The sequence below is a fragment of the Bradyrhizobium sp. BTAi1 genome (assembly GCF_000015165.1).
GTDB classification, from domain to species: Bacteria; Pseudomonadota; Alphaproteobacteria; order Rhizobiales; family Xanthobacteraceae; genus Bradyrhizobium; species Bradyrhizobium denitrificans.
In genome coordinates this window covers 6,664,413-6,778,501 of sequence record NC_009485.1, presented here as the reverse complement: position 1 = coordinate 6,778,501, position 114,089 = coordinate 6,664,413, and the positions used below count along the sequence as shown (strand labels likewise).

General features: G+C 66.5%; 102 protein-coding genes (1 of these 102 only partly in view). 64 read left to right on the top strand and 38 right to left on the bottom strand.

All coding sequences use genetic code 11. The features are described 5' to 3' along the window. Positions 1-63: 63 nt before the first annotated feature. From BBTA_RS30475 to BBTA_RS30445, 7 genes are read left to right on the top strand one after another with little or no spacing between them, the layout of a single operon-like run. Complete coding sequence (locus BBTA_RS30475; protein WP_012046352.1) at positions 64-1,119, top strand: ABC transporter ATP-binding protein; 1,056 nt, start codon at positions 64-66, stop codon at positions 1,117-1,119. Then, complete coding sequence (locus BBTA_RS30470; RefSeq protein ID WP_012046351.1) at positions 1,116-1,973, top strand: ABC transporter permease; 858 nt, start codon at positions 1,116-1,118, stop codon at positions 1,971-1,973. The genes BBTA_RS30475 and BBTA_RS30470 overlap by 4 nt, the downstream gene beginning before the upstream one ends. Before the next feature lie 5 nt (positions 1,974-1,978). Further along, positions 1,979-2,773, top strand: a complete 795-nt coding sequence (locus BBTA_RS30465; RefSeq protein WP_012046350.1) for an ABC transporter permease — start codon at positions 1,979-1,981, stop codon at positions 2,771-2,773. Between the two features lie 9 nt (positions 2,774-2,782). Continuing rightward, positions 2,783-3,076, top strand: a complete 294-nt coding sequence (locus BBTA_RS30460) for a (2Fe-2S)-binding protein (RefSeq protein WP_012046349.1) — start codon at positions 2,783-2,785, stop codon at positions 3,074-3,076. Continuing rightward, positions 3,069-4,463: an NAD(P)/FAD-dependent oxidoreductase gene (locus BBTA_RS30455; RefSeq protein ID WP_012046348.1), complete on the top strand. Its 1,395-nt coding sequence runs from the start codon at positions 3,069-3,071 to the stop codon at positions 4,461-4,463. The genes BBTA_RS30460 and BBTA_RS30455 overlap by 8 nt, the downstream gene beginning before the upstream one ends. Continuing rightward, entirely contained in the window at positions 4,447-5,589 is a 1,143-nt protein-coding gene (locus BBTA_RS30450) for an FAD-binding oxidoreductase (RefSeq protein WP_012046347.1), read from the top strand. The genes BBTA_RS30455 and BBTA_RS30450 overlap by 17 nt, the downstream gene beginning before the upstream one ends. Before the next feature lie 25 nt (positions 5,590-5,614). Beyond that, positions 5,615-6,661 (top strand): ABC transporter substrate-binding protein, encoded by a 1,047-nt coding sequence (locus BBTA_RS30445; protein WP_012046346.1) that lies wholly within the window; start codon positions 5,615-5,617, stop codon positions 6,659-6,661. 222 nt (positions 6,662-6,883) lie between these two features. On the opposite strand, the gene BBTA_RS30440 is transcribed toward BBTA_RS30445, so the two are convergent. Continuing rightward, the gene (locus tag BBTA_RS30440) at positions 6,884-7,606 is read right to left on the bottom strand and encodes a pyridoxamine 5'-phosphate oxidase family protein (RefSeq protein ID WP_012046345.1); all 723 of its coding nucleotides are present in this window, start codon (positions 7,604-7,606) and stop codon (positions 6,884-6,886) included. 64 nt (positions 7,607-7,670) lie between these two features. Between BBTA_RS30440 and BBTA_RS30435 the strand changes: the two genes are divergently transcribed. Continuing rightward, positions 7,671-9,119, top strand: coding sequence for a PLP-dependent aminotransferase family protein (locus BBTA_RS30435; RefSeq protein WP_012046344.1), 1,449 nt, complete (start codon positions 7,671-7,673; stop codon positions 9,117-9,119). Positions 9,120-9,135: 16 nt separating this feature from the next. On the opposite strand, the gene BBTA_RS30430 is transcribed toward BBTA_RS30435, so the two are convergent. After that, on the bottom strand, positions 9,136-9,714 hold the full coding sequence (locus BBTA_RS30430; protein ID WP_012046343.1) for a hypothetical protein: 579 nt from the start codon (positions 9,712-9,714) through the stop codon (positions 9,136-9,138). A 229-nt stretch (positions 9,715-9,943) separates the two neighbouring features. On the opposite strand from BBTA_RS30430, the gene BBTA_RS30425 reads away from it, so the two are divergent. Further along, positions 9,944-11,032, top strand: coding sequence for an SMP-30/gluconolactonase/LRE family protein (locus tag BBTA_RS30425; RefSeq protein WP_012046342.1), 1,089 nt, complete (start codon positions 9,944-9,946; stop codon positions 11,030-11,032). A 79-nt stretch (positions 11,033-11,111) separates the two neighbouring features. On the opposite strand, the gene BBTA_RS30420 is transcribed toward BBTA_RS30425, so the two are convergent. The 7 genes from BBTA_RS30420 to BBTA_RS30390 form a co-directional block, all read right to left on the bottom strand. Continuing rightward, positions 11,112-11,906: a class II aldolase/adducin family protein gene (locus BBTA_RS30420; protein WP_012046341.1), complete on the bottom strand. Its 795-nt coding sequence runs from the start codon at positions 11,904-11,906 to the stop codon at positions 11,112-11,114. A gap of 180 nt (positions 11,907-12,086) precedes the next feature. Next, positions 12,087-13,628: a galactarate dehydratase gene (gene garD / locus BBTA_RS30415; RefSeq protein WP_012046340.1), complete on the bottom strand. Its 1,542-nt coding sequence runs from the start codon at positions 13,626-13,628 to the stop codon at positions 12,087-12,089. 238 nt (positions 13,629-13,866) lie between these two features. Continuing rightward, positions 13,867-15,315 (bottom strand): aldehyde dehydrogenase family protein, encoded by a 1,449-nt coding sequence (locus BBTA_RS30410; RefSeq protein WP_012046339.1) that lies wholly within the window; start codon positions 15,313-15,315, stop codon positions 13,867-13,869. Between the two features lie 53 nt (positions 15,316-15,368). Next, the gene (gene gudD / locus BBTA_RS30405) at positions 15,369-16,724 is read right to left on the bottom strand and encodes a glucarate dehydratase (RefSeq protein ID WP_012046338.1); all 1,356 of its coding nucleotides are present in this window, start codon (positions 16,722-16,724) and stop codon (positions 15,369-15,371) included. Positions 16,725-16,902: 178 nt separating this feature from the next. Next, positions 16,903-17,844 carry a 5-dehydro-4-deoxyglucarate dehydratase gene (kdgD, locus tag BBTA_RS30400; RefSeq protein ID WP_012046337.1) on the bottom strand — a complete coding sequence of 314 codons (942 nt, stop codon included), beginning with the start codon at positions 17,842-17,844 and terminating at the stop codon, positions 16,903-16,905. Positions 17,845-17,980: 136 nt separating this feature from the next. Continuing rightward, the gene (locus BBTA_RS30395) at positions 17,981-18,886 is read right to left on the bottom strand and encodes a LysR substrate-binding domain-containing protein (protein ID WP_012046336.1); all 906 of its coding nucleotides are present in this window, start codon (positions 18,884-18,886) and stop codon (positions 17,981-17,983) included. Between the two features lie 210 nt (positions 18,887-19,096). After that, the gene (locus BBTA_RS30390) at positions 19,097-20,434 is read right to left on the bottom strand and encodes an MFS transporter (protein ID WP_012046335.1); all 1,338 of its coding nucleotides are present in this window, start codon (positions 20,432-20,434) and stop codon (positions 19,097-19,099) included. Positions 20,435-20,755: 321 nt separating this feature from the next. Between BBTA_RS30390 and BBTA_RS30385 the strand changes: the two genes are divergently transcribed. From BBTA_RS30385 to BBTA_RS30375, 3 genes are all read left to right on the top strand, one after another. Next, positions 20,756-21,781: a histone deacetylase family protein gene (locus BBTA_RS30385; protein ID WP_012046334.1), complete on the top strand. Its 1,026-nt coding sequence runs from the start codon at positions 20,756-20,758 to the stop codon at positions 21,779-21,781. Positions 21,782-21,944: 163 nt separating this feature from the next. Continuing rightward, positions 21,945-23,642 carry a methyl-accepting chemotaxis protein gene (locus BBTA_RS30380; protein WP_012046333.1) on the top strand — a complete coding sequence of 566 codons (1,698 nt, stop codon included), beginning with the start codon at positions 21,945-21,947 and terminating at the stop codon, positions 23,640-23,642. A 65-nt stretch (positions 23,643-23,707) separates the two neighbouring features. Then, a complete protein-coding gene (locus BBTA_RS30375) occupies positions 23,708-23,995 on the top strand; it encodes a hypothetical protein (RefSeq protein ID WP_012046332.1) in 288 nt (95 codons plus the stop codon). Here BBTA_RS30375 and ppsA read toward each other — a convergent pair. After that, the gene (gene ppsA, locus BBTA_RS30370; protein ID WP_012046331.1) at positions 23,992-26,427 is read right to left on the bottom strand and encodes a phosphoenolpyruvate synthase; all 2,436 of its coding nucleotides are present in this window, start codon (positions 26,425-26,427) and stop codon (positions 23,992-23,994) included. The two genes, BBTA_RS30375 and ppsA, sit on opposite strands and share 4 nt — an antisense overlap. A gap of 153 nt (positions 26,428-26,580) precedes the next feature. Between ppsA and BBTA_RS30365 the strand changes: the two genes are divergently transcribed. Continuing rightward, the gene (locus BBTA_RS30365; RefSeq protein WP_012046330.1) at positions 26,581-27,705 is read left to right on the top strand and encodes an SbmA/BacA-like family transporter; all 1,125 of its coding nucleotides are present in this window, start codon (positions 26,581-26,583) and stop codon (positions 27,703-27,705) included. On the opposite strand, the gene BBTA_RS30360 is transcribed toward BBTA_RS30365, so the two are convergent. Genes BBTA_RS30360 through BBTA_RS30350 form a run of 3 tightly spaced genes read right to left on the bottom strand, consistent with a single transcriptional unit; the run spans position 27,665 to position 30,946 of the window. Beyond that, on the bottom strand, positions 27,665-28,603 hold the full coding sequence (locus tag BBTA_RS30360) for a 1-phosphofructokinase family hexose kinase (protein WP_012046329.1): 939 nt from the start codon (positions 28,601-28,603) through the stop codon (positions 27,665-27,667). The two genes, BBTA_RS30365 and BBTA_RS30360, sit on opposite strands and share 41 nt — an antisense overlap. Positions 28,604-28,609: 6 nt before the next feature. After that, the gene (gene glk / locus BBTA_RS30355) at positions 28,610-29,590 is read right to left on the bottom strand and encodes a glucokinase (RefSeq protein WP_012046328.1); all 981 of its coding nucleotides are present in this window, start codon (positions 29,588-29,590) and stop codon (positions 28,610-28,612) included. 3 nt (positions 29,591-29,593) lie between these two features. Continuing rightward, positions 29,594-30,946 carry a GH1 family beta-glucosidase gene (locus tag BBTA_RS30350; RefSeq protein ID WP_012046327.1) on the bottom strand — a complete coding sequence of 451 codons (1,353 nt, stop codon included), beginning with the start codon at positions 30,944-30,946 and terminating at the stop codon, positions 29,594-29,596. 207 nt (positions 30,947-31,153) lie between these two features. Between BBTA_RS30350 and BBTA_RS30345 the strand changes: the two genes are divergently transcribed. From BBTA_RS30345 to BBTA_RS30325, 5 genes are all read left to right on the top strand, one after another. Further along, positions 31,154-32,104, top strand: coding sequence for an ABC transporter permease (locus BBTA_RS30345; protein ID WP_012046326.1), 951 nt, complete (start codon positions 31,154-31,156; stop codon positions 32,102-32,104). An 86-nt stretch (positions 32,105-32,190) separates the two neighbouring features. Further along, a complete protein-coding gene (locus BBTA_RS30340; RefSeq protein ID WP_371260216.1) occupies positions 32,191-32,985 on the top strand; it encodes an ABC transporter permease in 795 nt (264 codons plus the stop codon). Then, complete coding sequence (locus tag BBTA_RS30335) at positions 32,982-33,992, top strand: ABC transporter ATP-binding protein (RefSeq protein WP_012046324.1); 1,011 nt, start codon at positions 32,982-32,984, stop codon at positions 33,990-33,992. Before BBTA_RS30340 ends, BBTA_RS30335 begins: the two co-directional genes overlap by 4 nt. After that, positions 33,989-35,041 (top strand): ABC transporter ATP-binding protein, encoded by a 1,053-nt coding sequence (locus BBTA_RS30330; protein ID WP_012046323.1) that lies wholly within the window; start codon positions 33,989-33,991, stop codon positions 35,039-35,041. Before BBTA_RS30335 ends, BBTA_RS30330 begins: the two co-directional genes overlap by 4 nt. Before the next feature lie 34 nt (positions 35,042-35,075). Continuing rightward, on the top strand, positions 35,076-36,563 hold the full coding sequence (locus tag BBTA_RS30325) for an ABC transporter substrate-binding protein (RefSeq protein WP_012046322.1): 1,488 nt from the start codon (positions 35,076-35,078) through the stop codon (positions 36,561-36,563). 363 nt (positions 36,564-36,926) lie between these two features. On the opposite strand, the gene BBTA_RS30320 is transcribed toward BBTA_RS30325, so the two are convergent. The 7 genes from BBTA_RS30320 to BBTA_RS30285 form a co-directional block, all read right to left on the bottom strand. After that, positions 36,927-37,121 (bottom strand): hypothetical protein, encoded by a 195-nt coding sequence (locus BBTA_RS30320; protein WP_041750979.1) that lies wholly within the window; start codon positions 37,119-37,121, stop codon positions 36,927-36,929. A 612-nt stretch (positions 37,122-37,733) separates the two neighbouring features. Further along, on the bottom strand, positions 37,734-38,576 hold the full coding sequence (locus tag BBTA_RS30310) for an ABC transporter permease (RefSeq protein ID WP_371260215.1): 843 nt from the start codon (positions 38,574-38,576) through the stop codon (positions 37,734-37,736). An 11-nt stretch (positions 38,577-38,587) separates the two neighbouring features. Continuing rightward, positions 38,588-39,517, bottom strand: a complete 930-nt coding sequence (locus BBTA_RS30305) for an ABC transporter permease (protein WP_012046318.1) — start codon at positions 39,515-39,517, stop codon at positions 38,588-38,590. Continuing rightward, complete coding sequence (locus BBTA_RS30300; RefSeq protein ID WP_012046317.1) at positions 39,517-40,509, bottom strand: ABC transporter ATP-binding protein; 993 nt, start codon at positions 40,507-40,509, stop codon at positions 39,517-39,519. The genes BBTA_RS30305 and BBTA_RS30300 overlap by 1 nt, the downstream gene beginning before the upstream one ends. Beyond that, positions 40,506-41,480 carry an ABC transporter ATP-binding protein gene (locus BBTA_RS30295; RefSeq protein ID WP_012046316.1) on the bottom strand — a complete coding sequence of 325 codons (975 nt, stop codon included), beginning with the start codon at positions 41,478-41,480 and terminating at the stop codon, positions 40,506-40,508. The genes BBTA_RS30300 and BBTA_RS30295 overlap by 4 nt, the downstream gene beginning before the upstream one ends. Before the next feature lie 4 nt (positions 41,481-41,484). Then, positions 41,485-43,122 carry an ABC transporter substrate-binding protein gene (locus tag BBTA_RS30290; protein WP_012046315.1) on the bottom strand — a complete coding sequence of 546 codons (1,638 nt, stop codon included), beginning with the start codon at positions 43,120-43,122 and terminating at the stop codon, positions 41,485-41,487. Positions 43,123-43,165: 43 nt separating this feature from the next. Next, positions 43,166-43,987 carry a sugar phosphate isomerase/epimerase gene (locus tag BBTA_RS30285; protein ID WP_012046314.1) on the bottom strand — a complete coding sequence of 274 codons (822 nt, stop codon included), beginning with the start codon at positions 43,985-43,987 and terminating at the stop codon, positions 43,166-43,168. Between the two features lie 301 nt (positions 43,988-44,288). Between BBTA_RS30285 and BBTA_RS30280 the strand changes: the two genes are divergently transcribed. Beyond that, positions 44,289-45,434 carry a hypothetical protein gene (locus BBTA_RS30280; protein WP_012046313.1) on the top strand — a complete coding sequence of 382 codons (1,146 nt, stop codon included), beginning with the start codon at positions 44,289-44,291 and terminating at the stop codon, positions 45,432-45,434. A gap of 51 nt (positions 45,435-45,485) precedes the next feature. Here BBTA_RS30280 and BBTA_RS30275 read toward each other — a convergent pair whose 3' ends face one another. Next, complete coding sequence (locus BBTA_RS30275; RefSeq protein ID WP_012046312.1) at positions 45,486-46,127, bottom strand: PQQ-binding-like beta-propeller repeat protein; 642 nt, start codon at positions 46,125-46,127, stop codon at positions 45,486-45,488. A gap of 35 nt (positions 46,128-46,162) precedes the next feature. Further along, positions 46,163-47,383: a hypothetical protein gene (locus tag BBTA_RS30270; protein WP_012046311.1), complete on the bottom strand. Its 1,221-nt coding sequence runs from the start codon at positions 47,381-47,383 to the stop codon at positions 46,163-46,165. An 85-nt stretch (positions 47,384-47,468) separates the two neighbouring features. On the opposite strand from BBTA_RS30270, the gene BBTA_RS30265 reads away from it, so the two are divergent. Then, positions 47,469-48,230: a DUF899 domain-containing protein gene (locus tag BBTA_RS30265; RefSeq protein ID WP_012046310.1), complete on the top strand. Its 762-nt coding sequence runs from the start codon at positions 47,469-47,471 to the stop codon at positions 48,228-48,230. A gap of 17 nt (positions 48,231-48,247) precedes the next feature. Then, complete coding sequence (locus BBTA_RS30260; RefSeq protein ID WP_012046309.1) at positions 48,248-48,496, top strand: hypothetical protein; 249 nt, start codon at positions 48,248-48,250, stop codon at positions 48,494-48,496. Between the two features lie 204 nt (positions 48,497-48,700). On the opposite strand, the gene BBTA_RS30255 is transcribed toward BBTA_RS30260, so the two are convergent. From BBTA_RS30255 to BBTA_RS30235, 5 genes are all read right to left on the bottom strand, one after another. Next, the gene (locus tag BBTA_RS30255; protein WP_012046308.1) at positions 48,701-49,486 is read right to left on the bottom strand and encodes an ABC transporter ATP-binding protein; all 786 of its coding nucleotides are present in this window, start codon (positions 49,484-49,486) and stop codon (positions 48,701-48,703) included. Then, entirely contained in the window at positions 49,483-50,256 is a 774-nt protein-coding gene (locus BBTA_RS30250) for an ABC transporter permease (protein ID WP_085972734.1), read from the bottom strand. The genes BBTA_RS30255 and BBTA_RS30250 overlap by 4 nt, the downstream gene beginning before the upstream one ends. A 200-nt stretch (positions 50,257-50,456) precedes the next feature. Then, positions 50,457-51,401: an ABC transporter substrate-binding protein gene (locus tag BBTA_RS30245; protein WP_012046306.1), complete on the bottom strand. Its 945-nt coding sequence runs from the start codon at positions 51,399-51,401 to the stop codon at positions 50,457-50,459. A 129-nt stretch (positions 51,402-51,530) separates the two neighbouring features. Continuing rightward, on the bottom strand, positions 51,531-52,268 hold the full coding sequence (hutC, locus tag BBTA_RS30240; RefSeq protein ID WP_012046305.1) for a histidine utilization repressor: 738 nt from the start codon (positions 52,266-52,268) through the stop codon (positions 51,531-51,533). Then, positions 52,265-53,623: a formimidoylglutamate deiminase gene (locus BBTA_RS30235; RefSeq protein WP_012046304.1), complete on the bottom strand. Its 1,359-nt coding sequence runs from the start codon at positions 53,621-53,623 to the stop codon at positions 52,265-52,267. Before BBTA_RS30235 ends, hutC begins: the two co-directional genes overlap by 4 nt. A gap of 89 nt (positions 53,624-53,712) precedes the next feature. Between BBTA_RS30235 and hutI the strand changes: the two genes are divergently transcribed. The 10 genes from hutI (at position 53,713) to BBTA_RS40960 (ending at position 65,995) form a co-directional block, all read left to right on the top strand. Then, the gene (hutI, locus tag BBTA_RS30230; protein ID WP_012046303.1) at positions 53,713-54,927 is read left to right on the top strand and encodes an imidazolonepropionase; all 1,215 of its coding nucleotides are present in this window, start codon (positions 53,713-53,715) and stop codon (positions 54,925-54,927) included. After that, entirely contained in the window at positions 54,924-56,471 is a 1,548-nt protein-coding gene (gene hutH / locus BBTA_RS30225) for a histidine ammonia-lyase (protein ID WP_012046302.1), read from the top strand. The genes hutI and hutH overlap by 4 nt, the downstream gene beginning before the upstream one ends. Positions 56,472-56,480: 9 nt before the next feature. Next, positions 56,481-58,151 carry a urocanate hydratase gene (gene hutU, locus BBTA_RS30220; protein WP_012046301.1) on the top strand — a complete coding sequence of 557 codons (1,671 nt, stop codon included), beginning with the start codon at positions 56,481-56,483 and terminating at the stop codon, positions 58,149-58,151. A gap of 92 nt (positions 58,152-58,243) precedes the next feature. Further along, positions 58,244-59,290 (top strand): magnesium chelatase ATPase subunit I, encoded by a 1,047-nt coding sequence (bchI, locus tag BBTA_RS30215; RefSeq protein WP_012046300.1) that lies wholly within the window; start codon positions 58,244-58,246, stop codon positions 59,288-59,290. Then, positions 59,287-61,029, top strand: a complete 1,743-nt coding sequence (locus tag BBTA_RS30210) for a magnesium chelatase subunit D (protein ID WP_012046299.1) — start codon at positions 59,287-59,289, stop codon at positions 61,027-61,029. The genes bchI and BBTA_RS30210 overlap by 4 nt, the downstream gene beginning before the upstream one ends. A gap of 135 nt (positions 61,030-61,164) precedes the next feature. Next, a complete protein-coding gene (locus BBTA_RS30205) occupies positions 61,165-62,133 on the top strand; it encodes an alpha/beta fold hydrolase (protein WP_012046298.1) in 969 nt (322 codons plus the stop codon). Positions 62,134-62,166: 33 nt separating this feature from the next. After that, on the top strand, positions 62,167-63,072 hold the full coding sequence (gene bchO, locus BBTA_RS30200; RefSeq protein WP_012046297.1) for an alpha/beta fold hydrolase BchO: 906 nt from the start codon (positions 62,167-62,169) through the stop codon (positions 63,070-63,072). A gap of 51 nt (positions 63,073-63,123) precedes the next feature. Then, positions 63,124-64,662 carry a phytoene desaturase gene (locus tag BBTA_RS30195; RefSeq protein ID WP_012046296.1) on the top strand — a complete coding sequence of 513 codons (1,539 nt, stop codon included), beginning with the start codon at positions 63,124-63,126 and terminating at the stop codon, positions 64,660-64,662. After that, positions 64,659-65,699, top strand: a complete 1,041-nt coding sequence (locus tag BBTA_RS30190; protein ID WP_012046295.1) for a phytoene/squalene synthase family protein — start codon at positions 64,659-64,661, stop codon at positions 65,697-65,699. The genes BBTA_RS30195 and BBTA_RS30190 overlap by 4 nt, the downstream gene beginning before the upstream one ends. Positions 65,700-65,833: 134 nt before the next feature. Next, the gene (locus tag BBTA_RS40960) at positions 65,834-65,995 is read left to right on the top strand and encodes a hypothetical protein (RefSeq protein WP_012046294.1); all 162 of its coding nucleotides are present in this window, start codon (positions 65,834-65,836) and stop codon (positions 65,993-65,995) included. 43 nt (positions 65,996-66,038) lie between these two features. On the opposite strand, the gene BBTA_RS30185 is transcribed toward BBTA_RS40960, so the two are convergent. Both BBTA_RS30185 and crtD read right to left on the bottom strand, forming a co-directional pair. Further along, a complete protein-coding gene (locus BBTA_RS30185) occupies positions 66,039-66,749 on the bottom strand; it encodes a hydratase (RefSeq protein ID WP_041751676.1) in 711 nt (236 codons plus the stop codon). A 155-nt stretch (positions 66,750-66,904) separates the two neighbouring features. After that, entirely contained in the window at positions 66,905-68,443 is a 1,539-nt protein-coding gene (gene crtD, locus BBTA_RS30180) for a 1-hydroxycarotenoid 3,4-desaturase CrtD (RefSeq protein ID WP_371260167.1), read from the bottom strand. Positions 68,444-68,555: 112 nt separating this feature from the next. Between crtD and BBTA_RS30175 the strand changes: the two genes are divergently transcribed. The 12 genes from BBTA_RS30175 to BBTA_RS30120 all read left to right on the top strand — a co-directional run bounded on the left by BBTA_RS30175 (position 68,556) and on the right by BBTA_RS30120 (position 79,434). After that, entirely contained in the window at positions 68,556-69,425 is an 870-nt protein-coding gene (locus tag BBTA_RS30175; RefSeq protein WP_012046291.1) for a polyprenyl synthetase family protein, read from the top strand. Positions 69,426-69,748: 323 nt separating this feature from the next. Continuing rightward, complete coding sequence (locus BBTA_RS30170; protein ID WP_012046290.1) at positions 69,749-70,894, top strand: methyltransferase; 1,146 nt, start codon at positions 69,749-69,751, stop codon at positions 70,892-70,894. 89 nt (positions 70,895-70,983) lie between these two features. Continuing rightward, a complete protein-coding gene (bchC, locus tag BBTA_RS30165; protein WP_012046289.1) occupies positions 70,984-71,925 on the top strand; it encodes a chlorophyll synthesis pathway protein BchC in 942 nt (313 codons plus the stop codon). Next, entirely contained in the window at positions 71,922-72,920 is a 999-nt protein-coding gene (locus BBTA_RS30160) for a chlorophyllide a reductase iron protein subunit X (RefSeq protein ID WP_012046288.1), read from the top strand. Before bchC ends, BBTA_RS30160 begins: the two co-directional genes overlap by 4 nt. A gap of 33 nt (positions 72,921-72,953) precedes the next feature. Beyond that, a complete protein-coding gene (gene bchY / locus BBTA_RS30155; RefSeq protein ID WP_012046287.1) occupies positions 72,954-74,492 on the top strand; it encodes a chlorophyllide a reductase subunit Y in 1,539 nt (512 codons plus the stop codon). Further along, on the top strand, positions 74,492-75,943 hold the full coding sequence (bchZ, locus tag BBTA_RS30150) for a chlorophyllide a reductase subunit Z (RefSeq protein WP_012046286.1): 1,452 nt from the start codon (positions 74,492-74,494) through the stop codon (positions 75,941-75,943). Before bchY ends, bchZ begins: the two co-directional genes overlap by 1 nt. 32 nt (positions 75,944-75,975) lie before the next feature. After that, positions 75,976-76,203, top strand: coding sequence for a hypothetical protein (locus tag BBTA_RS30145; protein WP_012046285.1), 228 nt, complete (start codon positions 75,976-75,978; stop codon positions 76,201-76,203). A 153-nt stretch (positions 76,204-76,356) separates the two neighbouring features. Further along, entirely contained in the window at positions 76,357-76,590 is a 234-nt protein-coding gene (gene pufB, locus BBTA_RS30140; protein ID WP_012046284.1) for a light-harvesting antenna LH1, beta subunit, read from the top strand. A gap of 16 nt (positions 76,591-76,606) precedes the next feature. Further along, positions 76,607-76,795, top strand: a complete 189-nt coding sequence (pufA, locus tag BBTA_RS30135) for a light-harvesting antenna LH1, alpha subunit (RefSeq protein WP_012046283.1) — start codon at positions 76,607-76,609, stop codon at positions 76,793-76,795. Between the two features lie 151 nt (positions 76,796-76,946). Continuing rightward, positions 76,947-77,792: a photosynthetic reaction center subunit L gene (pufL, locus tag BBTA_RS30130; protein WP_012046282.1), complete on the top strand. Its 846-nt coding sequence runs from the start codon at positions 76,947-76,949 to the stop codon at positions 77,790-77,792. Between the two features lie 18 nt (positions 77,793-77,810). Continuing rightward, complete coding sequence (gene pufM, locus BBTA_RS30125; RefSeq protein WP_012046281.1) at positions 77,811-78,737, top strand: photosynthetic reaction center subunit M; 927 nt, start codon at positions 77,811-77,813, stop codon at positions 78,735-78,737. Positions 78,738-78,756: 19 nt separating this feature from the next. Next, complete coding sequence (locus tag BBTA_RS30120) at positions 78,757-79,434, top strand: biliverdin-producing heme oxygenase (RefSeq protein ID WP_083780718.1); 678 nt, start codon at positions 78,757-78,759, stop codon at positions 79,432-79,434. Positions 79,435-79,465: 31 nt separating this feature from the next. On the opposite strand, the gene BBTA_RS30115 is transcribed toward BBTA_RS30120, so the two are convergent. Together BBTA_RS30115 and ppsR (BBTA_RS30110) are read right to left on the bottom strand one after the other, a co-directional pair. Further along, the gene (locus BBTA_RS30115; RefSeq protein ID WP_012046279.1) at positions 79,466-81,637 is read right to left on the bottom strand and encodes a GAF domain-containing protein; all 2,172 of its coding nucleotides are present in this window, start codon (positions 81,635-81,637) and stop codon (positions 79,466-79,468) included. Continuing rightward, the gene (gene ppsR / locus BBTA_RS30110) at positions 81,638-83,008 is read right to left on the bottom strand and encodes a transcriptional regulator PpsR (RefSeq protein WP_012046278.1); all 1,371 of its coding nucleotides are present in this window, start codon (positions 83,006-83,008) and stop codon (positions 81,638-81,640) included. Positions 83,009-83,322: 314 nt separating this feature from the next. Here ppsR (BBTA_RS30110) and BBTA_RS30105 point away from each other — a divergent pair, with 314 nt between their 5' ends. Beyond that, entirely contained in the window at positions 83,323-83,757 is a 435-nt protein-coding gene (locus tag BBTA_RS30105) for a cytochrome c family protein (RefSeq protein ID WP_012046277.1), read from the top strand. Positions 83,758-84,030: 273 nt separating this feature from the next. On the opposite strand, the gene BBTA_RS30100 is transcribed toward BBTA_RS30105, so the two are convergent. The 6 genes from BBTA_RS30100 to BBTA_RS30075 form a co-directional block, all read right to left on the bottom strand. Continuing rightward, positions 84,031-84,294, bottom strand: coding sequence for a hypothetical protein (locus BBTA_RS30100; RefSeq protein WP_012046276.1), 264 nt, complete (start codon positions 84,292-84,294; stop codon positions 84,031-84,033). Between the two features lie 11 nt (positions 84,295-84,305). Further along, positions 84,306-85,517 (bottom strand): geranylgeranyl diphosphate reductase, encoded by a 1,212-nt coding sequence (locus BBTA_RS30095; RefSeq protein WP_012046275.1) that lies wholly within the window; start codon positions 85,515-85,517, stop codon positions 84,306-84,308. A gap of 2 nt (positions 85,518-85,519) precedes the next feature. After that, positions 85,520-86,854: a BCD family MFS transporter gene (locus BBTA_RS30090; protein ID WP_012046274.1), complete on the bottom strand. Its 1,335-nt coding sequence runs from the start codon at positions 86,852-86,854 to the stop codon at positions 85,520-85,522. Further along, positions 86,851-87,753: a chlorophyll synthase ChlG gene (gene chlG, locus BBTA_RS30085; RefSeq protein WP_012046273.1), complete on the bottom strand. Its 903-nt coding sequence runs from the start codon at positions 87,751-87,753 to the stop codon at positions 86,851-86,853. Before chlG ends, BBTA_RS30090 begins: the two co-directional genes overlap by 4 nt. 13 nt (positions 87,754-87,766) lie before the next feature. Next, positions 87,767-89,134, bottom strand: a complete 1,368-nt coding sequence (ppsR, locus tag BBTA_RS30080; protein ID WP_210263960.1) for a transcriptional regulator PpsR — start codon at positions 89,132-89,134, stop codon at positions 87,767-87,769. Between the two features lie 138 nt (positions 89,135-89,272). Next, a complete protein-coding gene (locus BBTA_RS30075) occupies positions 89,273-90,169 on the bottom strand; it encodes a B12-binding domain-containing protein (RefSeq protein WP_012046271.1) in 897 nt (298 codons plus the stop codon). 229 nt (positions 90,170-90,398) lie between these two features. Between BBTA_RS30075 and bchF the strand changes: the two genes are divergently transcribed. The 16 genes from bchF (at position 90,399) to bchJ (ending at position 108,581) form a co-directional block, all read left to right on the top strand. Then, positions 90,399-90,989: a 2-vinyl bacteriochlorophyllide hydratase gene (gene bchF, locus BBTA_RS30070; protein ID WP_041751675.1), complete on the top strand. Its 591-nt coding sequence runs from the start codon at positions 90,399-90,401 to the stop codon at positions 90,987-90,989. Continuing rightward, on the top strand, positions 90,986-92,272 hold the full coding sequence (locus BBTA_RS30065; protein ID WP_012046268.1) for a ferredoxin:protochlorophyllide reductase (ATP-dependent) subunit N: 1,287 nt from the start codon (positions 90,986-90,988) through the stop codon (positions 92,270-92,272). The genes bchF and BBTA_RS30065 overlap by 4 nt, the downstream gene beginning before the upstream one ends. 1 nt (position 92,273) lies before the next feature. Further along, positions 92,274-93,827 carry a ferredoxin:protochlorophyllide reductase (ATP-dependent) subunit B gene (gene bchB / locus BBTA_RS30060; RefSeq protein WP_012046267.1) on the top strand — a complete coding sequence of 518 codons (1,554 nt, stop codon included), beginning with the start codon at positions 92,274-92,276 and terminating at the stop codon, positions 93,825-93,827. Beyond that, entirely contained in the window at positions 93,802-97,395 is a 3,594-nt protein-coding gene (locus tag BBTA_RS30055) for a magnesium chelatase subunit H (RefSeq protein ID WP_012046266.1), read from the top strand. The genes bchB and BBTA_RS30055 overlap by 26 nt, the downstream gene beginning before the upstream one ends. Beyond that, positions 97,392-98,297 carry a ferredoxin:protochlorophyllide reductase (ATP-dependent) iron-sulfur ATP-binding protein gene (gene bchL, locus BBTA_RS30050; RefSeq protein ID WP_012046265.1) on the top strand — a complete coding sequence of 302 codons (906 nt, stop codon included), beginning with the start codon at positions 97,392-97,394 and terminating at the stop codon, positions 98,295-98,297. Before BBTA_RS30055 ends, bchL begins: the two co-directional genes overlap by 4 nt. Before the next feature lie 13 nt (positions 98,298-98,310). Further along, complete coding sequence (gene bchM / locus BBTA_RS30045) at positions 98,311-99,012, top strand: magnesium protoporphyrin IX methyltransferase (protein WP_012046264.1); 702 nt, start codon at positions 98,311-98,313, stop codon at positions 99,010-99,012. After that, positions 99,009-100,442, top strand: coding sequence for a BCD family MFS transporter (locus tag BBTA_RS30040; RefSeq protein ID WP_012046263.1), 1,434 nt, complete (start codon positions 99,009-99,011; stop codon positions 100,440-100,442). The genes bchM and BBTA_RS30040 overlap by 4 nt, the downstream gene beginning before the upstream one ends. Before the next feature lie 19 nt (positions 100,443-100,461). After that, on the top strand, positions 100,462-101,244 hold the full coding sequence (puhA, locus tag BBTA_RS30035) for a photosynthetic reaction center subunit H (RefSeq protein ID WP_012046262.1): 783 nt from the start codon (positions 100,462-100,464) through the stop codon (positions 101,242-101,244). Continuing rightward, positions 101,241-101,891 (top strand): photosynthetic complex putative assembly protein PuhB, encoded by a 651-nt coding sequence (gene puhB, locus BBTA_RS30030; protein WP_012046261.1) that lies wholly within the window; start codon positions 101,241-101,243, stop codon positions 101,889-101,891. The genes puhA and puhB overlap by 4 nt, the downstream gene beginning before the upstream one ends. Before the next feature lie 16 nt (positions 101,892-101,907). Beyond that, the gene (gene puhC, locus BBTA_RS30025; RefSeq protein WP_012046260.1) at positions 101,908-102,387 is read left to right on the top strand and encodes a photosynthetic complex assembly protein PuhC; all 480 of its coding nucleotides are present in this window, start codon (positions 101,908-101,910) and stop codon (positions 102,385-102,387) included. Next, positions 102,384-102,689: a hypothetical protein gene (locus tag BBTA_RS30020; RefSeq protein WP_012046259.1), complete on the top strand. Its 306-nt coding sequence runs from the start codon at positions 102,384-102,386 to the stop codon at positions 102,687-102,689. The genes puhC and BBTA_RS30020 overlap by 4 nt, the downstream gene beginning before the upstream one ends. Beyond that, entirely contained in the window at positions 102,686-103,747 is a 1,062-nt protein-coding gene (gene acsF, locus BBTA_RS30015; RefSeq protein WP_012046258.1) for a magnesium-protoporphyrin IX monomethyl ester (oxidative) cyclase, read from the top strand. Before BBTA_RS30020 ends, acsF begins: the two co-directional genes overlap by 4 nt. Positions 103,748-103,760: 13 nt before the next feature. Continuing rightward, positions 103,761-104,798 carry a putative photosynthetic complex assembly protein PuhE gene (gene puhE, locus BBTA_RS30010; protein ID WP_012046257.1) on the top strand — a complete coding sequence of 346 codons (1,038 nt, stop codon included), beginning with the start codon at positions 103,761-103,763 and terminating at the stop codon, positions 104,796-104,798. Then, on the top strand, positions 104,795-106,006 hold the full coding sequence (gene hemA, locus BBTA_RS30005; protein WP_012046256.1) for a 5-aminolevulinate synthase: 1,212 nt from the start codon (positions 104,795-104,797) through the stop codon (positions 106,004-106,006). The genes puhE and hemA overlap by 4 nt, the downstream gene beginning before the upstream one ends. A 94-nt stretch (positions 106,007-106,100) precedes the next feature. Beyond that, a complete protein-coding gene (gene bchE / locus BBTA_RS30000) occupies positions 106,101-107,705 on the top strand; it encodes a magnesium-protoporphyrin IX monomethyl ester anaerobic oxidative cyclase (protein ID WP_012046255.1) in 1,605 nt (534 codons plus the stop codon). A gap of 171 nt (positions 107,706-107,876) precedes the next feature. Then, positions 107,877-108,581: a bacteriochlorophyll 4-vinyl reductase gene (bchJ, locus tag BBTA_RS29995; RefSeq protein ID WP_012046254.1), complete on the top strand. Its 705-nt coding sequence runs from the start codon at positions 107,877-107,879 to the stop codon at positions 108,579-108,581. Between the two features lie 48 nt (positions 108,582-108,629). On the opposite strand, the gene BBTA_RS29990 is transcribed toward bchJ, so the two are convergent. Beyond that, on the bottom strand, positions 108,630-109,550 hold the full coding sequence (locus BBTA_RS29990; RefSeq protein ID WP_012046253.1) for a LysR family transcriptional regulator: 921 nt from the start codon (positions 109,548-109,550) through the stop codon (positions 108,630-108,632). Positions 109,551-109,686: 136 nt separating this feature from the next. Between BBTA_RS29990 and BBTA_RS29985 the strand changes: the two genes are divergently transcribed. The 4 genes in view from BBTA_RS29985 to fba are tightly spaced (at most 54 nt apart) and all read left to right on the top strand, a layout consistent with a single transcriptional unit that may run on beyond the window. After that, positions 109,687-110,730, top strand: a complete 1,044-nt coding sequence (locus BBTA_RS29985; protein WP_012046252.1) for a class 1 fructose-bisphosphatase — start codon at positions 109,687-109,689, stop codon at positions 110,728-110,730. A 33-nt stretch (positions 110,731-110,763) separates the two neighbouring features. Next, positions 110,764-111,639 carry a phosphoribulokinase gene (locus tag BBTA_RS29980; protein WP_012046251.1) on the top strand — a complete coding sequence of 292 codons (876 nt, stop codon included), beginning with the start codon at positions 110,764-110,766 and terminating at the stop codon, positions 111,637-111,639. Then, positions 111,636-113,663, top strand: coding sequence for a transketolase (gene tkt, locus BBTA_RS29975; protein WP_041750977.1), 2,028 nt, complete (start codon positions 111,636-111,638; stop codon positions 113,661-113,663). Before BBTA_RS29980 ends, tkt begins: the two co-directional genes overlap by 4 nt. Positions 113,664-113,717: 54 nt before the next feature. Beyond that, on the top strand, positions 113,718-114,089 hold the 5' portion of the coding sequence (fba, locus tag BBTA_RS29970) for a class II fructose-bisphosphate aldolase (protein WP_012046249.1). The gene runs 711 nt beyond the window's last position; the window shows 372 of its 1,083 coding nt (coding positions 1-372); its start codon is at positions 113,718-113,720; its stop codon lies off the right edge, out of view.

Below are 114,089 nucleotides of genomic sequence, written 5' to 3'. Positions count from 1 at the left end.
ATGAAAGAGCCCCAGGGTGGCAATCCCTGGTGATGGCCCAGGGCGCCTCCCGCGCGAGGACGCATGGGTTTCCTGACGCTGGAAGGTCTGACCAGGCTCTATGGTGATGTCGCTGCGGTCAGCGACGTCAGCCTCAGCGTCGCCAAGGGCGAGTTCGTCTCGCTGCTCGGCCCGTCCGGCTGCGGCAAGACCACGACGCTTCAGATGATCGCCGGCCTGGTCGAGCCGACATCGGGGCGCATCACGCTCGACGGGCGTGACATCACCCATGAGAAGCCGGATCGCCGCGGCCTCGGCATTGTGTTCCAGAGCTATGCGCTGTTTCCGCACATGACGGTGGCGCAGAACGTCTCGTTCGGGCTGGAGATGCGCCGGGTGGCCAGGGCCGAGCGCGAGGCGCGCGTCAGACAGGCGCTGGCGCTGGTGCAGCTCGCCGCGCTCGCCGACCGCTATCCGCGCCAGTTGTCCGGCGGCCAGCGTCAGCGCGTCGCGGTGGCGCGTGCGCTGGTCATCGATCCGCCGGTGCTGCTGCTCGACGAGCCGCTGTCCAATCTCGATGCCAAGCTGCGCGAGGAGATGCAGTTCGAGCTACGCGGTATCCAGCAGCGCGTCGGCACCACCACGATCATGGTGACGCACGACCAGGGCGAGGCGCTGTCGATGAGCGACCGCGTGGTCGTGATGGAGCAGGGCCACATCGTGCAGGTCGATGCGCCTTATCGGCTCTATGAGAGCCCGGCCACGTCCTTTATCTCCGCCTTCGTCGGCAAGATGAACCGGCTATCCGGCGTCTGGCGTCCGGGCGGGGTTGAGATCGGCGGCCGCCTGCTGCCCTGCAACGGCGCTGGTCTGAGCGAGGGCGCCGCTGCCGTGCTGGCCATCCGGCCGGAGAAGATCGGCTTGAAGGCGCCGGGCGCAGGCGTGCTCGACGGCCGCGTCAAAGGCCGCTTTTTTCTCGGCAGTGCCTGGTTCTTCACCGTGGAGACGCCGGCCGGCCTGATCGGCGTGTCCCTGCCCAATGCCGGCGAGGAGCCGGCGCGCGAGGGCGATGCCGTCGGACTCGACTGGAGCAGCACCAGCGCCAAGGCCGCGAAGCCGGAGGGAGCGCAGGGGGCATGAGCGGCGCGCGCGTCAGCACGACACCCTGGCTGTTGGCCGCGCCTGGTGCGTTACTGTTCGCGGCGCTCGTGCTCGTGCCGCTCGCGCTCACAGTCGTACTCTCGTTCCATGCCTATGACGTCGCGCGTGGTGTGCAGGACGAGTTCACGCTGGCGCACTATGCCGCGATCCTCTCCGACAGCTATTTTCTGAATATCTTCTGGCGCACGCTGCGGCTCGCCGCGCTCACGACCTTGATCTGCGCCGTCATCGGCGCGCCTGAGGCCTACGTCCTGTCGCGGATGCGCGAGCCCTGGCGCTCGATCTTCCTGCTCGCGATCATCGGCCCGTTGCTGGTCTCGGTGGTGGTACGCACGTTCGGCTGGAGCATGCTGCTCGGCCCGACGGGACTCGTGAACGATACATTCCGCGGGCTCGGCATCGGCACCGTGAAGATCCTCTACACCGAGACCGCGATCGTGATCGCGCTGGTGCATGTGATGCTCCCGTTCATGGTCATCCCGGTCTGGACCTCGTTGCAGAAGTTGGATCCGATGGTCGAGGCCGCGGCCTGGACGCTCGGCGCCTCGCGCTTCACGGCGCTGCGCCGCGTTGTGCTGCCGCAGGTGACGATGGGCCTGTTGTCAGGCAGCCTCGTTGTCTTCGGCCTATCGGCCTCGGCCTTCGCGATCCCCGCGCTGCTCGGCGGCCGCCGGCTGAAGATGGCGGCCACGCTGGTCTATGACGAATACATGCATGAGCTGAACTGGCCGCTGGGGGCTGCGATCGCGATGCTGGTCCTGGTCATCAATCTCGTCATCATGCTGGCCTATCAGCGCGTCGTCGAGGCGCGCGCGAAGCGAACCTTGGGGTGAGTGGCATGCACCGCAACGGTCCGATCGCTCTGCTGTTTCATGCGCTCGTCGTCGGCTTCGTGCTGGCGCCGCTCATCGTCATCTGCCTGGTCGCGTTCACGCCCGCCAACACCTTGACCCTGCCGACGACGCAGGTCTCGCTGCGCTGGTTCACGGCCGTGTTCGCGCATCCGGATTTCGTCGCCTCGTTCCTCAACAGCCTCTGGGTCGCGGCGATCGCCGCGTCGGTCGCGGTCGTGCTCGCGGTCGCCGCCGGGCTTGCCCTCGATCGCTACGATTTCCGCGGTCGCGCGGCGCTGAATGCGCTGTTCCTGTCGCCCTTGATGATCCCGCATCTCGTGCTCGGCGTCGCGCTGCTGCGGCTGTTCGCGCTCATCGGCGGCACCGGCAGCCTGCTCTGGCTGACTGCGGGCCATATCATCGTGGTCACGCCCTATGTGCTCCGCTTGGTGCTGGCGGCGCTGTCGGGGCTGGATCGCAGTGCGGAGCAGGCCGCGGTGACCTTGGGCGCCTCCAGCTGGATCGTGTTTCGCCGTATCACCGTGCCGATGATCCTGCCCGGCATCACCGGCGGCTGGCTGCTCGCCTTCATCAACTCCTTCGACGAGCTCACGATGTCGATCTTCATCACCTCGCCCGCGACGGTCACGCTGCCGGTGCGCATGTACATGTATGCGACCGAGTCGATCGATCCGATGATGGCCGCGGTGTCGGCGCTGATGATCGCGGTGACCGCCGCGGCGATGCTGCTGCTCGATCGCATCTTCGGCCTCGACAAGATTCTCGTCGGGCCGGGCTGAGGAATGACCATGCCGTTGCTGCACCGTCTCGTCCGCACCGACAGCGCCGTGATCCGCTTCACGATCGACGGCACCCCTTGCCAGGGCCACGCCGGCGACACGGTGCTGACCGCGGTGCTGTGTCATGCCGAACGGCTGCGTCGCAGCGAGTTCACTGGTTCGCCACGTGCCGGCTTCTGCCAGATGGGGGCGTGCCAGGACTGCTGGGTGCAGCTCGACAGCGGGGAGCGGCTGCGCGCCTGCACGACGCCGCTCGCCGAGGGCATGCACATCATCACGCAGCGGAGAGGCAGCCATGCGTGAGCGTCCACCGCCGCTGATCGTCGGCGCCGGCCCGGCCGGCATCCGCGCTGCCATCACGCTGGTCGCGGCCGGCCTGCGGCCGGTCGTGGTGGATGAGGGCCATGCCTGCGGTGGCCAGATCTATCGCCAGCCACTGGCTGCCGATAAGCGTGATGACCGCGCGCGCTACGGCTCGGAGGCCGCCAAGGCGTCGCGGCTGCATCGCGCCTTCGCGGCGCTCGGCAGCGATATTGACTACCGGCCGAATACGCTGCTGTGGAATCTGCGCGATGGCGCTGCCGACGTCCTGCGCGACGGCACCAGCCGGCGCTTCGCCTATGACGGCCTGATCCTCGCAACCGGCGCGACCGACCGTGTGCTGCCGATCCCCGGCTGGACCTTGCCCGGCGTGTTCACGCTCGGCGGCGCGCAAATCGCGCTGAAGGCGCAGGGCTGTGCGATCGGCCGGCGCGTGGTGTTCGCGGGCGCCGGCCCGCTGCTCTATCTCGTCGCCTGGCAGTACATGAAAGCCGGCGTGGACGTCGCGGCCGTGCTCGATGCAGCGCCGCTGCCGGCCAAGCTCAATCTGCTGCGCGCGCTGCCGCTCGCGCCCGGGATTGTGCTCCGCGGACTGCGCATGGCCGCGGAGCTTGCGTTCGGTGGAACGCGTGTGCAGTTCGGCGTCTCCGGGCTTCGTATTGAGGGCGAGGGCAGGGTGGCCCGCATCGTCTATCACGCGGGCGGACGCGAACGCGCAATGGCCTGCGATGGCGTTGGCTACGGGCTCAATCTGCGCTCGGAGACACAGGCCGCCGATCTCGCCGGCTGCGCCTTCCGCTTCGATCCCCGCGACCGCGCGCATCTGCCTGAGCGAGATGCCGCCGGTCGCAGCAGCGTTGCCGGCGTCTATCTCGCCGGCGACGGTGCCCGCATCGCCGGTGCGGATGCCGCGGAAGCCGCCGGCGAGCGTGCGGCGCTGGCGCTGCTGGAGGACCGTGGTCTGCCGCACGATCCGGCGCGCGCCGCCGATCTCGAACACGTGCTGGCGCGCATCGACCGTTTACGCGACCTGCTCGAGGCGGCATTTCCCTTTCCGTCGCATGGGGCGGGCGACATCGCCGACGACACGCTGCTCTGCCGCTGTGAGGAGATCCGCGCCGGCGACGCCCGGCGCGCGATCGCGCGATTCTCGCTGACCGAAATGAATCGTCTCAAGGCGGTCACGCGCATCGGCATGGGCCGCTGCCAGGGCCGCATGTGCGGCGCTGCTGCAGCGGAACTGCTGGCTGCGCAGACCCGCCGCGACATCGGCGCGGTCGGGCGGCTGCGTGCGCAGGCGCCGATCAAGCCGATACCGCTGGCCGCGGGCCTGTCCATCGATGAGAGGCAGCATGACCCGGCGCATTGACTGCGATGTCGCGATCATCGGCGGCGGCCTGGTCGGCAGTTCCGCCGCATTGGCGCTGCGCGGCATGGGCCTGTCCGTCACGCTGCTCGACAAGGGCTTTTGCGGCGCGCAGGCGAGCGGCGTGAACTATGGCGGCGTGCGCCGGCAGGGCCGTCCGTCCGAGCAACTGCCGCTGTCGCAGCGGGCGCATGCGATCTGGCCGCGACTGCAGCAGCTGATCGGCATCGACGGCGAGTTCCTGCGCTCGGGCCATCTCAAGCTCGCGCGCAGCGCCGACGACATGGCGAGCCTGGAGCGTTACGCCGCCGAGGTCGCGCCGTTCGGGCTCGATCTCGAACTGGTCGGACACAATCAGCTGCGCGAGCGCTTCGGCGTGATGGGCGATCTCGTCGGCGGGTCGTTCTGTCCCGGTGACGGCCACGCCAATCCGCGGCTGGTCGCTGCGGCCTTCGCTGCGGCGGCGCGCCGCGCCGGCGCCGAGGTGCTGGAAAACACGGAAGTCGCCGGCGTGAGCAGGACGTTCGAGGGCTTTGCGCTCGAGGCCGGCGATGTCGCCGTCACCGCCCGCAGCGTCATCAACAGCGCCGGCGCCTGGGCCGACAGATTTGCGCGCGCGTTCAACGAGCCGGTGCCGCTGGAGCGGACTTATCCCTCGATGATCGTGACCGAGCCGCTCGATCCGTTCCTGTCCGTCAATATCGGCATCGAGGGCGGCGGCATCTATGCGCGGCAAGTTGCGCGCGGCAATGTCGTGGTCGGGGGCGAGCGCGCCACGCCGCTCGACAATCCCGACTACTCGCGCCCGCACAGTGATGGCGCTCTTACCATCATGCAGCGGGCCAGCGAATTGTTCGGGCCGTTGCGCCATGCGCAGGCGATCCGGTTCTGGAGCGGCACCGAGGCGACGATGCCCGACCGCAATCCCGTGCTCGGCCCGAGCGCGACGACGCCGGGTCTCATTCATGCCTTCGGCTTCTCCGGCGCCGGCTTCCAGATCGCGCCGGGTGTCGGCGAGGTGCTGGCCGAGCTGGTGCGCGATGGCCAGACCGCGACGCCGATCGACGCCTTCGCGATCACCCGTTTCTCACCCGCATCGCAGCCGGGCGGTGCTCTCAAGCAGCAATGACGACAGGATCGAAGGAGATCACGCCATGATCGATGCTCGCCGCGCGCTCGGCTCAGCCCTCGCGCTCATGCTCGCCACCGCCGCTGCGCAGGCCGAGACGAAGACGCTCTATGTCGGCATGAACGGCGGCAATTTCGAGCGCACCTATACGCAGGCGGTGTTTCCGGATTTCGAGAAGGCCAACGACGTCAAGATCGTCGTTGTGCCCGGGACTTCCTCGGAGATCCTCGCCAAGGCGATCGCCGCGAAAGACAGGCCGCAGATGCACCTGATGTTTCTCGATGATGGCGTGATGATCCGCGCGGCAGGTTTGGGCCTGTGCGAGAAGCTGAAGCCGAGCGATGGCCTGGCGCAGCTCGAGCCGTTCGCGCGGCTGAAGAACGACATCGCCGCCGGCATCGACATCGGCATGACCGGGCTCGCCTACAACAAGAAGCTGTTCGACGACAAGGGCTGGGCTGCGCCGACGTCGTGGCTCGATCTCGCCGACCCCAAGTTCAAGGACAAGGTCGTGTTTCAATCGGCCTCGGTGTCCACCTTCGGACTGCACGCCTTCCTGATGTTCAACCGCATCAACGGCGGCAGCGAGGCCAATGTCGAGCCGGGCTTCAAGGCGTTCCCCGAGACGATCGGCAAGAACGTGCTCGAATACATCCCGAACTCGGCCAAGATCTCCGAGATGGTGCAGACCGGCGAGGCCGCGATCTTTCCGCTCACGCCGACCGCGGTGTCGACGCTGAAGGAGAAGGGTATTCCGGTCGAATATGCGCAGCCGAAGGAGGGCTCCGTCGTGCTGATGGTGGCCGAATGCGTGATCGCCAACAATTCGGAAGCGGAGCTGGCGCAGAAGCTCGCTGCCTATCTGCTGTCGCCGGACGCCCAGGCGAAGGCGCTTGCCGCCGGCAACATCGTGCCCTCCAACACGGCAGCGAAGGCCACGACGCCCGCCGCCGAGCAGAAGCTCGCGACGTTCCACACCTATATGAAGACCGCGATCACGCTGGATTGGGACGGCATCAACGCCAGGCGCGCCGAATGGAATACGCGCTGGAACAGGATGATCGAGCGCTAGGCTGGCGTCGTTCCGTCGTCATTGCGAACGAACCAAAGCAGTCCAGACCTTTCGTGCGGCCTCTGGATCGCTTCGCGGGCGACGACGGAGAGCGTGTCGCGCGACGCCTGCTCCGATCGTCATTGCGAGGAGCGAAGCGACGAAGCAATCCAGGGCTCCGCAGGGACTCTGGCTTGCGTCAGAGCTTGCGCGTCTCGCAATGACGGAAGCGAGAAAGGCGAGCTATCCCGCCGGATAGCTCATTGCATAGGTCTCTGTCAGCGCCTCATCCAGTCGCCGTCCAGTTCTGAAGGCTGAGAGCGTCGCAGGGCGCGTCACGCCAGGCAACAGCCGGCCGTCGGGCTCCGGCGGCTCGATCACGGTGCGCACCGGAATTCGCTCGGCATAGATCGGCAGCAAATAGTCCTCTTCATCATCGATGACGCCGGCGGCGCGGATCTTGGCGGACGCTTTCTCGATGTCCATGGTCACGACCGACGTCGCCTTGAGCTCCTGCTCCGTGGTCGGGCGCAACGTCGCGGTGCGGCCTGGAAACAGACGGTCGACCATCATGGTCAGTGCCCGCGACTTGTCTGTCTGGTCCTCAATCAGCCGCGCATGGCCGAACGCCATCACCGAGCGATAATCTGCGGAGTGATGAAAGGCGCTGCGCGCCAGCACGAGACTGTCGAGATGCGTCACGGTCAGGCAGGCCGGCTGTCCTTCGGACAAATTGCGCAGCATCCGGCTGGCGCTCGAGCCATGCCAGTACAGCGTCGTTCCCTCGCGCCAATAGAGCGTCGGCGTGCAGTAGGGCTGGCCCTCGATCACGTAGGAGACATGGCAGAGAGCGGCCGAGTCGAGCAGGGCGTGCACCGTGGCGTGATCGTAATGTGCGCGCTGATGTCTCCGCTTGACGCGATTGGTGTCGTCGATGGGATAGCTCGCCGCTGGTGCCTCGGTCATCGTCAGTCTCCTGTTTGCGGCGAACTGATGCCATGGCAAAGTGGTTGCCGGGAGTTCCACTTTGATGCCAAATAGAGCAACCACTTTGCGGCGCCGCGACGATGTGCTGGCGCTGCCGATCTGGCTCGATCGGGCCATTCGCAGCCAGTCGCAGCAGGTCCACAGCGCGCTGCGCGCCGGCATCATCGACGGCCTGCTCGCGCCTGGCCTGCGGCTGCCCTCGACGCGCGCGCTCGCCGAGCAACTCGGCGTCCGGCGCAACGCGATCGTTGCCGCCTACGAGGCCCTGCTGTCGGACGGCCTGGTCGAGGCGCGCCATGGCGCGGGCACCTATGTCGCGGCCGAGCTGCCGGCGCCACCGGCTGCGGCGCCGATGGCCGAACTGGATATCCGCATTCCGCCACGCCGCCCGTTCGCGCTCGGCGTCACGCTGGTCGACCCGGTGCTGCTGAAGCGACTCGCCGCGGCCAGCCGGCGTCGGATCGCGCAGGCCGTGCCGGATGAGCTCGGCTATGGCGATCCGCGCGGCAGCCTGCATCTGCGTACCCAGGTCGCGCATTATCTCGCCGCCAATCGCGGCGTCCGCTGTGACCCCAGCTGTATCCTGATCGTCAGTGGCACCCAGCACGGGCTGCGGCTGTGCATCGATGCGCTGCTCGCGCCGGGAGACGCGGTCTGGTTCGAGGATCCTGGCTATGTCGCCTCGCGCCATACGTTGCGGGCGACCGGGGTGACGCTCGTCCCGGTGCCGGTCGATGGCGAGGGCATCGTCGTGACCGCAGGCGAGAAGGCAGATGCTGCGGCGAAGGCCGCCTATGTCACGCCCTCGCACCAGTTTCCGACCGGCGTCGCGATGAGCATGGCGCGCCGGATCGCGCTGCTCGACTGGGCGCGCCGGGCCGGTGCCTATGTTTTCGAAGACGACTATGACAGCGAGTATCGCTTCGCCGGTCCGCCGCTCACGGCGCTCGCCGGCATCGGCGCCGAACGCGTGATCTATCTCGGCACGTTCGCCAAGACGCTGTTTGCCGGGCTCAGGCTCGGCTATCTCGTGGTGCCGCCGGCCCTGGTCGCACGCGTCGTCGCCGCGCGCGCAGCGCAGGACCGGTTTCCGCCCGTTTTCATGCAGGACGCGCTGGCCGATCTGATGGCCGACGGCGTGATCTCAGCCCATATGCGGCGGATGCGCCCGCGCTATCGTCAGGCCCGCGACGTCGTGGCGGACGCGCTCGCAAGATATGCCGGCGATTCGCTCCATCTCGCCGCGCCGGCGCAGGGGCTGCACCTGTTGGCCACCCTGCCGCACGGTGCGCCGAAAGGGGCCGCGAAGCTGATCCGGGAGCGGGCGGACATCGAATGCCGGCTGTTGTCGGATGCCCGGATCGTGCAGCGCGGACCGGACGGCTTCATCCTGGGCTACTCGGGGTTTGCGACCCACGATCTGACCGGGGCGGCAAGGCGGCTCGGGCGTGCCGCCCAGGAGATCCTGTCACAAGCCGGACGCGCGCGCTGAACTCCAGGAGGCGATCTTAAGGATAGGGGTCGTGTGCGGCGTCCGTCATGGTCTGGCGCACCCGGCGCAACGTGATGGGCGTGCCGTCGGAAACGAACTGCAGCTCATAAGCGCGGCCGCTGTCGTCCTTGGCCGAGCAAGTCACGCTCGTCACCTTGAGCATCGCGAAATTGCCGACCTGCCGGCAGTGTCCCGACGAGCTCTGGGTTGCGGGCACCGGAATGCCGTCGACCTTCGGGCGGGTTTTCGAGTTGAGCAGCATGCGGTCGATCGGCAGCTCGTAGACGTTCTGAATCGACCGCCGGCCATTGATGCCGGAGAAGGCGATGATGTGGCTTTCGTCGGCGGGATCGTCGAGAGCCACCGTGAAGTGCGCCCGGCCTTTCTCGCTGTGGAAGAACGCCACGGTCTTGCAGGGGAAATCCCGGCCGTCGACCTTCAAGGTCCGGCAGCTGCCGGACATCAGGGCATAGAGGTCGATGTCAGGCTGCTCCTCCGGCACGTTCGTGACCGGCATCGGCTGCTGCGCGACGCATGGCGTGCTCAGGCCGAGGCCGAGCGCAACGGCGACGAGGCGAGGAAAGTGAAAGGTCATCCGCGGGGTCAGCCTGAAGGGAATCATGTCTGCGCAATAGGTTAAGCGATGTGTCAGCTTTGCGGCAAAACAACGGCTGCCCGATGCCAATTGCCGGACATTGCGCCGCAGTATGCCGCTCGATTCGCCTTCGATACCGCAAAAACCTTTAGAAAGTTCCGCGTTCAGCTTCTATGGGAAGAGCATGGCCGGTTCACGGCCCAACATAAGAACGACATGGAGGAAACGGATGACAGTGTCGCGTCGCGGCATTCTTTCGGCCGCGCTCAGCGGAGCAGCGCTTGCGGTCTCGGGGCAGGCGAGGGCGCAATCCTTCGCGTTCAAGCCCAACCAGCGCTATCCCGATCCCGCGGTCGAGATCCTCGATCCCAGCTTCGCCAAGTATCGCCTCTACAGTTCGACCGTCGAACAGCTCGCCAGCGGCATGCGCTGGGCGGAAGGGCCGGCCTATTTCCCCGAGGAAGGCTATCTGCTGCTCAGCGACATTCCGAACAACCGGATCATGAAATACAGCGAGAAGGACGCTAGCTTCACCGTCTTCCGCAGCCCTGCGAACTATGCCAACGGCAACACGCGCGATCGTCAGGGCCTGCTGGTCAGCTGCGAGCATTCGGTGACGCGGCGCATCACCCGCACCGAGAAGAACGGCGTCGTCACCGTGCTCGCTGACAGCTTCGAAGGCAAGCGGCTCAACGCGCCGAACGACATCGTGGTGAAGTCCGACGACACGATCTGGTTCACCGATCCGCTGTTCGGCATCAACGGCAATTGGGAAGGCTTCAAGGCCAAGTCGGAGCAGGCCAATACCAACGTGTTCCGGATCGGCACCGACGGCAAGCTCACGGCCGTCATCACCGACCTCGTCAACCCGAACGGGCTCGCCTTCTCGCCGGACGAGAAGAAGCTCTATGTCGTGGAGTGGAAAGGCACGCCCAACCGCAGCATCTGGAGCTACGACGTCAACGCCGACGGTTCGGTCGGCAACAAGGTGAAGCTGATCGATGCCGCCGACCAGGGCTCGCTCGATGGCTTCCGCGTCGACCGCGACGGCAATCTCTGGTGCGGCTGGGGGTCGAACGGCGCGCTGGCCGCCGAGCCGGTCGACGTCAATGGCCGCAAGGTCTATCCGCTCAAGGCCAAGTCGGAGGATCTCGACGGCGTCATGGTGTTCAATCCCTTGGGCAAGCCGATCGGCTTCATCCGGCTGCCCGAGCGCTGCGCCAATTTGACGTTCGGTGGGCCGAAGAACAACCGCCTCTACATGGCGGCGTCGCATTCGCTCTACGCGCTCTATGTCGAGACGGAGGGCGCGGTGTAGGACGACGTCGACGCTGCGGCGTCATCCAGGGGGCAGCAGGTCCGGGCTGCCCTGATGGAAGCTGCAGCGTCGTCGGGACCTACTTCGTTGACTGTGCCTTCTGCTTCCACAGCACCCAGGCGCGGTCCATGATCACCATGTTGACGCCGTCGGCCTTGGCGGCCTCCTCGGCGCTGAGATAGGTCACCTCGGTGCCGAGCCCCATCGCCTGCGCCTGCAGCCGCGCATTGACGTCGGTGTAATAGGCGCGGAACACGGCCGCCTGCACCGCCGGGCCGACGGTGACGTCGCCATGGCCGCGCATCAGCACCACGGATTTGTCGCCGAGCGCTGTCGCGAGCGATTTGCCGATGGCGTTGTTGCGCACCAGCATGTCGGTCGCGCCGAATTCCTTGCCGATGTCCCACACCGGCGCGCCCTCGCCGAGGAAGGCGGCGTTGTGATAGAGCGGGCGCAACGGCGTCCGGCTGACGCTGAAGGGGATGACGCCGGGCGAATGCGTATGCACGACGGCGTTGACGTCCGGGCGAGCCCTGTAGACCTCGGCATGGATGAAGCGTTCGAGGAACACGGCGCGGTTCTTCGCATCGACCGGCTCGCCGTTCTCGTCGAACTCCATGATGTCATTGGCCGTGACCTGCGCCGGTGCGATCGAGCGCGCCATCAGGAAATGGCGCGGATTGGCAGGGCTGCGCGCGCTGACATGGCCAAAGGCGTCGACGATTCCAAGATCGGCGAGCACGCGGCTGCCGGTCGCGATATCCTCGAGCAGCTCGCGGGGGACGCCGGGGATGGCGTCCTCGGCGCGAGCGGGGGCGGCGGAGAGGAGGAGGGCGGTGACCGCGATCGCGGCGAAGCGGCTGAAGCTGGACATCTCGTGGTTTCCCTCCCCGATCCTCGTTACCTAGGTTAGCGCTTCAGCATACGCGTCATTGCGAGCGCAGCGAGGCAATCCAGAGTCGTTGTGTAGCCCCTGGATTGCGTCACTGCGCTCGCAATGACGGGGAGAGGTCGGAGCGACACAATGACCATGGCAGGTCGAGCGCGTTCTCCCTCAGGTCACTGGAGCCGGATTGAACAGGGTCAGATCGTTATGGATGCCCCAGCGATCGGACCAGGGCTTGGTGCGGCCCGAGGCGACGTCGAGGATCAGCTTGAACAGCTCCCAGCCGGTCTCCTCGATGGTCATCTCGCCGGTGGCGATGCGGCCGGCGTCGAAATCGATCAGGTCCTTCCAGCGCCGCGCCAGCTCGGTGCGGGTGGCGACCTTGATGACGGGGGCGGCGGCCAGGCCATAGGGCGTGCCGCGGCCGGTGGTGAACACCTGCAGGGTCATGCCGGAGGCGAGCTGAAGCGTGCCGCAGATGAAGTCCGAGGCGGGCGTCGCCGCGAACAGCATGCCCTTCTGCTTGGCCTTCTCGCCCGGGGCCAATACGCCATGGATCGGGCCGGAGCCGGACTTCACGATCGAGCCCAAGGATTTCTCGACGATGTTGGCGAGGCCGCCCTTCTTGTTGCCCGGCGTCGTGTTGGCGCTGCGATCGGCGCCGCCGCGCTTGAGATAGGCGTCGTACCAGTCCATCTCGCGGATCAGCGCGCGGCCAACGTCCTCGTTGATGGCGCGTCGGGTCAGCAATTGGATCGCGTCGCGTACCTCGGTGACTTCCGAGAACATCACGGTGGCGCCGGCGCGGACCAGGAGATCGGCGGCGAAGCCGACCGCGGGGTTCGCGGTGACACCGGAGAACGCGTCGCTGCCGCCGCATTGCAGGCCGATCACGAGATCGGACGCCGGGCAGGTCTCGCGCCTGCGCTTGTTGAGCTGGGCGAGGCGCCGGTCGGCCTGGGTCATGATGGCCTCGACGATCGCGCCGAAGCCGTCGAAGGCCTCGTCCTGCATGCGCACGATCGAGTCCTCAGTGCCTTCCGGCAGCAGCCGCTCCGGCGCGAGCTTCTCGCAGCCGAGTCCGACGACCAGGATCTCGCCGCCGAAATTCGGGTTCAGCGCGAGGTTCTGCAAGGTGCGGATCGGCACCACGGCGTCGGGCGCCGAGATCGCGACGCCACAGCCATAGGCGTGGGTCAGCGCGACGACGTCGTCGACATTCGGGTATTTCGGCAAGAGCTCGCTCTTGATCCGCTTGATCGCGAATTCCAGCGTGCCCTTCACGCATTGCACTGACGTCGAGATGCCCAGCACGTTGCGGGTGCCGACCGAGCCGTCGGCGTTGCGATAGCCCTCGAACGTGTAGCCTTCGAGCGGCGGCAGCGGCGCCGGCACGGCGGTCGAGATCTCGAGCTTGTCGAGCCCGGGAGCCTCGGGCATGTCGATGCGGGCCTCGTCGACCCATTCGCCGGCTGCGATCGGTGACTTCGCAGTGCCGATGATCTCGCCGTAGCGAATGATCGGCGCGCCCTCGGGAATGTCGACCAGCGCCGTCTTGTGGCCCTGCGGGACGAAGCTCTTCAGCGTCAGGCCGTCGGGGAGTTTGGTGCCGGCGGGCAGGCCGAAATCGTTCACCACGATCGCGACATTGTCGCGCGCGTTGAGCTTGATGGTGCGCGGCTCCTGATTGGCGACGACCTGCTGGTTCATGCTGGCTCCGTTCCGCTTCAGCTTCCCTAGGGTGGCCAAGCGATGCGTGCCCACCGTCTTTCAAATCGCTCGACGATCGGGGGGCACGGCGCTTGCGCTCCTTTGCCCACCCTCCAGATCCTTAGTTGTCGTCATTGCGAGGAGCGAAGCGACGAAGCAATCCAGAATCTTTTTCCTGGCTCCTGGATTGCTTCGCTTCGCTCGCAATGACGAGTCCTAGTGGTCGTGTCTCGCCAGCTCACACCGGGAAGGTGTAGGCCGTCTTTACCGTCGTGTAGAACTCGCGCGCGTAGGAGCCCTGCTCGCGGGCGCCGTAGCTCGAGCCTTTGCGGCCGCCGAACGGGACGTGGTAGTCGACGCCGGCGGTCGGCAGATTGACCATCACCATGCCGGCCTCGCTGTTGCGTTTGAAGTGCGAGGCGTATTTCAGGCTGGTGGTGCAGACGCCCGCGGCAAGGCCGAACTCGGTGTCGTTGGAGATCGCCAGCGCCTCGTCGTAGTTCTTGGCGCGGATGACGCAGGCGACCGGCCCGAAGATCTCCTCGCGCGCGATGCGCATATTGTTGGTGGCCTCGGTGAACAGCGCCGGCTGCATGTAGAAGCCGGGCGTCTCGCGGTTCAGCAGCTCGCCGCCCCAGGCGAGTTTCGCGCCTTCGTCCTGGCCGATCTTCAGATAGCGCTGGTCCTGCTCGAGCTGGTTGGCGTCGACCACCGGGCCGATATGGGTGCCCTGCTTGACGGCGTCATCGACCACGAGGCCCTTCAGCCGCTCGGTCAGCGCAGCCACGAATGTATCGTGGATGCCCTCGGTCACGATCAGGCGCGAGGACGCCGTGCAGCGCTGGCCGGTGGAGAAATAGGCGCCGTTGGCGGCCGCCTCGACCGCGACCTTGACGTCGGCGTCGTCCAGCACGACCAGCGGATTCTTGCCGCCCATTTCGAGTTGGAACTTCTTCATCGGGTTCGACAGCACGCAGGCCTGCGCGATCTTGCGGCCGGTGCCGACCGAGCCGGTGAAGGAGATCGCGGCGACGTCGGGATGCTCGAGCAGGGTTTGGCCGACCACCGAGCCGGAGCCGACCACGAGGTTGAACACGCCGGCAGGAAGGCCGGAGCGCGCGATGATCTCGGACAGCGCATGCGCCGAGCCCGGCACCAGCTCGGCCGGCTTGAACACCACGGTGTTGCCGTAGCAGAGGGCAGGGGCGATCTTCCAGGCGGGAATCGCGATCGGGAAATTCCAGGGCGTGATCATGCCGACGACGCCGACCGCCTCACGCGTGATCTCGACATCGAGGCCCGGACGGACCGAGGCGCCCTTCTCGCCGGTCAGGCGCAGCGCCTCGCCGGCAAAGAACGCGAAGATCTGGCCTGCGCGGGCGACCTCGCCGATGCCCTCCGGCAGGGTCTTGCCTTCCTCGCGGGCGAGCAGGCGGCCGAGCTCTTCCTTGCGCGACAGGATCTCCGCCGAGATCTTGTTCAGCGCGTCATAGCGCTCCTGCGGGGTCGAGCGCGACCAGGCGGGGAAGGCGGCCTTGGCGGCGGCGATCGCCTTCTCGGTCTGTGCGCGGTCGGCCTTGGCATATTCGCCGACGACGTCGTTGGTGTTGGACGGGTTGATGTTGCGGGTCACCCCGCTGCCGTCGACCCACTCGCCGGCAATGAAATTCTTGAGGATCGCGTTCATGTTGTTCTCCAGACTTTGCGCGATTGCTCGGACAATCTAACCGATCGCCCCCGTCATCGCACGAGACAGGGGCGCTTGTCGTCGAAGGTCCAGCCGGGGATCAGATACTGCATTGCGACGGCGTCGTCGCGTGCGCCGAGCCCGTGGCTCTTGTACAGAGCATGAGCCTTTTCGATGGCGCCGCGGTCGACCTCGATGCCGAGCCCGGGCTGCTCGGGCACGGCGATCCGGCCGCCCTTGATCTGCAGCGGCGCTTTCGTCAGTGCCTGGCCGTCCTGCCAGATCCAATGGGTGTCGATCGCGGTGACCTTGCCCGGGGCGGCGGCGGCCACATGGGTGAACATCGCCAGCGAAATGTCGAAATGGTTGTTGGAGTGTGAACCCCAGGTGAGGCCGTTGTCGCGGCAGGTCTGGGCGACGCGCACCGAGCCCTGCAGGGTCCAGAAATGGGGATCGGCCAGGGGGATGTCGACCGCACCCAGCCGCAGCGCATGGCTGAGCTGCCGCCAGTCGGTGGCGATCATGTTGGTCGCGGTCGGCAGGCCGGTGGCGCGGCGGAACTCGGCCATGATCTCGCGGCCGGAGAAGCCGGCTTCGGCGCCGCATGGGTCCTCGGCGTAAGCGAGGATGCCGTGCATGTCCTTGCACAGCCGGATCGCCTCATCGAGCGACCAGGCGCCGTTCGGGTCGAGCGTGACGCGCGCCTGCGGAAAGCGCTTGGCGATCGCCGTCACCGCCTCGATCTCGGCCTCGCCCTTGAGCACGCCGCCCTTCAGCTTGAAGTCGGCGAAGCCGTAGGCGTCATGCGTGGCCTCGGCGAGCCGCACCACGGCCTCGGGCGTCATCGCCTCATGGTGGCGCAGGGTGAACCAGCCATCACGCTCGCCTTCGCCCGTCGCGTAGGGCAGGTCGGTCTTCTTGCGATCGCCGATGAAGAAGAGATAGCCGAGCGCCTCGACCGAGGTCCGCTGCTGGCCTTCGCCGAGCAGCGCCGCGACCGGCAGGCCGAGATGCTGGCCCAAGAGGTCGAGCAGCGCGGATTCGACCGCGGTGACAGCGTGGATCATCACGCGCAGATCGAATGTCTGCTTGCCGCGGCCGCCGGCGTCGCGGTCGGCGAAGGCGGTGCGCATCGACGCCAGGATCGTGTTGCAGGCGCCGATGCTCTGGCCGACGATCAGGCTCTTGGCATCCTCCAGCGTCTGCCGGATCTTCTCGCCGCCCGGCACCTCGCCGACGCCGGTGTGGCCGGCATTGTCAGTGAGGATGACGAGGTTGCGGGTGAAGAACGGCCCATGCGCGCCTGAGAGGTTGAGCAGCATGCTGTCACGCCCGGCGACCGGAATGACCTCCATGCCGATGACGACCGGCGCGCCGGAAATCCCGGTGCTGGTGGCTTCGTGACTCATCGTGCTCCTCCGTCGTCGTCTCTCGTTCTTGGCGCCGCGTCCCCTCATGGTGAGGAGGCGCGCAGCGCCGTCTCGAACCATGAGGCCCCGGCTGTGGCCTCATCCTTCGAGACGCTTGCTTCGCAAGCTCCTCAGGGTGAGGGGACAGGCCGTCGCCGCAGCGACGGCAGCCTCAATCTTACTCCGCCGCCTGGCTCACCGCCGCTGCCGGCAGCGCCTTCACCAGCGCGGTCAGCTCCGCCATCTCGGTTTCGGTGAGATCGGTCAGCGGCAGGCGGACCGGGCCGGAATCGCGGCCGATGACCTTCATGCCGGCCTTGATGATCGAGACCGCGTAACCCTTCTTGCGGTTGCGTATCGCGATCAGCGGCAAAATGAAATCCTTCAATCCGGCATGGATGGTGGCATGGTCGCGCTTGCGCACTGCGGCATAGAAATTCGTCGCGAACTCCGGCACAAAGTTGAACACGGCCGACGAGTAGGTCGTCACGCCCATGTCGAGATAGGGCAGCGCGAAGGTTTCCGCCGTCGGCAGGCCGCCGATATAGGTCAGGCGGTCGCCCATCTTGCTGTAGACCCGGGTCATCAGCTCGATGTCGCCAATGCCGTCCTTGTAGCCGACCAGGTTCGGGCAGCGCTCGCACAGCCGCGCCAGAGTGTCTGGCTGCAGGATCGCGTTGTCGCGATTGTAGACGATGACGCCGATCTTCACGGACTTGCAGACCGCCTCGACATGGGCGGCGAGGCCGTCCTGCTCGGCATGGGTCAGATAGGGCGGCAGCAGCAGCAGGCCGTCCGCGCCGGCCTTCTCCGCACCGATGGCGATCTCGCGCGCGATGGCGGTGCCGTAGCCGGTGCCGGCCAGCACAGGCACGCGGCCGCGGGTCTCGTCGACGGCGACCCGCACCACCTCAGGCACTTCGGCCGGGGTCAGCGAGAAGAACTCGCCGGTGCCGCCGGCGGCGAACAGGCCGGCGACCTCGTAGCCGCACAGCCAGTCCATGTTGGCGCGATAGGTGGCCTCGTCGAACGAATAGTCGGCCTTGAACGGCGTCACGGGGAAGGAGAGCAGGCCGCTGCCGATTTTCGCAGCCATTTCCTGGGGGGTCATCTTGCTCATCGCGCGGGTCCTCAACCTTTGTTCCAGGAATAGACGCGGCGACTCCACCGGCGCGCGCATTCCTCGCGCCGTGTCGTAGGACCAAGTTCAATGCCGGTCCAAGCCAATCACGGTATTGATTGATGCTGGGTCGGTATCAATCTTCCGCCTGCTGCAACGCCGCGAGACTGCCGGCGATCGCGATCAGGGCCGGCAGCAGCGGATTGTCGTGATCGCGCCGCCAGACCAGGAACAGCTCGGCCGGAGTCGGGTTGCGCAGCTTCAGCGGCCGCAGCTTCACATCCGCGATCTTCAGGCTCGCGGCCGCTTCCGGCACGATCGCGAGCCCCAGACCGGCGCGCACCATCGCCAGGATGGAGTGGATCTGACTCAGGTGCTGCACGTAGCGCGGCAGCACCTCGGCGCGCATGAATTGCGACACCAGCAGGTCGTGGAAATAGCGCGCCTCGGTCTGCGAATACATGATGAAGGGCTGGCCGTCGAAGTCGCGGATCGACACGCTCTCGGCGGCCGCGAGACGATGGCGGCGCGGCAGAGCGGCGCACAGCGGCTCGGCGACGACGCGGCGGGTGGCGAATTCCGGCCGCGCGATCGGCGGCCGCAGCAGGCCGGCATCGATCTGGCCGGAGGCCAGCGCCTCGATCTGGTCGCCCGAGACCATCTCCTTCAGCGACAGGTCGGCCTCGGGCAGCTCGGTGCGGCAGGCGGCGACCAGATCGGGCAGGAAGCTGTAGGCCGCGGCGGCGGTGAAGCCGATCTTCAGCGAGCCGCTCTTGCCGCTGGCAATGCGCTGCGCCACCTGGGCGGCGCTCTCGGCCATCTTCAGGATGCGCCGCGCCTCGGGCAGGAAGCTGCGTCCCGCCGGCGTCAGCTTCACCGACCGGCTGGTGCGCTCGAGCAACGCGGCATCGATGATGTGCTCCAGCACCTGAATCTGCCGCGACAGCGGCGGCTGCGTCATGTTCAGCCGGACGGCGGCGCGGCCGAAATGCAGCTCCTCCGCCACGGTGACGAAGCAGCGCAGCTGGTTGAGGTCGAACATCGATGCCTCCCCGGCATGGATCGAGCAGGTCGTCCGGCCTTGGTAGCATTGATCAAGCGAGGTGGAAATGTCGATCGGGCGGGTTGGCGAAAGGCGGGCGGCGCAGGCGCGGCGAACAGGATGGTCGTGTGCGTCGCTCTGACGACGCGCAAAAAAAACGGCGGCCGAGGCCGCCGTTCAAGTCGAGACCACGCTGATCGCGCGTGGTGCTCAGGAGGCTCGGAGTTGGACGCGCTGGATGCGGCCAACGATGACGAGATAGGCAAACGCCGCCACCAGGGCATTGAGGCCGACGAACACCAGCGCGCCGTTGAAGGAGTTGGTGGCCGACAGGATGTAGCCGATCACGATCGGCGTGGTGATGCTGGAGAGGTTGCCGAAGGTGTTGAACAGGCCGCCGGAGACGCCGCCGGCTTCCTTCGGCGAGGTGTCGGAGACGACCGCCCAGCCGAGCGCACCGATGCCCTTGCCGAAGAAGGCGAGCGCCATCAGCCCGACCACCAGCGCCTGGCCGTCGACATAATTGCAGCCGATGATAGCCATGGACAGCAGCATGCCGCCGACGATCGGGATCTTGCGCGCCAGCGTCAGCGAGCCGGTCTTGCGCAGGATGGCGTCGGAGATGAAGCCGCCGAGCACGCCGCCGATGAAGCCGCACAGCGCCGGCAACGTGGCGACGAAGCCCGCCTGCAGGATCGACAGCCCGCGCTCCTTGACCAGATAGACCGGAAACCAGGTGAGGAAGAAATAGGTCAGCGTGTTGATGCAATACTGGCCGATATAGACGCCGAGCATCATGCGGTTGGAGAGCAACTGTCCGATATGCGACCAGGTCGGTCCGCCCGATGCGGTCTTGCCGTCTTGCGCGCCCTCCATGTCGACCAGCGCGCCGCCTTCCTTGATATAATCGAGCTCCGCCTCGTTGACGCCGGGATGCTCCTTGGGGCCGTACATGGTCTTGATCCAGACCAGGCCCATGAGGATGCCGAGCGCGCCCATCACGGTGAAGACGTGGCGCCAGCCGAATTCATGCGCGATCCAGCCCATCAGCGGCGCGAAGATCACAGTGGCGAAATACTGCCCGGAGTTGAAGAACGCCGATGCCGTGCCGCGCTCGTTGCTCGGAAACCAGGCGGCCACGATGCGCGCGTTGGCCGGGAAGCTCGGCGCCTCGGCGAGTCCGACCAGGAAGCGAAGGGCGAACAGCGCGACGATGGCCGCGCCGCCGGAGAAGAAGCCGATCCAGCCCTGCATCAGTGTGAAGATCGACCAGACGACGATGCTGCAGGCATAGACCCAGCGCGAGCCGAAGCGGTCGAGCAGCCAGCCGCCCGGCACCTGGGCAAGCACATAGGACCAGCCGAAGGCGGAGAATACATAGCCCATCGCGACAGGATCGAGATGCAGCTCCTTGGACAGCGCCGGTCCAGCGATCGACAGCGTGGCGCGGTCGGCATAGTTCACGGTCGTGACCAGGAACAGCATGGTCACGATGAGCAGCCGCACGCGCGATCGGCGCAATTCGGCCGTGGATACGATTGCGCTCATGCGCTCCACCTCTCTTGTAACGTTCCTCAAGGACTGTCCTAGAGGAGATGGAGGTCCGGGGTCCAAGCCGAAGCCTGTATCGATCGATCCAATTATTGGATTGATCGTGCCCTCAGCCGGTCACAAAGCGGACGTGCGGATAGTTGCGAGTGGCGCGCTCTTTTCACCGCGAACGTCTCATCCTCACGCGATGGCGCCCGACGCGACGCGTTCCGCCCTTTGGAAGTGCACAAACATCATCCAGCGCGCGAGCGGTCGACGCTTGTATCGACCGCTGCTGCGTGCACAATCGTTTGCGCAAGCGAACAGGAGCCCGCGCGCGTGAAGGCCGTCTATACCGAGCTGCATCGTAGCCATGATCCGCAATTCTACCTCGTGCGTGGGGTGGTCAAGCGCACCACCGAGCAGCCCGAACGGGCTGACCGCTTGCTTGCAGGATTGAAGGCCGGCAATCACGAGTTGGTTGCGCCCACCCATTTCGGCCAGGAAGCACGCGCGCGCGTTCATAGTCCGGAGTATCTCAACTTTCTGGAAGAGGCGTGGGAGGCTTGGGCCGCGCTCGGCGATGCCGGGACGGAGATGATTCCGAACATGCACCCGGTGCGCCACGCCGCCACCTATCCGACCCATATCGTCGGACGGCTCGGCTGGCACACGATCGACACCTCGGCGCCGATCGGGCCGGGCACCTGGGAAGGCGCCTGTGCCGCGACCGACGTCGCGACCACCGCCGCCCAGTTGCTGCTTGACGGCGAGGATGCGGCCTATGCGCTGTGCCGTCCGCCCGGTCACCACGCCTATCGCGACATCGCCTCCGGCTTCTGTTTCATGAACAACTCGGCGATTGCGGCGGCGCATCTGCGGCAGCGTCATGAGCGCGTCGCGATCCTCGATGTCGATGTCCATCACGGCAATGGCACGCAGGGCATCTTCTACGAGCGTCCTGACGTACTCACCATCTCGATCCACGCCGATCCGGCGCACTACTATCCGTTTGTGTGGGGCTACGCGCATGAACGTGGCGCCGGCGCCGGGCTCGGCGCCAACCTCAACATTCCCCTGGCGCTGAAGAGCGGCGACGACACCTATCTGAAGGCGTTCGAGACCGCGGCCAAGACCATCCATGCCTTCGCCCCCGGCGCGCTCGTCGTCGCACTTGGCCTCGATGCGTCCGAGCACGATCCGCTCAAGGGATTGTCGGTGACCACGCCCGGTTTCCGGCGCATCGGCGGCGCGATCGCGCGGCTCGGCCTGCCCACGGTGTTCGTGCAGGAGGGCGGCTATCTCTCCGACATTCTCGGCCAGAACCTGACCGCCGTGCTGGCCGGGTTCGAGGCGGCCCGGTGAGAATGGTGCTCTGGTAAGGCGCCCTCCCGGCGCTGCGGCAACATCAAACCTTCCGTCCGGATTTCCACGGGTCCGGAAAAGAGAGCTTTCGTTAGGTTCCCATGCGACGATCCGACGCAGATTCGTCCAGGCCGCTTCAACGGCGAATGCGGGGAACATGTCGATGCGGTTGCTCGACCATCTCAAGATCATTTGGAAGATCAGCCTCATCGTTGCCGTGCTGGGAGCAACACTTGCCGGCGTCGTCGTGTTCGGCACCGACCAATTGAGCACGACGGTTGCGGACTTCGCGGAGCTGTCCAACCAGCAAATGAGTTCCATCGCGGTGGTGCGGGCTCAGCGCCGCCTCGAAACCTATCATGCCGCGCTCTACGCTCTGCTCACGGAGACGACCGCCGAAGGCAACGAGAAGCGGTTGAAGCTCGCCGTCAAAAACCGTGACGAGATCGCATCCTTCATGGACCTGGCGTCCAAAGAAGACCCGGCGCAGACCAAGCAGATCGATGGCTTCAAGGCTGACCTGACACGGGCATTTGCCGTTTGCGATCCCGTGCTGGAGGCCGGGGCCAAGGCGGTGAGCCCGGAGGAAAATGCCAAGGTGGCCGATCGCGCGCACCAGGAATGCGATCCGGCCATCGACGGTGTGCTCGGCAAACTGCAGACCTTCGTCGGTCAGATCGTGGAACTGACGCGCAAGAAGAATGAGGCCATCCGAGCCGAAGCTGACTCAAGCACCCGCGCGGTGATGCTGGTTGGGATTGTTGGACTGATCATCGGCGTCGCCATTGCATTGTTCATCGGCTTGAGATCGCTGTCGGCCCCCATCGCCCGGCTGAAGGCCGCGATGGAGCGGCTCGCCAACAACGATCTCACTGTCGAGGTGCCCGAGACCGAACGCCGCGACGAACTCGGCGACATGGCCAAGACCGTCCAGGTCTTCAAGACCAACGGCATCGAGGTGGCGCGCCTGAAGAAAGTGCAGGAGGAGACCGAGCGGCAGGCTGCGGAGCAGCGCCGGCGCGACATGCACGACCTCGCCAACAAATTCGAGCAGGCTGTCGGCGACATCGTCCACACGGTGTCGTCGGCATCGACGGAGCTCGAGGCATCTGCCAACACGCTCAACCAGACGGCGGAGCGATCGCAGCGGCTCACCAACGTGGTGGCCTCTGCCTCGGAAGAGGCCTCGACCAACGTGCATTCGGTGGCCTCGGCGGCTGAGGAGCTGTCATCCTCCGTCAATGAGATCAGCCGCCAAGTGCAGGAATCGGCACGGATGGCCAATGAAGCGGTCAGCCAGGCGCGCAAGACCAACGATCGGGTCAGCGAGCTGTCGAAGGCCGCCGCACGCATCGGCGACGTCGTCGAGCTGATCAACACCATCGCCGGGCAAACCAATCTCTTGGCGCTCAATGCCACCATCGAGGCAGCGCGCGCCGGTGAAGCCGGCCGCGGATTCGCGGTGGTGGCCACCGAGGTGAAGGCGCTTGCCGAGCAGACCGCCAAGGCCACCGGGGAGATCGGCCAGCAGATTTCCGGCATTCAGACCGCGACGCAGGAATCGGTCGGGGCGATCCGGGAGATCTCGGGCACGATCGAGCGGCTGGCGGAGATCGCCTCGACGATCGCCGCCGCGGTCGAGCAGCAGGGCGCCGCGACCCAGGAAATCTCGCGCAACGTGCAGCAGGCCTCGCAGGGCACCAGGGAGGTCTCGACGAACATCATCGACGTGCAGCGCGGTGCCTCCGAGACCGGCTCAGCCTCGTCGCAGGTGCTCTCTGCGGCCAAATCGCTGTCCACGGACAGCGAACGGCTGCGCGGTGAAATCACGCGATTCCTCGGCACGGTGCGGGCCGCCTGAGGCGCCGCCAGCGCCGGCCACCTCGTGGTGCGGTGGCGTTGCTGCAGTCAGATCATGGGTGAGCCGTGGCAGACATCATCAAATTCCCCACGGCTGCGTCGCGGGCGGTGCGCGTCGAGCGAACCGAGCCCGCGCCCGAGGCTTCGATCGAGGGGCAACTCGTACGCCTGCAGCTCACGCTCGATTCGTGGCGGCTGATCCTGCGCTGGCTCGATCAGCTCGCCCAGTCCGGCGGCGAGGGGGAGCCGGGCGAGCAGTCGCGGCGCATCCGCGAACTGATCGCCGCAGCCGAACGCGCCATCGCCGATCTCCATGATCGCCACGGCCGCGGGCCCGCACCGGGGCGCGATTAGCTGGCCAGCGCCTGCGGCGCCGGCGCTACGAGCTCCTGCTCGGCCGCGCGCACGATCGCCATGGTGCGCAGAATGCTCGCCGGATTGACGCTGATGGAGTCGATGCCGAGCCCGGCGAGGTAGCGCGCGATCTCCGGATAGTTCGCCGGCGCCTCGCCGCAGATGCCGACATGGCGGTGGTTGCGGTGCGCACCATCGATGGCCAGCTTCAACATCGCCAGCATGCCGGGATCGCGCTCGTCGAAGTCGAACGCCACGAGTTCCGAATCGCGGTCGACGCCGAGCGTGAGCTGGGTGAGGTCGTTGGAGCCGATCGAGAAGCCGTCGAAATGCTGAGCGAAGTCGTCGATCAGGATCACATTGTTGGGGATCTCGCACATCATGTAGATCTCGAGCCCGTTCTCGCCGCGGACGAGGCCATGCCCGGCCATCGCCGCGATCACCTTGCGCGCCTCCTCGACGCGGCGGCAGAACGGGATCATGAGCTTGAGATTGCGCAGGCCCATCACATCGCGCACCCGCTTCAAGGCGGCGCATTCCAGCGCGAAGCCGGCGGCATAGGCGGGATGGGCGTAGCGCGAGGCACCGCGGAAGCCGAGCATCGGGTTCTCTTCCTTCGGCTCGAAATCCGAGCCGCCGATCAGGCTGGCATATTCGTTGGTCTTGAAATCCGACAGGCGCACGATGACGGGACGCGGATAGAACGCGGCGGCAATGGTGCCGACGCCTTCCGAAAGCCGCTCGACGAAGAAGTCGGCCGGTTTCTTGTAACGCGCGGTGAGGCGTTTGATCGTCGCGCGGTCCTTCGCCGAATTCACCTTGTTCGGCGTGGCCAGCGCCATCGGGTGAATGCCGATCGACTGGTTGATGATGAACTCCATGCGCGCCAGCCCAACGCCGTCGCTCGGCAGCAGCGCGGTCTTGAAGGCGAGTTCGGGATTGCCGAGATTGACCATGATCTCGGTGCGCGGCTTCTCCAGCCGATCGATCGCGATGCGCTGCACCTCGAACGGCAGGGCGCCGTGATAGACATGTCCGGCATCGCCCTCGGCGCAGCAGACGGTGACGCTTGCCCCGGTCTTGGCGCGCGCGCTGAAATCCTCGGTGCCGACCACCGCCGGCACCCCGAGCTCGCGGGCGATGATGGCGGCATGGCAGGTGCGGCCGCCATGATCGGTGACGATCGCGGCCGCCGTCTTCATGACCGGCTCCCAGTCCGGGCTGGTCGAGGCGGCGACCAGCACCTCGCCGGGCCGGAACGCACGCAAATCCTTCGCCGTGCGGATCAGGCGGATCTTGCCGGCGGCGATCTTTTCGCCGACGGCGCGGCCGGTCGCCAGCACCTGGCCGGTCTTCTGGAGCACATGGGTTTCGATCGCCTCGGGCCGGCGCTGTGAGGCGACGGTCTCCGGCCGGGCCTGGATGATGTAGAGCGCGCCGTCGCGGCCGTCCTTGGCCCATTCGATGTCCATCGGCGTCGGCCGCCCGGCCTTCTGCGAGTAGTGCTGTTCGACCGTGATCGTGGCCTGCGCCAGTTCCAGCACGTCGGCATCATCGATGCAGAATTTCGCCCTGTCGGCCGGCGGCATGGCCTCGGTGCGCGTGGTCGCGCCGCGCGCGCCGGTCTTGGCGTAGACCATCCGCTTGTCCTTGGCGCCGAGCCGGCGCGACAGCACGCTGCGGAAGCCGGCGGCGAAGGTCGGCTTGTGCACGTAGAACTCGTCCGGATCGACCGTGCCCTGCACGATGGTCTCGCCGAGGCCATAGACGCCGGTGATGAAGGCGACGTCGCGAAAGCCGCTCTCGGTGTCGAGCGAGAACATCACCCCACTGGCGGCAAGATCGGATCGCACCATCTTCATGACGGCGACCGACAGGGCGACCTTGTCGTGCGCAAAGCCGTTGTCGATGCGGTAGGAAATGGCGCGGTCGGTGTAGAGCGAGGCGAAACAGCGGCGGCAGGCCTCGAACAGATCCTTGGGCCCGCGGACGTTGAGGAAGCTTTCGTGCTGCCCGGCGAAGCTTGCATTGGGCAGGTCCTCGGCGGTGGCGGAACTGCGCACCGCCACGGCAACGCCGCGGCCATATTCCTGCTCCAGCTGCCGGTACGCCTGCGTGACCTCGCGGCGCAACTCGTCGCGATCGGTCGCCGCGAACACGATCGCCCGCGCCTTTGCCGCCCGCTTGGCGAGATCGGCGATGCGCCGTTTGTCGAGGCCAGCAAGCAGCTTGCGCAACTCGTCATCGGCACCACCCGCGCGGAGGGCGTCACGGTAACTGGCAGCGGTCAGCGCGAAGCCGTTGGGCACGCGCACGCCGTGCGGCGCCAAGGCCGAATAGAGTTCGCCGAGCGAGGCGGTCTTGCCGCCGACCTCGGGCACGTCCTCGATGCGAAGGTCCTTGAACCAACGGATGTACCCGGGTGCCGTCATCGGTGATCTCCCGCGTCGCAGCGTAGGCAGCAAGTTTGTCGCGTTGCACGGCGGATGACTTGCGGAAGATCAAGCGGAACGACGTCGGCGCTCCTTAGATCACGTTGTGCTAGAAGTTCCAGAGCTGAAGCGGAGGACGCCCGACCCACGATGATGTCCGACGACGAGAATGAGGACGGCAATCGCGAATGGTCGCGATTCTGGCTGACGGCACGGCAATTCTGGCTGGGATCGGCGGCCTGGCGGGTCTGGCTGCTCTGCGCCGCCCTGATCGTCCTCGTGGTGCTGCAGCTCTACGTCCAGTTCCGCTTCAACTACTGGAACCGGGATTTCTTCGATGCGCTGGAACGCCGCGATCCGACGCGGCTGCGGCAACAGGCCGTTCTGCTCATCCCGCTTTGTCTTTCGAGCGTCGTGCTGGCGATTGTCTCGGTGTGGGGCCGCATGGCGATGCAGCGCAACTGGCGGCAATGGCTGAGCGCCAAGGTGATCGATTATTGGGTCGAGAACGACCGCTATGCGCGGCTCGCGACGGTGCGGGGCGATCAGAAGATTCCCGAGTACCGCATCGCCGAGGACATCCGCATCGCGACCGATGCGCCGGTCGACTTCGCGGTCAGCATGATCTCCTCGCTGCTGACGGCGGTGGTGTTCGTGCAGGTGCTGTGGCAAGTCGGCGGGTCGATCGGTTTTGCCGCGGCCGGGCTGCAGTTGTGGATTCCTGGCTACCTGGTGGTCAGCGTCATCGTCTATTCCGTGCTGGTCACCGGGGCCATGCTGTGGGTCGGCTCGCCGCTCACCCGCGTCATCCAGACCAAGAACCAGGCCGAGTCGGAGCTGATCACCGCGGCGCACCACCTGCGCGATATCGGCGAAGGCATCACGCCCAAGCACGAGGAGCGCGGCGTCATCGCGGGCATCTGGATGGCGCTCGACCGTACGATCCAGCAATGGAAGCGGCTGTGCTGGCAATTGATGCGCAACACCCTGGTGTCTCATCTCAATACGCTGATCGCGCCGATCATCGGCCTCGTGCTGTGCGCGCCGAAGTTCCTCGCGGATCAGATGACGCTGGGCGAGCTGACCCAGGCGGCTGCTGCATTCACGCTGGTGCAGGGCTCGTTCAACTGGATGGTGGACAATTTCAGCCGCGTCGCCGAGTGGACGTCGTCGCTGGAGCGCGTCGGCGGATTGCTGCTGTCGCTTGATCGGCTCAACGGCGACGGGGAGTTGAAAGTTACGCCGTCTCCAGCCGCACGTCAGCCAGCAGACGGTTGACATCGGACGGATCGCATAGCGCGGTGCCGGTACGCAGCAACGCTGCCGCGCCGGCCGCAACCGCGAAGCGGAACGCGTCCTCCAGTGGTGCACCTGCCGCGAGCTTCGCCACCAGCGCGCCGAGAAAGCTGTCACCGGCGCCGACGGCGTTGACCGGCACCATGGTCAGCGGCTGGGCGCGCAGCACGCGCTCTGATGTCACCAAGAGCGCGCCGAGATGGCCCATGGTGAGCGCGACCGTGCCGGCCTTGCCGCTTGCGACCAGCGCCCGCGCCGCTCGTTCCCATGCCGCCGCATCGGGCAGTTCGCCGCCGGCGAGCTCCTGCATCTCGCGCAGCGACGGCTTGATCAGGTCGACGCCGCCGGCGACGGCCGCGGCCAGGGCCGGGCCCGATGTGTCGAGGATGAACTGCGCGCCGCGGGCGCGGACGAGCGCGGCAATGCGGGCGTAGTAATCGGTCGGGACCCCGCGCGGCAGGCTGCCGCTGCCGACCACGAAGCGGGGGAATGGATCGATGCGGGCGAGCAGCGCGAGACCAGCCTGCCACTCGCTTTCAGACAGCGTCGGTCCGGGAAGGATGAAGCGGTAGGGCTGGGCCGTGGCGCGCTCCTGCACGAAAAAGTCCTCGCGCGTGTGCTCGGCTGTTGTCCAGGTGAGGCTGGTGACGCCTTCGCTCTCCACGAGCTGCTTCAACAGCTGCCCGGTCGGCCCGCCCACGGGATAGAGCGCGGTCACATCGCCGCCGAGGCGGGTGATCACGCGCGCGACATTGATGCCGCCGCCGCCGGGATCACGCTGCTGCGTGGTGCCGCGCAGCTTCGCTACCGGCATGATCCTCTCGACGGTCGTCGAGACGTCGACAGCCGGGTTCGGCGTGATCGTGACGATGTCACTCATTCTCTGTCAGCGTGTGGGAGCGCCGCCGCTCGCGGGAATGACGGATTCATAGAACGATTTGAGACCAAGGAAGCTGATATCCGGCTTGGTGACGAGGTGCACCGGGATCGGACGCAGATAGCTGTCATAGCGTCCCTTGCTCTCGAACTGCCGGCGGAAATCGGACCTGGCGAAATAGTCGGGAAAGCGCGGCGGGATGCCGCCGGCGATATAGACGCCGCCGCGGGCGCAGAACGTCAAGGTCAGATTGCCGGCGACGGCGCCGAGCCAGGCGCAGAACATGTCGAGCGTCGCGCGGCTGGTCGTGCAGCTGCCGTCGAGCGCGGCGCTGGTGATCGCGGCCGCATCGCGCGGCGGCACTGTGACGCCATCGACGGCGGCAACGGCCCGGTAGACGTTCTCGAGCCCCATGCCCGAGAGCGCCCGCTCGATCGAGACATGGCCGAAGCGCTCGCGCATCTTGGCCAGCACCGCGGCCTCGCGCGCGGTCGTCGCCGGCAGCGTGGCGTGGCCAGCTTCGGTCACGGCCACCATGGGACGGCCGTCGCCCGGGAGATAGCAGGCGGCGCCGAATCCTGTGCCCGGGCCGATCACCAGCATCGGCGCGCCAGCAACGGCTGCGTCGCCGCCGAGCGGAAACAGATCGTCCGGATGCAGCGCCGGCAGCGACCAGCCGACGGCCTCGAAATCGTTGAGGAGCCTTGCCGAGCGCAGATTGAAGCGCGCCTTGAGCTCGGCCCCGTCGATCACCCAGGTCGAATTGGTCAGCATGCCGCGGTTGCGCTCGATCGGACCGGCAATGTCGAGCACGGCCGCGCCGGGTGCCCCGCCGGCCGCATGCCGGGCCAGGAACTCGGTGATGGCATCATCGATGGTCGGATAGTCTGCGACCTTCAGGTGTTCGACATGGTCGATCGTGCCTCCGTCAAGCAGCGCAAAGCGCGCATTGGTGCCGCCGATGTCCCCCAGAAGCACGCGATCGCTCATTCCTCACTCTTCCGCCCGGTTGTGCGGCCCGGCCGGATCGTCGGGCGACCGCCTTGCCGCAATCATCTCCGCATACCATCGCGCCGATGCCTTGGGAATGCGGCGCTGCGTGGCGTGGTCGACATAGACAATGCCGAAACGCTGCGAATAGCCCGCCCCCCATTCAAAATTATCCATCAGCGACCAGACGAAATAGCCGCGCACATCCGCGCCCGCGGCGATGGCCTGTTCCATGGCCGTGATATAGGCCTTGAGATAGCCGATCCGGTCGTCATCCTGGATATCGCCCGCGGGATCGATCACGTCGGCGGCGGCCGTGCCGTTCTCCATCACATAGATCGGGATCCGGAACCGCTGGTCGATATCGACCAGCGTTTCGCGGAACGCATCCGGCACCACGGGCCAGCCGATCGCACTGCGCGGCACGGCCTGCGGCGGCGGACCGAAACTGGCGCCGATCAGGTTGGTGTCGGCCTTGACGTAATGCGGCGAATAGTGATTCAGCCCGAACCAGTCGACGGGGCGGCCGATCTGCGCCATGTCGTCGGGCCTGACATAGGGCGTGACGGCGTCGCGCAGTGCCGGCGGATAGCAGGCGAACGCCTGCGGAAACGGGAAGGCGTCGTTCCAATAGGCCGCGAGCCGCAGCGCGGCAGCCGCGTCCTCGGGACTGCTGGTGCAGGGATAGCAGGGCTGGCGATTATGGATGGCGCCGATCGAGGCGCCGACGACGTCGCGGCGCAGCACGTCGACGGCGCGGCCATGGCTGAGATTGACGTGATGAATGGCCTGGTGCAGCGCTGCCTTGTCTGCGACGCCCGGCGCATGCCAGCCCAGCCCGTAGCCGAACAGCGTGAACACGCCAGGCTCGTTGAAGGTCGCGAAGCGCTTGACCCGGTCACCATAGCGCCGCGCCACCAGTGCGGTGTAGTCGGCGAACCAGCCGGCGATATCGCGGTTCTGCCAGCCGCCGAGCTCGCCCAGGGCCTGCGGCAGGTCCCAATGATAGAGGCAGAGCCAGGGCTCGATTCCTGCGGCCAGCAGGGCATCGATCAGGCGGTCGTAGAAGGCAAGTCCGGCTTCGTTGGCCGCGCCGCGTCCCTGCGGCAGCACCCGCGGCCAGGCGATCGAGAAGCGATAGGCATCGAGGCCGAGATCGCGCATCAGCGTCACATCGTCGGCATAGCGATGATAGTGGTCGCACGCGATGTCAGCGGTATCATTGTGGCTGACGCGGCCGGGCGCCCGCAGATAGACATCCCAGATGCTGTCGGCCCGACCGTCGCGATGCGCCGCGCCTTCGATCTGGAAGGCCGAGGTGGATGCGCCCCAGACGAAGCGTGGACGGGTGGTCATAAGAGATGGGCCTGCACTGGAACGAACGGCCGCATGATGCAGATCGCAGACGTCGAACCGTTGACCGGGATCAATCCGGCGAGGATCGCCTGGGCTGGTGCGATCCGGTCCTGCGTCTGACACGGGCAATCATGCAGGCACCGGGGCTTGCATCGGGGCCTAAAGCTGTGGAACGTGCGGCCGCCGAAATTTGGAGCCCCGGCGCGGATGAGCGTCTTTCTGCTGCGGCGATGCCTGACCTTGCTTGCGACCCTTGTCGGCGCGTCGCTGATCATTTTCCTCGTGCTCGACGCGTTGCCGGGGAATGCCGCCCAGATGCTGATGGGCGCGGATGCCTCGCCGGACGCTGTCAGGGCCCTGACCGTCAAGCTCGGGCTGGATCAGCCGCTGGCGCTCCGCTATCTGCATTGGCTCCGCGGGCTCGTGGTCGGTGATCTCGGCAACAGCTATGCCTATGGCACGCCGGTGGCCGAACTGATCCGCGAGCGGCTGGCGATGACCATTCCGCTCGCGATCCTCGCGATGCTGCTGACGACGGTGCTGGCGCTTGCGGCCGGAATCTATACGGCGGCCCATCATAACCGGCTGGGCGATGTCGGCGTGATGTCGCTGACCCAGATCGGCATCGCGCTGCCCAACTTCTGGTTTGCGATCCTGCTGATCCTCTTGTTCGCGGTGAAGCTGCAATGGCTGTCAGCCGGCGGCTTCCCCGGCTGGGAGGACGGCATCTGGCCCGGATTGCGATCGCTGCTGCTGCCGGCGGTGGCGCTCGCGGTGGTGCAGGCGGCGATCCTGGCGCGGGTGACGCGCTCGGCGGTGCTCGACGTGCTGCGCGAGGACTTCGTCCGCACGGCGCGGGCCAAAGGGCTGACGAAGCGCGAGGTGCTGTGGCAGCACGTGCTGCGCAACGCGATGATCCCGGTGCTCACCGTGATGGGCCTGCAATTCGCCAATCTCCTGGCCGGCACCATCGTGATCGAGAACGTGTTCTATCTGCCGGGCCTCGGGCGGCTGATCTTCCAGTCGATCGCCAACCGCGACCTGATCGTCGTGCGCAACTGCGTCATGCTGCTCGCGGGCATGGTCATCATCGTCAACTTCGTGGTCGACGTCCTCTATGCGGTGATCGATCCGCGCATCAAGGTCCACGAGCTGTGAGTTCGTCGGTTACAGTTCAAGCCGCTGCAAGTGCCGCGCCGTTGCCCAATGGCTTCTGGCGCCGGGCCTTGCGGCATCGCAGCTTCATGGTCGGCGCGCTGCTGTGCCTCCTGGTGCTCGGCGCTGCGCTGCTGTCGCTGGTCTGGACGCCGTGGTCGGCCTATGAGATCGACGTCGCTGCGAAGCTGCGGCCGCCATCGGCGGCGCATTGGCTCGGCACCGATGTGCTCGGCCGCGACATCGTCTCGCTGCTGCTGGTCGGCGCGCGCGCGACCATCCTCGTCGGCATCATCGCAGTCGGCATCGGCCTCACTTGCGGCGTCTGCCTCGGGCTGATCGCCGCCGCGCAGCGCGGCTGGACGGAAGAGCTGATCATGCGCTTCAGCGACTTCACCTTCGCTTTTCCTGCGGTGCTGTCGGCGATCATGCTCGCCGCGGTCATCGGTCCGGGCATGGTGACGTCGATCACCGCGATCGGCATCTTCCAGATCCCGGTGTTAGTCCGCGTCACCCGCGGCTCGGCCGGCGCGATCTGGGCCCGTGAGTTCATTCTCGCCGCGCGCGCCGCCGGCAAGGGCCGCGTCCGCATCACCATCGAGCACGTGCTGCCGAACATTCTGTCGATCCTGATCGTGCAGGCGACGATCCAGTTCGCACTGGCGATCCTGGCCGAGGCGGCGCTGTCCTATCTCGGCTTGGGCACGCAGCCGCCGCAGCCGTCCTGGGGGCGCATGCTGAACGACGCGCAGACCCTGCTGTTCCAGTCGCCGAGCCTTGCCGTCTATCCGGGCGCCGCGATCGCGCTGGCCGTGCTCGGCCTCAATCTGCTCGGCGACGGTCTGCGCGACCTGCTCGACCCGCGGCTGGCGAGGCAGCGATGACCGCCGGAGATCAGGCCCTGCTCGACGTCTCGAATCTCGGCATCCGGCTCGACACCAGCCGGGGTCCCGCGCAGGCGGTGCGCGAGGTGTCGTTCGCGCTTCGGCGCGGCGAGACGCTCGGCATCGTCGGCGAATCCGGCTGCGGCAAGTCGATCACGGCGCTCGCATTGCTCGGGCTGCTGCCCGACAGCGCGGTTGTGAGTGGCAACATCAGGCTCGATGGCCGTGAGCTGGTCGGCCTTGCGGAGGCTGATTATTGCACGCTACGCGGCAACCGCATCAGCATGATCTTCCAGGAGCCGATGACCGCGCTCAACCCGATGCACACGATCGGCCATCAGGTGGCCGAGCCGTTGCTGCGCCACACCGGATGCTCGGCCACTGAGGCCAAGCGCCAGGCGATCGCGCTGCTCGACCGTGTCGGTCTACCGGATCCCGCCCGGCGCTACGACGCCTATCCGCATCAATTTTCCGGCGGTCAGCGCCAGCGCATCACCATTGCCATGGCGCTCGCCTGCAAGCCGGATGTGCTGATCGCCGACGAGCCGACCACCGCGCTCGACGTCACCATCCAGCGCCAGATCCTCGATCTGATCGCCGATCTCGTGGCCGAGCAGGGCATGGCGATGATCCTGATCTCGCATGATCTCGGTGTCATCGCTGAGAATGTGCAGCGCATGATCGTGATGTATGGCGGCACGGTGGTCGAGAGTGGCACCACGGATGCGGTGTTCTCGCGCATGGGCCATCCCTACACGCAGGGCCTGTTCCGCGCGCGGCCGCGGCTCGGCGCCCGCAAGGGCACGCGGCTTGCCACCATCGCAGGCACGGTGCCGGAGCTCGCCGATCTGCCGGCCGGATGTCCATTTGCCGATCGCTGCAATCTGGTCGTCGACGCCTGTCGCACGGCGCTGCCGCCGGTGGCCGAGATCGGTGCTGGTCATGCGGTTCGCTGTATCCGGACCGATGTCGCGTTGACGCGCGATCCGGTGGGAGTGATCGCGTGAGCGAGGTCGTCGATCGCCGGGCCGAGACCGCGCTGCTCGAGATCAAGGATCTCGTGCAGCGCTATACGCTGCCGCGCGAGAGCCTGCTGCGGCCGCCAGGACAGGTGCGGGCACTGAATGGCGTCTCGCTCAAGCTGATGCCCGGCAAGAGCCTCGGCATCGTCGGCGAGTCCGGCTCCGGCAAATCGACTCTGGCGCGGCTGATCATGGCGCTGGAACGGCCGTCCTCGGGAGCGGTGCTGATGGCGGGGCGTGATCTCGAACGGCTGTCTGCGGATGAGCTGCGCCGCGCGCGGCGCGATTTCCAGATGGTGTTCCAGGATCCCTATGGATCGCTCGATCCGCGCCAGACCATCGCGCGCATCGTCGCCGAGCCGCTGACGGCTCTGGAGAGCCCCGATCGCGCGTCTTTGCGCATGCGCGTCGCCAACGTGCTGCGGCAGGTCGGATTACGCGATGCCGACATGGACAAATATCCGCATGAATTCTCCGGCGGCCAGCGGCAGCGGATCGCGATTGCGCGCGCCCTGATCACGCAGCCGAAGCTGATCGTCGCCGACGAGCCGGTCTCGGCGCTCGACGTCTCGGTGCAGGCGCAGGTGCTGAACCTGATGCAGGACCTGCAGGAGCAGTTCGGCCTCAGCTACGTCCTGATTAGCCACGATCTCGCGGTCGTCGACTATCTCTGCGACGAGGTCGCCGTGATGTATCTCGGCCGCATTGTCGAGCAGGGCCGGCCCGAGGACCTGTTCGGGCAATGCGCGCATCCTTATACGCGGGCGTTGCTGGATGCGGTGCCGCGGGCGCAGGCCGGCGCAGTCCGGCGACGGCGCGAGAACGTCGCGATCGCCTCGCAATCCGTGGGCGCCTCGGGATGCGCCTACGCGCCGCGCTGCCCGCTCGCCGATTCTCATTGTCGCGAGACTGCTCCCGCCTTGCGGCCGCTCACGGCGCAACATTTGGCTGCCTGCCACAAGGCGGAAAGCGTCATGGCGCTGCCGGCGCTCGTCGCCGCAGAACAACCGCCTCTTGTCTCCAAGCCTTTTTGACGCGTAATTTGGTTCCGTCCGGGAGAAACACACAATGTTCAAGAGATTATCGATCGTCGCACTGGCCGCGCTCGTCGCGGCCATCGGGCCGGCCTCGGCGCAGAGCAAAAAAGACAGCGTCGTCGTCGGCATGACCTTGGAGCCGCCGGGCCTCGACCCGACCAGCGCGGCCGCCGCGGCCATCGCCGAGGTCACGCTCTACAATGTCTATGAGACGCTGACCAAGATCAACGAGGACGGCTCGGTGTCGCCGCTGCTGGCGCAGAGCTGGCAGGCCTCGTCCGATCTGAAGAGCTACACCTTCAAGCTGGCCAAGGGCGTTAAATTCCAGAACGGCGAGGCGTTCGATTCCTCGACGGTGAAGTTCGCGTTCGAGCGCGCTGGCGCCGCCAACAGCACCAACAAAGACAAGGCGCTGTTCCAAGCGATGGAACAGGTGACAGCTCCCGATGCCGAGACGATCGAGATCAAGCTGAAATATTCCGAGCCGAACCTGCCGTTCCTGCTCGGACAGGCGACCGCATCAATCGTCGAGCCGAAGAGCGCGCCGACCAATGCGACGCAGCCGGTTGGCACCGGGCCGTATACGCTCGGCGCCTGGGCCAAGGGCTCGTCGCTGACCTTGAACAAATGGCCCGATTATCGCAACGCGGCCGCGGTCAAGCTGTCCAAGGTGACGATCCGCTTCATCTCCGACCCGGCGGCGCAGGTCGCGGCGCTGCTGTCGGGCGATGTCGACGCCTTCCCGCGCGGCACCTCGGCGCGCACCTTGCCGCAGTTCAAATCCGACCCGCGCTTTACGGTGCTGATCGGTGGCTCCAAGGCGAAGACCATCGTCACCATCAACAACAAGAAGAAGCCGCTCGACGACGTTCGCGTCCGCCGCGCCATCCTGGCCGCGATCGACCGCAAGGCGATGATCGAGGGCGCCGTCGATGGGCTGGGCACGCCGATCGGCAGCTTCTACGTGCCGGGCTCGCTCGGCTATGTCGATACCACCGACATCAATCCCTACGATCCGGAGAAGGCCAAGAAGCTGCTTGCCGAGGCCGGCGTAACTACGCCGCTGCAGCTCTCTCTACGGCTGCCGCCGCCGGCCTATGCGCGGCAGGGCGGCGAGGTGCTCGCGGCGCAATTGGCCAAGGTCGGCATCATCGCCAAGATCGAGAATCTCGAATGGGCGGCGTGGCTGTCTCAGGTCTTCAACGGCCCGCACGATTTCGACCTGACGATCGTCTCGCATGTCGAGCCGTTCGATCTCGTGAAGTTCACCGAGAAGAACTACTATTTCGGCTATCAGTCCGAGGCGTTCGACAGGCTGTATCAGCAGATCGTCGATACGCCGAACGAGACGGAGCGCGCCAAGCTGCTCGGCGACGCCCAGCGCATGCTGGCGACCGACGCTGCCGCCGGTTTCCTGTTCCAGCCGCAATGGATCACGATCATCAACAAGAAGCTGAAGGGCGTCTGGAAGGACGTGCCGCAGTTCGAGAATGATTTCTCGAGCTGGTCCTGGGAGTGATCGGGCCTCACAGTCAATTGGCGCCGCAGCCGCGCTGCCCAAGACAGTGCTTTTCCCCGTGTGGACTCACAAGGGGAAGGCAATTGCATATGGCCAATCTGAGTTTTTCGCGAAGCCATTTCCACATCGTCATGCCCGGGCTCTGTCCCGGGCATCCACGTCGTCCTCAGCATGCCGGACGACGTGGATGGCCGGGACAAGCCCGGCCATGACGACGTGGGGACAGACCAGCGCAACATTTCGATCTCAAATGCGATAGCCCTGCTCACAAGGGGAGAGCCACAGCAACGAGCACCGGCACATCAAGAACTGCCGTCTGGCATATGCATCGGCGTGATGCATGCCGTCCCTGAAATCATCAGGTCAGTGCGGCCACTCGATCGGCGTGAAGCGCAGCTCCCGCCGCCGCATCTCGGCCTGCAGCTCCTGGGCATATTGCTTGGCCCTGTCCCCGATCAGGCGATAGGGGCCCCCGATCCGGCTATCGGCGGCTACCTGCTTCCGGACACTCTCGTAATAGGCCAACAAGCTTTCGTCCGTTGAATTCACAAATCGCATCGCTAAACGCCCTTGCAACAATCCCCCTCGCGGCCAGTGTGCATGTGTTGCCAGCCCTGGCAGCGACATGGGTTAAAGTTCCGACGCGACAAAAAGTTCCGTTCTCCCGTTCCAAAGCGCCGTATCGGCGCTGTGGTCGCCCTCGCGCCGCAAGAGCCTTTCGTCACCGGCCCGCTTAAGCCTTCAGCGAAGGCGAGGTCGGGGCATGGGGGCGGGCATTCTGGTCATCGTGCGGATCTGCAGCAGACCACGGTGGCATTCGGCCATGCTGCCATTGCTGCATGCCACGCGCATCACTCATGCCGATGTGCCATGCGGACCCGACTGGCTGAGCACGTCGTGCGAACGTGATTGCAACCTATGGGCGCGTTAGCCTATGGTGGTGCCATCTGCGTTGACGTGTCGGACGGTCGAGCATGGACAGGAAATCTGCATGTCTGGCCGCGGCCATGAGCTGTCGCGAGGAAGCGGAGCGCGATCCGGCACGTCGTGATCTCTGGTTGCTGCAGGCGTCCAAATGGACGGCGCTGGCCGGCGAGCAGGCGGGGCACGCTCTGATCGTTTGCGAGCCCGTGGCCTCCGCAGCTCAGGACGTCCGTCGCTGAGCCCGGATCATTGCAAGGTCGGGTCGAGCCGGTCGCGCAGCCAGTCGCCGATCATCGAGACCGCGAGCGTGGTGATGACGATCGTGACTGCCGGGGCCAGCATGACCCATGGCGCGCGCGTAAGGTATTCGCGGCCATAGCCGACCATGTTGCCGAGGCTGGTCATCGGCGGCTGCACGCCGAGGCCAAGGAAGGACAGGCCGGATTCCAGCAGGATGACCTCCGGGAACACCAAGGTCATCGAGACGATCAGTGTCGAGGCGATGTTCGGCAGGATGTGCCTGAGATAGACGCGCTGCGGCGTCGCGCCGAGCTGACGCACGGCGGCGGCGTAGCCCTGCGCATTGGCTGAGATCGCCAGCCCGCGCGCGATGCGCGCGTAACGCTCCCAGCCGAACAGGCCCATCAGCCCGATCAACAGCGGCAGCGAATTGCCGAAGAAGGCGAGCACCGCGAGCGCCAGGATCAGGAACGGCATGCTGGCCTGGAAGTCGGCGAGCATCAGCACGAATTGCTCGACCAGGCCGCGGAAATGCGCGGCCAGGAAGCCGAGCGTGGTGCCGACGATGGCCGAGATCGCGGTCGCGCCGAACGCGATCAGCAATGAGATCCGGATCGAGACGATCAGGCGCGACAGCACGTCGCGGCCGAGCTCGTCGGTGCCGAGCCAATGCGCCGGGTTGCCCGGCAAAGCAAGACGGTTGCGCAGATCGAACTTGGTGAAGCCATAGGGCGCGATCTGATCGGCGAAGATGGCCACGATGAGCATCGCTGCGATCCAGCCGATGGCCATGATGACCGAGACGGGAATATTGGGCCAGCGCAGCCGCCTTGCGGTGGGGGCCTTCATCGCAACATCGGTCATGCCGCAGCTCCCTTGCTGCGCAGCCGTGGATCGAGCAGGCCGTACAGGAAATCGACGATCAGGTTCGAGGTGACCATCGTCATCGCCACCAGCAGCAGGATGCATTGCACGACCGCGAGGTCGCGATTGGCGACCGCGACGACCAACAGCCGGCCCACGCCGGGCCACGAGAACACGCTTTCGACCACGACGGCACCGGCGATCAGGCTGCCGACCATGAAGCCGAGAATGGTCACGGTGGGAATCGCGGCATTCGGCAGCGCATGGTCCGTGATCACGCGCCGCCAGGGCACGCCCTTGGCCGATGCCGTGCGAATATAGGGCTGGCCGAGGATCTCCAGCATGGCGCTGCGCGTGAACCGCGCCAGCACGGCGGCGCCGCCGAAGCCGAGTGTGGCGATCGGCAGGATGGCGTGACGCCACGAGTCCTGTCCGCCCGACGGCAGCCAGCCGAGTTGCACGGCGAAGATCAAGACCAGCAGCAGCGCCAGCACAAAGCTCGGCACCGTGAAGCCGGCCACGGCCGTGATCATCACCGCGCGGTCGATGGCAGATCCCCGATGCAGCGCGGCATAGATTCCCGCGGGAATGCCGAGCAGCACCTTCACCAGGAAGGCCGGAATGGTCAGCGCGAGCGTCGCAGGAATGCGCTCGATGACCAATTGGATCGCCGGTCGGCCGTCGCGCATCGAGCGCCCGAGCTCACCCTGGCCGATCGCCTTGAAGTAGTCGAGATACTGCACCCAGATCGGATGATCGAGGCCCCAGGCCTTGCGGAACGCCTCGATCACCTCGGGCGGCGCTTCAGGTCCCATGATCATCAGCGCGGGATCGCCGGAGAGCCTGAGCACGATGAAGGCGAAGGTGACGACCAGCGCGATCGTCAGCAGCGCGCGCGCAAAGCGGATCGCGAAGAAGCGGAGCATCACGCGGCGTCCTGGGCTTGCGACGACGCACCCGCCACGAGATGGCACGCCACCTGTCGCTGCGGATCCGGCGCGGTGAGCTGCGGCACCTCGACGGCGCAACGCGCCGTCGCGTGGCGGCAGCGCGGATGGAAGGCGCAGCCGGACGGCCGCGCGGCCGGATTGGGCGGATCGCCCGTCAGCACGATGCGGTTCGAGCTGCGCCGGCCGGGCGCCGGCGAGGCTGACACCAGCGCCTGCGTATAAGGATGCTGCGGCCGCGCGAACAGATCATCGGCATCGCCGAACTCGACGATGCGGCCGAGATACATCACGGCGACCTTGCTGCTGATCTGCCGGATGACGCGCAGGTCATGGCTGATGAACAACATGGTCAGTCCGAGCCGCGCCTGCAGATCGATCAGCAGGTTGACCACCTGCGCCTGGATCGAGACGTCGAGCGCGCTCACCGGCTCGTCGCAGACGAGGAAGTCGGGTTTCGTCGCCAGCGCGCGCGCCAGCACGATGCGCTGGCGCTGGCCGCCGGAGAGGGCGCCGGGATAGCGCGCGCCATGGCTGTCGTTGAGATCGACGGATCGCAACAGCTCGTGCACGCGCGCGTCGCGCTCGGCCTTGGTGCCGATGTTGTGGATGTCGAGCGGCTCGCGGATCTGCGCGGCGACGGCAAGCCTTCGATCGAGCGCGCCGAGCGGGTCCTGGAAGATCATCTGCATGCGCGCGCGTTGCGCGCACCAGGCGGCTGTGCCCGGTGCAGCGATCGGCGCACCATCGAAGTGCACGCTGCCTTGGTCAGGTGGCTCGAGTCCGAGCACCATGCGTCCGGTGGTGGATTTGCCGGAGCCGGATTCGCCGACGATGCCGAGCGTCTCGCCTTTTTGAATCGAGAAGCTCAAATTGTCGACGGCACGGACGGAGATGGGCCGCCCGAACAGGCCGGACCGCATCCGATAGGTGCGCGAGATCGCCTGGACCTCGACCTGCGGCGTTGTCATTCGGCGGCGAGCTCCACCGGCAGCCGTTGCGGCCGCAGGCAGGCCACCGCGCGCTCCTGCTCGGAGGGCGCCAGCGGCGGCACGCCGGCGTGGCAGTCATCGCCGGCATGATGGCAGCGCGGCGCGAAGGCGCAGCCGCTCGGCAGCGTGCGCGGATCGGGCACGGTGCCGGGAATCGCCTGCAGCCGTCGCCGCGCGCCATCCAGCGGCGGCAGCGCGCCGATCAGGCCTTGCGCGTAAGGGTGCCAGGGATCGTCGAACAGCCGCGTGGCGGGTGCGCGCTCGACGATGCGGCCGGCATACATCACGCAGACCCGGTCGCAATTCTCGGCGACAACGCCGAGGTCATGACTGATCAGCACCATCGCCATGTTGAACTCGCGGCGCACGGCGGACAGCAGATCCAGGATCTGCGCCTGGATGGTGGCGTCGAGCGCGGTGGTCGGCTCGTCGGCGATCAAGAGGTCCGGCTGACCGGCCAGCGCCATCGCGATCATGATCCGCTGCACCTGGCCGCCGGAGAATTCGTGCGGATAGGCCGATAGCCGCCGCGCCGCGTCGGGAATGCCGACGAGATCGAGCAGCCGCAGCGCCTCAATGCGCGCGGCTTCGCCGTGGAGGGCGCGATGCAAAGCGAGGCTCTCACACAATTGACGGCGGATGGTGAGCACCGGATTGAGCGCGCTGGCGGGATCCTGGAAGATCATCGCGATGCGCCGGCCACGCACCTGGTCGAGCACCGCGCCGGGCGCGCCGAGCAGCTCGCGGCCGTCGAGCTGCACCGAGCCCGCCACCTTCGCCTTCGCCGGCAGCAGGCCGAGCGCCGCGAGCCAGGTCACCGACTTGCCGGATCCGGACTCGCCGACGAGGCCGACCGCCTCGCCCTTGCCGATGTCGAGATCGATGCCATGCAGCACAGGCGTGCCGTCGAAGGCGACTTTCAGGCCGGAGATGCGGACCAGCGGCGCCACGGCATCAGACTCCGTAGTTGCCGGTGCGGAAGTCCATCGCGAAGGCCGGCGAGGCCTTCCACTTGATCGACTTCGGCTTGGCGGTGAAGGTCGCGTTCTGGTGCAGCACCGTGTAGGCTGGGTCCTCGCGCTCGGCGATCTCCAGCATGCGGCGGAACGCCTTCTTGCGCGCCTCGCGGTCGGTCGAGGTCTCCAGGAACTCCGACAGCTTGTTCAGCTCCGCATTGCTCCACTCGCCGACCTGCTGCTGCTGGCCGTTCGGACCGTGCTGGGCCACGAGCGAGGAGACTGGATCGTTGAACGCCGCCGAATTCGACCAGTCGCGCACCGCGCGGGTGGGGGCGCGCTCGAGGATCTGCGACCAGTTCTCCTTGGTCTCGATCTGCACGTTCAAGCCGACCGCCTGCCACATCTCGACCAGCACCTGCGCGGTCGCGACCTGGTTGGTGTAGTAGTTGTTGAGCAGGCGGTAGGGGATCGGATCGCCCTTGTAGCCGGCCTGCTTGAGCAGGTCCTGCGCCAGCTTCGGATCAAACGCCGGCACGCTCCAATCGGCGATGAACATGTCGCCGTAGAACTCCCATTGCAGGCCCTTCGGCACGCGGGTGCGGCCGGCCCACAGGCTGTCGACGATCGCCTGGCGGTCGATCGCATGGGTGAAGGCGCGGCGCACCAGCGGATTGGCGAGCTGCGGATGGTTCTTGTCGAACACGGTCAGGCGGTGATTGAGGATGGTGCCGCCCTGCACCTCGAACGCCGCGTTCTTCTCGATGCCGGCGATCTGGTCCGGCGGGATATCGCAGGCGAACTGATATTCGCCCGACAGCAGCCCGTTGATGCGGCTTGCGACCTCCGGCACCTCGACGAAGCGGATGCGCTTCAGCGGCGGGCGACCGCCCCAATATTCGTCATGAGCTTCCAGCGTCAGCGACACGTCCGGCTTGAATTCGACGATCTTGTAGGGGCCTGTCGTGATCGGCTTGCGCGCCCAATCGAGATAGCTCGCCGCTTCCTCCCAGCCGCGCCGGCTCATGATGTCGGAGCCGTAGCGCATCAGGCGGCCTTCGATGGTCACGTCCGGCGTCGCGTTGACGAAGCGGACGGTATATTTGTCCACCGCGTCGACGCGAACGAGATCCGGCCACATCCGGCGGGCGACGCCGATCACGTCCGGCGGCAGCTCCTTGCCGGGGCGTGGCGTCGGGATCTTCTCGAACGCCTTGATGGTGGTGCGGCTCTTGGCCTCGCTGTCGCCGAACATGCGCTCGCGGCTGAACGAGAATACGACGTCCTCGGACGTCATCTCGTCGCCGTTGTGGAACTTGACGCCCTGGCGCAGCTTCAGCTCGACGGTCTGGTCGTCGATGCGCTTCCACTCGGTGGCAAGGCCGGGGACGGCTTCGAGATTGCCGCGGAAGTTCTTCGAGATCAGGCTCTCCCACAGCGACGAGTAGAACACCCGCTCGCCGACATTGGACTGCTCGCGCAGCACGTCGAGCACGTTGGAGTTCGTCACCTTCTGCACGGCGATGGTGACCGAGGGGCGATTGTCGGCTTGTGCGATCGACACGCGCGGCAGGATGAAGCTGCCGCCGATCGCGGCGCCGGCGCCGAGCAGGCCACGGCGGGTGAGCTTGGTCATGGCAATCTCTCTTGAGGTTGTCGACTTTGCGAAACAGGCGGACTTATTGCGCGACACCGAGCGAGGCGAGATAGGCGGCGCCGGCCTTGACGTGATCGTGGTTGCGCAGTTCGAGGATCAGGCGCGGATTGGAGGAGAGCTTCGCCAGCGCGCGGAATACGGCGATCCAGCGGATATTGCCTTCGCCCGGTGCCCAATGGCGGTCGGCATAACCGTCGGTGTCCTGCAGATGGACGTGGGTCAGCATGTCGCCGGCAGCGTCGACATAATAGTCGACCGGCGGCGCGCCGGTGGAATGATGCGCGTAGTTGGCGTGACCGGTATCGAGCGACACCCGTACCTTGCTGCTGCCCAGCGCCGTCGCGAGCGCGACACGATCGGAGGGATCCTTGTCCTCGATGTTCTCGATCACGATCTCGCAATTCGCCTGCTCGGCCGAGGCGATGACGTCCGAGAGCGTCGCCCTGACACGCTCGATCAGACCCTCGCGATTGTCCGGCAGCATGTCGATATTGTTGTAGTCCCAGGTCGTGTAGGGCGAGTGGATCACCATCTGCGTGGCGCCCAGGAACTCGGCGACTTCCAGCCCCTGCAGCAGCCGCTTGGTGACGGCGCGGCGGATCATCGGATCGTGGCTGTCGATCTTGAAGCCCCAGAACGGACCGTGGATGCCGAGCCGGCCGGTATGGCCTGACAGCATCGACTTGATCTCCTTGGCGGTGCTGCGCCAGTCGCTGTCGAGCAGGTCGGCGCGGAAGAAATCCTGGATCTCGAGATCACGCTGCCGCTCGATCAGCCAGTCGGTGTGGGCCGGAATGGATTTGACGGAGAGGGCGGCGCCGAGAACGGGCAGCGTGGCGGACATGGCATGATCCTTCTTCGAGACCCCGTGAGCGCTAACGAAGTTCGATGACGCTCCCATGAAGGGCTGTGGATGATCACATGCGACATGTTGTGTTGATCCGGCCCGATCGACGCCAGATCTGTCTCGTTGAGGTGATAATCAATTTCACGCACTACTTGACGTAGTCGCGGAAACTGGAACAATGCGGCGGAAAAGGGGGCGTGAAATGACGACACAGTGTGCAATCGTTGCGAGATTGCGTTCGGTTTTCGCGCTTCACGCGCTTGCGTTCGGCATGCCCCTGCTCATCAGGCGTCTACTCATGCGGCCTTTACTCGTCCGGGCTTTACTCGTTGCGGCTCTAGTCATCGCGGCTCTGCTCAGCCTGCCTTTGCTCAGCGCGCCGGTAAATGCCAAAGGACCCTACGGCTCGATCTCCGTCGCCGGATGGTCGGGCGGGGCCTTCACGGACGACAACACCGGGCAGTTCACCAGCTGCGTCGCATCGGCCAGCTACAAGAGCGGCATCAACTTCGGTGTTCTCGCTCTGCCAAATTTCAATTGGGCGCTCGCCTTCATCCATCCGAGCTGGTCCCTGTCGCAGGGGCAGAAGTTTCCGATCGTGTTGAGCTTCGATGGCCGGACGTCGTATAATGTTGAAGGCGCGGTGTGGTCGACCACCATGGTCGTCGTGCCGATGCCCAACGATTCCAGCCTGATCAAAGCGTTCCGCGCCGCGCGGACGATGTCGGCGTTCGCCCAAGGCAATCTGTTCCAATTCAATCTGAACGGCACCGCTGTGCTGCTGCCCTCGCTTGCCAATTGTGTGCGCATCATCAATGCCGGGGGGCTGGCCGCCGCGACCAACTTCAACATTCAACCCAGTGCGCCATTGGCGCAGCGCCCGGCGATACAGCAGGCGGCGGTGCCAAGCGCGCCGGCGGCCGTCCAGCCGTCGCGGCCGCGGGGCGACTCTCCCGAGCTGCAGTTGGAAGCGATGCAGATCGCCTCCAACTTCATTCTGAAGGCGGCCCTATCGCATCCGGCCATCCTCGGCGGCGGCGAAAGGCCGGTCTGGCTGACATCCGGCGGCGTGGCGTGGAAGGCCGATAATGCGACCGGATTTGTGAAGATCGTACCGCCGGAGCCCAATCTCGACGGGCTGGAGGTGGCCGCCACGATCGTCGGCAACGATGCGCGCGATTGCAAGGGCAAGTTCATTTCCGCGCGCAACAGTGAGCTGGTCGACAGCGCGGTGGTGTTCCGCGGCATGTCCTCCTGCGAGGACACCGAGAAGTCCGATATCTCCGAATATTTCATCTTTCCGCGCAAGGCCGGCGGCTTCGTCCTGTTCTCGGTGATCACGCCGACCAAGCCGGTTGGCGGTGGTGGCGGTCAGCAGCTGCAGACGCGCGAAGAAGCTAATGCCAATTTCCGCAAGGCGGCCTACACGTCGCTCGCGAAATAGCAGCCCGCGATTTGGCTTGTCCTCGCAAGGTGATCCAAGGCGCGCTCGTGCTCAGCCGGCGGGCCGCTTCGGACGTCTGATCGCGCGCACCTTGCCGCTGCGACCGCCGCCGCAATACAGCGTCTCGCCGCCATCGGCCTCCATCCCCGAGACGCCGGTGCCCGCGGGCATGTCCAGCTGCTCGAGCACCTCGCCGCTCGCCGGATCGATCCGTCTGATGTCGCTGACATCATCCTCCCAGGTGCCATGCCAGAGCTCGCCATCGACCCAGGTGACGCCGGTGACAAAGCGCGTACAGGGGATGCTGCGCAGGATCCGCCCCGTCGCCGGATCGATCTGATGGATCTTGCGATCGCGATAGGCGCCGACCCAGAGCGAGCCCTCCGCCCAGGCGAGGCCGGAATCTCCGCCTGCTGCCGGCGCCGGAATGGTCGAGATCACCTCGCCGCTGTCTGGATCGACCTTCTGAATATGCGCTTCCGCGATCTGATACAGATGCTTGCCGTCAAAGGCGGTCCCTGCATGAGCGGCGATGTCGAACGACCGCTTCACCTCGCCATCGGCAGGGTCGAACGCCTTGATGCTGGCGCCGGTCGCAATCCATACCTGCCGTCCGTCATGGGTGACGCCGGCGACTTGGTCGCCCTCGAAGGGGCCGTATTCGCGGAGGATCTCGGCGGGGGCTCGTCTCATGGCGGTGGTGCATCCCTTGTTGTGACAGCGTGACGCTAATCCAGCGAGGACCAGGCGGGGAGTAACAAGCTGGTCGCGAATTCCGGGACCACCGGGCATGTCCAGCGTTGCGCGCGGCCGCGGCCGAAGGATTGCACCTTGCCCGACACGGCGAGGGCGTCGAGCGCGCGCTGCACTGTGCGCTGACTGGCACCGAGCGCGAGCGCCAGGCCCGAGCTTGACCACGCCTCGCCGTCGGCGAGGCAGGCCAGCACGGCGGCATTCTCGTCTTCGATCGGCTGCGCAAGCACCACGACGTCGCGGCCATCGCAGGACGCCAAGGCGAAGCCGTCGCGGGTGGCCTTGATCTCGGCCATGCCCTTGAGCAGGTGACGCAGGCGCCCGATCTCGACGCGCAGCCGCGCGCGGTGCGACTCGTCCGCCTGCTTGCCGCGGAAAGCGGCGGAGATCAGCACCGACCGCGGCACATCATCGGGCGCTCGTTCCGCCAGTTGGCGGGCGAGGACAAACAACACCGGACGCCGCGTCAGCGGCACGACATGGTTGCCTTTGCGTACGGCCAGCCGGCAGGCATCGACAATCAGCGCGTCTGACCGGAACAGCGCCTCGACCTCGTCGAGCAGCAGCCGTCTGTCCCGGCCTGGTTGGATCAGGCGTGCCGCCGGTGCGGAGAGGGTGGTCGCCAGCCGTTCGACCTCCACCAGCAGCTCCGGACTATGAGCCTGCCGCGCCATGCGGGCGGCGCGCTCCAGCGCCGCTTGCGCGGCCTTGGTCTGCAGACGGCGCAGTGCCAATCCGGCGACGATCAGCTCGTAGATCGTGCGGGCCGCCGGCAGCAGGGGCGAGGGATCGAGATCGGCCAGTCCGCGCTCGGCCTCGTCGAGCTGACCGATGAGCACCATGCGGCGGATTTCGAGGCTGCGCGCATAGGCGGCATTGATGCGGTCGCCGTGCTGCGCCAAGGTGTCGCGCGCCTCCGCGAGCGCCTTGGTCGGCCATGACAGATCCCGCGCCGCGAGCGCGATCTCCGCTTCGGCGAGGGCACAGCGGGCGCGCGCCACGGCCGCCTTGGCGCCGAAGCTTCGCGCCGCTTGCCGCAGCAGCGCCTTCGCCCGCACGACATCGCCGAGCCGGGCCATCGCGATGCCGCGCAGCGCCAGCGCCGGCGGATCATCGCGCAATGCGACGCGGTTCAGCGCACCGAGCGGATCGCCGGCGGCGAGCGCCTGCGCTGCCGCCGAGATCAGCGAGTCCATGCAAATCCCGCCAAACTTGTCACTCCCTGGTTCTCCCGCGCCGATCCTAGTCTCAGTCGCGGTCAACACGCAAAGGAACACAGACATGACCATGCATCTCACAGGAACTCGCGAAGACTGGCTGAAGGCCCGCCTCGACCTGCTCGCAGCAGAAAAGGAATTCACGCGCCGCGGCGATGAGCTGGCGCAGCGCCGTCAGGCTCTGCCCTGGGTGCGCGTCGACAAGAGCTATCGCTTCGACACCGAGGATGGCCCAGCGTCGCTCCCCGACCTGTTCAAGGGACGCTCGCAGCTGCTCGTCTATCACTTCATGTTCGGGCCAGACTTCCAGGCCGGTTGTCCGTCCTGCTCGATGATCGCCGATGGGTTCAACGGCTTTCAGGTCCACCTCGCTCATCACGACGTGATGCTGTGGGCGGTCTCGCGCGCGCCTCTGGCCAAGCTGAAGGCCTATCAGACCCGGATGGGCTGGAGCTTTCCCTGGGCGTCGTCGGCGAGCAGTGATTTCAACTTCGACTTCAACGTCGCCGTGACCGAGGAGCAGCAGCGCCAGGGCGGGACCGAATACAATTATCGCACCAGCCCGCCGCTCGGGGCCGGCGACGTTCCGCCGATGGTGGCCGAGATCGCCGCCACGGCGGGCACCGACGGCGCCACCTTCATGCGCGACCGGCCGGGCATGAGCGCATTCATTCTCGACGACGGCGTCGTCTATCACACCTATTCGGCCTATGCCCGCGGTCTCGATGGTCTGTGGGGTGCCTATCAGTGGCTCGACCGTGCGCCGAAAGGCCGCAACGAGCAGGGCGTGTGGTGGCGCCGCCGCGACGAATACGACGCACGCTGACATCACGGAGCCAAGCCATGGCGTTCCTCGCTTCCACCAAACGCGTGATGCCCGACATCGCTACGGGTCTGCGCTTTGCCGCGGCGCCGACCTTCGCGTTGATGGCGGTGCTGAATGCCATGGCCCGCGACGGGCGGAGCGATGCCATCTGCTCCGCGATGCCGGCCGGCGCGCCGCTTAGCAGCATGACGGTGATGTATCTGCTGATGAGCGCGTTTCACCTGGTGCCATGGCTGAAGCGGATCAGCGGTGGCGTCGGGAGATAGCGCTCCGACGGATGCAACCAGTTTGGAGGGCGGCTACGTGTCTACGAGCCTTGTCCGCGGAGAGAGACCCCCTCACTCAAGCGAGTTCGCGGATGGGCCGGCAATGCCCTCTCCCGCAAGGGGAGAGGGCATGCAGGACAGAACGGCGTATTGGCTCGGGTGAGGGGTGTCTCTCCGCAAGCTCCGCCTGTTCGACACCCTCCCTCACGCTTCCGACGCGACCTTCAATGCCTCGGCGCGGATCTCCTCGACCAGGCGCTCCTTGAGCGCGACGAACTCCGGCGAGGTCTTGATCTTGTAGGAGCGCGGATGCGGCAGCGCGATCTTGATATCGGCCTTGATACGGCCGGGCCGCGCGCTCATCACCAGCACGCGGCTGCCGAGGAAGATCGCCTCCTCGATGTCGTGGGTGACGAACAGCACCGTCTTCTGGTCGCGCTCCCAGATTCCGAGCAGCATCTCCTGCATCAGCACACGGGTCTGGTTGTCGAGCGCGCCGAACGGCTCGTCGAGCAGCAGGATCTTGGGATCATTGGCGAGCGCGCGCGCAATGGCGCAGCGCTGCTGCATGCCGCCGGACAACTGCTTCGGCCAGTGGTTCTCGAAGCCGTTCAGCCCAATCTGCTGGATGAAACGGTCGGCGACCGCGTTGCGCTTGTCTTCCGGCATGCCGCGTTCGCGCAGGCCGAAGGCGATGTTCTCGCGCACGGTGAGCCAGGGAAACAGCGTGTAGGACTGGAACACCATGCCGCGATCGGCGCCGGGACCGGTGACCTCGCGACCGTCGAGCCGCACCTTGCCGCTGGTCGGATGATCGAGGCCGGCGACGATGCGCAGCAATGTCGACTTGCCGCAGCCGGAGGGACCGAGGATGGTGACGAAATCATTGTTGCCGATGGTGAGCGCGACCGGCTCCAGCGCGCGCGTCGGCGCGTGGCCCTGGCGGGCCGGGAAAATGCGGGTGACCTGATCAATGACGAGCGTGGTCATGCGAGCTTCCAGGGGAACAGCCAGGCGTTGAACGCCTTGAACAGGAAATCCGAGATCAGCCCGATCAAGCCGATCACGATGATGCCGAAGATGATCTGTCCGGTGTTAAGCAGCGCCTGGCTGTCGGTGATCATGTGGCCGATGCCCGAGGACGAGCCGATCAGCTCGGCGACGATGACATAGGTCCAGGCCCAGCCGAGCACCAGCCGCAGGATCTCGGCGATGTCGGGCGCCGCGGAAGGCAGCAGCACGCGGCCGATGATGCCGCGGTCGCTGGCGCCGAGCGTGTAGGCGGCCTCGACCAGATCGCGCCGCGTATTGCCGACCGTGACGGTGATCATCAGGATGATCTGGAACACCGATCCGATGAAGATGATCAACAGCTTCTGCAACTCGCCGATCCCGGCCCAGAGAATCAGCAGGGGAATGAAGGCGGAGGCGGGCAGATAGCGCGCGAAGGAGACGAACGGTTCGAGAAACGCCTCGATCGGCTTGTAGGCTCCCATCAAGAGCCCGAGCGGGACGGCGATCACGGAAGCGAGCACGAAGCCGCCGACGACGCGCCACACGGTCATGCCGATATCATAGAGGAAGCCGAACTTGACGAGCAGGTCCCAGCCTTCGCGCAGCATCGTCACGGGATCAGCCAGGAATGTTTTCGGCACGTAGCCGCCGAACGTCGCCAGCGACCATGCCGCGACGAACACGACGAAGAAGGCAAGGCCGAGCGCCGTTCTTGATCTGGCGCTGACGGGATCGAGAGGTCGGATCACGGAGAAGAGCTTTCGTGGGCTAGTGCAGGTCGTTCGAACAGACGTGCTTCAGAGCAGGCGGACGCAGTTTTGCGCAGAACGCATCAACACCGTCATTGCGAGGAGCGAAGCGACGAAGCAATCCAGAGCCGCATCCCGAGCCCTGGATTGCTTCGCTTCGCTCGCAATGACGACTCTACAAAGAGCAAACTTTGCGGCTACTTGATGAAGCTCGCATCATAGAGATCCTCGACGTTCGGGATCTGCTTGATGATGCCGACCTCGAGCAGGAGCTCCGCCGCGTCCTTGTTGAAGGTCTTGAACTCGGTCTCGAAGAACTTCTGGCTCGCGGCCTTATCCTGCCAGCGCAGATATTTGGCGGAGTTGCCGAACTGCTCGGCCGTCTGCTTCACGTCGGCGCCCATGATCTCATAGGCCTTGGCCTGGTCCTTGGCGATCAGGTCGAGTGCCTCGTAATAGCTGTCGGCGAGCGCCTTGGCGGCCTTCGGGTTCTCGGAGAGGAATTTCGGCGTGCAGCCGAACGTATCCATCACCATCGGATAATCGAGCGTGGTGGCGATGATCTTGCCCTTGTCCGGCGCGGCGCGCACCGTCGACAGATATGGCTCGTAGGTCATGGCCGCATCGTTCTGGCCGGAGACGAAGGCCTGCGCGGCCGCCGCCGGCTCCAGGTTCACGATCGTGACGTCCTTGACGGTGAGACCGTTCTTCTTGAGCATCCAGGCCAGCCCGAAATAGGGCGAGGTGCCGGGCGCCGACGCCGCGACCGTCTTGCCCTTCAGGTCCTTGATCGAGGCGATGTCGTTGCGCACGGCCATGCCGTCGGCGCCGTAGCTCTTGTCGAGCTGGAAGATCTGCTTGGTGGCGACGCCGTTGGCGTTCCAGGAGATCCAGGTCTCGACCGTGGTCGCGGCGCACTGCACGTCGCCGGCAGCAATTGCGAGGTGACGGTCCTTCTGCGGGATCTTCTTGATGGTGACGTCGAGCCCGTTCTTCTTGAAGATGCCCGCTTCCTTGGCGAGCGTCAGCGGCGCGAAGCCGGTCCAGCCGGAAATGCCGATGCCGACCTTGACGTCGTCAGCAAACGCTGTGGTCGAGGCCAGGAGGGCGGCCGTTACGGCGAGGAGCTTAAATCTACGCATCGTCATCATCCTTTGCTGTTGAAAGAAGTTGCGGAGTGGTCTGCGGTCGCTCGCGATGACCGCATGTCTCTGCAAGAGCTGACGGCTTGCTTGCAAATCTCGTGCTCAGATCCGGCGCGCATGTTGCCGTCATTCGCTGCCCCTGAATCGCGCCACCAGCCGGTGCTGCTCGCCGGGATAGATCAGCCTGACAGCCGTGAGCGGCCGGCCTTGGCGCCAGGTGTGGCGCTCGATGACCAGGCACGGTGCGCCCACCGCGATGCCAAGACCCTGGGCGATCGCCTCGTCGGCGACGATGGCGCTGATCGCATGCTCCGCTTCCGTCCAAGGCACGTGATGCAAGAGCCAGGAGCCGGGCGGATCGACCTTGAAGTCGGCCTTGGCCGCGTCGGGCACCGCGTCCAGATCGATCAGCCGGTCCTCGATCGCGAATGGGAGATTGTCGGCGCTGTGGCGGCAGCGGATCGCGATCACCTTGCACGGCTTCTTGACGCCGAGCCGCTCGCGATCGCCGGCGTTGGCGGCGCGACGCATCGAGGAGATCAGCTGATAGCCATAGGTGCGGCCGAGCGCGCCGATCTCGGCACGGATGTCGGGGATCTTCAACACCGCCGACAGGAATTGCGGCCGTCGCACGAAGCTGCCGGCGCGGCGGCGGCGCTCGATCAGGTCGGCCTGCGCGAGCTCCGACAGCGCCTTGTTGACGGTCATGCGCGAGCAACCATAGCGCGCCATGATCTCGTGCTCGAACGGAATGCGATGGCCGGGCGGCCATTCGCCGGTGAGGATGCGGCGCTCGATGTCCTGCCGGATCGTCTTGTAGAGCGTGCCCGCTCCCGGCTTGGCGCGGTCCTCCGCGAGGCTCATGCGAGCAGCCTCCGCAGGGCCGTGTTGAAGCCGCGCCGGGCCGCCTCGCGCGAACGATGATGGCCTCCCTGGACAACCTTGGCGCCGCCGGCCCAGACACAGTCGATCGCATCGTACGCCGTCGCGAAGATCCAGCCGTCGAGCAGCGCATCCTGCGTTCGCCCCGCGAGCGAAGGATGCGACAGATCGAGCGTGACGATATCGGCACGGCCGCCCACCTGCAGCCCAGCGACGGATTGTGCCAGCGCCTGCGCGCCGCCAGCGAGAGCGGCGTCAAACAGCGTCCGGCCTGTCGACGCCTCCGGGCCTGACGTCAGCACGTTGCGCTCGCGATGCGTCAGCCGCTGGCCGTATTCGAGCTGGCGCAACTCGTCGCTCACGCCGACCAGCACGTTGGAGTCCGTGCCGACGCCAATACGCCCACGCGCGCGCAGATAGTCGCGCGCTGGGAAGATGCCGTCGCCAAGGCTGGCTTCGGTGACCGGGCAAAGGCCGGCCGTCGCGCCGCTCCGTGCGAGCGTCGCTGTTTCGTCCGCCGTCATATGCGTCGCATGGATCAGGCACCAGCGATGATTGACGTCGTGATGATCGAGCAGCCATTGCACGGGACGCTGGCCGGACCAGGCGAGGCAGTCCTCGACCTCCTTGACTTGTTCGGCGGCGTGAATGTGGACGGGGCCGCCGTCAGCGAGCGGCAGCAGTGCGGTCAACTCATCCGGCGCGACGGCGCGCAGGCTGTGCGGCGCGATGCCGAGATTGGCGCCAGCCAGCGAGCTGATCGCCCTGCGGGAGTCCGTCAGCAATCTCGCAAACTGATCGACATTACAGATGAAGCGCCGCTGGCCGTCATGCGGAGGTGCGCCGCCGAAGCCGCCATGCGCGTAGAAGCTCGGCAGCAGGGTCAGGCCGATGCCGGATGTTTGGGCTGCCGCGGCGATGCGCACCGCCATCTCGGCGACATCGGCGTAAGGCGTCCCGTCGCGATCGTGATGCACATAGTGGAATTCGCCGACCCGCGTAAAACCGCGCTCGAGCATCTCGATATAGAGCAAGGTCGCGACCGCCTCGACGTCCTCCGGGCGCATCGACAGGGCGAAGCGGTACATCGTCTCGCGCCACGTCCAGAACGTATCGGTGGAATGGCCGCTGATCTCGGCAAGGCCGGCCATGCCCCGCTGGAACGCATGGCTGTGCAGGCTGGCGATGCCGGGGATCGCGACCTCATGTTGCTCGTCATCGGAGGTCGGAGGCACGCCTTCGGTGACTGACGTGATCGTACCGTCGCTGACGACGATCTGCACGTCGTCGGCCCATCCCGTGGGCAGAAGCGCGGATGCAAAGTGCAGTGACGCCATGATCGAAAGCCCGCTGGACAGGACGGCGGAGGCGAGTTTATGTATAGACATATTGCCCGTCAAGCTTTCGTGAAGGTGGGAGGGACAGCATGGCCGAGCGTTTCGATCGGATCTGGCACAATGCGCGGCTCGCCACGTTGCGCGAGGGGCAGCCGGGCCTCGGGGTGATCGAGCAGGGCGTGGTGGCGGCGCGCGACGGCCGCATCGCTTTTGCCGGTCCCCGCTCGGACTTCGCTGCGGATGGCGATGCGCCCGAACGCATCGACTGCGCGGGGCGCTGGATCACGCCCGGTCTCGTCGATTGTCATACGCATCTGGTCTATGGCGGCGATCGCGCCCATGAGTTCGAATTGCGGCTCGCGGGCGCCAGCTACGAGGAGATCGCGCGCGCCGGCGGCGGCATCGTCTCGACGGTGGCGGCGACGCGTGCCGCCGATGAGAATGAGCTGGTGACGGGCGCGTTGCCGCGGCTCGATGCGTTGCTCGCCGAGGGCGTCACCACGATCGAGATCAAGTCCGGCTATGGGCTTGAGACCGCCACCGAGCTGCGACAATTATCCGCAGCCCGCGCCCTCGGCGTCCGCCGGGCCGTCAGCGTCCGCACCAGCTTTCTCGGCGCCCATGCGCTGCCGGTCGAAGCCGATGGCGACAAGGAGCGCTACATCGATCGCGTCTGCGACGAGATGCTGCCGGCGGTGGCGCAATCCGGCCTTGCCGATGCCGTCGATGCGTTCATGGAAAACATCGCGTTCTCCGCGGCACAGACGTCGCGCGTGTTTGCTGCGGCCAAGGCGCTCGGCCTGCCGGTCAAGCTGCATGCCGACCAGCTCTCCAATCTCGGGGGTGCTGCGCTCGCCGCCGAGTTCGGTGCGCTCTCGGCCGATCATCTTGAGCACACCGACGAAGCTGGTGCCGCTGCGATGGCGCGTGCGGAGACGGTGGCCGTGCTGCTGCCCGGCGCCTTCTACTTCATTCGCGAGACACAGAAGCCGCCGGTCGAGCTGTTTCGCAAGCATGGCGTGAAGCTGGCGCTGGCGACCGACTGCAATCCCGGCTCATCGCCGCTGACCTCGCTGCTGCTGACCATGAACATGGCGGCAACCCTGTTCCGCATGACCGTCGACGAATGTCTGGCCGGCGTGACGCGCGAGGGCGCCCGCGCGCTTGGCGTCCTGGCGGAGACTGGCACGCTCGACGCCGGCAAATGGTGTGACCTCGCGATCTGGGACATCAATCGCCCTGCGGAGCTGGTCTACCGCATGGGCTTCAATCCCCTGCATCAGCGTGTCTGGAGAGGTCGATGAGCACGATCATTGCGGCGCCCGGCCGCGTCAGCCTGGATGATCTCGCGCGCGTTTATGCGGGCGCAACGCTCGAGCTCGACCCTTCTTATTGGCCTGATGTCGAAGCCGCGGCGGCGATCGTCGCCAAGGCGGCGCAGGGGGCCGAGCCGGTCTATGGCATCAATACCGGCTTCGGCAAGCTGGCGTCGAAACGTATTCCGCCGGACCAGACCGCGCAGCTGCAGCGCAATCTGATCCTCTCGCATTGCTGCGGCGTCGGTCCTGTGACCCCCGAGGCCGTCGTTCGGCTGATGATGGCGCTGAAAATCATCTCGCTCGGCCGCGGCGCCTCGGGAGTCCGCCGTGAGATCATCGAACAGTTGCAGGCGATGCTGGCGCGGGGCGTGTGTCCGTTCGTGCCGCAGCAGGGTTCGGTCGGCGCGTCCGGCGATCTCGCGCCGCTCGCGCATATGACGGCGGTGATGATCGGCGAAGGCCAGGCCTTCGTCGATGGGCGGCTGGTGCCGGGCCGCGAGGCGCTGGCGCACGCGGGTCTCGCGCCGGTCACGCTCGGACCGAAGGAGGGGCTCGCGCTGATCAACGGCACGCAGTTCTCGACCGCCTACGCGCTCGCCGGACTGTTGCGTGCCCATGATCTGCTCAAGGCTGCGCTGGTCACCGGCGCGCTGTCGGTCGATGCCGCGATGGCTTCGACTGCGCCGTTCCGTCCCGAGATTCAGGCGCTGCGCGGCCATCCCGGGCAGATCGCGGCCGGCCGCGTCCTGACCGAGCTGCTCGACGGCAGCGCCATCCGCCTGTCGCATCTCGAAGGCGACGAACGCGTGCAGGATCCGTATTGCCTGCGCTGCCAGCCGCAGGTCGCGGGCGCCGCGCTCGATCTGCTGACACAGACGGCACGGACATTGGTGACTGAGGCGAATGCGGTCACGGATAATCCGCTGGTGCTGGTCGTGACCGGCGAGATCATCTCCGGCGGCAATTTTCACGCCGAGCCGGTGGCGTTCGCCGCGGACCAGATCGCGCTGGCGCTGTCCGAGCTCGGCGCGATCAGCGAACGGCGCATCGCGACCTTGGTCGACCCCGCGCTCAATTTCGGTCTGCCGCCGTTCCTCACCCCGCAGCCGGGCCTGAACTCCGGCTTCATGATCGCCGAGGTGACCGCCGCGGCCTTGTTCGCCGAGAACAAGCAGCGCGCGCTGCCCTGCTCGATCGACTCGACGCCGACCAGTGCCAACCAGGAAGACCACGTTTCGATGGCCGCCCATGCCGCGCGGCGGCTGCACGACATGGCCGATAATCTCGCCCACATCATCGGCATCGAACTGCTGGTTGCTGCGCAAGGCATCGAGCTGCGTGTGCCGCATGGCACCAGCGCCGCGCTCTCGGCCGTCATCGGCGCGCTGCGCGTCCATGTGCCGGCATTGGAGAACGACCGCTACATGGCCGATGACCTTGCGAAGGCGGCGGCGATCGTGGCGGGCGGTGTGCTGGCTGACGCAGCGCGTGACGCACTCGGACGCGACCCATTTCCCAAGCTTGGATGAGAGGGACCCATGAACCGACGCCTGGACAATGAACGGGTGATCCGCGCCCCCCATGGCAGCGACATCAGCGCCAAGAGCTGGCTCACCGAAGCGCCGCTGCGCATGCTGATGAACAATCTCGATCCCGATGTCGCCGAGAAGCCGAGCGAGCTGATCGTCTATGGCGGCATCGGCCGCGCCGCGCGCGACTGGGACAGTTTTGATCGCATCGTCGCCTCGCTACGCAAGCTTGAAGCCGACCAGACCCTGGTAGTGCAGTCCGGCAAGCCGGTCGGCATCTTCCGGACCCACCCCGATGCGCCGCGCGTGCTGATCGCCAATTCCAACATCGTGCCGCATTGGGCGACGCTCGATCACTTCAACGCGCTCGATCGCATGGGCCTGATGATGTACGGCCAGATGACGGCCGGCTCCTGGATCTATATCGGCAGCCAGGGCATCGTGCAGGGCACCTATGAGACCTTCGTCGAGGTCGGCCGTCGCCACTACCATGGCGATCTCGCCGGCAAATGGATCCTGACCGCCGGCCTTGGCGGCATGGGCGGCGCGCAGCCGCTGGCGGCGACGATGGCCGGCGCGTCGATGCTGGCTGTCGAATGCCAGCCGAGCCGCATCGAGATGCGGCTGCGCACCGGCTATCTCGACCGCCAGGCTGCCTCGCTCGACGAGGCGCTGGCGCTGATGGCCGAAGCGGCGGTGACGAAGCAGGCGGTGTCGGTCGGCCTGCTCGGCAACGCCGCCGAGATCTTCCCGGAACTCGTGCGTCGCGGCGTGCGGCCGGACATCGTCACCGACCAGACCAGCGCGCATGATCCGATCAACGGCTATCTGCCCAAGGGCTGGACGCTCGCCGAATGGGAGATGAAGCGTGCCTCTGACCCGAAGGCAGTGGAGCAGGCCTCGAAGACCTCGATGGTCGGCCATGTCCAGGCGATGCTGGATTTCCACGCCATGGGCATTCCGACGCTCGACTACGGCAACAACATCCGCCAGATGGCGAAGGACATGGGCCTCGCCAACGCGTTCGACTTCCCCGGCTTCGTGCCGGCCTATATTCGCCCGCTGTTCTGCCGCGGCATCGGCCCGTTCCGCTGGGCCGCCTTGTCGGGCGATCCCGAGGACATCTACAAGACCGACGCCAAGGTCAAGGAGCTGTTGCCGGACAACAAGCACCTGCACAATTGGCTCGACATGGCGCGGCAACGCATCAAGTTCCAGGGCCTGCCGGCGCGGATCTGCTGGGTCGGGCTCGGCGACCGGCATCGCCTCGGGCTCGCCTTCAACGAGATGGTGGCGCGCGGCGAGGTGAAGGCGCCGATCGTGATCGGCCGCGACCATCTCGATTCCGGCTCGGTGGCGAGCCCGAACCGCGAGACCGAGGCGATGAAGGACGGCTCGGATGCGGTATCGGACTGGCCGCTGCTGAATGCGCTGCTCAATTGCGCCAGCGGGGCGACCTGGGTGTCGCTGCATCATGGCGGCGGCGTCGGCATCGGCTATTCGCAGCATGCCGGCATGGTGATCGTGGCCGATGGTACGCCCGATGCCGCGCGGCGGCTGGAGCGCGTGCTGTGGAACGATCCCGCCACCGGCGTGATGCGCCACGCCGATGCCGGCTATGAGGATGCGATCGCCTGCGCCGACGTTAATGGTCTCGATCTGCCGAGTTTGGCGCGATAGCGCGTGCAACCTCTTGGGTTGAACAGCGGCCCCTGATTGTGGTCTCATGCGCCGAACGCGACCGTTACGCGTCGCGGCGCAGAGGGAAGCCTATGGGGATCGCCTTTCCGTTCGCGGCCATCGTCGGCCAGGACGAGATGAAGCTGGCGCTGATGATCGCCGCCGTCGATCCGAAGGTCGGCGGCGTGCTGGCGTTCGGTGATCGCGGCGCTGGCAAGTCCACTGCGGTGCGTGCGCTTGCCGCATTGCTGCCGCCGATGAGCGCCGTCGTCGGCTGTCCCTACCAATGCGATCCGGCCGATGCCGCCGCGCAATGCGCGGAGTGCCGCGCGCGATCCAAGCCGAGCGGCAAGGCGAAGAAGCCGGCCGCGCTCAAAGCACACCAGGTGCCGGTGCCGGTGGTCGACCTGCCGCTCGGCGCGACCGAGGACCGTGTCGTCGGCGCACTCGATTTGGAGCGTGCGCTGGCGCATGGCGAGAAATCGTTCGAGCCGGGGCTGCTGGCGCGCGCCAATCGCGGCTTTCTCTATATCGACGAGGTCAATCTGCTCGAGGATCATCTCGTCGATCTCCTGCTCGACGTCGCGGCATCAGGCGAGAACGTGGTCGAGCGCGACGGTCTCAGCATCCGTCATCCCGCGCGGCTCGTGCTGGTCGGCACCGGCAATCCGGAGGAGGGCGAGTTGCGACCGCAATTGCTCGATCGCTTCGGGCTCTCGGTCGAGGTCAAGACGCCCGCCGATCTGCCGACGCGCATCGAGGTGATCAAGCGCCGCGATGCGTTCGAGACCGATCCCGCAGCCTTCGTCGCGCATTGGGAGAAGGAGGAGGCGAAGCAGCGCAAGCGCATCCTCGCCGCTCGCGAGCATATCGCCTCGGTCAAGGTCGCCGACCGCGAGCTGGAAAACGCGGCGCGGCTGTGCATGGCGCTCGGCACGGATGGTCTGCGTGGCGAGCTCACCCTGATGCGAGCGGCGCGCGCCGCCGCCGCGCTCGATGGCGCGAAGGCGGTCGATGACGGCCATCTCAAGACCGTGGCGCCGATGGCGCTGCGGCACCGTCTGCGGCGCAATCCGCTCGACGATTCCGGCTCCTCGGTGCGGGTCGAGCGCGCGCTCAACGAGCTGTTCGCAACGTGAGCGACGGCGCCGCGATCTGGGCCGATGCGATGATCGCAGCCGCGCTGGCTGCGATCGATCCGGCGGCGGCGTCAGTGATGTTGCGTGCAGGCGCGGGGCCGGTGCGCGAGCAGTGGCTCGAACTGCTACGCGAGCTGACGCCGGCGACGACGGTTCTTCGCAAGCTCCCGCCGTCCATCTCCGATGATCGCCTGCTCGGCGGGCTCGATCTCGCCGCCACCTTGCAGGCCGGCCGTCCGGTGATGCAGCGCGGGCTGCTCGCCGAGCTTCATGACGGCATGCTGATCGCCGTCATGGCCGAGCGGATCGCGCCGTCGACCGTCGCCCATCTCACGGCCGCGCTCGATACCGGCATGATCAGCATCGAGCGCGATGGCCTGTCGCTGCGCGCGCCGGCGCGGTTCGGCCTGATCGCGCTCGACGAGGGGATTGGCGATGAGCACGTGTCGCCGGCACTCGCCGACCGCCTGGCCTGTCATCTCGATCTTGGGATGGTCGCCCGCGCCGATCTCGGCGAGAGCCTGTTCACATCCTCGGACATCGCGGCTGCGCGGGCGCTGCTGCCGCAGGTCGGTCTGTCCGACGAAGCCATCGCGGCGCTGACGACGACGGCGTGCGCGCTCGGCATCGACTCGCTGCGCGCGCCGCTGCTGGCGTGTCGGATTGCGCGCATCGCAGCGGCGCTGGATGGCGCGACCGATGTCGCGGAATCTCACATCGCGTGCGCCGCGCGGCTGGTGCTGGCGCCGCGTGCGACGCGGCTGCCTGCAGCGGATGACGAGACCGAGACCAACGAGGCGCCGGAGCCTGAGAACGACCCGGCCGAGAACGAGGAGGACGACCGCAGCGAGGACGGTCCGCTCGAGGATCGCGTGCTCGAGGCAGCGCAGGCGGCCATTCCGGCTGATCTGCTCAAGCGCCTGCAGGAGGAGCGCGCGACCCGCCTCCGCAGCAGTAGCGCCAGCAAGCAGGGCACCACGCAAAAGGCGCCGAAGCGCGGCCGTCCCATTGGCGCACGCCGCGGCGAGTGGCGGGCGGGCGCGCGGCTCAACGTGCTCGAAACTTTGCGCGCGGCGGCGCCTTGGCAGCCGCTGCGGCGGGCGCAGCGCTCCGGCAAGAGCGGCCGGCTGATCGTGCACAAGGACGACATCCGCCTCACGCGCTTCAAGCAGCGCTCGGGCACCACGACGATCTTCGTCGTCGACGCCTCCGGCTCCTCGGCGCTGCAGCGGCTTGCCGAAGTGAAGGGCGCTGTCGAGCTGCTGCTCGCCGAATGCTACATCCGCCGCGACGAGGTCGCGCTGATCGCATTTCGCGGCAAGGGCGCCGAGCTGCTGCTGCCGCCGACCCGCTCGCTGACCCGCGCCAAGCGCAGCTTGGCAGCGCTTCCCGGCGGCGGCGGCACGCCGCTGTCGGCGGCGATCTTTGCTGCCACCGAGCTCGCGCTTGCCGTGAAGGCCAAGGGACAGGCGCCGACCATCGTGCTGATGACCGACGGCCGCGCCAATGTCGCCCGCGATGGTGTCGGCGGACGCAGCGAGGCGGAGGCGGAGGCGCTGGTGGCCGCCAGGCAGCTCGCGCTCACCGGCATCCCCGTGGTGCTGGTCGATTCCTCGCCCCGCCCGCAGGACAAGGCGGCGCAATTGGCCGGCGCGATGCAGGCCCGCTACGTCGCGCTGCCTCATGCCGACGCGGCGCGGTTGTCGCAGGCGGTGATGGCCGAGGCCAGCCGCGGCTGACGATTGTGGAACGCCGGGCGTCAAGCGGCGTTCCCAACAACGACTGACAAGAGCGCCCGTCATCGTTATGCTCGCCCTGGATCGGATGCGGGCGGCGCTGGCCTTCGACACGAAATCGTCACACAGGAGCACGGCATGCAGATCACTTCGGCCACCCAGAGTGATCATGCCGCGGTTCCGCGCGCCGTGACGATGCCGCCGCCGCTGGCGGCACCGCGTTTCGAACTGGCCGATGCGCGCACCGGACGCATCACCTGCTATGGCGACGGTCCGGCCGCGCCCTCTGAGCAGCGCCCGCTGCTCTTGATTCACAGCGTCAATGCTGCTGCCACCGCCTATGAGATGAAGCCGCTGTTCGAGCATTATCGCCACACGCGGCCGATCTATGCGCTCGATCTGCCCGGTTTCGGCCTGTCGGACCGCGCCGACCGGATCTACACGCCGCGCCTGATGACTGATGCGGTCCTGCTCGCGGCCAATGAGATTCGCCGCCGTCACGACGATACGCCGATCGACGCCATCGCGCTGTCGCTCAGCTGCGAATTCGCCGCGCGCGCCGGCACCGAGGCGGCGAACCTGTTTCGTACGCTCGGGCTGATCAGCCCGACCGGCTTCGACCGCCGCGCGGAAGCGGCGGCCAAGACAGGGGGGGACAAGGACGCGACCCGCGCCATGCCGTGGCTGCGTAACATCTTCACAGTGCCTTTGTGGAAACACCGTTTCTTCTCGCTGCTGACCTCGCGCGCCAGCATCCGCTTCTTCCTGCGCAAGACGTTCGGGCGCAAGGAAATCGATGAAGGCCTGCTCGAATACGACTACATCACCACCCACCAGCCCGGCGCCGAGAATGCGCCGTATTCCTTCGTGTCCGGCTACATGTTCAGCGTCCATGCGCTGAAGCTCTACCAGGCGCTCGCCATGCCGGTGTGGATGGTGCATGGCGTGCGCGGTGACTTCGTCGATTATCACGGCAAGCATGCGGTCGAAGGCCTGCCGAACTGGCGGATCGAGGTGATGCAGACCGGGGCGATGCCGCATTTCGAGCAGCTTGATAAAGTCGTCGCGGGCTACGATGATTTCCTGGCGCGCACTGTCGGGGAGTGACCCCGAGAGCCGCGTTCAACCCCGTGGGCCGGCATGAGCGACAAGCCGAACTGGAGCGTCGACGGCAAGGACTGGCCCAACCGCGCGGCCAGCCGCTTCGTCGACGCTGCCGGCCTGCGCTGGCACGTGCAGATGATGGGCGAGGGGCCGGTCGCGCTGCTGGCGCATGGCACGGGGGCCGCGACCCATTCCTGGCGCGATCTTGCGCCGCTGCTCGCGCGGCACTTCACCCTGGTCGCGCCGGATCTCTCCGGCCACGGCTTCACCGCGACGCCGCACTGGCAGCGGCTGTCGCTCGACGGCATGTCGCGCGATCTCGCAATCCTGTGCGAACGGCTTGCGGTCCAGCCTCAGATCGCGATCGGCCATTCGGCCGGTGCTGCGATCGTCACCCGCATGACCATCGATGGCCTGATCGCACCCCGGCTGATCGTCAGCCTCAACGGCGCCTATCTGCCGTTCGGCGGCGTCGCCGCGCAGGTCTTCTCGCCGCTCGCCAAGATGATGGCGCTCAATCCGCTGGTGCCGCGGCTATTCGCCTGGCGCGGCCGCGATCCGGCGGCGGTGCATCGGCTGCTGAAGGGCACCGGCTCGACGCTCGATGCCCATGGCGAGCGGTTCTATCGCCGCCTCGTCGGCAGCCCTGGCCATGTCGGCGCCGCGTTGGAGATGATGGCGAATTGGGACCTGCATCCGCTGCTGCGCGACCTGCCGCGGCTCAAGACGGCGCTGTTGCTCGTGGCTGCATCGCATGACCGGGCCATCCCGCCCGACGTGGCCCTCCGCGTCAAGCAATTGGTGCCGCAGGCTCAGCTCGAACTCATTGATGGGCTTGGCCATTTGGCCCATGAGGAGCAGCCGGCGCGGATCGCGGCGCTGATCATCGCTGCGGCCGAGAGAGCCGGCGTGCTCGCAGTGCAGCAGGAAATGTCCAGTTGAGTTGACGTTTTTGGCTGGCGAAAGCGTCAATTTCGATTTACGCTTTCGCCTATGCTCGACGTCTCCACCATCAAGGCCGCTGTTCCGGCTGCGCTCGGAGACCGGCCGCATGCGGTCGTGATCGGCTCCGGCTTCGGCGGTCTTGCTGCGGCCGTTCGGCTCGGCGCGCGCGGCTATCGCGTCACCGTGTTCGAGCAGCTCGATGCGCCCGGCGGCCGCGCCTATGTGCATCGCCAGGATGGCTTCACCTTCGATGCCGGCCCGACCATCGTGACGGCGCCGTTCCTGTTCGAGGAGCTGTGGCAGCTGTGCGGGCGGCGGATGTCGGACGACGTCACGCTGAACCCGATCTCGCCCTTCTATCGCATCCGCTTCGACGACGGCACCGTGTTCGACTGCTCGGCCGATCCGGCGGCGATGCGCGCCGAAGTGGCGAGGATTTCGCCCGGCGACGTCGAGGGTTATGAGCGCTTCATGAAGGCGAGCGAGGCGATCTTCAAGAAGGGCTTTGAGGAGCTCGGCGACGTGCCGTTCCTGTCGCTGCTCGACATGGCCAGGATCGCGCCGGCGATGATCAAGCTGCAGAGCTTTCGGTCGGTCTATGGCCTCGTCTCGCATTATGTTCGCGACGAGCGGCTGCGTGTCATCCTGAGCTTTCACCCACTGCTGATCGGCGGCAATCCGTTCACGACGACCTCGATCTACTGTCTGATCGCCTATCTGGAGCGCCGCTGGGGCGTGCATTTCGCGATGGGCGGCACCGGCGCGCTGGTCGCGGGGCTCGTCGACCTGATCGAGGGGCAGGGCGGCGAGGTGCGCTGCTCCGCGCCTGTTGCCGAGATCACCACCAGGGATGGCGCTGCGACCGGCGTAAAGCTCAAGTCCGGCGAGACCATTGCCGCCGATGTCGTCGTGTCCAATGGCTGCGCTGCCTGGACCTACAAGCATCTTTTGCCCAGCATTCCGCGCCGGCGCTGGACCGATGCGCGCATCGATCGCGCGCGCTATTCGATGAGCCTGTTCGTCTGGTATTTCGGCACGAAGCGCCGCTATGACGATGTCGAGCATCACACCATCCTGCTCGGTCCGCGTTATCGCGGCCTGCTCGACGACATCTTCCGCCGCAAGGTGCTGGCGGATGATTTCAGCCTCTACCTGCACCGGCCCACCGCGACCGATCCGTCGCTGGCGCCCGAGGGCTGCGACGCCTTCTACGTGCTGTCGCCGGTGCCACACCAGGAGAGCGGCATCGACTGGGCCGCTACCGCGGAGCCATTCCGCAAGCGGATCGAGACCGCGCTGAGCGAGACGCTGCTGCCGGATCTCGCCGGGGAGATCGTTACGTCGCGACTGCTGACCCCGGACGATTTCGAGCATCGGCTGTCGTCCTATCGCGGCGCCGCCTTCGGACTCGAACCGGTCCTGCTGCAGAGCGCCTGGTTCCGGCCGCACAACAAGAGCGAAGAGGTCGAGCGCCTCTATCTCGTCGGGGCGGGGACGCATCCGGGAGCCGGCCTGCCCGGCGTATTATCCTCGGCGCGGGTGCTCGATGATCTCGTGCCCGCGCCACATGAGCTGGAGCGGCGATGAGCTGGGACGAGGACATCGCGATCTGTCGGCGGATGTTGCGGGGCGGATCGAAGACGTTCTTCGCCGCCTCGAAGGTGTTGCCCCGATCGGTCGGCGATCCCGCCATCGCGCTTTATGCGTTCTGCCGCGAGGCGGATGACGCGATCGACGGTCCAGGCCGCCGCGTCGATGCGGTCGAGGTGCTGCATGAGCGGCTCGACCGAATCTATGACGGTGTGCCGGACGACAACGCAGTCGACCGCGCGCTCGCGCGTGTCGTGACTCACTTCGCGATTCCGCGCCCGCTGCCGGAGGCGCTGCTCGAAGGTCTTGCCTGGGACGCCCAGGGCCGCCGCTACGAGACGTTGAGCGATGTGCTCGCTTATGCCGTGCGCGTCGCCGGCACCGTCGGCGTGATGATGTCGCTGCTGATGCACCGGCGCGACGCCGAGACGATCGGCCGCGCCTGCGATCTCGGCATCGCGATGCAACTCACCAACATCGCGCGTGATGTCGGCGAGGATGCCCGCGCCGGCCGGCTGTATCTGCCACGGCAATGGCTGTGCGAAGCAGGGCTCGATGTCGAGACCTGGCGCGCCGCGCCGTTCTTCGACGACCGCATCGGCCGCGTCACCGCGCGGCTGCTCGCGGTGGCCGACGTATTCTATGCCCGCGCGGTGGCCGGCATCGCCGACCTGCCCTGGAGCTGTCGGCCCGGCATTCATGCCGCGCGGCTGATCTATGCCGAGATCGGCGCAGAGGTCGCGAGGGCCGAGTTCGACTCCATGTCCCGGCGGGCGGTTGTGTCGATGCGGCGCAAGCTGCAATTGCTCGGCAAGGCGGCCGTCGTCTCGCTGCTGCAGGAGGAGCCGTCGTTGGCGCCGTTGCGGCCGGAGGCTCGTATCCTGATCGACGCCGTCGTCGTCACCGACGGGCTGCGACCGCACGCGCTGGCGCCGCCGCGCCGGACTCTCCAGGACCGCGCGCTGTGGCTGATCGATCTGTTCGAGCGGCTGGAACGGCGCGATCAGCTGTCGCGTTCAGGACGGATGTCGTGAGGCGAATACGTCAGCAGCTGTGAGATCATGGGCGTGCGAGGGTCGGACCGTCACGGCGGGTGGAACGAAGTCAAAAATCCGTTCCGCGATGCATCGAGCGAGATCTCGCGCGCGAGACAAATGAGTGACCCGAGATGAGCGAGATGGGCGGCCTGCTCGAATTCGTCGTCGTTGCGCTCTGCGTGCTCGGCTGGCTCGTGCTGGAGTGGCAAGGCCGCCGCCTCGATCGCCAGCGCGCCGAGCGCGAGGCGCGGGACCGGGAGACGGACAAGACATCGCTGGGCAACGGCGCGTGACGCCGCAGAGCGCGCGTTTCGCAGAACGGCCTGCGCTGCCAACTCATCCGCTCCACCGCGGCATGCGGAACGGCAGCATCGCTTGCACGATTGGCTGCTTGAACCTGTCGAGTGACAGGCTTTCATGCATGACGGCGACGTCTTCGCCGCCGATGCGGGCAGCGAGGTGGGAGCGGGCGTAGAACGGTGCGTCTTCCAGTGTGCTGACGACGCGGACCGGTGTCTCGGAGTCTGCGCGGGCGCTGCGGTCGATGCGCCACAGCGTTCTGCGCAAGGGTGCGTCAGCGAGCGGCGCGAGCCGGTCCAGCCTGGCGTCGGGATCGATGTGCAGCGCGATCGACTTGCCGGCGCCGGTCCGCGCTGTCGTGTCGTAGGAGATTACGGTGCCGGTGCGCGTCGCGGCGCGCGACCATTGCCAGCTCTTGAAATCGCGCTCCAGCGGCGCATCGCCATGGTTGATGTCGAAATAGCCGTCGCCGCGCCAGTGCAGGTCGGGATGATCGAAATCAACCGAGACGCGGCAGCACGGCGCGATCGGCTGCCAGCGGTGACGTCCGGCCGCATCGAGCGTGAACGCGATCTCATTCAGCGCTGTCGGCACCACGCGCACCTTGCCACGCAGTGGCAGTGGCCAGGGCACCGTGACCTCGTTGATCTCGATCGTCAGCTCGCGGCCGGTCCAGGCGAGGCGGCTCGGGCCGATCTTGAAGCTCTCGGCATCGCGCACGATCGCGCCGCGGCCGCGCTCGGTCATTGACCAGCGCCGCGCGCGCGCGCCATACAGCGCGACATTGAGCGCGCAATGATCTTCCGGATCAGCCGGGCCGCGCCGCCGAGCCCACGCATAATATGGCGAGAACACGCTGCCGATGAAGGCGATCAGAGTGATGCCGAAGCGGCCGTCGTCGCTCAGCGCGTCGACATACCACCATGCATAGCCGTCCTTCGGGATGGCGCGGTCGAAGCGAGGTCCAGAATCGCCCGCGCGGCTACCATCCGGCCCGACAGCGCCGCCATCGGCACGCCCGGCCCCGGATGCGCGCTGCCCCCGGCTATGTAGAGTCCCGGCAGTTTCGTCTGCGCCCCCGGGCGCTGGAACGACGCCATCCAGCCATGCGAGCTGCGGCCGTACAGCGCGCCCCCCGTGCCCGGAAACATCCGGTTGAAATCCACCGGCGTCGTCACGCGGGTCAGTTCCGGTGTCGTCGCGACGCTGAGGCCGCAGCGCTGCAACAGGTCGAAGGTCTGGCGGGCACATTGGCTGATCTCCGAGGACTCGAAGCGGTGGTGGTCGCCGGTGGCAGGCGCATTGATCAGGACGAACAGCGGCTCGCTGGTGCCGGCATTGCGGGGCTGGTCGTCGCGTGCCTGCGCGCAGACATAGACGGTCGGCTGCTGCGGCATCGCGCGCGCGTCGATCAGCTGATCGAACTCGGCGCGGTAGTCGCGCGAGAAGAACACGTTGTGACGCAGCAGCGGAAAACCGTCGGCGCGCGCCATGCAGCTCCAGGTCATGGCCGACAGCGAGCGCGCGGACCGAGGCAACGCGGGAAGGGCCCGCGCCGCGTCAGCACCGAACAGGCCCTGCGCCAGCGCCGCGACATCGGCGGTCGCGATCACCGCGTCGGCTGTGATCTGCTCGCCATCGGCGAGGCGCACGCCGGCGGCGCGGCCGCCCTGTGTCACGATGCCGGCGACGTCGCAGTCATAGCGAAGGGTCACGCCGTGGCGTTTGGCCATTGCGGCGAGACAGGCTGCGAGCTCGTGCATGCCGCCGCCGATCAGCCAGACGCCGGCCTGCTCGACATGGGCGACCAGCATCAAAGTCGCCGGCGCATGGAACGGCGACGAGCCGCAATAGGTCGCGTAACGGCCGAACAACTGCTGCAACCTGACATCGCGAAAATAGCCGCCGAGCGCCTTCCACAGCGTCTGGAACGGGCGGATCGCGGTGAGGTCGCGGAAGCCGGCATTGCGCAGCAGATGTGTCATGCTCGGTGCCGGCGTGCGGATGAAGGGATCGCGCAGCACCTCGAAGATGCGGCGGGCATCGCGACAGAAGGCGCGATAGCCTTCGGACTCGCTGCGTCCGGCGAACCGACCGATGGCATCGGCCGATCTGTCCTCGTCGGCGAACAGATCGAGCCGGCTGCCGTCGGTCCAGGCGTGACGGGCGAGAATCTCGAGCGGCATCAAGGTGAGATGGTCGTCGAGCGCGGTGCCGATCTCGGCGAACAATTCGTCGAACACCCAGCGCATCGTGAACACGGTGGGGCCGGAGTCGATACGTGCGGGGCCGATGGGGATCTGGCGCATCTTGCCGCCAGGCGAGGGGGCGCGCTCCAGCAGCGTCACCGCAGCGCCGCGTGCCGCGAGCGTGAGCGCAGCTGCAAGGCCGGCAATGCCGGCGCCAATCACGATCACGCGGTGATCGGCCATAGCTCGCACTCCTGTCCGCTCGACATGACGCAGGAAATGTCTAGCATGATTTACAGTATAGGTGTAAGCTGTAATTTACATAAGCGAGGGCCAGGACGGCCTCGCGGCAGGGGAGGCGGACATGGATGTGATGGCCCGGATCGAGAAATCCCTCGTCGCAGCGGTCGCGCTGGCCGATCGGCCCGGATGTCCGCCACGGTTGTCCGCCGCGATGCAGGCCGCGGTGTTTCCGAAGGGCGCGCGGGTGCGGCCGCGTCTCTGTCACGCGGTGGCGGCGGCCTGCGGCGACGACGAGCCGGCGGCGACCGATGCGGCGGGATCGGCGATCGAACTGTTGCACTGTGCCTCGCTGGTCCATGACGACCTGCCGTGCTTCGACAATGCCAAGTTGCGGCGCGGCCGGCCATCGGTGCATGCCGCGTTCGGCGAGCCGCTCGCGGTGCTCGCGGGCGACGCGCTGATCGTGCTGGCGTTCCAGACCCTCGCCAAGTCGCGCTGCTCGCCGCTGCGGCTGGCGCAGCTGATCGCCACCATCGGCGACGCCGTGGGTGTGCCGCATGGCATCGCCGCCGGTCAGGCCTGGGAATGCGAGCCGGAGATCGACCTGTCGCATTATCACCGCTCCAAGACCGGGGCGCTGTTCGCGGCGGCGACGGTGTCGGGGGCTGCGGCGGCCGGACACGCGAATCCGGAGGCCTGGCGCAGCCTGGGTGAGAAGATCGGCGAGGCCTACCAGGTCGCAGACGATATCCGCGACGCGGCCAGCGACGAGGAGGAGGCGGGCAAGCCGGTCGGGCAGGACGCCGCGCTCGGACGTCCCAATGCCGTGCTGCGTTATGGTCTCACCGGCGCGGTCAGCTATCTGCACGATCTCGTCGCTGACGGCATCCGCACCATGCCGCCTTGCGCCCATGCGCATGAGCTGCGCCTGCTGATGGAGCAGGAAGCCAAGCGTCTGGTGCCGCGCCGCCTGGCGGCATCGGCGGCGTGAGCTTTCGGCCGCGTTGGATGGCCACGCTCTCAAGGCGCGATCGCTGCTCACCCTCCCCTGGAGGGGGAGGGTCGACGCGCATGAGCGCTGCGACATCCGAGCTGGGATGGGGTGACAGACCATCCGCGTGTACTGCGCGGGTGATGCCTGAAAGGCCGACGGCAAAGCGAAGAATTTCGGGGCTCATCAGCGGCCATTTCCTGGCACACCCCACCCCGCCGCGCGCTTCGCGCACGGCGCCCCTCCCCCTCCAGAGAAGGGTGGGCAGCTCGACCCATCAACTGCGTGATCCAACGCCAATTCTGTCGCTGGAGCGTTAGGCTATGCCCGCGGCCCTCCGCCACGATACGCCGGCTGTCACGCGCTTACGTGATCGCTGGCGTGGCTGGCGCGATGCGTTGCTGGCGAGTGCTTCGTTCCAGCGCTGGGCGGCAGCGTTTCCGTTGACGCGGCCGATTGCACGCAAGCGGGCGGCGGAGTTGTTCGATCTCTGCGCCGGCTTCGTCTATTCGCAGACCTTGGCGGCCTGCGTGCAGCTCGATCTGTTCGAGACATTGCGCGGAGGACCTTGCAATGTCGCGGCGTTGGCGTCGCGTGCGGCGATGTCACCTGCCGCAATGATGAGCCTGTGCGAGGCGGCCAGCGCCTTGCAGCTGCTGGAGCGGCGCGGCGCGGCGCATTATGGGCTCGGGCCGCTCGGCGCGGCGATGCTCGGCAATCCCGGCATCGCCGCCATGGTTCGCCATCACGCTGCGCTGTATGCCGATCTCGGCGACCCCCTGGCGCTGTTGCGCGGCCAGGATCGCGCGCGCCGGCTGGCGCACTACTGGCCCTATGCGCTCGACCACAGCGGCGCGACGCTGACGCGCGACGACGTCGCGCCCTATACGGCGCTGATGGCGGCGTCGCAGCCGATGATCGCGGACGTCGTCCTCGCGGCCTATCCGTTGAGCCGCCACCGCTGCCTGCTGGATGTCGGTGGTGGCGACGGCAGCTTCCTCGCCGCAGCCGCGCGGGCCGCGCCGCAACTCCAGCTGAAGCTGTTCGATCTGCCCGAAGTCGCCGCGATCGCGCAGGAGCGCCTTACCAAAGCCGGGCTCGCCGATCGCGTCACGATCAGCCCCGGCAGTTTCTACGACGATCCGCTCCCCACCGGCGCCGACGTGATCTCGCTGATTCGCGTTGTGCATGATCACGACGACGATGCGGTGGCGCGGCTGCTGGCCAAGGTGCGCGCCGCCTTGCCCGACCACGGCGTGCTGCTGCTCGGCGAGCCGATGCGTGAGGCATCCGGCGGTAGCGACGGCGTCAGCGCGTATTTCGAGATCTATCTGCGCGCGATGGGGCAGGGGCGGCCGCGCAGCGCGGCGCGGCTGCGCGAACTGCTGAACATCGCGGGTTTTTCGCAGGTGCGAGTGCTTCGCACGCGCATCCCCATGATCGCCAGCGTGATTGTCGCGAATAGCTGACACTTGGAATGTAAATTTATGTTGACACTCTTCGTGAGCGGATTAACCTGACACCCGTAACTAAGCGGGCGTCGCCGGGGAGTTGGGCTATGGACGCGATCGCCGTGGTGCTGGGGAGGCCGAGGGAGTTGTCGCTGCAGCAGCTGCAGCTGGCGGATGCCCCGGACTGTCTCACCGTCGACATCGAATGGAGCGCGATCAGCACCGGCACCGAACGGCTGCTGTACGAAGGGCGCATGCCGTCCTTCCCGGGCCTGGGCTATCCGCTCGTGCCGGGCTACGAGGCTGTCGGCCGCATCGCGCAGGCTGCACCTCATTCGGGTTTTCGAAAGGGCGAGCGCGTCTTCGTGCCGGGCGCGGCGCGCTGCTTCGGCGAGGTGAGGAGCCTGTTCGGCGCCGCAGCCTCACGCCTCAACGTTCCTCCGCAGCGCGTGGTCGCGATTGACGAGTCCATCGGCGAGCGCGGCGTGCTGCTCGCGCTCGCGGCCACCGCCTATCATGCGCTGACGATCGGCGGCGACGGCCAGGCCGAATGCGTGGTCGGCCATGGTGTGCTCGGTCGTCTGCTGGCGCGGCTGATCATCGCAATGGGTGGGGATCCGCCTGTGGTGTGGGAAAGCAATCCGGAGCGCGCCGCCGGCGCGACCGGTTATCGCGTCATCGATCCCGCGACTGATACCCGTCGCGACTATCGCCTGATCTTCGACGCCAGCGGCGATGCCGGGCTGCTCGACAGTCTCATTGCTCGCTTGGCCCCTCGGGGCGAGATCATCCTCGCCGGCTTCTACAGTGCGCCGCTGACCTTCTCCTATCCGCCGGCCTTCATGCGCGAGGCGGCGATCCGCGTCGCCGCCGAATGGAAGCATGAGGACCTGCTCGCGGTGCGCAATCTGATCGACACCGGTCGGCTGTCGCTGGACGGGCTGATTACGCATCACGCCGACGCTTTGTCGGCGGAGAGCGCCTACCGGACCGCATTCGACGATCCGTCATGTCTCAAGATGGTCTTGGACTGGAGAGCTGCCCCATGAATGCCCCGACCAAGATCAGTACGATGACCGATGCCCTGCGGGCCGAAGCCGCGATCGAGCCCGACGCGCCCACGACGGCGGCGCCGAAGAAGGCGACGCAGATCATCGCGATCTACGGCAAGGGCGGCATCGGCAAGAGCTTCACGCTTGCCAATTTGTCCTACATGATGGCGCAGCAGGGCAAGAAGGTGCTGCTCATCGGCTGCGATCCGAAGAGCGACACCACGTCGCTGCTGTTCGGCGGCCGGGCCTGCCCGACCATTCTTGAGACCTCGTCGAAGAAGAAGCTCGCCGGCGAGGATGTGAAGATCGGCGACGTCTGCTTCAAGCGCGACGGCGTGTTCGCGATGGAGCTCGGCGGACCCGAGGTCGGCCGCGGCTGCGGCGGTCGCGGCATCATCCACGGCTTCGAGCTGATCGAGAAGCTCGGCTTCCACGATTGGGGCTTCGACTACGTGCTGCTCGACTTTCTGGGCGATGTCGTCTGCGGCGGCTTCGGCCTGCCGATCGCGCGCGACATGTGCCAGAAGGTGATCATCGTCGGCTCCAACGATCTGCAGTCGCTTTACGTTGCCAACAACGTCTGCTCGGCGGTGGAATATTTCCGCAAGCTCGGCGGCAATGTCGGGGTCGCCGGCATCGTCATCAACAAGGATGACGGCACCGGCGAGGCGCAAGCCTTTGCTGATGCGACGGGCATCCCGGTGCTGGCCTCGATCCCGGCCGACGACGACATCCGCCGCAAGAGCGCCAGCTATCAGATCATTGGCCGGCCCGGCACGCCCTGGGCGCCGCTGTTTGAGCACCTCGCGAAGAACGTCGCCGAGGCCCCGCCGCAGCATCCGCATCCCCTGACGCAGGACGGCCTGCTCGGCCTGTTCAAGGCCTCGGAAGTCGGCCGCGACGTGGTGCTGGAGCAGGCGACGCTTGAAGACATGTGCGGCAGCACGGCGGTGGCCAAGCCGTCGCTCGAAGTGATCTACGACAATGTGTGATGGGTGCGTTGCTGAGCAGCGGAATGTAGTGCAATGAGCGATGCAGTGATCCATCAGGCCGTGGGCGGCGCGGAGGCCGGCATGCCGGCGCAGCCCGAGGCGCTCGGCTGCCACGCCGGCAAGGCCGAGCTCAAGAAGGCGGCCGAGGCTGCCGGCAAGAGCGAGGTCTTGGCGCGCTATGCGGCGGACTATCCGGCCGGGCCGCATGACCAGCCGCAGAGCATGTGTCCGGCGTTTGGCTCGCTGCGCGTCGGCCTGCGCATGCGCCGCACCGCCACCGTGCTGTCGGGCTCGGCCTGCTGCGTCTATGGCCTGACCTTCACGTCGCACTTCTATGGCGCGCGGCGCAGCGTCGGCTATGTCCCGTTCAATTCCGAGACGCTGGTCACCGGAAAACTGTTCGAGGACATTCGCGACGCCGTGTTCAAGCTCGCCGATCCCGCCAATTACGACTGCGTCGTCATCATCAATCTGTGTGTCCCCACCGCGTCCGGCGTACCGCTGCAAATCCTGCCGAAGGAGATCAACGGCGTCCGTGTGATCGGCATCGACGTACCCGGCTTCGGCGTGCCGACCCATGCGGAGGCCAAGGATGTGCTGGCGGGCGCGATGCTGAATTACGCGCGCCGCGAGGCCGAGCAGGGGCCGGTGCAGGCGCCGCGCGCACCGCGCGGCGACAAGCCCACCATCACGCTGCTGGGCGAGATGTTCCCCGCCGATCCCGTCGGCATCGGCATGATGCTGGCGCCGCTCGGCCTTGCCGCCGGACCCTCGGTGCCGACGCGCGAATGGCGCGAACTCTATGGCGCACTGGACTGCGCGGCTGTCGCGGCGATCCACCCGTTCTACACGGCGTCGATCCGCGAGTTCGAAGCGGCGGGCCGTCCGATCATCGGTTCGGCGCCGGTCGGCTACGACGGCACGGCGGATTGGCTGGAGGCGGTCGGGGCGATCTGCGGCGTCGGACGCGGGCAGATCGACGCAGCGAAGAACGCAGTGCTGCCGGCGATCCGCGCGGCACTCGCGGCAGCGCCGATCCGCGGCCGCATCACGCTGTCGGGCTATGAAGGGTCCGAACTCCTGGTCGGGCGTCTCCTGGTCGAGAGCGGCGCCGATCTGCGCTATGTCGGCACGGCCTGTCCGCGCACGCGCTGGTCGGAAGCGGACTGTGCGTGGCTCGAGAGCCACGGCGTGCGCGTGCAGTACCGCGCCTCGCTGGAGCAGGATCTCGCCGCAGTCGATGAGTTCGCGCCGGATCTCGCGATCGGCACCACGCCGGTCGTGCAGAAGGCCAAGGCGCGCGCGATTCCATCGCTCTATTTCACCAATTTGATCTCGGCGCGGCCGCTGTTCGGCGTCTCCGGCGCCGGCTCGCTGGCGCAGGTCGTCAATGCCGCCATCGGCGGCAAGGCGCGGTTCGACGAGATGCGCACGTTCTTCGAAGGTGTCGGCGAGGGCGACACTGCGGGCGTGTGGCAGGACACGCCTGTCGCGCGTCCTGAATTCCGCGACAAGTTCCGCAAGGCGGTCGCGGCGCAGGCCAAGAAGCGCAAGTCCGAGGAGATGGTGTGATGCTGATCCTCGATCACGATCGCGCCGGCGGCTATTGGGGCTCGGTCTACGTGTTCACCGCGATCAAGGGCCTGCAGGTCATCATCGATGGCCCGGTCGGCTGTGAGAACCTGCCGGTGACTTCGGTGCTGCACTACACCGACGGCCTGCCGCCGCACGAGCTGCCGATCGTCGTCACGGGTCTCGGCGAAGACGAACTGGGACAGAAGGGCACCGAGCAGGCGATGAAGCGCGCCCGCGCCGCGCTCGATCCCGACCTGCCGGCCGTGGTCGTCACCGGCTCGATCGCCGAGATGATCGGCGGCGGCGTCACGCCGGAAGGCTCCAACATCAAGCGCTTCCTGCCGCGCACGATCGACGAGGACCAGTGGCAGAGCGCCAACCGCGCGCTGAGCTGGTTGTGGAGCGAATATGGCCTGCGCAAGATCCCGGAGCGCAAGCCGCGTGCGGACGGCGAGAAGCCACGCGTCAACATCATCGGGCCGATCTACGGCACCTTCAACATGCCCTCGGATCTCGCCGAGATCCGCCGGCTCGTTGAAGGCATCGGCGCCGAGATCAACATGGTGTTTCCGCTCGGCAGCCATGTTGCCGACGTGCCGAAGCTGGTCAATGCGGACGTCAACATCTGCATGTATCGCGAGTTCGGCCGGCTGCTGTGCGAGACCTTGGAGCGCCCCTATCTGCAGGCGCCGATCGGGCTGCATTCGACCACGAAATTCCTGCGCACGCTCGGTGAGATGCTCGGGCTCGACCCCGAGCCGTTTATTGCGCGCGAGAAGCATACGACGATCAAGCCGATCTGGGACCTCTGGCGTTCGGTCACGCAGGACTTCTTCGGCACCGCCAGCTTCGGCATCGTCGCCTCCGAGACCTATGCGCGAGGCTTGCGCAATTTCCTGGAGACCGAGCTCGGGCTGCCGTGTCATTTCGCAGTCTCGCGCTGCGCCGGCGCCAAGACCGACAATGACGCGATCCGTAAGCAGATCCACGAGCGGCCGCCGCTGGTGCTGTTCGGCAGCTACAATGAGCGCATGTATGCGGCGGAAGCGGGCAATCGCGCGATCTACATCCCGGCCTCGTTCCCGGGCACGGTGATCCGCCGCCACACCGGCACGCCGTTCATGGGCTATGCCGGCGCGACCTATGTCCTGCAGGAGGTCTGCAACGCGCTGTTCGATGCGCTGTTCAACATCCTGCCGCTCGCCACGCAGCTCGATCAGATCGCGGCGACGCCGGCGCGGCTCGAGCGCGAGCTGCCCTGGGAAGACGGCGCCAGGCTCGCGCTCGATCGGATCATCGAAACGCAGCCGGTGCTGGTGCGGATTTCCGCAGCCAAGCGGCTGCGCGATGCGGCCGAGCGCGGCGCGCGCCAGGCCGGACTCGACAAGGTGACGGAAGACGTTCTCGCGCGCGTGCGGCTGCAGCTCGCAACAGGCCAGGCCGCATGAGCGCGACGGGGTGGAGCGAAGGGAGAGGGACGATGTCGTTATACGAGCGCATGGATCGTGACGTCGCGCCGAGATCGCGCGAGCGGATCGAATATCTCCTGGTCTACGCAATGTGCTTCGCCGTGCTGATGGTCGAGGGCGTGCTGCGCCGGATCGGCTCCGTCATCACCGGCCACCGGCCGGCGCCGCTCGGCGCCATCATCGGCGAGGCGAGGATCAAGGCCGCGAACTGCGCGACCTCGTCCTTTATGGGGTTGTGAGTTAGAGGGCTGCCGGCTGAGCCCTGCGTGCTCTCTCAAGGAATTCGTGCGGCTCGCCGCACGGATGCCATCCCGGCGACGGGATGGCGCTTCGACGCTGCTCATTCCGGTGAGCGGCATCCGGCCGAAAGGCCAACACCAGGAGGTACCACTATGGTGGACGTACCAAACAAGGGAGGCTCTCTGTCGGGGCTGACCGAAGCGGAGGCTAGGGAATTCCATAGCATCTTCATGACGAGCTTTGTGGTCTTCACGGCGATTGCGATCGTCGCCCACATTCTCGCCTGGATGTGGCGTCCTTGGCTGCCCGGGCCGACCGGCTACAAGGCAGCGGCGCTGGATGGGGTGACCCACTACGCCAATATCGTGCTCTCCTACCTGACCTGACCGAAAGGAGAAAACTATGTGGCGCTTGTGGTTGTTGTTCGATCCCCGCCGGGTTCTCGTGGCTCTCGGCATCTTCCTGTTCGGACTGGCATTGGTGATTCACTTCATCCTGCTCAGCACGAATCGGTTCAACTGGCTGGAGGGACCGCGCGCTGCGAAGACGTCGTCGATCTCCGATCCGGCGACCCCGGTGAAGCTCACCTAACAGCTTCGCGTGACCCAAGGGAAGCGGGCGTGCGTCGGCGACAGACCTCGTTCGCCCGCTTCCCAAATATGGCCGTCAATGAATGCGCGGCCTGATGACATGACGATACGACACGCAGCATATCGAGCGACGGGCAGCGGAGGCAGGACCGATGGCAATGCTCAGCTTTGAACGAAAATACCGCGTCCGCGGCGGCACGTTGATCGGCGGCGACCTGTTCGATTTCTGGATCGGACCATTCTATGTCGGCTTCTTCGGCGTGACGACGATCTTCTTCACGTTCGTCGGCGTGGCGCTGATCCTCTACGCCACGGCGCTCGGACCGACGTGGAATCTCTGGCAGATCAGCATCAATCCGCCCGACGCCAAATACGGCCTGTCGTTCGCGCCACTCACCGAGGGCGGCTTCTGGCAGCTCATCACGGTGTGCGCGCATGGCGCGTTCGTCTCCTGGGCGCTGCGCGAGGTCGAGATCTGCCGCAAGCTCGCGATCGGCTATCACGTGCCTGTCGCCTTCGGCTTTGCGATCTTCGCTTATTTCACGCTGGAGGTGATCCGTCCGGTGCTGATGGGCTCGTGGAGCTACGCCTTCCCCTACGGCATCATCACCCATCTCGACTGGGTGTCGAACACCGGCTATCAGTTCGGCAATTTCCACTACAATCCCGCGCATATGATCGCGATCACGTTCTTCTTCACGACGTGTCTTGCGCTCGCGCTGCACGGCGGACTGATCCTGTCGGCCAGCAACCCTGGCCGTGGCGAGGAGATGAAGTCGCCGGAGCATGAGAACACGATGTTTCGTGATCTCATCGGCTATTCCGTCGGCACCCTCGGCATCCACCGCGTCGGGCTGTTCCTCGCGCTGTCCGCTGTGTTCTTCAGCGCCGTCTGCATCGTCATCTCCGGTCCCGCCTGGCTGCTGCCGGAAGGCAATGCCTGGTCGGATTGGTGGGAATGGTGGCGCAGGGTTCCGATCTGGTCGCCGCCGCAATGAGTTCAAGGAGAGGTCGTCATGGCCCAATACCAGAACATCTTCACGCAGATCCAAGTTCGCAGTAAGATCTATCCGGGCATTCCGATCGAGCCCGGAATCTGGGAGCGGCTCGGCAAGGGCAGCTTCAACTACTGGTTCGGCAAGATCGGTGACGCCCAGGTCGGCCCGGTGTATCTCGGCTTCCTCGGCCTTGCCTCGCTGATGACCGGCTTCGTCGCGATCGAGATCATCGGTCTCAACATGCTGGCCTCGGTGAACTGGAGCCCGCTCGAGTTCATTCGCCAGTTCCCCTGGCTGTCGCTGCAACCGCCGGCGCCGGAATACGGCCTGCAGATCTTCCCGCCGCTGCAGGAGGGCGGCTGGTGGCTGATGGCTGGCTTCTTCCTGACGACGTCGATCCTGTTGTGGTGGGCCCGCACCTATCGCCGTGCCCGCGCGCTCGGCCTCGGTACGCACGTCTCCTGGGCGTTTGCGGCGGCGATCTGGCTCTATCTGGTGCTCGGCTTCATCCGGCCGATCTTCATGGGGAGCTGGAGCGAGGCGGTGCCGTTCGGCATCTTCCCGCACCTCGACTGGACCAACAATTTCTCCATCACCCACGGCAACCTGTTCTACAATCCGTTCCACATGCTCTCGATCGCCTTCCTGTACGGATCGGCGCTGCTGTTCGCGATGCATGGCGCGACGGTGCTGGCGATCAGCCGCTACGGCGGCGAGCGAGAGCTCGAACAGATCGTCGATCGCGGCACGGCGTTCGAGCGTGGTGCGCTGTTCTGGCGCTGGACGATGGGCTTCAACGCGACCGCCGAATCGATCCATCGCTGGGCCTGGTGGTTCGCCGTGCTTTGTCCCTTGACCGGCGGCATCGGCATCCTACTCTCGGGCACAGTGGTCGACAGCTGGTTCGACTGGGGCGTGAAACACGGGCTGGCGCCGATGCGCTGAAGTCCCTGCAGGTCGAGACATGTTGGACAGAGTTGAGCAGATTGAGATGGCCGGGTGCAGCACGCGCCCGGTCAGTCTTTTGGAAGCGATGCGCGAACGGACCAAGGCGCTGCATGTGACGGCGGAGCGGACCGGGGTCGTCGCCGAGCTGTTGCGCGGCCGCGGCACGCGGCAGGCCTATGCGTTGCTGTTGCGCAATCTATTGCCGGTCTATGAGACGTTGGAGGCCGAGCTTGTCCGCCACCAAAGCTCGCTTGTGCTGAGCCGCATCGTGCGGCCGGAGCTGCATCGCAGTCCGGCGATCAAGGCCGATCTTGCGACGCTCGATGCGACCGGCCTGCCGCTGTTGCCCGAAGCGATCACCTATGTCGGCGCCATCAAGAAGGCGGGATCGGGCTCGGGCCATCCGCTTCTGGCCCACGCCTATACGCGCTATCTCGGCGATCTCAGCGGCGGCCAGATCATCAAGAAGATCCTCGCGCGGTCGCTCGCACTGCCGCCGGAGGCGCTGTCGTTCTACGAGTTTCCTGAGATCGCAGACATTCGGCGCTTCAAGGACGCGTACCGCGACGTGCTGGAGCTGGCCGGCGCTGCGATGGCCGATCCCGGCGCTGTCGTCGAAGAGGCGGCCACGGCGTTCAAGCTGAACATCACGCTGTCGGAGGCGCTGCAGGCCGCGGCGGGGCTCGGCGCCTGAAGATCAGCGCCACACGCCGCGGGACTTGCCTTCACTCCTCGCTCTGCGAGCGATACCACACCAGGTGCTCGAGGATGCCCAGCGTCCGCGCGGTGGAATTCCGGATGCTCTCCAGCATCTCGGGCATGCCGCCCGCTTCGGCGCCATGCGTCACTTCGAGCGCGGCGAGCTGCGCATTCTCCACCGTCGAGGCCGCCAGTTCCTTGTAGATCAGGCTGGCGCGCTGATCGAGCCGAAGACTCGGCCGCCGCGCGCCATCTATCTCCTCCTGGAAGCGCGCGCGGGCCGCCTCGGCCGTCTTGCGTTCCGTCAGGTCTGAGAAGATCAGCACGAAGCCGAGGACGCGGTCGTAGGGCGCAATGACTGGGTCGGCGCGCACCATCAGCGGTCGCTGCGAGGCCGCGCCGCTCAGCGTCAGCTCGCCACGCCAACTGCGCTTGTTGCGCATGAGGTCGTCGAGATTGGCGCGGAATTCCGCCGGGGCCGCGAAGTAGCTGCCGAGATCGCGCAAATGCGGAATGTGCGGATGCGAGGCGCGCAGCTGCTGCTCGAACGCCTCGTTCATGAGCAGGATGCGACCTTCGACATCGGCGATGATCACCGGTTGCTCCGACCGCAGCACCTGGGCGCTGATCGTGGCAAGCTGGTCCTGCGCAATCACCATGCGCACCGAGCGAAGCTGCAGCGCGACGTCGGCCACGGTCTCGCTGATCAACCGCGCCGAGGCCAGCTCGGCCGGTGACCATGGTTCCGACTTGCCTTCGACCAGCTGGTGCCATTGCGCGAAGGAGCGGCGCGGCGACAGATCCGATGGGTCGTCGCCGATGATGACCGCCTTGAGCGGATCGCCGCCCCAGGTCACCGTCCTCACCTGTTCAGGCCTGAACCAGAGCAGGTACTCGCCCTCGCTCGCCGAAAGCGGAGCTGCGATCAGGCCGCTCGCAATCGGGCGGAGATCCATGAAAGACGGTTCGTCCAGCGTCAGCGCGGCCGTCACCGTCAGAGCTTGCGGCGCCGGCTCCGTCGTCTTGCGCCGGCGATCGAGCCAAGCGGCGAGATCGCGGATGCGCTGCGTCGATGGAACGTCGCCGGCGGTGGTGACCTGGCCTTCGAACAGCAGCGCGGCGCCGGTCGCGCCGAGCGGCTGCAGCAGCGACTGTGAGCCGTCGAACAACGCCGCCTGCCATTCGCCGTCCCGCGAGACCGCCTCGACCAGCCGCTGCTCGAGCCGGCGGACGACCAGCTCGGACTGGCTCTGCGCGAAACTTTCGAGCGCAGCGATCCGGATCGCGCAGGTCTCGGCCAGCGCCTCGCAGGCCGCGCGGATATCGAACGGCACGAAGCGCGGCTCATAGTGATGACAGGCGACCAGGCCCCAGAGCCGGCCGCTGACGATCAGCGAGCACACCAGCGTGGCGCCCACGCCCATGTTCTGCAGATATTTCTGATGAATGGGCGACATGCTGCGCAGGCAGCTCAGCGACATGTCGAGGTCGCGCCCGTTCAGCGGCGAGATACGCGGCTGCAGCGGCACCGGTGTGTAGTTGACGTCGACCAGCAGGCGCACGCGGTTGCGCTCGTAGAGGCGGCGTGCGATCTGCGGAATGTCCGAGGCGGGATAGCGATTGCCGAGAAAGGCTTCGAGCTCGGGCCGCCGCCGTTCCGACAGCACCTCGCCATGGCCCTCGTCGTCGAAGCGGTAGACCATGACGCGGTCGTAGCCGGTGATCTCCTTGAAGATGGTCGCGGTCTCGTCGCTGAGGCCGAGCAGGGACGAGGCAGAGGTGATGCGATGGAAGGCGCCGTCGAGCGCAGGCGCGATGTTGGTCGTTTTCGTCGCCGGTTCCAGCTCGATGATCAGCCCGCCATTTGATGGGCGGTGAATTGTACAGTCGACGCGCCGCGGCGGCGTCCCCACCGCGCAGCGTAGGGTCATCGGCGCCAGATGCAGCGGGCCGTTCAGATGCGGCAGGATCTGCAGCGCCAAGTCGCCGCCGAGATCGCGCAGCGGACGTCCGACAACCGAATTGGTGTTGAGGAAGGCCGCCGCATTGGTGCTGGCCTGGATGACGAGATTGTCGGGCTCCTTGACCGCCAGCAGGATGCCATGCGGCTGGATCGAGCCTGCGAGATGAATCTGTTCGCGCTCGCAATTCGCAAGAGTAGCGTGGCCGAAGGCTGGCGTCGTCAGCGGAACGGGCAACTAGCTCCCCTTTTCGGTTTCCTCGCCGTTTTCTTCGAGTTGGCTCAGATTATACCGATCAAGCTTGGCGTAAAGGCTCTGGCGGCTGAGGCCGAGAATTTCGGCGGCCGAGGTCCGGTTCCCATTGGCCAGCTCAAGCGCGGCGCGGACGTAGTGCTGCTCGACGACCTCGACCGTACTCCTCACGAGATCGCGCAGCGGTGTCTTGCCGACCGATTCGTTGAGGCCGGCGAGCGCTGCTCGCAGATTGTCATGCTCCCCGGTCGGCGACAACCGCCTCGCAATGTTGCGCAGAACGAGGCCGATCCGGCGCTGGCCGTCCTGGCCATGCGCCGCGGCCGAAATCTCGACCTCCGTCTCGGTGCCAAGCTCGCCCTGGATGGTGGTCGACAGCAGCCGAACGGTTCCATGGCGCTCGACATTGGAGATCAGAACCGAGAGGTCGGCGCCTGGCCGCGTCAGCCAGCGGCTCAGCTTTTCGCCGACGAGCGCCTCTTTCGATCCGACCTCGACCAGCTCCAGGAATGCTCGGTTGGCGCGCGTGATGGCGCCGGTGACGTCGATGCTGATGACGGCGTCCGGAAGGTTGTCGATCAGCCGTTCCGGATCGTCCGACACCGGGCCGCGCTGCATGGACTTGCCGATCGGTGCCATCTGCAGCAGGAACATCGGTGCGTTGTCGCTGGTCATCAGCGATCCCCGGAGCATCCAGGGCGCGGCGTCCTCGCCGAGATGGATCACGATGCCTGGCGCCTTGCCCTGGTCGCGGACCCGCCGCAGCATGAGCTCGACCGGCTCGCGGTCCTTCTCCGGAATCTCGTGCAGGAACTCGCGGCCGACCAGATTGTCGCGGCGCCGGTTCGATACGCCGAGCGCGGCGGCTGCCGTTCGGTTGGCCTCGACGATACGCAGATCCGAGACCTTGGTTAGCAGTACCGCCTCGTTGGAATCCTCGATCACCAGCCGGTAGCGCGTCTCGATCTCGCGCAGGCGCCAATAGTCCCGCTCGATGGTCTGCTGCGCCGAGATCAGCCGGGCCTGCAGCTCGGCCACCGCCTGCAGGTTCTTGCCGATCGCCAGCATGCCGGCGCGGCCACCGAGCAGCACGGTGGTGAATTCCATCGGCAGCTCCAGGCCGCTGGGGAACCGCTGGGTGATCTGGCGAAAGGCGGAAATGCCGGTGCGCTTGGTGTCATGCATGATGCGCTCGATCTTCTCGCTCGCATCATCGACGATCTCCGACCAGAGGCGGCCGAGCCAAGCGTCGACATTCTCTGCAGACATGGATGGGGACAGCGTTGCCTCGCGGATCACGCCGTCCATGTCGAGCAGCAACGTCACGTCGGGTCGTGGACCGTGAAACTCGGCCATGGTCTTGGCACCCGTTGGATTCGCTCGCTAGGATTGCGTCGCCGTCACTTGGCGCGCTTTTTGAAGGTGCCGCGCCGCATCCCGCTAACGTATTGAGAGTCTTGGATATGTCGTTAGCCCACGCAGGGCCCTCAGTGTCAAGGCTTATTTACGAGCATGCAACTTTCGTTGGTATTCCTGCGCCTATTGCATGATCGAAGTGCGACTTAAGCGCCCAGTTTTGTCGTGCTTGTGAATGACAGTCGATCCTGACACTGGTAGCTGTAAGGAGCAATTACGTGCATTAACAACCAGGACTATTGGGAGGATCAGGAATGCTCAGAGCGGGTGTGGTTGCGATGGCTCTTACGGTAACATCTGCTGGTGCCGGCTTTGCGCTCGACGGCGGTGACCCGGCGAAAGGCGAACAGATCTTCAAACAATGCATGACCTGCCATCGCATCGGACCCGACGCGAAGAACGCTGTCGGCCCGGTGCTGACCGGCGTCGTCGGGCGCGCCACCGGGACGTATCCAGGCTTTGCCTATTCGGACCTCAACAAGCACGCTGGCGAGGCCGGCCTGGTCTGGACCGAGGACAATATCTTCGAGTACCTCCCCGACCCCAGCGCCTTTCTCAAGAAGTATCTGACCGAGAAGGGCAAGGCGGACCAGGCCGCCGGCTCCACCAAGATGGTGTTCAAGCTCGCCAACGAGCAGCAGCGCAAGGACGTCATCGCCTATCTGAAGACGTTCTCCGAGAAGAAGTGATCGAGGGCAGGACGGCGCTCAGGTCCTGAGCGGCGAGCCATCCACACACATGTGTCGTCCCGGCGAACGCCGGGACCCATACCGCGTGATCTTTCTTGAGGCGCGCTGCGCGTTGAAGCGCAACAGATCTCGGCCTGAGGTTATGGGTCCCCGCTTTCGCGGGGACGACAGCTTCGGGTGCCGTCGGCAGCCGGGCATAGGTGAGAGCGTCCCGCCGTCGGCAGAGCGCCTGAAACGACTATCCACTAAGAAGACTATCCACTCAGAAGACTATCACCGCCACCGCTGCCGGAGATCGGCGGCGTTGGCGATGCCGGAGGCGGCGAGGCAGCCTGCGAGCCAGAACCACGGCGCCCCGGTCAGAGCGCAGCGCACAGCGAGCAGCAGGAACACCCCGGCGAGCAGATTGGGCAGCAAGGCCCGCGGGCTGATGCCGCGCCGGCGCCGCCGCCAGATCCATGTCACGGCGATCAACTCCAGGGCGACGACCGCGAGTATCAGATCGACCAGATGCGGACTGCGAAACAGCTCATCCATTGCCCGAGTTGCTACGCCGCCTTCGCGAGCCCGGTGAGGTGGGCGATATTCTTGAAGAAGATCCGGACATGCGACAGCGGCTTGGCCCGCACCAGCTCCTTGTTCATGTAGGCGTCCCAGGTCAGCTGCTGGACGTCGCGGTCGCGGCAGATGGCGACGAAGCGCTCGCGGCGGGCGTCGTTCGTGTACCAGTAGCGCTGCATCATGCCGAGGATGAAGAACACCGCGCCATGCTTGCGCATGAAAGTCTTGCGGGCGGTTGCGAGGGCCGCGGCGTCTCCCGTCTTCAGAAACAGCGCCACCGCTTGCGCGGCGGCGCGACCGCCGGCCATCGCATAATAGATGCCTTCGCCGGAGGCCGGCGCCACCACACCGGCGGCATCGCCGGCGAGCACGACGTCGCGGCCATTGTCCCAGCGCGACAGCGGCTTCAGCGGGATCGGCGCGCCTTCGCGACGGATCGTCTCCAGATCGTCGAGCGCGGCCGCTTTCCGGAACTCGGCGACCGAGCCGCGCAGTGAAAAGCCCTTGCAGGCGCTTCCGGTGCCGATGCTGGTGGTCGGACCGTGCGGGAACACCCAGCTGTAGAAATCGGGGGAGAGCTTGCCGCGATAGACGACGTCGCAGCGGGTCGCGTCGAACACCGGGTGGCTGCGATCCGGCGAGCGGATAATCTCGTGATAGGCGAACACGTAGCGGATCTCACGGACTTCCGGGATGCATTGCCGCGCCACCGCCGACACCGCGCCATCGGCGCCGATCACGGCGCGGGCACGCACGCTGTCCTCGCGCACGCTGCCGTCGTCCATGCGACGCTCGTAATGCATCACGGCCGTACCATCGGTCTCGCTGGCTAGTCTATTGAACGTGCCGGTGCGGCGGACCGCGCCGCCCTCGGCGGCGCGCTGGCGCAGCCATTCGTCGTAATGCTCGCGATCGACCATGCCGACGAAGCCGCCGTCGATCGGCATGTCGACGTCCCTGTTGCTCGGCGACACCATGCGGGCCGACGAGATCCGGGCGACCAGCAGATGATCGGGGATCTCGAACTCGGCGATCAGCCGCGGCGGAATGGCGCCGCCGCATGGCTTGATGCGGCCGGCTCTGTCGAGCAGCAGCACATGATGGCCCTGGCGAGCCAGATCATTGGCGGCGGTCGCGCCGGCGGGGCCGCCGCCGACGACCACCACGTCGAACGTCTCGGAGGAGGACGAGGGGTTCATCGCTAGGCTCCTTGGTTGGCCGGCTGCGCCGGAAGCGTCGATGTCTGCGTGCGCGGACGCTTGATCCAGATCGCCAGCCAGGCGGAGAGCACGAACAGCGCCGCTTCGGCGGCGAATACCGTCGCATAGGCGGAGGCGGTCGAGGGCATGAAGTGGCGCGCGGCGTCCGCGGCGGCCGTGCCGACGAAGCCGCCGATGCCGAACGAGATCGCCTGCGAGGCGCCCCACAGCCCCATGCGCGTGCCCTCGCGATTGTCGCGGCCCTCGCTGACCATGTTCATCATCGCGCCGATCGCCGCGATGGCGTAGACGCCGTTGGTGATGCCGAGCAGCAGCACCGAGCCGCGCAGCGGCCATGACGGGCCGACGGTCGCGGCGGTGGCGAGGCTCAGCAGCGCCAGTGCCGAGGCGAGGCAGCCGCCGATGATCCAGGGCTGCGGCCGCGTCCGCCAGTCCGCGCGCAGGCTCGCCAAGGCCGGCATCAGGATCATGCCGATCAGCGCGCCCATGTGCTGCACGGACGAGAGCTGCGTGGTCTGGCCCGGCGTCATGCCGAACACGCTGCCGGCGAACGGCTCCAGGATCAGGTCCTGGGCGCTGTAGGCCAGCATCGAGACGAAGATGAAGATCGCGAAGCGCCGCGCCTGCGGCTCCCGGCAGATCTCGCGGAAATCCTCCATGAAGCCGCCGCGCTCGGCCTTGGCGGCGGACGCCTCGGCGGAGATCTCCGGCTGCTCGATGCCCCAGACGCCGAGCAAAGTCAGCACCATCGCGATCGCCGAAACGGCGCCGGAGACCAGTATCAGCCGCTCGCCGGAGAATGGATCGAGCGCCTTGCCGGCCACGGCCGTGGTCACGATGAAGCCGGCGATCATCATGATCCAGGCGATCGAGGCGGCGGCGCTGCGCCGCTCCGGCGCGGTGCGCTTGGCGAGCAGCACCAGGAGCGAGGTGCCGGCAGCGCCGACGCCGATACCGATCATGATGAAGGCGATCACGGCGACGACCAGGCCGAGCACGAGCTGGCTCGCCATCAGCGCGGTGGCAACGGCCGCGAGCAGGCCGCCGGCCGCGAGCACCGCCATGCCGCCGACGATCCAGGCAAAGCGCCGTCCGCCGACATCGGAGCCGTGGCCGAGCCAGGGCCTGAGCACCTGCATCGCATAATGGATCGCGACCAGCAGGCCGGGGATCATCGCCGGCAGCGCCAGCTCGATGACCATCACGCGGTTCAAGGTCGAGGTCGTCAGCACCACGACCGCGCCGAGCGCAGTCTGGACCAGGCCGAGCCTGACGATGCCGAACCAGGAGAGCGGGGAGGGCGCGGCGCCGATCATGCCGACATCCCCGCCAGCGCAAAGGCCGTGACCAGCATGCCGAGGACATAGAGCAGCACGCCGGTCCCGTTGTACCAGGGCGCAAGCGCGCGCGGGTCGGTCATCAGCCGCCGCATCAGCACCAGCTGGGCCGCGATCAGCACCGCGATGATCGCGGCATGCACCGGGCGGCTCCAGGCCAGGAGCAGCGCGAGCACCGCGATTTGGGCCAGCGCCATGGTGATGCAGGCGAGGCGCGCGGCGCGCTCGGCGCCGAGCAGCACCGGCAGCGAGTTGACGCCGCTGACGCGGTCGCCGCCGATCGACTTGAAGTCGTTCAGGGTCATGATGCCATGGGCGCCGGCGCTATACAGCAGCGCGATCGCGAGCACCTGCCAGGAGGGCGCCTCTGCGCTCATGATCGCAGCGGCCGTGATCCAGGGCAGGCCCTCGTAACACAGGCCGACCGCGCTATTGCCCCACCAGCCGTTCTGCTTCAGCCGGATCGGGGGCGCGCTATAGGCCCACGCCAGCGCAAGCCCGAGCGCCGCTGCGGCGAAGCCCCAGGTGCCGAGCAAAGTGGCGACGCCGAGCGACAGCACGGTCCAGATCAGCGCGACATAGAGGCCCCAGCGCCCGGGAATGCGGCCCGACGGGATCGGCCGGTGCGGCTCGTTGAGCGCATCGACATGGCGGTCGAACCAATCATTGACCGCCTGGCTGGTGGCGCAGACCATCGGTCCGGCCAGCACGAGGCCGGCGACCACGATCGGCCAGCGCGGCGCCAGCGCTGCGCCGGACGAGACGACGCCGCAGCCGAATGCCCAGATCGGCGGAAACCAGGTAATCGGTTTCAACAGCTCGAGAACGGCCGCGGGCTGGATCCGGGGAGCAAGCGGGGCGGGCGCGATCTCGGTCATGGCTGCTCTTCCACTATTCCAACTGGCTGTCTTCTTCGCTCGGCTCGGCGAGGCCGTAGCGCCGCAGCTTGACGTAGAGGCTCTGCCGGCTGAGCCCGAGCATCTCGGCCGCGGTGGCGCGGTTGTCGCCGGTCAGCTTGAGCGCGGTCTCGATGCACATTCGCTCGATCACATCGGTGGTCTCGCGCACGAGCTCTTTCAGCGGCACCCGGCCGATCAGCTCCGCGAGCTGCTCGCGCGAGCGCGGAATGTAGCCGTGGTCGCCGCCGTCGCTGGAGATGCGCGGGCCGACATTGCGGATGGTGAAACCGAGCCGGGCCTGGCCGGGCGCGCCGACCGTGGTGGCGGAAATTTCGACATCGACCGGCGAGCCATGCTCGCCGCGGACGACGCTGGAGAACAGCTTCACGCTGCCGTGCTGGCGCAGATTGGTCAGCATGACCGAGAAATCGATCGCCGACTTGCCGATCCAGCGGTCGATGGTCTCGCCCAGGATCTGATGCATGTTCTCGATCTGGGCGAGTTGCAGGAAGGTGGCGTTGGCGTGCAGCAGTCTGCCGTCCATGTCGGTGATGACGAAGCCGTCGGGCGCCGATTCGACGAACTGCACCAGCTGGGTGTTGACGTCGGACGCCTTGGCGATGGCTGGCTGCGTGGACTGCGGCGAGAACCGCAGCAGGAACAGCGACGACGTATCCTGGCGGAAGAAGGTGCCGTCGAGCAGATATTCGCGGCCGCCGTCGAGCGTGATCTTGGCGCGCTCGATCTTGCCCTGGGAGCGAATCGCCAGCGACAGCGATTGCGACAGCGCGTTGTCGTCGATCAGCAGGGCGTCGGGAAACAGCTTGCCGATCAGATTGGCGGCGCCATGGTCGAGCAGGGCGGCTGCGGCGGGGTTGGCCTCGACGATGCGATGGCTGACCGCGTCGATGATCAGCACCGGCTCGGAGGTGATCTGGAACAGGATCCGATAGCGCGATTCGGCGTTGCGCATGCGCGAGTAGTCGCGCTCGATCGCCACTTGCGCCTCGATCAGCTTCTGCTGGAGCGCGGCGGTGGCGCGGACATCGCGACCGACGGCGATGAAGCGGGCCGCGCCCTTGATCGCCACGACCGCGAACAGGATTGGAATGTCAGGCCCGCGCGCGGCCGGATAACGCACCTCGCGCCAGCGCGACACCTTGCGCTGGGAGGCTTCGGCGAGCAGCAGCTCTGGCTTGGTCTGGCTTTCCTCGGACACTGTTGCTTGCCAGGATCTGCCGATCCACTCGTCTGTGTTTCTCAATTCAAGCGGTAGCCCGGCTTGTTGAAAAGCCAGGTCCTGAATGTTGCCGTCGGCGTCGAGCGCGAGCGCAATGTCGGACGCTGCGGCCACCAGCATGGCCGCGACATCCGCATTGAGATCGCCAAGCGACTCTTTTGGAGCTCTGAACGCCCTCACCAACGCCGTTGTCCTCCCAATCAAGGAGCCCTCGCGCGGCAAGTCTCGTTCCAGCATTCATCTTCACTGCACCCTCAGCTATCGCCGTTCGGTCAGAAGACTGACGACGTGCCGGGCTTGCGAAGCCTCTCTGCTCAGATCGGAGACGACACCGTCGCCGCCGACCAGGAGAACGAGTTCAGGCCGTTCAATAAACGCAGGACCGCAGACCAGCACGCCGATGTCCTGGTTCGAGGACTCGCGCCGGACCATCCTTATGTTTGAGGCGAGATCGTCAAGCTTCTTGTCGCTCGTGGCGAAAAACTCGACGACGTTGAACCATTGCGTGCGAAGCGCCTCGACGAAACCGCGGTCGGTTGTATCGGGCTCGATCCATGTCTCGAAACCGTCGCGACGGAAGAATTCGCTCGCCAGCACGAGGCCGAACATCATGTGGCCCATTTCGCGCCGATCGCCGGGCGCCGTCGTCAACAACACGCGCAGGCCGGTCGGTGCCACGGCGAGCTCGGCGCAGAAGGCCGGGCTGAAATGGCGCAGCAGCTGCTGCAGCCGCCACAGCGCCAGCGTGATGTCGGCGAAATCGCGCTCGTCGTCGGCCCAGAGATGCCGCAGATGGTTCGCGGTCGGCACCAGCAGATCGAGATAGATCCGCTCCAGCGTCTCGCCATGGTCGCGATGCGACTGGATACAGGCGACCGCGCGATCATCATCCGCGTCCAGCACCAGTTCGGCAAAGTCGGCGGCTTCCTGCGCCGAAGCGGTGATGATCGCGGGCACGCGCTCGATGGCTGCGGCGTGGGCCATCACGAGCCGCGGAATGATCTCGGCTTCGATCGCGTCGTTGAGTTGCGGATGACGCGTGCTCTGCAAGGGCACGCTGATGCGCGGCGGCGCCGGCGGGTGAAAGCCGGATTGTCCCCGCTTCGTCCGGAAGCGGGCTCGTGGAAATCGGGCTGTCTCATTGAGCTCGGTCATAAGCGCCTCCCCTCCATATGAGCGCACGTCACTCGTTGCGTCAATATTATTTGACGTCAATTTTGATTGACACTCTTTCTGCCCAGGTCTAGCGTTTCCTCATCGGGCTCGCACTCGGGGATTTGCGATGCGCCACCTGCGAACTGCACAACGTAGCGTTGATCAAACCGAGTGCGGTGCACCAATAATGTCCCTGTGGTTGTCGTCATCGCAGCACCGGGAACTGGTGTTGTCAAATCATCTTTACACATCGTGTGACGCGCAATTCACGTCTGCCGCTGATCCGTCGCTGTGGAGTCAACTCTGCTTCACACCTCGGTCCGCGCCGCGTGCAAAGCGGCAACCGCTTTACACCGCTGAGGAAAAGCGCAGACGCGACGCCACGCCATGGACCCTGGTGCAGGGCGTTCTGGCGCCGCTGCAGTTCCTCGTTTTCTTGATCAGTCTCGGATTGGTGGCGCGCTATCTCGCGACCGGCGAGGGCCTGTGGCTCGCCACCGCCTCGGTCATTCTGAAGACGGCGCTGCTCTACACCATCATGATCACCGGCTCGATCTGGGAACGGGTCGTGTTCGGGCGCTATCTGTTCGCACCGGCCTTCTTCTGGGAGGACGTGTTCTCGATGCTGGTGATCGCGCTGCATACGGCCTATCTCGCCGCGATCATTGGTCACATCGGCACGGCGCAGCAGCAGATGCTGCTGGTGCTCGCCGCCTACGCGGCCTATGCGATCAACGCCACCCAATTCCTGCTCAAGCTGCGCGCGGCGCGCCTGCAGGAGCAGGCGATGGCGCAGGCTGGTGCGGAGCGCGCGTCATGAACGCTCATGCGCAGGCCTGTGCCGTGACATCAGCCGCTTCGCCGGACGGCGTGCTGCGCGAGCGCGGCCAGCGCGAAGTGTTCTGTGGATTGACCGGCATCGTCTGGCTCCACAGGAAAATTCAGGACGCCTTCTTCCTCGTTGTCGGCTCGCGCACCTGCGCGCATCTGATTCAGTCGGCCGCCGGCGTGATGATCTTCGCCGAGCCGCGCTTCGCCACCGCCATCATGGAGGAGCGCGATCTCGCCGGCCTGGTCGACGCCAATGACGAGCTCGACCGCATCGTCACCCAGCTCCTGGCGCGGCGGCCGGAGATCAAGCTGCTGTTCCTGGTCGGCTCCTGCCCGTCGGAGGTGATCAAGCTCGATCTGTCGCGCGCGGCGCTGCGCCTGTCGCAGCGCTTCTCGCCCGGCGTCCGCGTGCTCAACTACTCCGGCAGCGGCATCGAGACGACGTTCACCCAGGGCGAGGATGCCTGCCTCGCATCATTGGTGCCGGTGCTGCCGGCGGCGGATCGCTCGGCGCGGCCGTCGCTGCTCGTGGTCGGCGCGCTGGCGGATGTCGTTGAGGACCAGTTCAAGCGGACCTTCGCCGCGCTCGGCATCGACCAGGTCGCATTCCTGCCGCCGCGGCGCTCGTCGGAACTGCCGGCGATCGGCCCGGAGACACGCGTGCTGCTGGCGCAGCCGTTCCTCGGCGACACCGCGCGCGCGCTGGAGGAGCGCGGCTGCCGCCGCATCGCGGCGCCGTTCCCGCTCGGCGGCGAAGGCACCGCGTTGTGGCTCGCGGCCGCGGCCGACGCCTTCGGCGTCTCGCACGCCCATGTCGAACGGACCATCGCGCCGCTCAAGGCGCGAGCGGAGCGGGCGCTGGCGCGCTATCGCGCGCAGCTCGCCGGCAAGCGCGTGTTCCTGTTTCCGGATTCGCAGATCGAGATCCCGCTGGCGCGTTTCCTGTCGCGCGAGATCGGCATGGAGCTGGTCGAGGTCGGCACGCCCTATCTGCATCGCGATCATCTTGCTTCCGAGCTGGCGCTGCTGCCGGGTGGCACGCAACTCAGCGAGGGCCAGGATGTCGAGCGGCAGCTCGATCGTTGCCGTGACGCGCGTCCCGATCTCGTTGTCTGCGGGCTCGGCCTCGCCAATCCGCTGGAGGCCGAGGGGCTCACGACGAAGTGGTCGATCGAGCTGATCTTCACGCCGATCCAGGGTTTCGAGCAGGCCGGCGATCTCGCCGAGCTGTTCGCGCGGCCGTTGCTGCGCCAAACCAGATTGGCGGTGTGAGATGCAGCTGTCGGTCTGGACATATGAGGGCCCCCCGCATATCGGCGCGATGCGCATCGCGACGGCCATGCGCGACGTGCACTACGTGCTGCATGCGCCGCAGGGCGACACCTACGCTGATCTGCTGTTCACGATGATCGAGCGCCGCGACCGTCGGCCGCCGGTCACCTACACCACGTTCCAGGCGCGCGATCTCGGCGGCGACACGGCTGACCTGTTGCAGAGCGCGGTGCGCGCCGCCTATGAGCGCTTCCAGCCGCAGGCGATGCTGGTCGGCGCGTCCTGCACCGCCGAGCTGATCCAGGACGATCCCGGCGGGCTCGCGCAGGCCTTGAAGCTTCCGATTCCGGTGATCCCGCTCGAACTGCCGGCGTATCAGCGCAAGGAGAATTGGGGCGCCTCGGAAACGTTCTACCGGATTGTACGGGCGTTGGCTGCGTCTTCCGCTGATGGCTCCCCCCGCCGTGAACGGGAGGCGGGCGCTCGTCCAGTCTGCAACCTGCTTGGTCCGACGGCGCTCGGCTTCCGTCACCGCGACGACCTCGCGGAAGTGACCAGGCAGGTTGTGGAGCTCGGCATCGAGATCAACGTCGTCGCGCCCTGGAACGCGACGCCGGCCGATCTCGCCCGCCTGCCGCAGGCCGGTTTCAACATCGTCCTGTATCCCGAGATCGCGCTGACGGCAGCGCAGTGGCTCCACCGCCAGTTCGGCCAGCCCTTTACCCGCACGATTCCGATCGGCGTCGGGGCGACGCGCGACTTCATTGCGGAGGTCGCGGCGCTCGCCGGTGTCGATGCATCGCCGGTCCTGGCGCGCAGCGAGAGCCGCCTGCCATGGTATTCGCGCTCGGTCGACTCGACCTATCTCACCGGCAAGCGCGTCTTCATCTTCGGCGACGCGACTCATGCGGTCGCCGCGGCGCGCGTCGCGACCCAGGAGCTCGGCTTCGAGGTCGTCGGTCTCGGCACCTATGCCCGCGAATTCGCCCGGGAGATCCGCGAGGCTGCGGCCGTCTACGGCGTCGAGCCGTTGATTACCGACGATTACCTGGAGGTCGAAGCCCGCGTCGGCGAGCTGCGGCCGGAACTCGTACTCGGCACGCAGATGGAGCGCCACATCGCCAAGCGGCTCGGCATTCCTTGCGCCGTGATCTCGGCGCCGTGCCATGTGCAGGATTTCCCGGCGCGCTACTCGCCGCAGATGGGCTTTGAAGGCGCCAACGTGCTGTTCGACACCTGGGTGCATCCTTTGATGATGGGCCTGGAGGAGCATCTGCTCGGCATGTTCCGCGAGGACCACGAATTCGCCGATCACGCGCCCTCGCATCTCGGCGCCGCATCCGCCGCGCCGGCACCCGCGCCGTTGCGCGTCGTCGAGACCGTCACCTCGACCGAGCTCGCCTGGGCTTCCGATGCCGAGCGCGAGCTGACCAAGATTCCCTTCTTCGTGCGCGGCAAGGCCCGCCGCAACACCGAACGCTTCGCGCGCGAGCGCAACGTCAATCTGATCACACTCGAGACCTTGTACGATGCCAAAGCGCATTTCGGTCGCTGACGTCACACCCATCCGGGTGGTGATCGTGACGATGGACAGCCATCTCGCCTCGGCTGCCGTGCGCGCGCGCACGACCCTGCAGGCGGAGCTGCCGGGCCTCGATCTGAAGGTTCATGCGGCCGACGAGTGGGGCTGCAATCCGACAGCGCTGGAACATTGCCTTGCCGACATCGCCACCGGCGACATCGTCGTCGCGACCATGCTGTTCATGGAGGATCACATCCAGCCGGTGCTGCCTGCGCTGCAGGCCCGCCGCGACCATTGCGATGCGATGATCGGCTGTCTCTCGGCCGGCGAGGTGGTGCGCCTGACCCGTCTCGGCAAGCTGACGATGGCGGGCTCGGCCACGGGCGTGCTCGGCCTCCTGAAGCGTCTGCGCGGCAGCAGCCGGCCCGGTGGCGCCTCCAGCGGACAAGGCCAGATGAAGATGCTGCAGCGGATGCCGCGGCTGCTGCGCTACATCCCCGGCACCGCGCAGGACCTGCGCGCCTACTTCCTGACGCTGCAATATTGGCTCGCCGGCTCCGAGCAGAATTTTGCGAACATGGTACGCTATCTCGTCGGCCGCTACGCCGACGGTCCGCGCGCCTCGCTGCGCGGCAAGCTGAATGCGGCCGAGCCGGTGACCTATCCGGATGTCGGCCTCTATCATCCGCGGCTGCCGCAGCGGATCGTGGAGCGGGCGGACCAGTTGCCCGCACTGGCGAAGCCGGTCGGCCGCGTCGGCGTGATCCTGATGCGCTCCTATCTGCTCGCCGCCAACACCGCGCATTATGATGGCGTGATCGCGGCACTTGAGGCGCGCGGGCTCACGGTCGTGCCGGTGTTCGCCTGCGGCCTCGATTCGCGCCCGGCGATCGAGGCCTATTTCCAGAAGGACGGCGTCGCGGCCGTCGATGCCGTGGTGTCGCTCACCGGCTTCTCGCTGGTCGGCGGGCCCGCCTACAACGACGCCCGCGCGGCCGAAGAGGTCATGGCCGGGCTCGACGTGCCGCTGATTGCGGCGCATCCGCTCGAATTCCAGACCGTCGAGCAGTGGCACGCCGATGCGCGCGGCCTGACGCCGGTCGAAGCCACCATGATGGTCGCGATCCCCGAGCTCGACGGCGCGGTCGGTCCGACCGTGTTCGGCGGCCGCTCGGCGATGGCCGATGCCGGCCGCGACATGGCCTCGCTGCCGGAGCGCGCGGCCCAACTCGCGGCGCGTGTCGGCCGGCTGGTCGAGCTGCGCCGCTCGGCGCGGGCGGAGCGCAAGATCGCAGCTGTTCTGTTCAACTTCCCGCCGAATGGCGGCGCGGCCGGCACGGCCGCCTATCTGTCGGTGTTCGAGTCCTTGCACAATGTGATGACCTCGCTGCGTGCGGCGGGCTACACGATCGACGTGCCGGCCTCGGTCGATGAGCTGCGTGCGCGGGTGCTGAAGGGCAATGCCGAGCGGTTTGGCACGGCGGCCAATGTCGCGGCGCGCATTCCAGTCGACCAGCATGTGCGGCGCGAGCGGCATCTCGCCGAGATCGAGAAGCAATGGGGCCCGGCGCCCGGCCGCCATCAGAGCGACGGTTCCAGCCTGCTGGTGCTCGGCGAGCAGTTCGGCAACCTGTTCGTCGGCCTGCAGCCCGCCTTCGGCTACGAGGGCGATCCGATGCGGCTCTTGTTCGAGCACAGCTTCGCGCCGACGCATGCGTTCGCGGCGTTCTATCGCTGGCTGCGCGAGGATTTCCGCGCCCACGCGGTGCTGCATTTCGGCACCCATGGCGCGCTCGAGTTCATGCCGGGCAAACAGACCGGCCTGTCGGCCGAGTGCTGGCCGGAGCGGCTGATCGGCGACCTGCCGAACTTCTACATCTATGCGTCGAACAACCCGTCCGAAGGCGCGCTCGCCAAGCGCCGCGGCGGCGCCACGCTGATCAGCTATCTCACGCCGTCGATCACCAGCGCCGGCCTCTACAAGGGGCTTGCCGACCTGAAGTCGTCGCTCGACGCATGGCGCAATCTGTCGCCGGATGCGACCGAGCAGGTGCGCGCGGACAGCGCCGCGCTGATTCAGGCGCAGGCGGCTGCGGTGGATCTCGCCGTCGCCGAGCCGGTCTGGGGCGATGAACGCGACGCGCAGATCGCATCGCTCTCGGCAAGTGTGCTGGAGTTGGAATATTCGCTGATCCCGCACGGCCTGCACGTCGTCGGCTCGCCGCCGCCCGAGGCGCAGCGCGCCGAGCTGCTCGACCTCGCCGGCATCACCGATGTTGGCAAGCGCGCCGAGCTCGACCGGCTGCTGGCGACGGATAGCGAGACACCGGCGATCCTGCACGCGCTCGACGGCGGCTACATTCGTCCAGTGCCGGGCGGCGATCTCTTGCGCAACACCGACGTGCTGCCGACCGGGCGCAACCTGCATGGCTTCGATCCGTTCCGCATTCCCAGCGCCTTCGCGCTCAAGGACGCCGAGCGCCAGGTCGCGCGGCTGCTCGCGCGCCATGCCGGCGAGGGCCATGGGCTGCCGGAGACGATCGCGCTGGTGTTGTGGGGCACTGATAATCTCAAGACCGAGGGGGGCCCGATCGCGCAGGCGCTGTGGCTGATGGGCGCCGAGCCGCGCCACGACTCCTATGGCCGTCTCTGCGGCGCCAGGCTGATCCCGCTGGAGCGGCTCGGCCGCCCGCGCATCGACGTCGTGATCACGCTCTCCGGCATCTTCCGCGACCTGATGCCGCTGCAGACCAGGTTGCTCGCCGAAGCCGCGCTGCTCGCGGCCTCTGCCGACGAGCCAGCCCAGGCCAACTATGTGCGCAAGCACGCGCTCGCCTTCCAGGCCGCCCACGGCGGCGAGCTCGCGGATGCGGCGCTGCGCGTGTTCGGCAATGCCGAGGGCGCCTATGGCGCCAATGTGAACCAGCTGATCGACTGCGGCGCATGGACCGACGAGGACGAACTCGCTGACGTCTACACGCGGCGCAAGGGATTTGCCTACGGCACCGACGGGCGCCCCGTACGCCGCGATGCGCTGCTCGGCCATGTGCTCGCCGGCGTCGATGCCGCCTATCAGAACGTCGATTCGGTTGAGCTCGGCGTCACCACCATCGATCATTATTTCGATACGCTTGGCGGCATCAGCCGCGCGGTGAAGCGCGCCAAGGGCGAGGCGGCGCCGGTCTATATTGGCGACCAGACCCGCGGCGAGGGCACGGTGCGCACGCTGTCGGAGCAGGTCGCGCTGGAGACGCGCACGCGCACGCTCAATCCGAAATGGTACGAGGCGCTGCTCGCCCATGGCTATGAGGGCGTGCGCCAGATCGAATCGCACGTCACCAACACGGTCGGCTGGTCGGCCACCACGGGCCAGGTTGCACCCTGGGTCTATCAGCAGATCACCACGACCTTCGTGCTCGACCCCGCGATGCGCGAGCGGCTCGCCTCGCTCAATCCGGCTGCGTCGGCGAAGATCGCCAACCGCCTGATCGAGGCGCATGAGCGCAATTACTGGACCCCGGACCCCGACATGCTCGACGTGCTGCGCAAGGCCGGTGAAGAGCTCGAAGATCGCCTCGAAGGCGTAGGAGTTGCCGCATGAACGTGACCTTGAGACCGCCGCTGACAACCGCGCCGCGACGCCCCGATGGCGCCGGCAGCGTCCAGGTGCAGCTCGATCCGAACGTCGTCATCGGCACCGCCAAGGTGTTCTCGGTGTATGGCAAGGGTGGCATCGGCAAGAGCACGACGTCGTCGAACCTTTCGGTCGCGCTGTCCAAGCTCGGCAAGCGCGTGCTGCAGATCGGCTGCGATCCCAAGCACGACTCCACCTTCACGCTGACCAAGCGGCTGGTGCCCACGGTCATCGACATCCTCGAGCAGGTCAACTTCCACGCCGAGGAGCTGCGCCCCGAGGACTTCGTCTATCAGGGCTACAATGGCGTGATGTGCGTGGAGGCGGGCGGTCCGCCGGCCGGCACCGGCTGCGGCGGCTATGTCGTTGGCCAGACGGTGAAGCTGCTCAAGGAGCACCATCTGCTCGAGGACACCGATGTGGTGATCTTCGACGTGCTCGGCGACGTCGTCTGCGGTGGCTTCGCTGCCCCCCTGCAGCATGCCGACCGCGCGCTGATCGTGGCCGCGAACGATTTCGACTCGATCTTTGCGATGAACCGCATCGTGGCGGCAATCCAGGCCAAGTCGCGCAACTATCCGGTGCGGCTCGGCGGCGTCATCGCCAACCGCAGCGCCGCCACCGACCAGATCGACAAGTTCAACGAGCGTGCCGGCCTGAAGACGGTGGCGCACTTTCCCGATCTCGACGTCATCCGCAAGAGCCGGCTGAAGAAGTGCACGCTGTTCGAGATGGAGCCCTCGCCCGACGTCGAGCGCGCCCAGAACGAGTATCTGCGCCTCGCGGCGTCGCTGCTCGCCGGCGTCGAGCCGATGCAGGCGGTGCCGCTCAAGGACCGCGACATCTTTGATCTCCTTGGCTTCGATTGAGTGGGGCTACGCGATGACGACAGCGGAATATCTCGCCCGCCGCAGTGAAGTGGAGACCTATTTCGACCGCACCGCGGTCGCCGCCTGGACGCGGTTGACCTCCGACGCGCCGGTCGGCCGCATCCGCGCCACGGTGCGCGCCGGCCGCGACGAGATGCGGCGGACACTCTTGTCCTGGTTGCCGCTCGATCTGCGTGGCGCGCGGCTGCTCGATGCCGGCTGCGGCACCGGCAGCTTTTCGATCGAGGCGGCGCGGCGCGGCGCCGAGGTCGTTGCCGTCGACATCTCGCCGACCCTGATCGAGATCGCACGGCGCCGGCTGCCCGACGACATCAGCCGAAATGCGATCCACTTCGTCGCCGGCGACATGCTCGATCCCCGGCACGGTGGCTTCAACTTCGTCGTGGCAATGGATTCGTTCATTCACTACCGCGCCGAGGATGCCGTGCGGATCGTGGCTGGTCTGGCCGCGCGCACCTCCGAATCGATCTTGATGACCTACGCGCCTCGGACGCCGCTGCTCGCCGTCATGCATGCGGTCGGCGGCGTGTTTCCGCGCGGCAATCGCGCGCCGGCGATCGAGCCGGTTACGGAACAGAAGCTGTACCGCCTCATCGCCGATCACCCTGATCTCGCCGACTGGCGCTGCGCCCGCAACTGCCGCATCGCCAACGGCTTCTACATCTCGCAAGCGCTGGAGCTTCGCCCGTCATGAGCGCGCGCGCACCATCGCTGCTGCAACTGTGGACGCGGCTGTCGTCGCGCTATCTGCCGTTTGCGGATGCCGCCTCGACCGAACTGCCGCTGTCGCGCCTGATGCGGCTGTCGCTGTTCCAGGTCTCGATCGGCATTTCGGTGGTGCTGCTCAACGGCACGCTCAACCGCGTCATGATCGTCGAGCTCGGCGTGCCCTCCTGGCTGGTCGCCACGATGGTGGCGCTGCCGCTGGTGTTCGCGCCGTTGCGCGTGCTGATCGGCTTCAAGTCCGACCATCATCGTTCGGTGCTCGGCTGGCGCCGCGTCCCTTACATCTGGATGGGAACCCTGCTGCAGTTCGGCGGCCTCGCGATCATGCCGTTCGCGCTGCTACTGCTGTCGTCGGGCGATGCGCCGGGCCAGGTGATCGCCGGCCGCATCGGCGCGGCGCTGGCCTTCCTGCTGGTCGGTGCCGGGCTGCACACCACGCAGACCGCGGGCCTGTCGCTCGCCACCGACATCGCACCCGAGCACTCGCGGCCGCGCGTCGTTGCGTTCCTCTATGTGATGCTGATGTTCGGCATGATGGCGAGCGCGCTGACCTTCGGCGGGCTGCTCGCCGAGTTCAGCGAGATGCGTCTGATCCAGGTGATCCAGGGCGCCGCGGTGACCGAGATGGTGCTCAATGTCATCGCGTTGTGGAAGCAGGAGGCGCGTGATCCGTCGCGCACCTCGGCTGCCCGCGAGCGGCCGCGCTTCGGCGATTCCTGGCGTCACTTCCGCGAGGCCGGCGGTTCGCTGCGCGTGCTGGTTGCCGTCGGGCTCGGCACCGCGGGCTTTACGATGCAGGACATCCTGCTCGAACCCTACGGCGCCGAGATCCTGCATCTCACGGTCGGGGAGACCACGGCGCTGACCGCCTTGTTCGCGGCGGGCACGCTGGTCGGCTTCGGCCTTTCGGCGCGCCGTCTCGGCAAGGGCGCCGATCCATATCGGATCGCGGCGCTCGGCGGGCTCGTCGGCTTGTTCGCCTTCTCCTGCGTGATCTTCTCGGCGCCGCTGGCCTCGCCCTTGCTGTTCCGGATCGGCACGACGGCGATCGGCTTCGGCGGCGGTCTGTTCGCGGTGGGCACGCTGACGGCGGCCATGGCGCTCGTGCAGAACGGCGAGAGCGGGCTTGCGCTCGGGGCCTGGGGCGCGGTGCAGGCGACGGCCGCCGGCGTTGCGATCGCCGGCGGTGGCGCCATTCGCGATGTGATGTCGCAACTCGCGCTGGATGGCCGTCTCGGCGTCGCTCTGGCGGGGCCGGCGACCGGCTACAGCATCGTCTACCACATCGAGATCGGCCTGTTGTTCGTCACGCTCGCGGTCATCGGACCGCTGGTGCGGCGCCACGCGCCGTCATCGCCACAACAGTTGCAATTCGGAATAGCTGAATTTCCAGGTTAGCCCAGTCGGGGAGGAAACCATGCAGACGTCTTTCACGAGCTACATCGATGTCGCCCAGGTGGTGCTTTACGGGTTTTGGATATTCTTCGCGGCCCTGATCTTCTACCTGCGCACCGAGGACAAGCGCGAAGGCTATCCGTTGCAGTTCGAAGGCCGGATCGGCCGGCAGACCGCATCGAGCGGTCACGGCTTCCCGACGCCGCCGTCGCCGAAGACCTATCACATGCATGGTGGGCGCACCGCGACCCTGCCGAACCGGGACAATGACCGCGCCGATGCGCCGGTGACGCCGATGTATTCGTGGCCGGGCACGCCCTATCTGCCGACCGGCAATCCGATGCTCGACGGCGTCGGCCCGGGCTCCTATGCCGCGCGCAGGGACGAGCCGGAGCTGACCATGGACAACATCCCGGCGATCGTGCCGCTGCGCGTCGACGGCAGCATCTTCATCGCCTCGGAGGATCCGGATCCGCGCGGCATGCCGGTGTTCGGCTGCGACGGCCAACTCGGCGGCAAGATCCGCGAGGTCTGGGTCGACCGCGCCGAGATGCTGATCCGGTATCTCGAAGTCGAGGTCGAGGGCACCGTCGGCCGCCACGTGCTGCTGCCGATGACCATGGCGGTGGTCGACAAGTCGCGCAAGGCGGTGCTGGTCGACGCCATCCTCGGCTCGCAATTCGCCAACGTGCCCGGCCTCGCCAATCCCGACCAGGTCACCAAGCTCGAGGAGGACAAGATCGTCGGCTATTTCGGTGGCGGACATCTCTACGCGACCGCTGCACGCCAGGAGCCGCTGCTGTGAGTCCGCGTGGGGAGCAAGACCAGCTGTTGCTGCCGCAAGGCGAGCGACTGCTCTGGCAAGGACAGCCGACGGTGAAGGCGCTGCTGCTGCGGGTCTTCCACCTGCGCCTGGTGCTGGCTTATTTCGCGGCGCTGTTCGGCGCGCGGGTGGTGGCGGGCGTGCTCGATCATCAGCCGCTCGCGGCGTCGGTCGCCAGCGCCTCGTCGCTGGTGACGCCGGTGGCCCTGGCGACGCTGCTGCTCACCGGGCTCGCGATACTCTACAGCCGCACCACCCGCTACACCATCACCAGCCGGCGCGTGCTGCTGCAGTTCGGTGCCGTGCTGCCGATGACCTTGAATGTACCGTTCAAGCAGGTCGTCCGCGCCGATGTGAAACTGCATTCCGATGGTTCCGGCGACCTGCCGCTCGGCGTCACCGCCCAGCAGCGGCTGTCCTACCTGCTGCTGTGGCCCCATGCGCGGCCGTGGCGGTTGAACGAGGTCGAGCCGATGCTGCGCGGCGTGCCTGACGCGCGCAACGTCGCCGAGATCCTCGCCAAGGCCTTGGTTGCGGCGTCGGATGGTGTTGGTGCGGCCCAGCCGCTGCCGGCAGGCGATGGCCAGCCGCAGGGTGCGCCTGCGGGCGCGGTCGTCAGCGCGGCGTAACGAGGAGGAGGACGTCATGAGCCAAGCCGAGGGCCATGTCGAGGATCACGGCGAAGCCGAGATCATCATTCCGAAGGGCGCGCTACGCGCGGCCTTCGCGCTGGTTGCCTTTGCCCTGGTCGCGGCCGGCGTCGGTCGCCTCACGGGGATGGGCACCGTGCGCAACGATCACGTCGCTGCCGTGCAGACGGTGGCGCTGCGGTTCGAGGATCGCCCCGATGGCGGCATCTCCGTCGTGTCGCCTGACAGCGGCAAGGTCGTCGGAGTCGTCGAGGCCGGCGGCGATGGCCTGCTGCGCACGGTGTTGCGCAGCATGGCGTTCGATCGCCAGCGTCACGCGATCGGCTCGGGACCGGCGTTCACGATCAATCGCTGGTCCGACGGTCGTCTGAGCCTGGACGATCCGGCGACCGGGCGGCGCGTCGATCTCGCGCCGTTCGGAGCCGACAACAAGCGGCGCTTTGCGGAGCTGATGACGATGGGAGAGACGCGATGAGAGGATTATGGGCCAGCGAACCGCGCCGCTTCGACATCGGCTGCAGCATCGAGGTCGAGCAGACCTCGGAGACCCTGCATGCGCATGTCACGCTCGACCGTGACGTCGGCATCCGCCCGGGCGACGAGGTCGTGATCCATGGCGAGCCGATCACGGTCAAGTTCGGCGAGCAGCTCAACCTGCGCCGGACCGCGACGGTGGTGCGGGCCGGGCCCTGGAAGCGCGCAATGATGCACGTCGCGGGCTATCTCGAGCTCACGGAATTGTACGACGTCAGCTTTTCGGACGGGAGGGTCAGATGATCGCGATGGAAGGCGGAGCCGGGAACATCTCCACCAAGATGGCGCTGGAGGACACGATCCTCACGCCACGCTTCTACACCACGGATTTTGCGGCCATGGACCGGCTCAACGTCGATCTGGTGCGCCGCGAATGGGATGCGGTCATGGCCGAGCTGCGCGCCGACCACAACCGCAAGCACTTCGTGCGCACGCCGGAATTCGAGAAGGATCTGAACGAACTGCCCGAGGCGCTCCGCCTGGAATTCAAGGACTTCCTGGTGTCGTCGCTGACCGCCGAGTTCTCCGGCTGCGTGCTCTATGCCGAGATCAAGAAGCGGATCACCAACCCAGATATCCGCGAGCTGTTCTCCTATATGAGCCGCGACGAGGCCCGCCATGCCGGCTTCATCAACGAGATCCTCAAGGATCACGGCATCGGCGTGGACCTCGGCTTCCTCACCAAGGTGAAGAAGTACACCTATTTCAAGCCCAAGTTCATCTTCTATGCGACCTATCTGTCCGAGAAGATCGGCTATGCCCGCTACATCACGATCTATCGGCAGATGGAGCGCCACCCCGAGCGCCAGTTCCACCCGATCTTCAAGTGGTTCGAGAGGTGGTGCAACGACGAGTTCCGCCACGGCGAGGCGTTCGCGCTTCTGATGCGCGCCGATCCGAAGCTGCTCAGTGGGCTCAACAAGCTCTGGATCAAGTTCTTCCTGCTCGCGGTGTTCGCCACCATGCATGTGCGCGACCACATGCGGCCGGCCTTTTATGAAGCGCTCGGCATGCCCGTGGACGAGTACGACATGCGCGTCTTCCGCATCACTTCGGAGATCTCGCGCCAGGTCTTCCCGGTCATGCTCGACATCGACAATCCGCGCTTCTGGGCCGGCTTGAACCAGCTGCGCAAGGTGTCGGAGGCGATTGCCGATGCGAAGGCGCAGGGCGGGGTCATGGGGGCGATCAAGCGTGCCGTGCTGCCGCTCAAGGCGGCGCTGACCTTCGGCCGGCTCTATATGCTGCCGGCCAAGAGCAACGAGCTGCCACGGGAGATCAGGCTGCAACCCGCCTGGTGACAAGGAGCCGGACATGGGCGCGACCGCGATTGCCATTCCCTATGTCGTGTTCGTCTGGTGGTTCTCGACCGGCGCCGTGCTGGCGCTGGTCGGGCTCGCCGCCCGTCATCCGGCCGCGTTCAAATGGGGCACGGCCGCGGCCTTCGCCGCGGCCCTGTCGGGGGTGGCGGTCTCCAGCCAAGCCGCCGAGGATGCCAACGCCTATTGCGCCTTCACCTGCGCGATCCTGCTGTGGGGCACGGTGGAGATGTCGCTGCTCGCCGGCTGGATCACCGGGCCGCGGCCGGAGCCGTGCCCTGGTGACTGCACGCCGGCGTCCCGCATCGGCTTCGCTCTGCAGGCGATCGCCTATCACGAGCTGGCGCTGATCGCGACCGCGGGTTTGGTGTTCGCGGTCACGTCAGGCGCGCCGAACCGCCTGAGCTGGTGGACCTTCGCCGCGCTGCTGGTGCTCAGGCAGAGCGCCAAGATCAATTTGTTCCTCGGGGTCCGCACGTTGAACGACGAGCTCCTGCCGCAACAGGTGCGCTTCATGCGCAGCTACTTTGCGAAGAAGTCGATCAACCTGCTGTTTCCGTTCTCGCTCGCGGCAGCTTTCGCTGCGACGGTGCTGGTCGCGGCCGCCGCGCTCGGCGCGAAATCCTCGTTCGACGGCGTGGCGCTGTCGCTGCTGGCCTCGCTGATCGCGCTCGGCCTGCTCGAACACGGCTTCATGGCGCTGCCGATGCCGGTGATCAATCTTTGGCGCTGGAGCGCGCCGGTCGAGCCGGTCATGCCGGCGATCGCTGCCGTTGCTGCCGCGCCTGCGCCTGTTCCTGTCACGCCGATGGTGCGGCCCGTGCTTGCCGTCGTGCCGACGCCACCGGAGCGCCCGGTCTCGGCGCAGAAGACCGCCGCAGCCCAGGCCCGCCAACGGCTCGAAGAGCAGTTTCGCCAGGCCTATCGCCAAGCCCGCGCCGAGGCGCAGGCGCAGACCATCACCGGACTGGCCGCAGCATCCATCACGACACCGGTCGATCCGAATACGACAGCACAGGGGGGAGTACCATGAACTACGAAGACTATTTCCGCCGCCAGCTCGACGGCCTGCGGCGGGAAGGGCGTTACCGCGTGTTCGCCGACCTCGAACGCAAGGCGGGCGCCTTCCCGATCGCGACCTACCGCGGTCCCCATGGCGAGCGCGACGTCGCGGTGTGGTGCTCGAACGACTATCTCGGCATGGGTCAGCATCCGAAGGTGCTGGAAGTCATGCACGAGGCGCTCGACCGTTGTGGCGCCGGCGCCGGCGGCACCCGCAACATCAGCGGCACCAATCATTATCACATCCTGCTCGAGGACGAGCTCGCCGATCTCCACGGCAAGCAGGCGGCGCTGCTGTTCAACTCCGGCTACGTCTCGAACTGGACCTCGCTGTCGACCCTGGCGGCACGCATGCCCGGCTGCGTGATCCTGTCCGACGAGCTCAACCACGCCTCGATGATCGAAGGCATCCGCCACAGCCGCTGCGAAACCCGCATCTGGCGCCACAATGACGTCGCCGATCTCCGCGACAAGCTGTCGGACCTCGATCCGAAGGTGCCGAAGCTGATCGCGTTCGAGAGCGTCTATTCGATGGATGGCGACATCTCGCCGATCTCGGATATCTGCGACGTCGCCGATGAATTCAACGCGATGACCTATCTCGACGAGGTCCATGCCGTCGGCCTATACGGCCCGCGCGGCGGCGGCATTTCGGAGCGCGACGGCGTCGCGGATCGGCTGACCGTGATCGAGGGCACGCTGGCGAAGGCGTTCGGCGTCATCGGCGGCTACATCACCGCGTCCAACACGGTCTGCGACTTCGTGCGCAGCTTCGCCTCCGGCTTCATCTTCTCCAGCTCGCTGCCGCCGGCGGTGGCCGCGGGCGCGCTGACCAGCATCCGCCACCTCAAGGCCAGCCATGTCGAGCGCGCCCGGCACCAGGATCGCGTCGCGCGGCTGCGCCGCCGCCTCGACGAGGCCGGCGTCAGCCACCTCGACAATCCCAGCCACATCGTTCCGGTGATGGTGCGCGATCCCGTGCTGTGCAAGCGGATCAGCGACATCCTGCTCGATCGCTACGGCATCTATGTGCAGCCGATCAACTATCCGACGGTGCCGCGCGGCACCGAGCGGCTGCGCATCACGCCGTCGCCCTATCACAGCGACGCCGACATCGAGCATCTGGTCTCGGCGCTGTCGGAAATCTGGGCCGAGATGGGGCTGGCTCAGGCGGCTTGAGGTGACACTTTCGCGCGGCGTTTGAGCCAGATCAATTTGTCAATTTAGCCTGACGTTAGGCTGTAATAACAAATTGACAATCGGGGAGGGCGCCGTGCGGATTTTGTTGCTGCATCCGAATTATCACTCCGGCGGCGCTGAGATCGCCGGCAACTGGCCACCGGCCTGGGCAGCCTACATCTCCGGGGCCCTGAAGGCCGCTGGCTTCACCGATCTCCGCTTCATCGACGCGATGACCAACGACCTCTCCGAGGAGCAGGTCCGCGCCATCCTGCGCAGCGAAAAGCCCGACGTGATCGGCTGCACCGCGATCACCCCCTCGATCTACAAGGCCGAGCGGCTGCTGGAGATTGCCAAGGAGGAGCACCCTGAAGCACTCACGGTGCTCGGCGGCATCCACGCCACATTCATGTATCAGCAGGTGCTGACCGAGGCGCCGTGGATCGACGCCATCGTGCGCGGCGAGGGCGAGGAGATCATCGTCGACCTGATGCGGGCGCGCGAGGACGGCCGCTGGGAACGCGATCGCCGCAGCATCAAGGGCATCGCCTATCGCGACGGCACCGAGGTCGTGGCGACCGTGGCGGCGCCGACGGTGAAGAACCTCGATGCGATCACGCCCGACTGGAGCGTGCTCGAATGGAGCAAATATATCTACATTCCCATGAATAAGCGCGTCGCTATTCCCAACATGGCGCGCGGCTGTCCGTTCACCTGCAGTTTCTGCTCGCAGTGGAAGTTCTGGCGCGACTATCGCATCCGTGACCCGAAGAAGGTGGTCGACGAGATCGAGACCTTGATGCGCGAACACGATGTCGGCTTCTTCATCCTGGCCGACGAGGAGCCGACCATCAACAAGAAGAAGTTCGTCGCGTTCTGCGAGGAATTGATCCGCCGCGACCTCAAGATCCTCTGGGGTATCAACACCCGCGTCACCGACATCCTGCGCGACGAGGCGCTGCTGCCGCTGTACCGCAAGGCCGGCCTGATCCATGTTTCGCTCGGCACCGAAGCCGCGGCGCAGATGAAGCTCGACCGCTTCAACAAGGAGACCACGGTCGCGCAGAACAAGAAGGCGATCCAGCTCCTGCGCGACGCCGGCATCGTCGTCGAGGCGCAGTTCATCGTCGGGCTGGAGAACGAGACCCGCGAGACGCTGGAAGAGACCTACCAGATGGCGCGCGACTGGAAGCCGGATCTCGCCAACTGGGCGATGTATACGCCGTGGCCGTTCTCCGACCTGTTTCGCGACCTCGGCGACAAGGTCGAGATCTTCGACTATGAGAAATACAATTTCGTCACGCCGATCATGAAGCCGGACGCGATGGATCGCGGCGAGCTGCTCGACGGCGTCATGAATAACTATCGCCGCTTCTACATGCACAAGGCGCTGTTCTCCTATCCCTGGGCCGGCTCCGGCGAGCGCCGCCGCTATCTGCTTGGCTGCCTCAAGGCGTTCCTGAAGTCCGGCTTCGAGCGCAAATTCTACGATCTGGGTCGGGTCAATTATTGGGGCCCGCAGTCGAAGGGCAAGGTCGATTTCGGCTTCGACACCTCGCGCAAGCGGGCCGAGCCCGGCAAGGTCGAATGGAAGACCAGCCATAATCGCAAGCTGACCGGACCGCAGCAGGCGCAGGTCATGGCCTGCGGCGGCGGCACCGAGCAGATGAGCGAAGAGGCCGAGACGAGGGTGCATTGAGATGCACGGCAGGCGCGCTCAGCACACTCAGCTGCCGCGGGCTGGCGCCGTGCGCGGCCGCGTCTCGCTTGCTGCTGCACGGTCTTCGCGCCGGGTGCCATTCCAGGTCTCATGGGCCTCCCGGCCATGCGAAGCATCGTCGGGCGGGGGCCTCACCCGGGGCGCCCCGTCATGAGCGGCATCGGTCGTGCCGCAAGACCAGCTGTCGTTCCGAGCAGCCCGGCGGAGGCGGGCGTCTCGGCGGACGATGACGGGCCTGCGGCCCCTTTCAAGCACCAATCCTACGGCCTGTACCCCACTGGGCGCATCGGCCCCAATGCGATCATCCAGACCGCGGAGGCCTTGCGCCTGCAGCGAGGCGATGCGGCCGCGCGCAGCGTGTTCGCGACCGCGGGGCTCGAGGCGTATCTGACCGCGCCGCCGGCCGACATGGTCGATGAAGCCGAGGTAATCCGCCTGCACCGCGCGCTTCGCGCCGCGCTGGACGAGGATTCGGCCCGCGCGGCCAGCATCAAAGCGGGGCAACTGACGGCTGCCTATCTGCTCGCTTATCGCATCCCGCCGGCAGCCCAGCGCCTGCTTCGCCTGCTGCCGGCGCGGCTCGCCAGCCATGCGCTGTCGCGCGCCATCTCGGCCCATGCCTGGACCTTTGCCGGCACCGGGCGCTTCACCGCCCGTCCCGGAAAGCCGACGATCTACGACATCAGCCATTGTCCGCTGTGCCGGGGGCAGCGCGCCGACCATGCCCTCTGCGACTTCTACGCCGCGACGTTCGCGACGCTGTTCGCCGAGCTGGTACACCCCCATGCGCGTGCCCGCGAGATCAGTTGCCAGGCGACCGGCGCCTCCGCCTGCCGGTTCGAGATCGACTGGTGAGACGACATCATGCCCGAAGCGAGGATGCGCCAGCTTCGGACATGGTTCTCATCGCGGCAGGAAGCGTGCGCCCTCCTTGCCGAAGAAATCCAGCATCGCCTGGGCCGGCGGCAGCAGCAGCTTGTCGGCGCGCCGCACCGCATGCCATTGCCGGATGATCGGCAGGCCGGTGACCCGCAAGATGACCAGCCGCCCTTCGCTCAGCTCATGCGACACGGTGTGCTGCGAGATGAAGGCGATGCCGAGACCGGCGATGACGGCCTGCTTGATCGTCTCGTTGCTGTCCATCTCCATGCTGGTCTTCGGATGCAGCCCCTTCTTCTCGAAAAAGGTCTCCATCAGCAGCCGCGTCCCGGAGCCAGGCTCACGCGTGATGAAAACCTCGTCTGCGAGGTCCTCGGCGGCAATTCGCTTGCGGCGTGCAAGGCGATGGCCCGCCGGGGCGATGATGATGTGCGGATGCTGGCCGAACGGCCGCATGTCGACCGGAATGTCGGCGGGCGGCCGGCCCATGATGGCAATGTCGAGATCATAGCCGCGCAAGGCCTCGCGCAGGCTGTCGCGATTGCCGATCCGCAGGGTGACGTCGATCTTGGGAAAACGCCGCGAAAATTCCGCAATCGCAAACGGCACGAAATATTTCGCGGTGCTGACGGCGCCGATTGCGACGCGGCCGCCGCTGCGGCCCGCCAGGATGTCGAGGGCCTGCTCGCAATCCAGCAGCGCCGCCTCGACGCGCTCGGCCAGAGCCAGCACGCTGAGCCCGGCTTCGGTCAGGATCATGCCGTCGGCGGTGCGCTGGATCAGCGGCAGCCCGGCGAGCTCCTGAAGATTGCGAATTTGCAGCGTGACCGCTGGTTGTGTGAGATGCAACCGGCCGGCCGCCGAGGTCACTGACCCAGAGTTTTGCACCGCGACGAGCGCGCGAAGCTGGCGAATGGTGAGGTCGCGGGAGAAGCGCCGGCTCATGGAACTCTCGACATAAGGAAAACTTTGGCCGATCCAAAGATATTGAAATTTCCCTAATCGTGCAATTCGAGTGTTCATAGCAGCGCCGCACGACGCCTTCGTGCAGCTTCATCAAGCTCCCCCCATAGAGGAGCTGATGGCAAGGGAGTGGCCCATGGAACAAAGCCCAACATTGCAGGCTCATCTCGCATTGCAGAATGCAGACGCCGACTGCGCCGCCGTCATCGAGGCTCTCGCCGACGCCGCGCGGGAGCTCGCCCGGCAGATCGCGATCGCGCCGCTTGCGGGATTCGATGAGGGCGCCGCGACGGTGAACGCCGACGGCGACGTGCAGAAGGCACTGGATATCGTCGCCGACAATCTGATGCGTGACGCGCTCCGAAAGGCGCCGGTGGCAGGCATCCTGTCCGAAGAGGTCGATCGGCCGGAAACGGTCAATGCTGCTGCCCCACTTTGCGTGGCGATCGATCCGCTCGACGGCTCCTCCAACCTGCAGAACAACATTTCGGTCGGCACCATCTTCTCGATCCGGCCCAGGGGACGCGACGTTCTCTCCAGCTTCTTCGAGCCGGGCACGGCGCAGCGCGCCGCCGGGTTCTTCGTCTACGGACCGCAGACCTGCCTGGTGCTCGCGATCGACCATCGCGTCGACCTGTACGTGTTGCACCCGACGCTGCGCGAGTTCGTGCTGGCGAGGTCCGGCCTGCGCATTCCGCAGGATACGCCGGAGTTTGCGATCAACGCCTCGAACCGCCGGCACTGGAGCGGCACGGTGCGCAATTATGTCGACGAGTGCCTGGCCGGTGCCGCGGGTCCGCGCGGCCGCGACTTCAACATGCGCTGGATCGCTTCGCTGGTGGCGGAGGCCTATCGCATCCTGATGCGTGGCGGCGTCTTCCTCTATCCAGCCGATTCCCGCCCCGGCTATCGCGAGGGCCGGCTGCGGCTGGTCTACGAAGCCCATCCGATGGCTTTGATCATGGAATGGGCCGGTGGCTCGGCGTCGAGCGGCCGCTCGCGGATTCTCGAATTGTCGGCGCGCTCACCGCATCAGCGCGCGCCGCTGATCATGGGCGATGTTCGCCTCGTTCGTGACGTCGACCAGTTGCATGAGGGCGTCGAGCCGCTGTTCGAGACCAGCGATGCGCCTTTGTTCGCGCGGCGCGGCCTGTTCCGCTGAGCGGCCACCGAGCGAGACTTCCGGAGAAAGTTCATGTCACGTCGCCATCCCATCATCTCGATCACCGGCTCGTCGGGAGCCGGCACCACCTCGGTCAAGAAGACCTTCGAGAACATCTTCCGCCGCGAGAACGTCAAGGCCGCCTATATCGAGGGCGATGCGTTTCACCGCTACAACCGCGAAGAGATGCGCCGCAAGATGGTCGAGGAGGCTGAACGCGGCAACAAGCACTTCAGCCATTTCAGCCCGGATACCAATCTGTTCGAGGAGCTCGAGAAGACGTTTCGCGATTACTCCGAGACCGGCACGGGCATGACCCGCCATTATGTGCACGACGAGGAGGAGGCGCGGCTTTATGATACGAGGCCGGGCAATTTCACCGAGTGGAGCCGGCTGCCTGACGATTCCGATCTTCTGTTCTACGAGGGCCTGCATGGCGCCGTCGTCACCGAGAAGGTGAACATCGCGCAGCATGCCGATCTGAAGATCGGCGTCGTCCCGGTGATCAACCTGGAATGGATCCAGAAGCTGCATCGCGACCGCGCCTCGCGCGGCTACACCACCGAGGCCGTGACCGACACGATCCTGCGGCGGATGCCGGATTATGTGAACTACATCATCCCGCAATTCTCGGAGACCGACATCAACTTCCAGCGTGTGCCGACGGTCGATACGTCCAATCCGTTCATCGCGCGCTGGATCCCGACGCCGGACGAATCGATGGTCGTGATCCGTCTCAAGAACCCGCGCGGCATCGACTTCCCCTATCTGCTCTCGATGATCCAGGGCAGCTTCATGTCGCGCGCCAATTCGATCGTGATCCATGGCTCGAAGCTCGATCTCGCCATGCAGCTCATTCTCACACCGATGATCATGCAACTGATGGACCGAAAGAGGCGCACGCTATGACCGCCACTGCTCTGCAAAAGCCTGCCGCAAAGGCTGATCCGGCTCACGCCGAGATGGCGAACGCCATCCGCTTTCTGGCGATCGATGCCGTGGAGAAGGCGAAGTCGGGTCATCCGGGCATGCCGATGGGCATGGCCGACGTCGCCACCGTGCTGTTCTCGCGCTTCATGAAGTTCGATCCGGCCGATCCGGCCTGGCCCGATCGCGACCGCTTCGTGCTGTCGGCCGGTCATGGCTCGATGCTGCTCTATGCGCTGCTGCATCTGACCGGCTACGAGGCGGTCACGATCGACGAGATCAAGCGATTCCGGCAGTGGGGCGCCAAGACGCCCGGGCATCCGGAATATGGTCACACGCCCGGCGTCGAGACCACGACCGGCCCGCTCGGGCAGGGCATCGCCACGGCTGTCGGCATGGCGCTGGCCGAGCGCCTGATGAACGCGCGCTATGGCGACGAGTTGATCGATCATTACACCTACGTCATTGCCGGCGACGGTTGCCTGATGGAGGGCATCAGCCACGAGGCGATTTCGCTCGCCGGGCATCTGCGGCTCAACCGCCTGATCGTGCTGTTCGATGACAACGGCATCTCGATCGACGGCTCGACCGGACTGGCCTGTTCGGACGATCAGCTCGGCCGCTTCGCCGCCTCGGGCTGGGCGACGTCCCGTATCGACGGCCATGATCCCGAAGCGATTGCGGCTGCGATCGCCGCGGCCCGGCAGAGCGACCGGCCCACGATGATCGCCTGCCGCACGACGATCGGCTTCGGCTCGCCTGGACGCCAGGGTTCGGAGAAGGCGCATGGCGCGCCGCTCGGGCCGGAGGAGGTCGAGAAGACTCGCGCCGCCCTGCACTGGCCGCACCGGCCGTTCGAGATTCCGGCCGATGTGCTGGTGAGCTGGCGCGAGATTGGCGCGCGCGGCCACAGCGTGCGGCAGGCCTGGAAGGAGCGGGCGCGAAAGCTGTGCACTGCGGACCGCTCGCCATGCCACGATGCGCTGAACAAGAAGCTGCCGGCGGCCTATACCGAGCGCATGGCGCAGTTCATCGCGCAGCTCACGGCCGAGCGGCCGAAGATCGCGACGCGCCAGGCCTCGCAGAACGTCATCGATGTGATCGCGACGGTGCTACCCAATCTGCTCGGCGGCTCCGCGGATCTGACCCACTCGAATTTGACCAAGGCGAAGACACACAAGTCGGTGACGCCGGCGACCATGGACGGCAACTACGTGCATTACGGCGTTCGTGAGCATGCAATGGCGGCGGCGATGAACGGTATCGCGCTGCATGGCGGCTTCATTCCTTATGGCGGCACCTTCCTGGCCTTTGCCGACTACAGCCGGCCGGCGATCCGCCTCGCTGCGCTGATGGGCATCCGCGTCATCCATGTGATGACTCACGATTCCATCGGCCTCGGTGAGGACGGGCCCACGCATCAGCCGGTCGAGCATGTCGCCAGCCTGCGTGCCATTCCCAATCTCCTGGTGTTCCGTCCGGCTGATGCGGTCGAGACGGCGGAAGCCTGGGACTGCGCGCTGCGCGCCGAAACCTCGCCTTCGGTGCTCTGCCTGTCGCGCCAGGCGCTGCCGGCCTTCCGCACCGAGGCATCCGACCACAACAAGGTGGCGCTCGGCGCCTATGTGGTTGTGGAGCCGGAAACTCGCCGCGACGTCACTCTGATCGCGACCGGCTCTGAGGTGGCGATCGCGCTGGAGGCGGCGAAGCTGCTGGCGGCCGAAGGCGTGCATGCTGCAGTGGTGTCGGCGCCGTGTTTCGAACTGTTCCGCCAGCAGACGGCGGAGTATCGCGCTCAAGTGCTCGGTAACGCGCCGCGCATCGGCGTCGAGGCTGCCATCGAGGGCGACTGGGCGCGCTGGCTCGGCGACAGCGGCGAGTTCGTGGGCATGCAGGGCTTCGGCGCCTCGGCGCCTGCCGATGTGCTGTACCGAGAGTTCGGCATCACGCCCGCGGCGGTGGCCGATGCCGCCATGCGCAACATCATCCGGGCGCGGGCGTCCTGAGCGGACGCCCGAGAGCGACACGACACAACACACGAACAGGGACGGAGACGAACCATGGCGCGGATCACGCTCAGACAATTGCTGGACCATGCCGCCGAGCGCGGCTACGGCGTGCCGGCTTTCAACATCAACAACATGGAGCAGGGGCTCGCGATCATGGAGGCGGCCGCTGCCGTCGACGCCCCCGTGATCATCCAGGCCTCGCGCGGCGCGCGCTCTTACGCTGGCGACATCATGCTGTCGAAGATGATCGACGCGCTCGAGGAAATGTATCCGCAGATCCCGCTGTGCCTGCACCAGGACCACGGCAATGACGAGGCGACCTGCGCGACGGCGATTAAATACGGCTTCACCTCTGTCATGATGGACGGCTCGCTCAAGGCCGACGCCAAGACCGCCGCGGACTATGAATACAATGTCGACATC

What these genes read in the sequence shown, in the direction of transcription:
- BBTA_RS30075 (WP_012046271.1), bottom strand. Translation starts at nt 90,169, where the DNA reads ATGACCGAGCTCAATGAGACAGCCCGATTTCCACGAGCCCGCTTCCGG.
- bchL (WP_012046265.1), top strand. Translation starts at nt 97,392, where the DNA reads ATGAACGTGACCTTGAGACCGCCGCTGACAACCGCGCCGCGACGCCCC.
- BBTA_RS30065 (WP_012046268.1), top strand. Translation starts at nt 90,986, where the DNA reads ATGAACGCTCATGCGCAGGCCTGTGCCGTGACATCAGCCGCTTCGCCG.
- BBTA_RS30160 (WP_012046288.1), top strand. Translation starts at nt 71,922, where the DNA reads ATGAATGCCCCGACCAAGATCAGTACGATGACCGATGCCCTGCGGGCC.
- BBTA_RS30360 (WP_012046329.1), bottom strand. Translation starts at nt 28,603, where the DNA reads ATGAGTGACATCGTCACGATCACGCCGAACCCGGCTGTCGACGTCTCG.
- BBTA_RS30260 (WP_012046309.1), top strand. Translation starts at nt 48,248, where the DNA reads ATGGCGTTCCTCGCTTCCACCAAACGCGTGATGCCCGACATCGCTACG.
- BBTA_RS30310 (WP_371260215.1), bottom strand. Translation starts at nt 38,576, where the DNA reads ATGAAGGCCCCCACCGCAAGGCGGCTGCGCTGGCCCAATATTCCCGTC.
- BBTA_RS30105 (WP_012046277.1), top strand. Translation starts at nt 83,323, where the DNA reads ATGCTCAGAGCGGGTGTGGTTGCGATGGCTCTTACGGTAACATCTGCT.
- BBTA_RS30190 (WP_012046295.1), top strand. Translation starts at nt 64,659, where the DNA reads ATGAGCTGGGACGAGGACATCGCGATCTGTCGGCGGATGTTGCGGGGC.
- tkt (WP_041750977.1), top strand. Translation starts at nt 111,636, where the DNA reads ATGACCGCCACTGCTCTGCAAAAGCCTGCCGCAAAGGCTGATCCGGCT.
- BBTA_RS30460 (WP_012046349.1), top strand. Translation starts at nt 2,783, where the DNA reads ATGCCGTTGCTGCACCGTCTCGTCCGCACCGACAGCGCCGTGATCCGC.
- BBTA_RS30430 (WP_012046343.1), bottom strand. Translation starts at nt 9,714, where the DNA reads ATGACCTTTCACTTTCCTCGCCTCGTCGCCGTTGCGCTCGGCCTCGGC.
- bchJ (WP_012046254.1), top strand. Translation starts at nt 107,877, where the DNA reads ATGAGCGGCATCGGTCGTGCCGCAAGACCAGCTGTCGTTCCGAGCAGC.
- BBTA_RS30365 (WP_012046330.1), top strand. Translation starts at nt 26,581, where the DNA reads ATGTCCGACGACGAGAATGAGGACGGCAATCGCGAATGGTCGCGATTC.
- BBTA_RS30170 (WP_012046290.1), top strand. Translation starts at nt 69,749, where the DNA reads ATGCCCGCGGCCCTCCGCCACGATACGCCGGCTGTCACGCGCTTACGT.
- acsF (WP_012046258.1), top strand. Translation starts at nt 102,686, where the DNA reads ATGATCGCGATGGAAGGCGGAGCCGGGAACATCTCCACCAAGATGGCG.
- BBTA_RS30320 (WP_041750979.1), bottom strand. Translation starts at nt 37,121, where the DNA reads ATGCGATTTGTGAATTCAACGGACGAAAGCTTGTTGGCCTATTACGAG.
- BBTA_RS30340 (WP_371260216.1), top strand. Translation starts at nt 32,191, where the DNA reads ATGGTCGGCGCGCTGCTGTGCCTCCTGGTGCTCGGCGCTGCGCTGCTG.
- BBTA_RS30120 (WP_083780718.1), top strand. Translation starts at nt 78,757, where the DNA reads ATGTTGGACAGAGTTGAGCAGATTGAGATGGCCGGGTGCAGCACGCGC.
- BBTA_RS30235 (WP_012046304.1), bottom strand. Translation starts at nt 53,623, where the DNA reads ATGGCGTCACTGCACTTTGCATCCGCGCTTCTGCCCACGGGATGGGCC.
- BBTA_RS30175 (WP_012046291.1), top strand. Translation starts at nt 68,556, where the DNA reads ATGGATGTGATGGCCCGGATCGAGAAATCCCTCGTCGCAGCGGTCGCG.
- BBTA_RS30455 (WP_012046348.1), top strand. Translation starts at nt 3,069, where the DNA reads ATGCGTGAGCGTCCACCGCCGCTGATCGTCGGCGCCGGCCCGGCCGGC.
- BBTA_RS30470 (WP_012046351.1), top strand. Translation starts at nt 1,116, where the DNA reads ATGAGCGGCGCGCGCGTCAGCACGACACCCTGGCTGTTGGCCGCGCCT.
- bchM (WP_012046264.1), top strand. Translation starts at nt 98,311, where the DNA reads ATGACGACAGCGGAATATCTCGCCCGCCGCAGTGAAGTGGAGACCTAT.
- ppsA (WP_012046331.1), bottom strand. Translation starts at nt 26,427, where the DNA reads ATGACGGCACCCGGGTACATCCGTTGGTTCAAGGACCTTCGCATCGAG.
- BBTA_RS30100 (WP_012046276.1), bottom strand. Translation starts at nt 84,294, where the DNA reads ATGGATGAGCTGTTTCGCAGTCCGCATCTGGTCGATCTGATACTCGCG.
- BBTA_RS30095 (WP_012046275.1), bottom strand. Translation starts at nt 85,517, where the DNA reads ATGAACCCCTCGTCCTCCTCCGAGACGTTCGACGTGGTGGTCGTCGGC.
- BBTA_RS30335 (WP_012046324.1), top strand. Translation starts at nt 32,982, where the DNA reads ATGACCGCCGGAGATCAGGCCCTGCTCGACGTCTCGAATCTCGGCATC.
- bchC (WP_012046289.1), top strand. Translation starts at nt 70,984, where the DNA reads ATGGACGCGATCGCCGTGGTGCTGGGGAGGCCGAGGGAGTTGTCGCTG.
- BBTA_RS30275 (WP_012046312.1), bottom strand. Translation starts at nt 46,127, where the DNA reads ATGAGACGAGCCCCCGCCGAGATCCTCCGCGAATACGGCCCCTTCGAG.
- BBTA_RS30245 (WP_012046306.1), bottom strand. Translation starts at nt 51,401, where the DNA reads ATGCGTAGATTTAAGCTCCTCGCCGTAACGGCCGCCCTCCTGGCCTCG.
- BBTA_RS30270 (WP_012046311.1), bottom strand. Translation starts at nt 47,383, where the DNA reads ATGGACTCGCTGATCTCGGCGGCAGCGCAGGCGCTCGCCGCCGGCGAT.
- BBTA_RS30325 (WP_012046322.1), top strand. Translation starts at nt 35,076, where the DNA reads ATGTTCAAGAGATTATCGATCGTCGCACTGGCCGCGCTCGTCGCGGCC.
- BBTA_RS30195 (WP_012046296.1), top strand. Translation starts at nt 63,124, where the DNA reads ATGCTCGACGTCTCCACCATCAAGGCCGCTGTTCCGGCTGCGCTCGGA.
- BBTA_RS30305 (WP_012046318.1), bottom strand. Translation starts at nt 39,517, where the DNA reads ATGCTCCGCTTCTTCGCGATCCGCTTTGCGCGCGCGCTGCTGACGATC.
- hutC (WP_012046305.1), bottom strand. Translation starts at nt 52,268, where the DNA reads ATGAGCCTCGCGGAGGACCGCGCCAAGCCGGGAGCGGGCACGCTCTAC.
- BBTA_RS30390 (WP_012046335.1), bottom strand. Translation starts at nt 20,434, where the DNA reads ATGAGCGCAATCGTATCCACGGCCGAATTGCGCCGATCGCGCGTGCGG.
- BBTA_RS30435 (WP_012046344.1), top strand. Translation starts at nt 7,671, where the DNA reads ATGCCAAATAGAGCAACCACTTTGCGGCGCCGCGACGATGTGCTGGCG.
- puhA (WP_012046262.1), top strand. Translation starts at nt 100,462, where the DNA reads ATGCAGACGTCTTTCACGAGCTACATCGATGTCGCCCAGGTGGTGCTT.
- BBTA_RS30280 (WP_012046313.1), top strand. Translation starts at nt 44,289, where the DNA reads ATGCGGCCTTTACTCGTCCGGGCTTTACTCGTTGCGGCTCTAGTCATC.
- pufL (WP_012046282.1), top strand. Translation starts at nt 76,947, where the DNA reads ATGGCAATGCTCAGCTTTGAACGAAAATACCGCGTCCGCGGCGGCACG.
- BBTA_RS30055 (WP_012046266.1), top strand. Translation starts at nt 93,802, where the DNA reads ATGCCAAAGCGCATTTCGGTCGCTGACGTCACACCCATCCGGGTGGTG.
- pufA (WP_012046283.1), top strand. Translation starts at nt 76,607, where the DNA reads ATGTGGCGCTTGTGGTTGTTGTTCGATCCCCGCCGGGTTCTCGTGGCT.
- BBTA_RS30395 (WP_012046336.1), bottom strand. Translation starts at nt 18,886, where the DNA reads ATGTTCGACCTCAACCAGCTGCGCTGCTTCGTCACCGTGGCGGAGGAG.
- BBTA_RS30285 (WP_012046314.1), bottom strand. Translation starts at nt 43,987, where the DNA reads ATGTCCGCCACGCTGCCCGTTCTCGGCGCCGCCCTCTCCGTCAAATCC.
- BBTA_RS30185 (WP_041751676.1), bottom strand. Translation starts at nt 66,749, where the DNA reads ATGACCGAGCGCGGCCGCGGCGCGATCGTGCGCGATGCCGAGAGCTTC.
- hemA (WP_012046256.1), top strand. Translation starts at nt 104,795, where the DNA reads ATGAACTACGAAGACTATTTCCGCCGCCAGCTCGACGGCCTGCGGCGG.
- bchO (WP_012046297.1), top strand. Translation starts at nt 62,167, where the DNA reads ATGAGCGACAAGCCGAACTGGAGCGTCGACGGCAAGGACTGGCCCAAC.
- BBTA_RS30420 (WP_012046341.1), bottom strand. Translation starts at nt 11,906, where the DNA reads ATGTCCAGCTTCAGCCGCTTCGCCGCGATCGCGGTCACCGCCCTCCTC.
- bchB (WP_012046267.1), top strand. Translation starts at nt 92,274, where the DNA reads ATGCAGCTGTCGGTCTGGACATATGAGGGCCCCCCGCATATCGGCGCG.
- puhE (WP_012046257.1), top strand. Translation starts at nt 103,761, where the DNA reads ATGGGCGCGACCGCGATTGCCATTCCCTATGTCGTGTTCGTCTGGTGG.
- BBTA_RS30475 (WP_012046352.1), top strand. Translation starts at nt 64, where the DNA reads ATGGGTTTCCTGACGCTGGAAGGTCTGACCAGGCTCTATGGTGATGTC.
- BBTA_RS30090 (WP_012046274.1), bottom strand. Translation starts at nt 86,854, where the DNA reads ATGATCGGCGCCGCGCCCTCCCCGCTCTCCTGGTTCGGCATCGTCAGG.
- BBTA_RS30040 (WP_012046263.1), top strand. Translation starts at nt 99,009, where the DNA reads ATGAGCGCGCGCGCACCATCGCTGCTGCAACTGTGGACGCGGCTGTCG.
- ppsR (WP_012046278.1), bottom strand. Translation starts at nt 83,008, where the DNA reads ATGGCCGAGTTTCACGGTCCACGACCCGACGTGACGTTGCTGCTCGAC.
- BBTA_RS29990 (WP_012046253.1), bottom strand. Translation starts at nt 109,550, where the DNA reads ATGAGCCGGCGCTTCTCCCGCGACCTCACCATTCGCCAGCTTCGCGCG.
- BBTA_RS30255 (WP_012046308.1), bottom strand. Translation starts at nt 49,486, where the DNA reads ATGACCACGCTCGTCATTGATCAGGTCACCCGCATTTTCCCGGCCCGC.
- bchI (WP_012046300.1), top strand. Translation starts at nt 58,244, where the DNA reads ATGGGGATCGCCTTTCCGTTCGCGGCCATCGTCGGCCAGGACGAGATG.
- BBTA_RS30410 (WP_012046339.1), bottom strand. Translation starts at nt 15,315, where the DNA reads ATGAACGCGATCCTCAAGAATTTCATTGCCGGCGAGTGGGTCGACGGC.
- BBTA_RS30300 (WP_012046317.1), bottom strand. Translation starts at nt 40,509, where the DNA reads ATGACAACGCCGCAGGTCGAGGTCCAGGCGATCTCGCGCACCTATCGG.
- glk (WP_012046328.1), bottom strand. Translation starts at nt 29,590, where the DNA reads ATGAGCGATCGCGTGCTTCTGGGGGACATCGGCGGCACCAATGCGCGC.
- bchZ (WP_012046286.1), top strand. Translation starts at nt 74,492, where the DNA reads ATGCTGATCCTCGATCACGATCGCGCCGGCGGCTATTGGGGCTCGGTC.
- BBTA_RS30380 (WP_012046333.1), top strand. Translation starts at nt 21,945, where the DNA reads ATGCGGTTGCTCGACCATCTCAAGATCATTTGGAAGATCAGCCTCATC.
- BBTA_RS29980 (WP_012046251.1), top strand. Translation starts at nt 110,764, where the DNA reads ATGTCACGTCGCCATCCCATCATCTCGATCACCGGCTCGTCGGGAGCC.
- hutH (WP_012046302.1), top strand. Translation starts at nt 54,924, where the DNA reads ATGAGCACGATCATTGCGGCGCCCGGCCGCGTCAGCCTGGATGATCTC.
- BBTA_RS30445 (WP_012046346.1), top strand. Translation starts at nt 5,615, where the DNA reads ATGATCGATGCTCGCCGCGCGCTCGGCTCAGCCCTCGCGCTCATGCTC.
- hutU (WP_012046301.1), top strand. Translation starts at nt 56,481, where the DNA reads ATGAACCGACGCCTGGACAATGAACGGGTGATCCGCGCCCCCCATGGC.
- BBTA_RS30145 (WP_012046285.1), top strand. Translation starts at nt 75,976, where the DNA reads ATGTCGTTATACGAGCGCATGGATCGTGACGTCGCGCCGAGATCGCGC.
- garD (WP_012046340.1), bottom strand. Translation starts at nt 13,628, where the DNA reads ATGAACCAGCAGGTCGTCGCCAATCAGGAGCCGCGCACCATCAAGCTC.
- hutI (WP_012046303.1), top strand. Translation starts at nt 53,713, where the DNA reads ATGGCCGAGCGTTTCGATCGGATCTGGCACAATGCGCGGCTCGCCACG.
- BBTA_RS30205 (WP_012046298.1), top strand. Translation starts at nt 61,165, where the DNA reads ATGCAGATCACTTCGGCCACCCAGAGTGATCATGCCGCGGTTCCGCGC.
- pufM (WP_012046281.1), top strand. Translation starts at nt 77,811, where the DNA reads ATGGCCCAATACCAGAACATCTTCACGCAGATCCAAGTTCGCAGTAAG.
- BBTA_RS40960 (WP_012046294.1), top strand. Translation starts at nt 65,834, where the DNA reads ATGAGCGAGATGGGCGGCCTGCTCGAATTCGTCGTCGTTGCGCTCTGC.
- BBTA_RS30465 (WP_012046350.1), top strand. Translation starts at nt 1,979, where the DNA reads ATGCACCGCAACGGTCCGATCGCTCTGCTGTTTCATGCGCTCGTCGTC.
- BBTA_RS30440 (WP_012046345.1), bottom strand. Translation starts at nt 7,606, where the DNA reads ATGACCGAGGCACCAGCGGCGAGCTATCCCATCGACGACACCAATCGC.
- kdgD (WP_012046337.1), bottom strand. Translation starts at nt 17,844, where the DNA reads ATGAGCAAGATGACCCCCCAGGAAATGGCTGCGAAAATCGGCAGCGGC.
- BBTA_RS29985 (WP_012046252.1), top strand. Translation starts at nt 109,687, where the DNA reads ATGGCAAGGGAGTGGCCCATGGAACAAAGCCCAACATTGCAGGCTCAT.
- BBTA_RS30350 (WP_012046327.1), bottom strand. Translation starts at nt 30,946, where the DNA reads ATGACCACCCGTCCACGCTTCGTCTGGGGCGCATCCACCTCGGCCTTC.
- bchY (WP_012046287.1), top strand. Translation starts at nt 72,954, where the DNA reads ATGAGCGATGCAGTGATCCATCAGGCCGTGGGCGGCGCGGAGGCCGGC.
- gudD (WP_012046338.1), bottom strand. Translation starts at nt 16,724, where the DNA reads ATGAGTCACGAAGCCACCAGCACCGGGATTTCCGGCGCGCCGGTCGTC.
- BBTA_RS30020 (WP_012046259.1), top strand. Translation starts at nt 102,384, where the DNA reads ATGAGAGGATTATGGGCCAGCGAACCGCGCCGCTTCGACATCGGCTGC.
- BBTA_RS30290 (WP_012046315.1), bottom strand. Translation starts at nt 43,122, where the DNA reads ATGACCAAGCTCACCCGCCGTGGCCTGCTCGGCGCCGGCGCCGCGATC.
- BBTA_RS30345 (WP_012046326.1), top strand. Translation starts at nt 31,154, where the DNA reads ATGAGCGTCTTTCTGCTGCGGCGATGCCTGACCTTGCTTGCGACCCTT.
- pufB (WP_012046284.1), top strand. Translation starts at nt 76,357, where the DNA reads ATGGTGGACGTACCAAACAAGGGAGGCTCTCTGTCGGGGCTGACCGAA.
- chlG (WP_012046273.1), bottom strand. Translation starts at nt 87,753, where the DNA reads ATGACCGAGATCGCGCCCGCCCCGCTTGCTCCCCGGATCCAGCCCGCG.
- BBTA_RS30265 (WP_012046310.1), top strand. Translation starts at nt 47,469, where the DNA reads ATGACCATGCATCTCACAGGAACTCGCGAAGACTGGCTGAAGGCCCGC.
- ppsR (WP_210263960.1), bottom strand. Translation starts at nt 89,134, where the DNA reads ATGCTGGTGGCCGCAGCGTCCGACATTGCGCTCGCGCTCGACGCCGAC.
- BBTA_RS30450 (WP_012046347.1), top strand. Translation starts at nt 4,447, where the DNA reads ATGACCCGGCGCATTGACTGCGATGTCGCGATCATCGGCGGCGGCCTG.
- BBTA_RS30425 (WP_012046342.1), top strand. Translation starts at nt 9,944, where the DNA reads ATGACAGTGTCGCGTCGCGGCATTCTTTCGGCCGCGCTCAGCGGAGCA.
- puhC (WP_012046260.1), top strand. Translation starts at nt 101,908, where the DNA reads ATGAGCCAAGCCGAGGGCCATGTCGAGGATCACGGCGAAGCCGAGATC.